A 115,343-nucleotide genomic window follows, 5' to 3' on the forward strand; every position below is an offset into this window, starting at 1 on the left:
GCAACCGTTGGTACAGATACAAGCAAGATCATTGCGAAAGATACCAGCGAGAGTACATCAACGAGTACTGCGATAACGACTTCGATGAGTATGACCTTAGGTTATTCGACGGAGCTTACCGTAGGGGCTGGTATTGGTGGCGATCATGATTATGAAAAATATGCTATTAAGCATCAGTTTTATGGCAGCCCTTTAGAATCGGCCGTCGAGAAAAACTTCTCTATGGCTGTCAGCCTTGGCTATATTCGCAGTGAAGATGCGGGGTATGGTCCACTATTAGCGGGTAATTATGATGACGATACCTATGATTGGGATTTATCGCACGATACTTATGATATTGCACTCATTTCAGGATACCGCTTAAGCTCAAAAGCCTTATTATACGGCAGTGTCTTTTATCAAAAAGGCACTATCGATGTTGATTATACCCAAATGTATTACCGTACAGAGGAAGGTGATGTATTTTTATCGGGTGCATGCAGTGATACGCCAGAGCAGTGCCTTGATTTTAGTGCTGATTACGATGGTCATAATGCAGGTGTCAGCATTGCACTTGAATATGCATTTACGCATTGGTTCGCTATTACAGGTGAAGCTGTTTATAAATCGATGAACTGGTTTGATCGCAGTGAAAGCGAGACAGCGGCAAATGTAAACTTTGAATTTAGGTTTTAGGTTTTAGGTTTTAGGTTCTAGGTTCGGTTTTTCGAGAAAAAGGCATTAGCAAGCGCTAGTGCCTTTTTTGTTTAACGGGCAGTTAGCGCAATAATCAGCGGCTACAAGTTGGTAGTGTAAGCAGCAGGTTTTACGCATAAATGTCAGCGTATTGTTTTGATCACGAAAGCGATGTTTACCACATAGCTTTTGCCATGGTTGAAAACGCTTTGCTATAAATTCTATCGATTTCTCTGGCCAGCAAGCGATTAACGCTGCGTGGAAAGTATCACTTTGTAAACGTTTTAATAATCCTTCATTTAGCCTGTATTGCAATGGCAGGTTATCATTCCAAGCTTGCTGGTGGTCAAATAAATGATTGGCTGCCAGTTCTATCAAATCTGCATTATTAAAAGAGTCATGTTGAACCATGATATTTAAATTAGCCAAACCATAAATATGTGAGCCCGTTACCCGCTGCTTAATATTGACCAGATCAGGAATGCAACCAAGGTGCTCTACACTGGCTACTAATAAGTAAATAACTTGCCAGCTCAGTTGTAAGTAGAGATTGATTGCGACATATCCCTCAGTAACATTTGTCCCTCTTAATTTTATAGCGTTAGCCAAATTGGTTAGTTGCTTGCTAGTTAAACTTTGACTGCTAAACCATTGTTCATCGTTTGTTGGAGTTAAGAACGTCAGCAGTGAACACTGCTGACGTAAGGCTAACTCAGTCTTATTATGCTGTTGTGTTTGCAAGTGCATATTGCGCCAATGGGTTTTGCAAATCACCTGCATACTGCAAGCTTGAAGCTGGGTCGGTAATATCAACCATTTGTTGATTATTACGCAGCTGTAAGCGGTTTAAGCATGACAATGGGAATGACTCAGCAAATAAATCATGCACAGCAAACTTGTCTTTTAGCGCTGGGTGGCTCGCCTGATACTGAACAATTGTATCGGCGACGGCTTGCCAAAATTGTTGTTCGGTCAGTAGGCCATCAGTTACTAAAATTGCCGAAAGGTAACGGAAGAAGCAATCGAAAATGTCAGTAAAAATAGACAACACGGCAACGCCTTCTGGAATGGTTACCTTAATCCGCTTTATTTCATCATTCAGCTCGATGTTACTATTTAATAAGGCAATTTCTTCACCAATGTCTTTAATGAATACGCCTACCGGAACATGATTGTTAAATCGAATGATGAGGTTTTCACCATGTGGCATAAAGACTAAATCATACTGGTAAAAACAATGTAGCAATGGTGTCATATAAGCCTGTAAGTAGTGGGCTAGCCACTTATCAGCACTTAGCCCCGATTTGGCAATTTTAGCACTTACAAATGAACGGCCTTCGCTATCGATATGAAGCAGACTTGCCATAGTGGCAAGGCTTTCATTCTCGTCCATATATTGAGCAGGATTTTCACGCCAAAGAGCCGCCATCATTTTCTTATAAGGGTTATCGCCAAGCGCAGGATGAGTGTAATACTGCTCATCAAAGCCAAGGGTTGCGACTTCTCTTAAAGGTTGAAACTTCAGTGATTTTAAATAGCTATCTTGGTTTACTAAGTCGAACAACCATTGATTTATTGCCGGAGTTACTTTCATATAGGCGCTCGATAAGCCCCGCATAAAGCCCATATTTAAAATCGATAAGGCGGTTTTAACATAGCATTTGTGTGGTTTGCTGATGTTATACAGGGTACGAATTGATTGCTGCGGTAAATAACTATCTTGCGAGTAGCCTAAGCACACAATGTGTTTTTGCGAGATATGATAGCTATAAACATGGACTAATTTGTTGAACCACTGCCATGGGTGCATAGGAAATAACAGATAGTCACTTGGCTTTAAACCTTGCTCAGTTAGTGCTTTTTCAAAGCGCAAACGCTCAGCTACATCAAGCTCATCGGCAATCAAGCTCTCGTATTTATAATCATCGGTACTTTTAAAGGTGGTATGCTGTTTGTGGCACGCAAGCCATATTATTTGAAATGGGATTGCGGCTTCTGGGGTATATTGGTGAAAATCTTGCGAGTTAAAACCAATGCGGCCATTGTTGGCAATAAAGCTTGGGTGACCCATGGTCATTTGGGTTTCGATCACTTGAAAATCTGCGTCTGCTAATTGCTGAGCGCTATAGCGATTATTTTTAAATTTAAATGCAAAGCCACTGAGTGTGCTCGCGAGTTCTTCGAGATAGGTGCCAAGCATTGATTTGTCTATGTTTAACTTGTCATTACACTCAAGTACAAACGAGATAGCGTCTAATGGCTGGCTGTGGTTAAGCGCCATTTTAGTAATGCTATTTGGATCTACTTGTAGGTGATTAAGCAGCATTGATTCACCTTTAAACTGATAGCTTTGCCCACCCATGGTATGCAACACGTAATGGTTTGGTTTTTCACTGTCGTAGCTAAATAGTCGTTCGTGATAAAACTCACTGAGCATTTTGGCAATCAGTAAACGGTTTGCGTATTGCCACGCTTGTTGGTCTAGATGTGAGGTACTGCAAGATGGCGTTGCTTGTTGCACTGCGGGACCTTGCTGTGAAGTGTCGAATCGAGACGAAAGATGCTGTAAGTAATTAAAATGATCTTTTTCTAAACTACCTAGTAATGCAGTTTTCTCACCTAATTTAATAACTTTATGATGGCTGAAACCTGCCTTTAAGTTAAGGCGATGAATTTTATGATTGGCTACATCTGGCTCCACAATCACTCGCTCACATGAGAGGGTATTAAACATAAACTCTAATACCGACTGCATAACAGCAAGGCTAAACCCTGCAACAGAGAACTGCTTTGGAGCGAGTAAAATATGTATGCCCAAATCGCCGTTTTTAAGCGCTAGGTGGTTCTCAAGTTTCAGTATTTGAGGTTTGTAAATTTCAATTAAAGCAATGGGTGTTTGGTTTATTTCAAGCAAATAGGCTTGTTGAGCCTCATCTTTATTGAGTGTTGTATAAAATTCTAAAATTTCTTCGGGTGAATGTTCCATTGCTCCCCAAAATTGAGCTTGGGGATGTTTAAGCCAAGGGGTAATAGTTGTTAGATCGTGTTCAGGGTTTAATGTTCTGATTTTTACATCACCAAGCAAAGCGTGCTTGATAGGAGTTTCAGTGATATTTTTCATAATTGTGTTCTCTTAAAAATTAATAACTGTGAATAGGGTCTGTTGAGGTATGTTTGTTGCGTAAAAAAAGCAAATAAAACAAACATAAAGTGATGGCAAAGCCGACAGACCCCGTCAGTAATGGGGTGTTAAGTTCAAAGCGAGATACTAAATCTCCCGCTAAAAATGAGGCGCAGATGACACCGATATTTTGCATAAAATGAAGCTTGGCAAAGTCGCTTGAGTAAAAACGTGGTTCGCTCATTGCAAACAACATGACTTGTAGACGCACGGTTAGTAAAAATAGCCCAATAGCAAATACAACACGGCCGAACACAAGCCATTGCCAGTGTGAACTAAGTTGTATAAATAGGCCGATACTGCTCAACACAAGTGCATAAGCGATTGTTTTACTGTGCTTATTGGTTGCGGCTTTGTTTTTGGTTGTAATCAAAATGACAAGCGCAACCCAAGCAGGGATAGCAAACACAGCGCCAGCTAAAAGTGCATTGCTGAAATTGCTTACTTGTTGCCAAAGTAGCGTAAAGTATGGCGTTGCTAAGAACATGCTGAAGTACACGCCCATAGATATAACTCCTAAGCGAATTATGTAGCCAGGGAAACGCTGTCGTTTTACTGATGATGCGCTTAATTCCCTTGGCTTGTAGCTTACTTTTAATAAGTAAATTAAATACAAGCAGAGCATAACTTGTAAGCAGTCACCCGCAGCCATCACTAAATATAAAAAGCGCGGCTCAATACTTTGAATGATCAAGCCACCTAATAAAGCACCGCCAATACCACCAAAGTGTAAAAGCACGCTAAATAAAGCAACGACACCGAGGTGCTGTTGTTTTTCTTCGATACTTAGAACAAAGGGATAAATAAGCAGGTAACTTGCTTTAAATACCAGCATGAGCTGTGATAACAGCCAAAAGCTCCACACGTTTTCGCTGTAAAAGCACGCAACACCTAATAGCCCTGCAATTATTTGGGTGATCACCCATAAATACAGTTCATGCACGTGCTGTGCTATTTTCGCCCATACAGGGAAAGCACACATCACGGTGATGCAGCAAACAGCAATATAGGCACCAATGTGATTACTTGATTGCAAACCAAATTGGGCACTAAAAAACTGCGGGTAAAAGGGCAAAATCATGGTGTCGCAAACAACAGAAATAATCGTCAGCAACACCAAGCTTGACTTTAATGCGGGTTGTTTCATGCTATTTGCTTCTGTTTTTCGTTGACAACATCGGGTAAACCAAACTCTTGAAAGGCAATTTGCGTTTCAACAGGATAGGGGGCATAACCTAAGATTGAGCGCAGAATATGGCTGTTTCGATAGCAGGCCATGCCCAGATCTGGCGTTACAAAACCATGACTGTGTAGCTCAGCATTTTGTACAAACAGCCTTTGAAGCTTGTCGATACTATAATTTCGCTCAACAGCAAAGCACCCGTTATCTAGCCAATTTATTTCGCTCATTAAGCCACTTAGAAAATCGGGTAACTGATAACTAAAGCCTGTTGCCATAATGACCTGATTACTATGTAAGCTAAATTCAGCCTGCTGTTCACTGTGTCTAAAAACTAACTTACTGCCTTGTTTTTTAATGAGCTCGCTGTTGGTCAATAACCTTGCGCGGTTTACCCCTTGAATATCAAGTTGATAGAGCTGATCATATATCTGATTAATTAACTCTGAGTTGATGCCTTTGTATAAATTACGTTGCTTGGCTAGTAACTCCTGTTTGGTTGTCTGTTCTAGGTTATAAAAGTAATCAACATACTCTGGAGAGGTCATTTCTAGCGTGAGTTTCGTGTACTCAAGAGGAAAGAAACGCGGCGCTCGCGTTACCCAATTGAGTTGGTAGTTATGCTGTTTAATGTCACACAACAAATCATAAAATACTTCAGCAGCACTTTGCCCTGAGCCAATCACAGTAATGCTCTTACTATTTACTAACTCATCCCGTTTATACAGATATTCAGTGGCATGGCAGAGCTGTGTATCTTCTGCCTGAACAGCAGGTGGATAATAAGGTGAGGGACCTGTGCCCAGTACCAGGTGACGACAATAAAGCGTTTTAGTTTGCTTTGCTGATTCGACAGTGAGTACATAGAGCTGCTTAGTGTGATCAAACTGGCTATGAATGACTTTATGACCAAATTGTATGTTACTTAATTGGCTTGCTGCCCATTGGCAATACTGGTTGTATTGCTCACGCAGTAAAAAGAAGCTTTCTCGAATATAAAACTGATACAGCTTACCTTGTTGTTTCGCGTAGTTTAAAAAGCTGTATGGATTGGTTGGATCTGCCAATGTGACTAAATCCGACATAAACGGTGTTTGTAACGTAACACCATCGAGCATCAGCCCTGGATGCCAATTAAATTCATCACGTTGTTCTAAAAATAACGAATCAAGTGTTTCAATTGGTTCAGCTAAACATGCCAAACTGAGGTTGAACGGACCAAGACCCACGGCAATTAAATCGTATACTTTATTCATGGCTAGTTTCCTCAACTTTTAGGCGTGCCTTGATGCTGTAGGCGCAGGCTTTAATATCAGCTGCAATGCTTTTAATGTCTTCAATTTGTGTGTTTGGATTAAGTAACGTGAACTTTAAGTAGTTGATACCTCTAAATTTGGTGCGAGCAATGGCACACTCACCTTGTTTGAATAGCTCATCTTTAATTTGATAATTAAGCAGGTTTAATTGCTCATCACTGAGGTTTTTATCATTAAAGCGAAACACTAGAGTGCTGAGTTCAGGTTGGTGAATTAGCTCAAATTCAGAGTCTTGTTTGAGTGCCACATAACTACTACGGGCTAATGCCATAACAGAAGAAAACACTTTGCCAATCTGTTCGTGGCCCATAATGCGTAAAGTTAGCCAAAGTTTTAAGGCATCAAAACGGCGAGTCGTTTGAATGCTTTTATCAACAAGGTTTGGTGCTGCTTGTGGGTTGTCGTTAAACGGATTTAAATAATCAGCATGATGAGTTAAATGTTTAAATTGTTTTTTATTAGCAACAATAAATGCACTGCTACTGACAGGTTGTAAGAATGATTTGTGGTAATCTAACGTCACCGAGTCAGCCTGTTCAATGCCATTGAGTAAGTGACGGTGATCGTCTGCGGCAAGTAGTCCACAGCCATAAGCGGCATCGACATGAAGCCATAAATTATCAGCTTTGCACCGCGCTTTTAGCTTATCTATAGGGTCTATTGAACCAAAGTCAGTTGTGCCTGCAGTAGCGACAAGCGCTATAGGAATATTGCCTTGTGCTTTACATTCATCAATCGCTGCATCAAGTGCGGCTAGGTCCATTTTAAAATCTTTATCAACTGTAACCGGAACAACCGCGTTGTAGCCAAGGCCCAGTAAAGCGGCTGACTTTTGAATACTAAAATGGCTGACTTCAGAGCAAAAAATACGGTAGCGATGGGCATCAGGACCTAAACCAAAATCGCGATTTAGGTGCCCAGATAAACGCTCTGCTGCATGATCTCTAGCAAGTAACAATGCCATTAAATTAGATTGACTGCCGCCACTTGTGAATATGCCATCGGCAGCAGCACTTAAGCCAATACGTTCGATACTCCAGTCAATTAGCTTTTGTTCAATGAGCGTCCCGCCAGCACTTTGGTCCCAGGTGTCTAATGAAGAATTTATAGCAGTTAGTAACTGTTCGGCTATCACCGCAGGGTAAGCAACGGGGCAGTTTAGGTGGGCAACATATTTTGGATGATGAAAGTAGACTGCATGATCTAAATATAGAGATTTTATTTCGCCTAGCGCTTGCTCAACGTTATTGAGAGGTTGATTTAGTTCAACACTGGCAATTTGTTTACTGAGCTCCTTATGACAGACACCAGAATGAACTTGTTTTGCTGAACGCAATGCTTGGTGGATGAGCGACAGTGTTTGCATTGAAGCCATCTCATATTTGAGTAAATTATTTTCGTTAAAAATAAACGCATGGGGTTGTTCATCAACATTTATTGATGAATGGGTATTAAGCACGGGGGCTAATTGATTCACGACTCAATTCCTTCTTAGTTAATTTGAATCGGGATCGTAATGATAGTGATTCTCAATATCAATAATAATAAATCATTAATTTACTTTACAATTTAATTACCTTTTTTAGGTTGAAGGTGTTTTGTTTTTTGTTTTATCTAGTAATAAATAATTGTAATCAAATCAAAGATTCTAACTAAATTAATCCCTTTTTTGGGTTCTATTTGGCAGCGTTCTTTTGCTTTTTCGATGAAAATGCTCACAAATAAAAGCAATAAAGCCATCATTTAAGAAAACTATAATAGGTAGGTGAGAGGTTTTAAGAGCTAAGTAAACACACTTTGAGCTGCTATAAAATGCTTAAGCAAAGTGAGGATTCTGCGAATAGTTATTTTAAAAAAAGCTGTGTCAAAAAGTGGGTGAGGATTAAATTAATTGAAAATAATGTTGCCATCGCTGTTTGCTAGAATGGCAACAGGAACTTTAGTTTATAAAAATACATAAGCAGCGGGGAGTAGCATACCGCTAATCACTAATACAGAGCGGCTGCCCCATGGGCTATTTTTACCCTTGATCATAAACAAGCCGCTGATTGCTAAAAACAGTAGCAGCCCAGCAAAAATATCAGAAAAAATCACCCACGAAGCTTTTGTCTCGTTCAAGTGTAAGCGGTTAAATGCTTGAAATACATGACGAGGCTCAATGGCTTCATAGTTTATGATATCTTGATTGAGTTTAAGGCTGAGGTTGTTACCGTTTTTTAAAAACACCTTAAACTCTTGCGGCGATACCCAATAAGAGGCCTTTACCGGCTCGCTTACATCAGCATGAGAGATAATTTGCTCAATCAGCAACTCGTCATTATCTAATTGCCAAGTTTCATCGCTCACACTGATTTGCTGGTGGCTTACTTTGTAGTTTGGGTTCCAATCATCTTTGTGGTTCACTGCAATGCCAGAAACCGCAAAGATAATCACTAAACCAACACAAAAGTAACCAATATCGCGGTGTAAGTTTCTGTTTAACTTAAACCAGTTGATACTTGATTTATTACTCAATGATTTCAACTCCGCTCGGTACGAGCTGATAAATAGCCATTGCTTCAGTCACTGAGTTTACATCAAAACTTTCGCCGGCTTGCTGCGCTTTGTGAGCAAGTAGCGCTTTAGTGCGGCCAAGGCTAAGCTGAATTTTATCGAGTTTACCAGTTACGATAGCTTTACTACCTTTAGCCGTCATCGGGAACACCATGTCGCCATCTTCAACTTTGATACGTAAGTTTTCAAAGCGCTTGTCAGATGCAAGTGTCATCCAGCAACCACGTTTTTCGCATACCCCAGTGATAGTCCCTTCCACGGTAATTGGACTTGCAAGGTAATCGTCTGGTGAGGCCATAACCGTCGAAATTTTAATGAGTTTGTCACTGTCGACTTGATTGCCAAACTGTAAGCTAAAGGCGTGTTGGCTAAAGCTTAAAAGCGCCAATGAGAATGCAATAAATGTTTTTGATTTTAGGAACATAGTGGTTGCTTCTTTAAATAAAATTAAGCCTTAGTTTAAGCGATTTACTTGTATGATAAAAGCTTAATGAGATTAAAAATGATTTGCAATTATATCAAACCTAGATCAATTGCTTTTAATGCTGCACGGGTTCTATCACGTACATCTAGCTTTCTGAGAATAAAAGACACTTGATTACGGATAGTCCCTTCAGACTTATAAAGTGCCTCGGCGATTTCACTATTTGAATAGCCTGCAGCGATTAAATTGAGCACTCTAAGCTCGCTTTTACTTAATTTATCAGGAGTTGCTAAAGAAGTATCGGTTGTTTTAGTGGGCTTATTCAAAATTCGCTCGGTGATCGCAGGAGCTAGCGCTGAGCCACCTTTAGCAAGTGTTTCGATGGCGCTGACCAAGCGCTCTAAATTAATATCTTTTAACGCATAACCCTTAGCGCCATAGCGAATACATTCTAGCACTTGTTCACTATCATCAAAGGTCGTGAGTACCAGTACTGGTTGCCTCAGCTGTTGTGCTTGCATACTTTTCAGTACGCCAATACCGTCTAGAATAGGCATGCGAATATCAAGGAGTACAACATCAATAGAATGTTGCTTGAGCATCTCAAGAGCCGTTTGGCCATTGTCAGCCTCAGCCACGACTTGAATATTTGCTTTAAGGGCGAGTAAGCTTTTTAAGCCTTCTCTTAATAATGTTTGGTCATCAACGAGTAATACCCTAATCATTTTTTACGCCAAAGTATGTGGATTAAGTTTATGAGGTAACGTTGCAGCAATCGCAAACCCATTATTATTTTGTTCAAACTCGATTGCCCCTCGCACTAAAGCTAAGCGCTCTTGCATGCCTGTTAAGCCATTGCCTAAGTTCAGCTTGGGCATTTCGCCGCCGTTATCATAAATAGTGAGATGCACTGAATCAGCTTGGAGGTCTAAGCTTACCGACAGCTCGGTCGCATCACTGTGTTTAATACAATTCGTAATCGCTTCTTGCACAGTATGAAATAACGTTTGTGCCAATAACGTATCACTTATTTTTATATTTTCATCGTAATTGAGTGTGACATTTAAGCCTGTAACATGGCTGCACAGTGAATTAAGCGATGCATGTAAATCAATGGTTTGGTTTGCTCGCATTGACGAGACAGAGTCACGCACATCATTTAATAACATGCGGGTAATTTGCTGTGCTTTAGTTATGTGTTTTGGTGCTTCATGATTAGCACAATGATTGGCGACTTCTAAGTGAATACTGAGTCCTGTAAGGTGGTGGCCAAGGGTATCATGTAAATCTCTGGCAATACGAATACGTTCATCGCGAGTTGCGGTGTCGTTTAAAAGCGCTTGAGTTGCTTTTAATTCACGTAATAAATGGGCTGCTTGTTCTTTGGCTTTACGCTCAGAAATAAGCCGAGTAGCAAAGCGATAGGCAAAGCTATTGTATAAAGTGAAAGCCAACCCGTTGAGCAATACAAATTGCTTATCAAAGCCATAGTGAAGCGTCAGCGCCATCAAAAAGGGCTGGCAAATGAGTAAATAGAGGCTGGCTTTGTTTGGCTCGTAATCGCTGAATTTAACTAAGAAGATGATCAATAGAATTGCAACAAAGCCAATATTAAATAGCCACATCAATAGCACAACATTAGCGATAGTGAAGTTCAAAATACGGGTTTGATAGTGCTTAAATCGTGATCTGAAAAACTCAAAATAAATTAAAAAAGCAAAAAAGCTTATAAATAACACACTGATCAAAAACGTATTTATTGTACTAAAACTTAGCTGCGCCGACTCTGCTCTTTGCGACCAAGCGTGCAGAGTATAAATAAACACAAACCCCCAGGTGATTGCTGAGAGTATGAAATCGCTTCGATGTATCAACGTTTGCAAGAGTTTGTTCATACGCTTAGTTTAATCCGCAATTATTCGTTTATGTATATGACAAATGTCACGATTAAATATGTGACATTTGCAGCAAGTCAGCCCTAATGGTGAGGCGTTAAACTGCATTAAAACACCAATATAGGGACATTATCATGACCAAACATGAATTTCTGCGAAATAGTCTTTTTTCTTATCTGTTGATTGCAGCTTATTGTTTAGCAGCATTATTTGTTGATGATGCCAAGGCCGATGAGCAATCACAGCAATGGAAAATGGAGGTCGGTGCTGCACAATTGGCCATTGATACAGCATGGCGAGATCACGATATTCAAACCATGGTCTTGCCATACTTCAACGCCCGAAAAGGCAACTGGCGCATAGGGCCTAAATATGGCTTAGTGCAATATGCCTTTTTACAAGGCGAAGAATTTGAAGCGTCAATGGGGCTTAGTTTCCGAGATGAAACCTACGATAGCAGTTTAATCTTTAGTGATGAGTTGTCGGATGATGAGGTTTTCACTGACTATAAAGACGGCAAAGGTGAGCTAACCTTCAGAACGCAGCTGCAATATAAACAGCTTTTTGTTCGTTTAGCGCAAGATATTTCGAATCACTCCGATGGACTTACGTTTCTTGCCCGCTATAACCTACCGATTTATGGCCAAGGATTAGGGTTACAGCTAAGTGCTGATCTCGGTTTTTATTGGCAAGATAAAAAATACACTCAATACCTGTATGGCATAGCTAATGGCAATATCGCCCCTGAGTTTGGCAGATATGAATATCAGCCAAGTGCAGCCCTAAACCCATTTACCTCGCTAAACCTGACTTATGTTTTTAATGAGCAGTGGTCTGTTTTTACGAGCTTGCGGTATGAGCAACTTGACTCAGCTATCAAAAAAAGCCCGCTCGTGGGTGAAACTGCCAAGCAGCAATTCGCTGCAACTATAAATTATCGTTTTTAGAAAAAGGGATGAGCAATGAATTATCTACTGAGATTATGCATTTTACTCTTACTTACTGGTTGCAATAGCGCTGAAGAGGAAGTGTTTGACGAAGACGATTTATACCAAGGTGTCTATGAAAATGACTATTATGTTTATAACTTTAGCGAGTACCCGGTTGATTTTTATATGATGAACCTACGAAACAACACACCAACAAGCGCAATTTATAAGGAGCAGAACTTCCAACAATCAATCGATGGCTACGGTGGTTTTGAAAAGCTTAACTTTAAGCGTTCAGTGGTCTCAAAGGTTGGCTTTGCAGCTTTTTATGATGCTGAAATAAAAGCTCATCTACAAAAGTGGGTTGTTAGTGATATAGCTAATTATGTGATCAGTTATATGGATGGCGAAACGCTGAAACTGGCTTTTTTAACACGCACTGAGGCTGTAGATAGTGGTGATTACCCTGTGGTTAGGCTGGTTAGTTTTATCGGCAATACGAACTACAGCTATAAACTTGCTAATAGTGAATTAACTGAAGCAACAGCAACAGCTTATATACCGCTAACTCATTGCGCTAGTGACTTACAAATTGCAGGTTTTGAATTTGATTTTTGTAACTTAGAGCAGCGTGGTTACTTAATTGTGCTGCTACCTAATGAGCAACTAGCAATCATCAAAGAGTAGTGCTTTATGACAATTTCGTGAATATTGTGATAATGTAACTTTTTATCGTTTCATTGCTTTATAATGCCTTTTTTATTTGTATGATAAAGCTGGTTTTAGCTTGGAGTTAGCATGGTTTCACGTCGAGAGTTTTTAGTAGGGGCGGGCACATTAGCCTTTTTAGGATTATCAAAAAGTGCCATAGGTAAGGTGTCGTTAGGTGATTTAAAAACAACAGCTGTCGGCTTTGGTCCGTTAATTCCTGATCCAGATAAATTGCTCGACTTACCCGAGGGCTTTAGTTATCAAATAGTTTCAAGCCTAGGTGAGAAAATGTCTGATGGGTTTACGGTACCCGATAAAGCCGATGGCATGGGCTGTCTAGCGCTTGGTAATGACCGTGTTGCATTAGTGAGAAACCATGAGCTCAAACCAAAAGATTTAGCGAAAGCTGAAGCAAGTATTGCCAACCATAAAACGCCCCTGGCTTTTGATACTAACAGTGACGGTGTGGCGTTACCGGGTGGCACAAGTCATATCGTTTATAACTTAAAAACCCATCAAAAAGAGCAAGAATACCTGTCATTGGTTGGCACTATTCGTAACTGTTCTGGCGGTATTACGCCATGGGGCACTTGGCTTACGTGCGAAGAAACCACCGATACTAAAGCCGATGGATTTAATCAAGACCACGGCTATATTTTTGAAGTACCCGCAAATAGCAAAGGCTTAATTAAACCTGAGCCATTAAAAGCCATGGGTCGATTTAACCACGAAGCGGCTGCTGTTGATCCGCGTACGGGCATTGTTTATTTAACAGAAGACAAAGGTGATAGCGTCTTTTATCGTTTTATTCCAAAGGAATATGGCAAGCTGCATAAAGGCGGGCAATTACAAGCTATGGTGGTAAAAGGTAAGCCACAATTCGATAGCCGTAACTGGAATAATAAAGCTATGGGGCTACATCAAGAGCTTGAGGTTGAGTGGGTCAATCTAGATAACCCTGAAAGCCCGAAAGACGACTTACGCCTGCGGGGCTATAAACAAGGTGCGGCACTATTTGCTCGCGGTGAAGGTATTCACTGGGGTGATAAAGAGCTTTATTTCTGCTGTACCAATGGCGGTAAAAAACAACTTGGTCAGGTTATGAAATATCAGCCATCAGAATTTGAGGGCACAGATAAAGAAGCACAGCAACCAGGTAAAATCTCGTTGTTTGTCGAAAGTACTAGCAAAACCCTTTACAACTTTGGCGATAACCTAACCGTGTCACCTAATGGTCATTTAATTGTTTGTGAAGACCAGTACACCGATGTGGTTGATAATCATCTTCGCGGTGTGACACCCCAAGGCCAAGTTTATAATTTTGCCCGCTTAGTGGCGCAAACCGAGTTGGCAGGTGCCTGTTTTTCACCAGATGGTAGCACTTTGTTTGTGAACGTTTACTCACCGTCAAAAACACTTGCTATAACAGGCCCATGGCATCAGTTTAGTGTTTAGTTAAAGCCTATTTAAAATAGCCACTGCGAAGTGGCTTTTTTTGTACCACGAAAATTTATGTTCCTCTTTTTATAATCAGCTGTTCTAGTTAGAATCACTTTGTTTTACAGGAAAAAATAATAAAACCAAAACGGAGTTGATATGTCTGTTACTGAGCAGAGTCGAGAGCAAGTTAAAGAAAAGCTAGTTAAGCAAAGTCCACTTGCAGCCGCAATCGGCGTAGCGTGCTGGAGTATCCCAATCATTATTTTATGGATCACAGTATTTTCAATTAAAAGTGCTATTGGGCCAGTAATGTTAGTGATTAGCGGCGTACTCGTTGGCCTAGCCGTTCGTATTCATGGGCGTGGCTATGATCGTATCTTTTCAGTTATTTCACTTATTGCATACCTATCTGTAATCGCTGTTGCGCTCAGTTCAGAGGTTTTGATCAGCGGTACATTGTCTTTATCAATTTATGCTTTGTTATTTGCACTTGGCTCTTGGTCAGCAGCATTTATTGCACGTAAAAGCATTCCATTTATTGACCATAAGTTATTTGCTGAGGTGTATGAATCCGGTGAGCTGGCAGGGTATAAAAAAATTAAAAATCATTGGTTGGTAGTATTACCGAGTACCCTAATTGCTACATCATGTTTGAGTTTTGCAGGCGCCGTTGGTGCATTTGCTCACCAGCAGTATTTGTCTATTGAAAAACAGGTAGAACAAGAGCAACATCAAGCTGCTAAGTTTAGAGCAAAACATATTCCGACGGATGATGAGTTTCTTGCAACCTTGTCTGACAAAAAAGCATTTAGCTATGCTTTTGCCTATTATTCCGGTCGTCACTTTGATGAACGAGGCGTTTATCAAGGGAATTTTCCGCAAGATACATTTAAATCAGAAACTATTTTACGTTATCTCGTTGAACATAAAAATGAACCTAGAGCGCAATTTATTCTGGGAAGAATGCTTGCTTTTGAGCGTGGTGAAGCACTCATGGCAAGCTCAAGACAGAGCGGTGATCAGTTCGCTCGGTTATATGACATTTATCAATTCGGTTGCCATATAGATGCAAAGCAAGGACGTACGCTATTGCAAAGCTTTAAAAAGCTCGTAACAGAGCAGTCGGTGATCATCGATATTCAGCAAATGCAGAGTAATGATTTTCGTGATTATTGCGACATTCTAGATGACACCGAATTTGATTACCGTTATATCCGTGATTACAAAAGCTAATCCCCAAGCTCACTAATTATTAGTAACGGAAAGTTCTTTGCCGAGCGGGGCTGCCAGTCTGCAAACTCAATATTATTCACATTCAGTGTATTGAGTGCTTTTTTTGAGTAGCTCCAGCCTCTGGCTTTTTGTGCCACAGCTGCACGTTTTAGCTCTTTAGATAAACCAATCGTTAGCAAGTCATGATTAACCCCGCGTTTTGCATAAAAGGCTTTTTCACGAGCCACGGCTTTTGCAATTATTTCATCGTAATGAGTGCGTAAAGCCTGCCACTTGGTTGTTTTTTCTGGCTCTTTTAAATGGCTTACCATGGCATCAATATCGCTATCTCGCCAGCGAGCTGAAGCAGCATCGCCGTGCCAACCGACAATGGCGTTCTTAGCTATGGTGGTAGGGTTTCCTGCAAGCAATACGTAATTCGCACACGACGAAAAGCAAAATTGTTTTATATGAACTTTTAAATTATGCGCCAAAATTAATTCGGCGAGGTCCATACCTAAATCAACGTTTCCGCCACCACTGGTAATTTGTATGCTGTTTATGTTTGGCTGCTCAGTCAAAAGCTGTGCAACATGTTGATTGTTTTTGGCACTAATTTCGCCCTGATAAATAATGCGCTGCTCGCTTAGTGACACACCGGCAAAGCTTAACCAAGGGATAATTAAAAACAGACTAAAAAATACACGCAACATAAAACGCTAACCTTATAAATTGTATGATAATTCTATCATGCTTTTAGGGCTTTTTAGCGGCTTTTTTGGCGCTGACTTTAGCTGCGTGTTTAGCAATCCACTTAGTCATTTTTTTCATTAAAGCGGGCGGAAAATCATGGCCCATTCCAGGCACAACTTTTAACTTACTGCGCTTTATTAACAGTGCGGTGTTGATACCCGCAGACAGTGGCATAACAGGATCAGCGCTGCCATGAATTACTAATGTGGGGGCTTTAATCTTTTTTAGTAATTGCTCGCGATAAGGCGTTGCGGCAATGGCTGCAAGCTGACGTTTAAAGCCTGTTTGATTCGTGTGGGCCCGCTCAATATAGCGCTGTGCGTTGGCGTATAAAGCGTGTTCATCTTGTGGGTAGGCTGGGCTGCCAATGAGTTGGTTGAGCCTAACATTGTAATCAATCGCGGCTTCTTTATTACTGCTTCGGGGGCGTATTTTAGCGAGCTTTACTAGCAGGTTAATGTTTGAACCCGAAAACGATAACGGCGAGCTACTCGACATAATTGAAGTTAAGCTCAGTACACGTTTTTTATACTTTGCCGCGGCAATTTGCGCAATCATGCCACCCATCGAAGCCCCCACTAAGTGCGCTTTTTTGATAGCCAGTGCATCCATTAATTCTTTTACATCGCGAGCCATGTCATCGAGCGAATAGGGCAGCTTTGAGCGAATAGGTAATCGGCGGCTAAGCCAATGCTTCACCAGGCTCGGCTTGCCTAACTCATCTAACGATGAGGATAGCCCTGCATCACGATTATCAAAACGAATAACCCGAAAGCCTTTTTCTACCAAGCCAAAATAAAGCGACTCTGGCCAAACGGTAAATTGAGCACCTAAGCCAATAATTAAGATGATCACCGGCGCATTTTTATCGCCTTCATCTTGATAACTAATACAGATACCACTGGCTGTAAGGATATGTTCCATAGACTAACAAATAAGCTTACGCAGGTATCATCAGCTTAGTGTGTGAAGTTGGCAGTTTAGTGACAGTAAAAAGAATACTGACAGTAGGAGTAATTGTGTAGCTAGAAAAATAGACAGCACATGACTGCATGCTGTCTATTTTCAGGGAGTTTTCTTAGAAGTAAGCGGTAACGCCAATCCAGAAATTACGGCCTTTATCTTTAACGTTGTAGTCGTCTGTGAATGTGACTTCACTAATTACACCGCGACCTGTTAGGTATTCATACTCACCATCGCCATTTAGGTCGGTATAGCTAGTGCTATATGAGGTGAAATCTTCGTCTAATAGGTTGTTTACGCGGGCATTGATTTGCACGTACTCATTTACATAAAACTGCGCACCTAAATTAAGTAGATTGTAGTTTTTGTAGTAAAGCGCTTTGTCGTGCACGTTATCCCAACCGCGGTAACGGTCTGAACGATATACACCTTGTAGGTATAAGTTCATAAAGTCAGTCGCTTCCCAGTTTAGGGTAAGGTTTGCCATGTGCTCAGCTGAGTTAGTTAATGGCTGACCTTGTTCAGGACCGCTCTTTTGTTCGCTATCAGTCCACGTGTAGTTACCGTTAACAGACACTGTTTTAGTAATAGTGTATTGACCCGCAATTTCAACACCTTGAAGGTCTACTTCGTCGATATTGATCTTTTGGCTGTAGCTATCGTAGCCAAGTTGATCGTACTGACCTAAGTTCACACAAGGGCGTACATCATTAGTTTGTTCACAGCTTAAAATAGTGTCGCCGCGGGCAATTTTGTCTTCAAACTTGGTGTTGTAGTAAGTCACATTAATGTTGTGATCGCCATCAAGCGAAGTCCAGTAAAGTGCAACTTCTGAGTTCACACTGGTTTCTGGTTCTAAATCTGGGTTACCCGCAAATGGGCTTGTGCCCTGACCACCAAATCCGGTGATACCGTCGTAAAGATCAGTGGTTTGCGGCGTTTTATAACCTGTACTCACACCACCTTTTAAGGTCCAAGTGTCAGAGAGGTTATATACACCGTAAACGCGCGGTGATACTTGTCTGCCAAATACATCATGGTCATCGTAACGAGCACCTAATGTAAAGGTGAAGTTGTCAGTTGCCATCCAGTTATCTTCGGCAAAGATTGAGTACATGTTTTGCTCTTGCACTTGACCTGCTTGGTCACTTTCAAGGCCAAATACGCCGTCTTTTAATTCACCGTCGATAAGCTGACCACCAATTGCTAGGTTATGGCTACCAAAGCTACCTGTGATAGGAATATCAAAGCGTAAGTCATAGGTATATTGGCTGCTTTCAAGTGGGCGAGCAGGGCGCGGTAAGAATGTTTCTTCGGCTAAGTCTTTACGTGCTTGCTCGTCCATTCCTTCGTATTCGCCAGTACCATCGTACATAGCTTGCAGCTCTAATCGCTCGCTTACACTCAGTGGTAAAGTACGGCCATTGTTTTGCGTATCAACATAAGATACAGAGGCTTTAATCGTTGCCCAATTAAGTTCACCATCATAACTGAGTGACCACCATTCACGGTCAAACTCTTGGTCTGCCGCATAACCTGCGCGCGGGTTTACTTGGCCGCGGCGGTCTTGCCAAATTGATTCAATGTTATCTTTAGTACCAAGCGGGTAAGTAATGGTGCCTGACTCAATGTCGTAGCTTGGCGTGTTGTCGTACACTTGGCTTGAGTTATCGTAATCAAAACGTAAATGATGCGACTCAAACGGTGTATAAGTTAAAGTAAAACCATACTGCTCGTTTGTATTATCAACGGTACGACCGCCACTACCAAAACCTAATGAACGAGCATGTACAACACCATTAGGATCGGTTGCTGGTTCAAATGTTGGCGATGATGCTTGTTGCTCGTAAACGCTGCCGCGTACACCTAAGCTTAATACGTCTTTGATAAGCGGACCCATCACACTAAAGTCAGTGGTAATGTCATCACCAAAATCATCGTTTTGTTGTAATGAACGGCTAAAAGATACTGCACCGCTCCAGCTGTCAGTGTGCTTTTTAGTGATGATATTAATTACACCACCCAGTGCATCTGCACCATAAAGCGTTGATGCAGGGCCGCGAATTACTTCAACGCGCTCAATGGCATCGACCGGTGGTACGTGGTTAAACGCGTTACCACCAAAGTTGTTTGGATAAATATCGCCATGGTTGTTTTGGCGTTTACCATCAATAAGTAACAGGGTGTATTCACCTGTTAAACCACGCATGCTTACACTGCCTTGGCCTGTTTTATCACGAGTTGTGCCAATGTCGATACCTTCTAAATACTGCACAGCATCAAGTACTGAGGTGAAGGCATGAGACTTAATATCTTCATTAGTGATAATTGAAATACTTGCAGGTGCTTCGGTAACTTTTTGCTCAAAACCCGTTGCAGTAATAACTAAGCGTTCCATATCTTGTTTCGGCTTAGCGTCATCAGCAAAGGCTGAAAAATGTGTTGTTATGGCAAGTGCCAGTAAGCTTGGTTTTATTGATTTCATTGTAGGTTTCCAGTTCTTTTTGTAGGTTATCCCTTTGAGGAACGCTGCGTATACTACAGAAATGAAAAATACAATCAATAACTATTCTTATTTAGATTAATCTTTTTCAAGTTGGCTTAACACTATTCACAATTAAGTTGCGTTTGTTTCTTAGCTAATTAATACGCTGTTACAAACAAGTTTTAGATTAAATACCCAAGGCAGATTCAGTTCCTGTATAGTGTTTTAATCATCATCATAAAAATTAAAATAATGAATTCAGATATCTCTTTAGCGCGCTTTAAGCAGTTTCCTGTGCTTATGTGGATCTTCTTATTTGGCTCGTTTATTACCCGTGGCAGCTATTACATGGTATGGCCATTTCTTGCGGTGATCTTGTACGAAAAGTTTGCTTTATCGGCGACAGAAGTCGGTTTGGTACTTACCAGTGCTGCCGTGATTTCGGTGTTTACCAGTTTTATTGGCAGTAGCCTCTCAGATAAAGTGGGCCGGCATACGCTGATGTACATTACTGGTGTGCTGTATATCATTTCTTTCTCGCTGTTGGCTGAGGTAGAAACCGTGGCCGGTTATGTGATTGTAATGACCTTATGCTCGATTGCGACTGCACTTTGGCGACCATTAACCAGTGCGGCAATTGGCGATATTATTGATGATGCACAAACTCGTGAGCTGGCCATGCAGTCGCTGTACTTTATTGTTAATGTGGGCTGTGCGGTGGGTCCATTAGTTGGGGTATGGCTAGGTTTAACCGGTGAGCAGTCGAGCTTTTATATTACCGCAGGGGCATTTGCTATTTTATTAGTGCTGCTTGTTTGGGGCTTTAATTTTAGTGATAAAGCCGCCAAAAATACTGCCGCAATCGACGAGCCTGAAGAGAAAAAACCAGCTGTACAAGGCAAGCAAATCTTACGTATTCTATTTGCAGATAAGCTGCTGCAGTGTTTAATTTTAGCCAATATTTTGTGCATGTTTATTTATGCGCAAATGGATAGTTCACTCATACAATACCTAACTCGTGCAGAGGCACCCGACCTACTTGCATTGATTTCTGCGCTTATATTTACCAATGCGATAGTGATCATTTCAAGTCAATTTCTGCTGTTAAAAATGATGGCGCGATTTAGCCTAACGGTACGAATACAAATTGGTTTGGTGCTATTGATGGTGTCGCAGTTTTGGCTCGCACTTAATCCAATCGATTTATTCTGGGGCTGGATAGGTGCGATAGTGGTGATGAGCTTGGCCGAAACCATTTTGTTTCCGACGATGAACGTTCACCTTGATAGACTCGCACCATCACACTTACGTGGAGCCTACTTTGGCGCTGCTTCGTTTTATGATTTAGGATTTGCTTTAGCACCACTCGGTGGTGGTTTAATTTTAGATTATTACGATGGCCCAACCTTATTCTTTGTAGCGGGAGGGCTTTGCCTTGTGGTGATTTACTTATACGCCATACTCGAAAAGTTACCCAGACCCGATTTCGCAAACCCAAGCTCGTAACCCTTAAATAGCCCCTTTGTGGGGCTTTTTACGCTTTAACAATTAATGACAGCGATATCAATTTACGTATTTTTTCCGAGATATTAGTTTGTAGTATCGGCTTATAATGTTAAAAAATTGTTTACCATACCGATAAGAACTCAATGAACGCACCTTACTCTTTGTGCATACGCTCGCTATTATGCTCGGCTGTATTGCTAACACTTGCTGCTTGTGGCGGCTCAGGCTCAGATGAAAAACAAACAACAACCCCTCCTGTAACCGAAACACCACAAAATCAAGCGCCGCAAATCAGCGGTCAATCACAGACTTTACGTGTTGGTGAAACCTTGAGTTTTAGCCCTGAAGTCTCTGATCCAGATAATGACCCACTTACTTTGTCTGTAACAAACTTACCAAGTTGGCTAAGTTTTAATGAAGCCTCAGCAAGTATCAGTGGCACGCCTGAGCAAGTAGGTAAGTATGCAAACATTGAGTTTACGGTCACTGATGGGCAGCTCTCTGCACAGCTTTTGATTGATATTAATGTAGAGGCCAAACTTATTGAAAATACACCGCCAACGCTCACGTCCACCCCATCGGATAGCAATGAAGGCCAAGCTTATACTTACCAGCTAACATTTACTGATGCACAAAATGACACTGTGGTAGTAAGTGAAGTTAGTAAACCTGATTGGCTTAGCTTTGATGCGACTAACCTCAGTTTTAGCGGCACGCCCTTGTTTGCGAATACGGGCGAACAGCAAATTCGTTTTCGTTATTCAGATGGCGAAGTGACGCAGCAGGCAGAGCAAACATTTAACATCGCTGCCAGAGCAAACTCAGCGCCTGTGGTGTCTCCACTGAGTAGTGAAGTTCGTGCTGAGCAGGCTTTGAGTGTGCAGTTAATCAGCACCGATGCAGACAACGATGATGTGAGCTTAACCTTAACAGGTTTACCAACGTGGCTAAGTTTTGATGAGCAAACTAGCATCTTATCAGGCACCGCGAGTAATGAAGAACTTGGTGAACATAAATTCACAATCACAGCCTCTGACTCACGTGTACAGGCAAGTTTTGAGTTTGCGTTAAACATCACCCAAAGTTATGTAGCCGAGGCACTCGAAACGGGTAATGCGCTGGTTGTGCCAAACAGTGAGTTGCTACTTGATGCGACCATTAATGAAATTGATACCCACAAAGCGCGCTTTCAAAGCATTAAAAATAGCTTATTTGCTTTTGGCTCAAGCTCCGCCCTTGAAGAATTAAGTTGGTATCCAACCTGGGATGCAACGCTATTAACTGCCACTTATCCATTCAATGAGCCAGTTCTACTTACCAACAATAGCTGGCAAGATGGTTACGAGACAAAAGTCAGAAACCTTGCTGTAGTTGGAACTAGTGATGGGGAGCTGGGCCGTTACTTGGTATTTGGTAGTAATCCTTATCGAAATACCATTAACGAGCAAATGACTCAGTTTTTGAAAAACAGCACCACCTGGTTAGCTGGTAGAGAAATAACCGCAGAGCAGCCACTTAAACTTGTATTAGCGCAACTTGATCAAAGCTATTACTTTCAAGATAGGAGCAAAACGCGAGAGTGGTTTGATAGTCAATATGAAGGCATGGTGAGCTATAACGACAATACAAGTTGTGACAATGACGCTTTAGCGGCGTGTTTAACAACTGACACGGATGTACTGATTATCTCTCAGCATGAGCGTGAAGGATTAAATATTGAGAATGTTGTGGCTGCAGTAAAGCAAGCTCAAGCAAATGATATAGCGGTGATCTATATTCAGCGTGATGGTAGTCAAACAGCACTAGGTAAAGCGCTATTTGAATTACTCCATGTGAGTGTTGCAGGTGATAACTATTGGCACCGATTAGAATTGGCACAGTGGAACCCAATTGCTATTAACGACAGTTTGCCAACTGATGCGCAAACTATTAAAGACTTACTTAGCCGCTTTAAAAGCAGCGAATTTAGTGTTGATTTAAGTGCCTGTGATAATCGTAGCTGCCCAGCTGAAAGCCAATATCAGCAACAGTTTAGTGATGCGGCAACGATCATAAATTCGGTTTTTAGAGGTTTTGACCAAGCGAAAACAGATATCTTTACTGAGCAGGGCTATCGCTTTTACCAGTTACTGGCGCTGCTTGCAGATCATTATCGCCAAGTTGTGAGCTTCCCGATGGATAAGCTAAGCACCGATAATACAAGCTTCTTTCGCGCACTGTTTACTGATCATGCGGTATTAAATATACGTAAAGTTAATCCACTTCAAGTTGATATGGGGAATTTCAGCCGTAGTGATTTTAGTCATGTAACACCTAAAACCGTCACCGTGAATATGCAGAGTAAGGCGTATTTTCGCTCAACGGGTGTGTATGCCTTGCCGGGGCAAACGTTTGCTATTAAACGCACCGATAGTCAAGCAGTGAATACCAAGGTGTTTGTTAATACGCTGCGTGATGGCGCAACACATTACATGAGCAGCAATGGCTATAATCGACCCGCTAAATTGCAGTCGGTTCATGTGCCTATAGAGACAAATGAAACGGTCTATTTTACGTCACCTTATGGTGGGCCAATTCAAATTGAGTTTGATCAAAATGATTTAGATGTCAGCTTTGAATTTAGTAATGTAGGTGAGCACCCGTATTGGCGCAGCAGCAGTGATGATGAGCGCTTTGCTGCACTACTTGAAAAAGGCGACTATGATTGGGCTGAGGTAGCAACCGGTGGCTTTGAAGTGCATTCAAAGCTCGAGAAAATGCGTATTTCAATTAACGATGGTTATTGGCCCATAGCGTCTGACTTCGCCCATGCAGTAGAGCGTTATACTCATAACTATCCGCATGTACTTGCTGGTTTCAAAGGGCCGGGCATCGATGTGGTTAGCGAAATTCATGACTTTGCGAGTGCACGCAATATTGAGGTGCAAACAATTGATATTGTAAAACATATGAATGCAGACCAACCGACCTGTGGTTGGGGTTGTTCTGGTAATCCGTATGACGCAGGTTGGAATTTTAATCCAACTGGGCATGGCGATATCCATGAATTAGGGCATGGACTTGAAAGAGGGCGCTTCCGTATCGAAGGGTTTGGTGGCCATTCAAATACCAACTTTTACTCCTACTACAGTAAGTCGAAGTTTGAAGATGAAACGGGCTTTTCGGCATCGTGCCAAAACTTGCCATTCGAGAACTTGTTTGATCATTTACAAGCCAGTAAACAAAGCGCAGATGCATTTGCTTATATGCAAGGTTTAGCGATGTCAGAGTGGTCGCAAAGTCACGCTATTTATTTACAAATTATGATGGCCGCACAGGCACATAATAAGCTTGAAAACGGCTGGCATTTATACCCTCGCTTACACATCTTGGAGCGTGCGTTTAATCTAGCTGATAACAGCGAGACTAATTGGCAGGCACAAAAAGATGCACTTGGCTTTTCAAGCTACAGCTTGTCGGAGGCACAAAGCATAGGCAACAATGATTGGCTATTAATAGCGCTTTCAGAAGCAACCGAGCTCGATTTGAGCAACTACTTCAGCATGTGGGGCATGGCAACGTCAGACAAAGCAAAACAGCAGGTTAAAGCAAAAAACTACACGGTATTAGGTGATGTTTACTATGCCTCATCTGCCACAGGTTATTGCACGACGTTAAATCAAACAGAGGTTGCAATTGATGGAGCTCAAAGCTGGCCTGAATAATACACCGCTTTGTTAAGTTGATTGGTATTTGTATTTAAAACGCCAGCAAAAGATTTCGCAGGCGTTTTTATTATTAGATTAGTGAAATTAGCTACAACTGCTACCTTTATAACTCACACATTTAACGTTGAGGTGTAACATGGCTGTTTCTGCAATCCCTAAAGGTTTCCATGCGGTAACCCCGTATTTGGTTATTGAAGGTGCCACTAAGGCGATAGAGTTCTACAAACACGCTTTTAATGCAGAACTTGTAATGCAAATGCCCTTGCCTGATGGTGGAGTGGCGCATGCTGAAATAAAAATAGCCGACTCTCATATTATGCTTTCTGATAATTGCCCTGATGTGCAATTTAAGTCGCCGCAACAACTTGGCGGTACACCGGTGAGCATTATGCTGTATGTTGAAGATGTCGATGCTGTTTTTGCTAAAGCTTTGTCGCTTGGGGCAAAAGAGCTACGCCCAGTACATGACCAATTTTATGGCGATAGGTCAGGGACTCTAGAAGACCCTTTTGGTCATATCTGGACTATAGGCACACACAAAGAAGACCTCAGTGAGCAAGAGCTTATGCAGCGCATGAGCGAGCTTATGAGTAAAGAGCAAGATGCTTAAAAAGTTGTTTCAACCGACATTCCTATTTGCCATGAATCCACGTCTTGGTAACTGCCCTGAGGTGTACTAAAGTCGATATGTATCACATTGTCGTTACTTGAGCGCGATGAATATAGGCGAATACCAACGCCTGCACTGGTTAGCATTGAATCTGAAATATTTGCAGTTTCAGTGCTGCCAAATGCTTGGCCTACATCAACAAAGCCAACAAAGCCTACATCTACAAACTGATACAGATTGATATTAGGGTACATTCTTAGTTCAGCCGTTGCTTGTACGCTTGATGTACCATGTTGGTAACTTTCTGGGAAGCCACGCATGCCTTCTTCACCGCCAACGGCCAGTGGTTTATCAGCAAATTCATGGTTTTGCCAATGACCATTTAGATGCGCATAAAAAGCAAATGAGTTTGACCAGCGATAGTTAAATTGTGCTTTTGAATAAAGCGCTAAACGGTCATCAAGCTCAGTTCCCATATTGCCTTTCATTCCAGCGGCAAATCGATACAAGGCGTTATTGTTAAACCACGCTTTGGTAAGATTTGTATCAAATAAAAAGCCTTGGCCAAAATTTACGGTATCGATGGCAAACTTTGAATTTAGCTCCCAACCTAGGTTAACGTCTTCGTTGTGGTTTATTAGGTCAATATCGTGCAAAACGGCGTAATTGTCTTCTAGCCAATGTAATCCGACCCAAGGCGCTGCAATGGTGTAATCGTTAAGGCCTGCAAGCAAAGGCTCTGTTTCAAAAGGGCGGTAACTGACATCTTCGTAATCAATCCCAGCAAGCCAGTGAAAGGTTTGCTGACTGTCTTGCGATAAAATTCCGCCGTAAGCAAACTGGGCGATTAATTCATCAGTAAAAAACTCTGAACGAGTCATGCCATTTTGATAGATATAACTTTTTTGCTTTTGTGATTTAGCAAAGTAGCGCATTAGTGCGTCACTGCTGCGTTGATAAAAAGGCTGATGATAATCCACTAAAAACACTTGCCCGTCATCGTAATCATCAGCTTGTAAAGTGAGGGTTGAATGAGGCTGCCAAGGCACTGGCATTTGCAGCACTGAGTGGTAGCCTGAGCGTTCATGATCTGATTTATACTTTAAAGATGCGCGAATACCGTAGCCTAAAAAGTTTTCTTCTTTAAAACCTAAGCTGTATTTATTATTGCCACTACTACGGCCAAAATTAATGGTTGGCAATAAACTCCAGGTATCCCAGGTATCGATTTGCACCACGCGGGGTTCATCTTCAAGGCAATCTTTTGTATAGCTAACCTTGGCATCTCTTAAGTATTTTTTGCTGCGCAAAATGCGCTCCGCTTCTTGTAGCTGACGCTCACTGACTTGATCACCCTCTTTGAAGGTAATTTGCTCACTAACCACTTTGTTTTTGGTATCAATGTGCAGCCAGTTGATAAAGCGATGTAGGGCGGTTGTTTCAGGGTCATTAGGATCGAAAATCGTATGCGTATCAATGTTGAGTTTATCAACAGTGATGTCTTTGTCCTCGCTTAACTCTGCAGTAGGTTTGCTTTTTACTTCACAAACCACATCTAAGCTTAAAGGCTCGTTTGCATAAACAGTCCCTGTAGCAGTGCATGTTATTAATAAAACCGATGTTATTTTATTCATCATTATTATGCCTACTAAATACCAAGGAGATGCAGCGTGTTTGGCTTTATCAACCTTTAAATTCTTTACAGTTATCAGCATAAAATCGCTAACTTAAGAAAAACTTAACTAAAACTTAAACTTCATTGAAGGTTGTAAGTTTATGATTAATAAACGTTATGCTAACTAACTGTGGCGAAGTTAATCGATAAATAGCTGGCTTACGTATGATTTCTTAAGGTTTCTAATAGAGCAAATAATGAAAAAGCGTGTTTTATATTGGCTGCAAAATGACTTACGCCTAGTCGACAATGAAATTCTATCTGAGTTAGCTGATTTTGATGGCGAGCTTGATTTAGTGTTTGTGATTGAGCTGCGCTGGTTTAGGCAAACTAACTATCAATCAAAACCGTATGGCACGCATAGACACCGTTTTTTACGTGAAAGCCTAGCAGCATTTGCACAAGCTGTTGAGAAGCTTGGGCAAACACTTCATGTGCTAAGTGGTGAGCCTGAGCAAGTAATCAGTCAGCGATTACAAAAGTACAATATTGAAACTTTGGTTTGTACAGAGCAAGTTGGCGTTTATGAGCAAAAACAGCTCGATAAAATCAAAGTGTTATGCCCAGAAGTGACAGTGAAAACTTATCAACAAGATACCTTGTTTAAAGCAACGGACTTGCCTTTTCAGTTTGATGACCTACCTAAAAACTTTACTGCCTTTCGCAAAAAGGTAGAAGCTGAGCCAACCTTTATAGCGGCGCCACTGCAAGCGGTTAGCCACTTACCTCATCCTGTACAACTATGCCCTGATAACCCTATTGATGATGTTGCAACTCAACCTAACATTTTTAAAGGTGGTTTACTTGCAGCTCAGCAGCATTGTGATGCGTACTTTTCATCTAAAGCGCCAAGCAGTTATAAAGAAACACGCAATGAGTTAGACGGCTTTAGAAACAGTACTAAGTTCAGTGTTTGGCTCGCTGGGGGCACAATTAGCGCAAAACAGCTTTACCGAGAAGTTGAAGTGTATGAGCAGCAAAACGGTGCGAATGAGTCGAGCTATTGGATAAAGTTCGAATTACTGTGGCGTGAATATTTTAAGTGGCATGCGATGCATGCTGGCGCAACACTCTTCCAGTTTAAAGGGCAAAAGCATAGTGCGCCACTGACGACTTTTAACAGCCAGCGCTTTAATGCGTGGTGCCAAGGCCGCACGCCCTTTGCTTTGGTTAATGCAATAATGCATGAGCTTAATGCGACAGGCTATATTTCTAACCGCTCTAGGCAAATTGCGGCAAGTTGTTTAGTTAATGAGCTTGAACTGGATTGGCGCTATGGCGCAGCGTATTTCGAACAGCAACTCATCGATTACGACGTGGCTGCGAACTGGGGTAATTGGCAATATATTGCGGGTGTCGGCGTTGACCCTAGAGGCGGTCGACATTTTCATATTAATAAGCAAACAGCGCTTTATGATCCCCTAGCGCGTTACATTCGAAAATGGCAAGGAGATCAAAGCATCGTAAGCACAATCGATAGTGTTGATGAGGTGGATTGGCCAAGGATTTAATAGCCTGCGTTAGATCAATATTCTTCACAGATTTTTAGTGTTTTTTTATTTTGTTAACTAAAATAATGATTAAGGCTTGCTTTTATTGTTGGTGGGCTAGTTAACAAGGCTAATTATGGCATTTAGTGAAGGGTATGATGCGATTAAGTCGCATCTTGGTTTAGACATTGCTCAGCTAATTCTCGACAGTGGAGATGCGGGTATTTGGCTTTGGAATGTACAAACAGGCGAAACCATTTTCAATGATAAGTGGGCCGATATTATCGGTTACACACTGCAAGAATTATTGCCAGTTTCAATTGAAACTTGGCTCAGCTTTGCTCACCCTGACGACCTGTCAAAATCGGAACAGCTATTAAACGCTCACTTTAAAGGTGACTCTAAGCGTTATATTTGCGAAGCGCGAATGAAGCACAAACAAGGGCATTGGGTTAAAGTGCTCGATAAAGGCCAAGTGCAAAGCTGGGATGAAAATGGCAATCCTGAATGGATGCTAGGCGTTCATATCGATATTACTGAACAGTGGTTAAAAGAGCGAGAAATTGAGTTTTTACATGCTAAATTGCAAAAGTTTACTGATAACTTACCGGGGTTTGTTTATCAGTATGTGGTGGAAAAAGATGGCACCGCATATTTTCCTTTTGCCAGCTCCAAAGTCTTCAACATTTATGGCTGCACGGCAGATGATATAAAAAATTCTGCAGATTTAATCATGCAAACGATTCACCCAGATGATTTAGAGCGAGTCGTTAAAAGCATTGAGAAATCGCGAGTCGAATTATGCGAGTGGCATGAGGTATATAGAGTTAATCATCCAACTAAAGGGGTGATTTGGGTTGAAGGAAAATCCTCACCTATTGCCCGTGCTAATGGCAGTGTTGAGTGGAATGGTTATTCAGAAGATGTCACTGAAGAAGTTAAAAGCAACGAAAAAATACAGCTGCTTACAGCCGTTTTCTCAACAACAAGCCGCGGTATATTAATAACCACCCCTGAGCCTAAAATTGTGGATGTTAACCCTGCTTTTGAGCAAATTACAGGCTTTTGTAAGGCAGAAGTGCTTGATAAAAACCCATCTGTACTTTCAGCTAAGCAGCAACCCACAGAGTTCTTTGAGTTGATGTGGGAGTGTTTAATACACAATGGGCGCTGGCAAGGTGAAATATGGAACAAGCGCAAAACCGGTGAAGTTTTTCCTGAGTTGTTAACCATAGATGCCATGTATGACGAACATGGGCAAGTGAGTCATTACATTGGTGCATTTGATGATATTTCGCAGGCAGTAGAAAAGCGCCAACTGCTTGACGAATTAGTCAATCAAGACCCTCTTACTAAGCTGTTAAATCGGCGAGGTTTAGATATTCAGTTACATTCATTTTCTCATCATGCGGCGAATGAAGGTAACCAGTTTTCGTTGATTTATGTCGACCTTGATAACTTTAAACTGGTGAACGATACCTTTGGTCACGAGCAGGGCGATAATCTACTGCTTGAAATCAGTGAGCAGCTTTCACTTCAGCTGCGCGATAAAGACATATTAGCTCGTATTGGCGGCGATGAGTTTGTGATTGTGTTACCAACGTTAGCAAAACTTTCTGTTTGCCAAGACATTGCAGGGCGCTGCCAAAAAGCGGTTGAAGGCGTAGCAAAGCGCTACGCAACAAAAGTGCCTGTGAGTGCTAGTTTTGGAATCGCGCTTTACCCAGAAGATGGTAAAAATGCCAAAGAGTTACTCGCCACTGCTGACGAGCAAATGTATAAGATGAAGCTTAAACATAAAGCATCACCACTCGGTTGAAATTTCGACACTCGGCAGCTTATTCAAAAGCGGTAGTAAAGCACGCTCTTTACGTAAATCTTTGCGCTCGTTTTCTAAATCTCTTCGTTCTCGATAAAGCTCTTTTTGTTGGCCATTATCAAGTTGATTGCTGTTAAGCTCAGCGCGAATATCTTTTAGGCGGCGGTCAATATCGTCAATTCGGTCATCAATGTATATCAGCCTTTGCTGTACTTGATACCTGTCGTTGCCTTCTTGCCATGCTTTACGAAATGCTGTGCTATTACAGACGCCATTGTAAGATGCTCCCTGCATGCCAAGGGTAAAGCCATTTTCGGGCTCACAATACACCGCCAGACCTTGATCGTATCCCACTTTATATTCAGCAATATCGGCACTTACGCCATACTCGCTACATTGTGATAAGGCATCTATGCCATCACGATACTCAGTGCCATCTGCACCATGTTTATAACCAATACCATGCCAATTGGCTTGTAAACATTCATCTTTACTGACTGAGGTACAGCCTGCTAATACGATTAATGGCAGTAGAGGAAGTGTCCATTTTCTCATTAAAGTCTCAGCTTAAATTATTAATAACTAACTTGATTCTAGCCTGTAATATCATGTTTTAGAAAGTAGTTTTTGTGTTTCATAACAATGCCCTCAAATGATTAAGTTTTATTGCGCCTAGGTATCCATTACCACTGACAGAACCGCTGAGCAATGCGAATGTTTGGCTGCGCATTTTTTAGGTGAGCTAACTGTAATAAGCATAACGCGGTAAAGTGACTGCGTTTGATCAATTGATGGCGGTCAAAGCGCATGATCTCGTACCACAGCTTAAACAGCTCGCCAAAACGCATTAGATTGTTATTGTTAAACTGCCACTGTGATTGGTAATTTACCTTGATAGGGCAAGGCATATGACCCGGATAGGCTTGCCATGGTGCAAGCATAGCTCGTGGGTAACTGGTTTTCAGCCAGCGCTGATAAAAGCGGTGCTTACGAACATATTCAACAGGGACAGCTAAAGGATATTGCAGCACTTTCCACGAATAAAACGGATGGAAGAACTCCATTTTAAACTCGCATACTTGCTCGTTCGGAATGCTCAAATGATGATGTTGATCATTGAGTAGTAAAAACAATTGGAATGCTTTTTCGAGTGGTAATTCAGCCAAGGGTTTAAAACTAAGTTTTAGGTTATCAATTAGTTTTTGTTGCAGCATAGACGCATTATGTACCACTGACTTTGGCAAATAAGCGTATTGCTGATCTAAATAAGCTTGAATGAGCTTATCAAGATTGTTTTCTTTTGCCGCCTCATAAATAGCGTCGCCATAAAATACGGCACCTAAACCAACACTGCCACCATTACCAGACCAACTAATTTGTGGTCTTGAAACTGTTTTATATTCATTGTGATGCGCTTTGCGCCAGTATTTACCAAGGCGCTGCTCAACAGAGAGCTTTTGCGTGTCGCGTACTTGCACAACCTCAAGTTTAAGGGCATTTTGCGAAGCATATTGTTTTGCGCAGTAGAGATCTTGACTATCTGATTGCGAAAAATTAAACGACTTAAGCTCAACACCTTGGCGTAATAGCTCGCAGTTAATTAGCCGTGAATCAAGGCCGCCAGACAAGGTGCTCAGCACTTTTTTATCGGTGTGCATCGCTTTTGTTACAACACTGCGAAAGGCCTGAGTAACCCCTTCAATTGCGTCGGTCACCTCAAAGTTCTGTTTGGCAAGGGCGACCCAATCAAAGTAACGCTGTTTTACCACGCCATGACTGGCATCAAAACGTAATATTTCGCCTGGGTATGAGCATTTTATGTTTTTATAAGGCGTGTGATCTAATAGCGGGTAACCAAGCACAGCAAGCTCTGTGAGTGCTTCGGCATCACTTTCAAGCTCAATACTGAGCTGTTTAAATAACCCCAAGTTGGTTGAAAACAGTAAGCCTTGCGCTGTTTTTAAGGTATAAAACGGCTTTAAACCAAGGGGATCGGTGGCGAGTACTAAGCTGCCTAATTGGCTATTAAACTGGCAAAAGCTAAATACCCCTTCACATTGCTGTAAGCAAGTGTTGAGGGAAGCTGTATTGGCCATGGTTTTTAAATCATCACTGCGCGAGCTGCTTAGTAAAGGGTGACCAATCAGCGTTGCAATTTGCGACTCAGTTTGCAACCAACTCGCTTGTTGGTAAGCATCAAAGTCATAGTGAAAAATAGCTCCATTATCACAATCAAAGCGCTGAACATCTGCTTTTTTGTAGCGATTAAATACATCAGCTAGTTGATTAATATAATGAAATTCTGTTTTGCCTAATTCATTGAATTGGATATAACCTGCGATAACAGCCATGTTAACCACCTTTTCGTTTGCTAACTTACATGTAAAGTTGCAAGCCATAGGCCAAAACGAATAAAGGCCTTAAACAAGGCCTTTGGTAACATTACAAAATTACAAACGCAGATCAGCGATTGTTAAGTTGTTGGTTGATTTCATCGAATATACTCGCATCATCAATGGTTGATGGAATTTGCAGCTCTTCACCATCGACCAATTGGCGTAAATTCTTTCTGAGTATTTTCCCTGAGCGGGTTTTTGGAAGGCGCTCAACATGCAAAATGTTTTTCAGGCAGGCAATGGCGCCAATTTGATTTCTTACCGAGTGAACTAACTGTTGCTCAACTTCTTTGCTATCGCCAAGATAATCGTCTTTGAGCACTATCATCGCCATGGGTAATTGCCCTTTGAGTGCATCGTTAACACCAAATACTGCGCATTCAGCAACAGCAGGGTGGGCTGCTACAATCTCTTCCATTTCACCGGTTGATAAGCGATGACCTGCAACGTTAATTACATCATCGGTACGACCCATAATAAATAGATACCCATCCTCATCAATATAGCCGCCATCACCAGAGAGATAATAATCAGGGTACTCACTTAAGTAGCCCGCCTGAAAGCGTTCATTGTTTTGCCAAATTGTTGGTAAGCAGCCAGGAGGTAAAGGCAGTTTAATAACCACTGCGCCGCTTTCGTTTGCGGCGCACTGCTCACCATTCATATCAAGAATTTGTACATCAAAGCCCGGTGTTGGCACAGTTGAACTTCCCGGTTTAGTGGCAAGTTGTTCAATACCAATTGGATTACACGCAATTGCCCAACCTGTTTCTGTTTGCCACCAGTGGTCGAGTACAGGCAAGCCAGTGTTGTCTTTCAACCACTCATACGTTGGCGGATCTAGGCGTTCGCCGGCCAAGAATAAACGTTTTAAACTTGAGGTATCGTATTGTTTAAAGCCCTCGGCGGTCGGGTCTTCTTTTTTAATTGCGCGAAATGCAGTTGGAGCACTGAATAAGGCGGTGACTTTATAATCTTCTACAACACGCCAAAATGCACTGGCATCAGGAGTTCTTATTGGTTTTCCTTCATAAAGTACGGTGGCACAGCGATAAATGAGCGGTGCATATACAATGTATGAGTGACCAACCACCCAGCCAATATCGGAAGCTGCCCAAAATACCTCGCCGGGCTTCATGCCATACACGGTTTCCATGCTGTAATGCATTGCAACTGCGTGACCACCGTTTTCTCGAACCACCCCCTTGGGTGTGCCTGTGGTACCTGATGTGTAAAGAATATAAAGCGGGTCGTCGCCAGCAACAGGCACTGCATCGACTGCACTTGCTGTATCAGAGGCTGATTGCCAATCGATGTCTCTGCCATCTTGCATCTCGGCAATCGCTTGTTCACGCTGAAATACAATACAGTGTTCAACAGCATGCTTGGCGTTTTCGAGTGCTTCATCAAGCAGTGGTTTATATTCAATCACATGATTAATTTCGACCCCGCAAGACGCAGTAAGCACAAGCTTAGGTTTTGCATCATCAATACGCACCGCGAGTTCGTGCGGTGCAAAACCACCAAATACAACGGAGTGAATGGCACCAAGGCGCGCACACGCCAGCATACCAATAACTGCTTGTGGGATCATTGGCATATAAATGACTACACGGTCACCTTTGCTTACGCCAAGGGATTGCATGAGCCCTGCAAATTTAGCAACTTGAGTTTGTAACTCGCCATAAGTGTATTGTTGTTTGGTATTGGTAACAGGGGAGTCGTAAATCAGTGCAGTTTGGTCGCCATAGCCTGCTTCCACGTGTTGGTCGAGGGCTAGGTAACAAGTGTTTAACTGACCATCGGCAAACCAATGGTAAAAATCATTATCGTCATATTGATAAGGGGCACTTGGCTCTTTAAACCAAGGAATTCGTTTACTTTGCTCAAGCCAAAACTGACCCGGATCGCGCTGGAACTGTTTGTATTGTTGTTGATATTCGCCCGCCATTGTGAGGCTCCTATACTTTTTAGTGAGAGACCCTAAAAAATGTAGGTGTTTTTTTGATTAAATAATATGCGACCTTGGTCGGCATTAATTGGGCTAAATGTCGTGAAATCGCCCTGTTTAGGGGCGATTTTAGGGAATCGTGGTGCTAATTAAACCTGTTGTTCACTAATAAGCGGTAAGCAAATGAAGATCTTAACGCCACCTAGCTCACTGTGCTCAGCTTTTATAGTGCCTTTGTGTGTTTCTATCAGGCTTTTACAAATCGCAAGTCCAAGGCCTGAGCCGCCTGTTTGACGGCTGCGCGACTTATCAACGCGGTATAAACGTTCGAATATTTCAACTAACTGATTATTGGTAACGCCGGGTGGGGTATCTTCAATACTAAAAGTAATACTCTGCTCTGAGGCCATTGCTATAAATTTAATTTTGCCGGGTTTATCAGTATAAAAAGTACTGTTTGATAAAAGGTTCGTCAGTACTTGCTTAATTTTATCGATATCCCATGTGACTTTGATATCACCAGCAAGGTGAATGTTACAAGTAAATTCAAAGCCTTTGTTTTCTACAAAAGCAGTAAAGTCTTGCTGCCAAACGGATAATACATCAGCAAGTAAATAGGGTTTTAGGTTCAGATATAGGCTATCGGAGTCAGCTTGTGCTAGTTGATGGATATCACGGATCAGTACATTGATATCGGTAAGTTTTCGATTAATGGCATCGTAAGAGGCATCTACGTCTTTGGCGATATTGTATTGCAATGCTTCAACTTGCAATTGTAGTGCTGTGAGTGGCGTGCGAATTTCATGAGACACATCGGCTAGTAAGCGGTTCTTTTTATCAACGACTTCTTGGAGTAGCTGTGCTCGTTCACTGGCAAGCTTACGCTTTTTAAATGAGCGGTAACCAAAGCCAGATATCAGCAAAATCACGCAGCTTAAGCCCAGTAACCACGCTTTGAATTGCCATTCACTTTCGCTTAGTTGAGCCGCTTGAATTTGCTTTTCAGCACTCAATTGGTTGATTTCTTGCTGATTTCGCATAAAAGCTACTTGGCTTTGCATCGCGGCCACGGTTAAGTCGTGCTGATTTTTACCGGTACTATCTTCAAGGGTTTGATAGCGGTTTTGCGATTCAAATGCTTGTTTATACAGTTGTAAAGCAAGGTAAGAGTCGGTGAGTAACTTATTTAAGCTAATTTGATCTTCAACATCTTGCAGCTCATCAGCCTGTTTTAAAGCCTGCTCTGCGGTTTTAATTGCTTCAGCGTGATCATCAAGGGCTTGATAAATACGTGTTTGGGTGATCCCTAAAGATACCAAGTGTGAGCGAAAATTATAGTCAGTAGCGATTGCCAAAGCGCGGTCGATATAGGCTTGCGCTTCACTTATGTTATTTTGTTTTAAAGCAATTAACGCCATTAAATCGTACGAGCGACATAGCCCTGTGTTTGAAGATGATTGCTGATAATAGCTAATCGACTTTTCTGCGTAATCTGTGGCTGTAGCAAGTTCGCCTTGTTTGAGCGCAGCGTAGCCGACCTTCATGGCACTGTTACCGATGTCGACTTTTGAGCCAATTTCTAAATCCAACACGTGAGACATTTTAAAGTGCTTTAACGATTGAGCACTGTCGCCCATACGGCGGTAAACTTCGCCAATTTCGTAAAGCGAATCGGCTATGCCTTTTTTATCATCGAGCTTTTGATGCAAAGAAAATGATTGAGTTAAACTTGCAAGCGCCGCATTGTGATCGCCAATAATGGCTTCGATTATTCCTAAGTTTAGTAATGCCGATGCATACGATTTTTCATCATCAAATTCATGTAAGATATTAACAGATTTTTGTGCCTCATTAAGGGCGGCTATGTATTTATCTTGCCAGCGTAAAATGGCTGCTAATCGCTCATAAGACTGGGCAATCAGCACAGAATCTTTTATCTGTTTTGCAATAGTTAATGCATCTCGGTAGTGCTGCTCTGCTGTTAGAAAGTTACTTTTTCTACCTTGTGCGTAGCCCTGAATAAGCATCGCTCGTACTGTGATTGCCTGATTACTTTGCTTTTGTCCGTACTCCAGTAGCTGCTCTGCATAGCTCAGTGCTTGATCATAATCACCACTGCTGACATTCATAAATGCCAGCGATTCAAGCGCTTCTTGCATGATGTTAGGCTCATTGACGAGGGTCGTATCGGTGGTTAACTGCTCAAAAATTTCAGTGGCTTGGTTTGGGTTACTATTGCGTAGTGACTGGGCTTCGTTTAGCTTTTCTAACGCTTGTTCAGGGGTAATAGCATAGGCGCTTAGCGATAGACAGCTAAAGGCACAAGCTAAGGCTAAGCTTTTGTAAAATAATGGAGTATTTTTCATTTTTTATTTAGGTAAAGGCAACTGCCATTTTTGTAAAATTGCTTGGTATTGACCACTTTGCTTCAAAGCTTCAATGGCGTTACTTAATTGCGCTGCGAGTTGTTTATCTAAATTAAGATTCGCAGCTAAATAAAGACCTGAAGGAAAGTCATCTAAGTGTAGGCTTTTATGAATGTCACTTGGATCAACCCCAGATAATGCCAGTTCGTTTTGCAAAGTCAGGGTGTTGGTCAGCACAAAGTCTATGCGCTCTTTTTCAAGCAATTGCCAAAGTTGATGGTAATGACTGACTAGCACCAAATTTTTATCTTCATTAAATCCGGCATGCTTCAAGTAATGCTCACTTGAATAGCCTCGAATAGTCGCGACACGGTACTGCTGAGCTTGCTTTAAACTAAATATTTTGTGGCTTTTGCTCGCAAGGTCAACGAGGTAAGCGTCCGAAAAATAGGTTTGTGCTAACCACTGAAAGCGGTTTTCGCGAGCTGGGTTTTTTAGTAGCGAAATCATTAACATGTTTGGATTGTTTTCGAGCTCATGAAAAGCCCGCGCCATAGGCATAATTGCGAATTCGCTAGGGATGTTTGCGTGTGCTAAGGCGGCTTTTACTACTTCAACAAGTGCACCATCGGCTTCGCCTTGCTGATTTTTAAAATGGTAAGGAGGTAGATCTTCAGCGATAAAGGTCAGTGTTTTCGCAGCCGTTGCACAACTGATGAAACAAAGCAGAGTAGCAATCAGTAATGAGCGAAACAGCATAAAGATCCTTTATCCTTAAACAAGTAATTAACATACTAAAGAATCTTAATGAAAAGGTATAGGTTTTTAATTGCCAAGTCAGATTTAGTTGCTTTTTTTACTGCGGGGTGCCCCTAGCAAGATACCGATATGGCAAACACACACAGATAGAAAAGCACTCAAGCCCAATGCACCGCCATAGCCATGCAAGCGCGGCACAAGGTATTCAAACAACAAAGCAAACAATATTGAAGCAATGGCTAATGTAAAAATGCCAAAGCGTTTTGGTGCGCTCATGCCAATGAAAGTGCCCCCAAAAAACGCCACGCTGTAAAGTTCTACATCAACAGAGAATAGGCTTAAAATTGCAAATGCAATAATGCTGGTGGCGGCTGAGGCGCGAATGCCATCAAAGCGGTTATGATGCGCTAAAAAGTAAGTAGAGTAGGCACCAAGTAAAGCGGTAATTGTAATAAACAAATCCATTAAAAGACCCCTTTTGCAAGCATGTAAAGCGCGACACTGGCAAAAGCAACGCTACCAAGACGACCACCAAAACCTGCAAATAGGTTCATAGTTAATACGTAAAGGCTGGCACCAATTAAAGAGATAAAACTCAGCTCCCAGTAGCTGTTGATTAAACTTGATGAGCACATGCCAGCAAAGCTGCCAGCGTAAATGGCTGCATAAGGATGGTTACCAAAACGAGCAGGAAAAGGAATAAATGTGCCAACTAAACCGGTAAATGCAGCAGATAACACAAGGGCAACATTGGCTTGGTCATGAAGTAAAAAGCAGGAAAAACAGCCAACAGAAAAGGCCAAAAACTTGACCATAAAAAATGTAATATGTGCCATTAATTGACGATACACCTCGCTTAAGTAGGTAAACGAGGTGCATTATCTCATTGATGCGTTTAGTCCTGCAACTGCGCTTTGGCGGGTATTGCTGCTACTTTGGTATGGTGGCCATACAAAGCAACAATTAAAAAGCAAACAAGTGGTACAACAAACGAAACCGCAGTGTTAAAAGCATCTATAGTTGCAGCTTGGATCAGAGGTAAAAATGCGCCCCCTAAAATTGCCATTACTAAACCTGCCGCACCAACTTTTGCATCTTCGCCGAGGCCTTCAAGTGCTGTGCCGTAAATGGTTGGAAACATCAAAGATAGACAGCTTGAAATAGCTACAAGTGCGACTACGCCCACTAAATTAACTTGGGTGGTAACAATAAAACAAAGCACGGCTGCAACTAAAGCCATAAAGCGCAGTAATTTAGCGCCGCTAATAAAGCGCATTAGCCAAGTCATGATGAAGCGAGACACTAAAAACACCAGCATAGAATATTGTAATACCTGACCGCCGGTAACTTCTGTAGTGTTAAGAGCTTCCATGGTGTAGCCAATGGTGTAGGTCCATACACAAGTTTGTGCGCCAACATTAAAAAACTGTGCAAGCACACCAAATCGGTAGTGCTTATTTTGATACAAATGTTGAAAGGTCTTTTTAAGTTTACGCGGTTGCGCTGCGGCTTTTGTTACTGTGGCAGGAGAGCGGCTAAAAAAGATACATAGCCATAGTAAGATTAAACAACAGGCCATACCCACATACGGCACCATCACAGCGTCAAGCTCTGCACTCACAACGGTTTTTAATTGCGCTTCACTCATCAGAGCACGGCTTGCGCTATCAGCTTGATTTAAGTTCGGTAAGATCAACGTCGCCGCTAAAAACACACCAATATTAGTACCAACGGGGTTGAAAGCTTGCGCGAGGTTAAGTCTACGGGTTGCTGTGTGCTCGCATCCTAACTGCATGACATAGGGGTTTGCCGAGGTCTCTAAAATAGACAAGCCACCAGCAAGAATAAACAAGGCCAATAAAAAGTGGCTATAGAGCATGGTTTGGCTAGCAGGGTAAAACAATAAGGCACCACAGGCGGCCATGGCTAAACCCACTAACAGCCCCGTTTTATAATTAAACCGTCTATTGATCATGGCTGCCGGTAAAGCTAAGCAAAAATAAGCACCGTAATAACTAAACTGCACCAGTGCTGATTGCAACGCACTCATCGAAAATGTTTTGCTAAAAACTTTCACTAATGGGTCTGTCATATTGGCCGCAGTACCCCAAGCAGCAAAGCAAATTGTAAGCAAAATAAAAGGCCAAAGCATTTGGCGCGATACAATAGCAGGCTGTGTTTGCATAGTTCACCAGATTAATGTGTTCATATTGTTGTGGCCGACAGTATTCACGACTATAAATAATAAATCAACCTAGTTGATTTATTATTTTGACTGGTAGATAGTACGCCAAAAAGGTCTAATAGGCCGCGTATTAAGCTGGTATCAAGAAGGATGTTATGAAGAGTAGTTTATCGCGAGCACCAAGAAGCAAGAACGAGCGCGCAATTCTAAGCTTAATTAGGCAACAGCAAAGCATGCCTAAAGCACAAATAGCGAAAGCGTTAGCCTTGTCTGCTCAGGCGGCAACAGTGAACATCAACAAGCTCGAAGAAGATAAGCTATTGCTTCGTGATGCACCTGTAAAAGGACGGGTAGGGCAACCAAGCGTGCCATTTAGGCTCAATCCAGATGGTGCATTTAGTTTTGGTTTGAAAATCGGGCGACGACGCTTCGACCTGATACTCGTTGACTTACACAGCACGCAAAGAGCATCGGTATCTGTTGAGGTGAATGAAGCATCTGTCGATGAGCTTAAATCATTCTTAGAAACACATATCCCACAATTAATCAGTCAATTAGAACCTGAACTGCGCTCACATGTGTGTGGGCTAGGGGTCGCTATGCCGTTTGATATTTGGCAATGGCAAGCCGCTTCAGACACTGCAACAAATACCCTTAGTCAATGGCAAAATTTCGACTTAAAAGGTTACTTAGAAAGTCAGTTTAATTTACCGGTTTATATTAGTAACGATAATAACGCTGCCTGCTGTGCAGAACTAAGCCTTGGTAACCCTAATAACTACAGCGATTTTTTGTATGTTTATTTGGGGGCTTTTTTAGGTGGAGCCGTGGTGATTAACCACCAACTTCTCGAAGGTAAAAGTGGTAATGCCGGTGCTATAGGCTCAATGCTAAACGCTGAACGCGAACAGTTACTTAGTCAATGTTCACTACTCTCATTACAAAGCGAGTTTGATAAGCAGCAACTTGGTATATCTGTGTATGAGCTTACCGACAGTCAGTTTTCAGATCATAAACGGCTAGTTCAGCCTTGGCTTGAAAAATCTGCTGAGGCTATCGGTATTGCCATGCATAACTGTTTGAGTTTATTAGATATGCAAGCTGTGATTATTGATTCGCCGTTACCGGGTAAAGCGCTTGAACAGCTCAAGCAGTTATCAATTGCAGCATTTGCACGGTTAGATAGTCGTGGACTACGTAGCTGTGAAGTTGGTTTAGGCGTGTGTGGGGAAAAAGCGCAGTCGATAGGTTCTGCTCAACTTGCGCTTAGTCATCATTATTTTTAAGCAGGAGTGAGCACCTCACTCCTGCTTAATTCATTAGTTCTGATATTGTTTGAACCACGCAAGGGTGTATTCAATTTTCGAAATCATACGTGAAGGACGACCCGCAATACCATGTGGTGAGCCCGGTACACGAATAAGCACGGTATCTACCTTTTGCAGTTTTAATGCTTGATAGAACTGCTCTGATTCTGAAATAGGCGTGCGGCGGTCTTCTTCACCTGTCATGATCAATGATGGTGTGGTTACGTTACCCACTAATGAAAGCGGTGAACGTTTCCAGTAGTGCTCCACATTATCCCATGGCATACCAGGGAATTGGTTACGAATTTGACCAATATAGCTGTCGGCTGAAAGCGTTTTACTTAACCAGTTGATCACTGGCTTGGTAATTGCCGCAGCGTTAAAGCGGTTTGTTAAACCAACCGCATAAGCCGTTGCAATACCACCTGCTGAACCACCAGCAATAAATAAGTTATCTTTGTCGATAAAGCCTTTAGCAATCATGGCATCAACTGCCGAGTTGTGATCGGCAAAGTCTTCTTCTGAGCTGTATTTACCATCTAGCAGTAGTGCAAAGTCTTTACCGTAACTTGTTGAACCACGGTAATTCACATACACAACAACGTAACCTTCAGCGGCATAACGTTGTAATTCAGCAGTAAAGCTTGGGCCATAGGCAAGATGTGGGCCGCCGTGAATTTCAACCATTAATGGGTACTGTTTGTTTTCATCAAAATCAGGTGGCGTGATATACCAACCTTGAATGGCTTGGCCGTCGAACTGCGATTTAACATTCAGCTCGTGCACTTTACCAAGTTTCTTATGGCCTAATACATCTTCGTTTAATGAAGTTAGTGTTTTATTTTTACCTCTGTAGATGTAGCCTAAATCAGCTGGGCGGTATTCGCTGCCTGTGGTGTAAGCAATAGCGCCATTATTGGCCATACTGAAACTACCACTGATATACGGACGACCAATTGAAGTACCTGATACGGTATCAGTTAAATCAGTTACCTTACCGCGGCTGTTTACTTTAGCGAGCTTACGCTTACCAAAGTCGTCGTACTGAATAACAAAGTCACCATCGCCTGACCACTTATAATCAGCCACTGAGCGGTCTAATTTTTCAGTAATATGCTTGATTGATTTATCGTCTAAATCGAGCATAGATAGTGTTGAGTTAATGTAAGGCACAGGGGCATTGTCACGCGCAACAAAGGCAAGTTCATCACCGTCTTGTGCGTAACGTGGGTTACTTTCACGGCCAGGTAAATCGGTTAGTTGCGTAAGCTCACCTGATTTTACATTAACTTCATATAGGTCTGACTCAGTTGTGCGGTATTCCCACTCATCATTGCGATCAGCAGAAAAAGCTAGTTTTGTGTTACTTGGATCCCAAGCAAGTGGACCATAGTGCTGATAATCACCCGATGTTAATTGGCGTGGTGTGCCACCTGAAACAGGAATAACAAAAACGTGACGGTATGAAGGCTCTAAAAAGCCTGCGCCATCAGCTTGATAGCGTGCTTTTTCAAACACTCTCACTGGTTTTGACCACTCAGCGCCTTTTGGCTTTTTAGGCAATTTTACTGATTTAGCGAACGCAGATTTACCTTCAGGAATGCTCATGGTGAAAGCAATTTGTTCAGAGTCATTCGACCAACTTAGGTTACGTACTGATTTTGGTAGTTGCGTTAATAATGCTTGTTTGTCTTGCGCTAACCAATAAACGTGAAGCTGATTTGAGCCACTTGAGTTGCTGGTAAAAGCAATTTTCTTGCTATCTGGAGACCAAGTAGGTTGGCTATAGTTATGTTCATCAGAAAACAGTGGCGTGTGTTGACCAGACTTTATATCGTACAGCCAAAAGCTACGCTTATTACCATCTTTCATGATGTCGTAGCCGCTGCGAACATAAACGATTTTTTTACCGTCTGGGCTTATTTGTGGGTCGCCTGCGTATTCAAGTTGAAAAATATCTTCAGAGACAAATTTGTCGTTAGCATATACTTGAGCTGTTGTTGCTGCGCACAGCAAACTTGCTCCAATAAGGATTGTTTTTTTTAATTGCATGGAATGGTCTTTTTTTAGCCGTAAAATTTTATCCTAAAAGCAGACCATTCGCTGCGCAAGCACATTGAGACCAAAATGCCGTAACGAGAGTTAAACAGACTCAGACTCGATTTGTACTTGCTAGTACCTGATTTTAAAGGCTTAGGCAAACTTAAAATAGTCATCCCAACGCGCATCTAAGCGCTGTTTGGCCTTATCTAAATCAACCGCCGAATAAAGTTCATTTTGCTGATTAACTAGATCAAGCTTTACGAGTTTGTCTAAAGCGTCATCAATTTCAAAGTCGAGCAGGCAATTATGTTGCTCCTTAAACCATTGCTCAATTTGATTATCTAATTGCTCTGCAGTCATCGCTGATTCGCTTTTTAGTAAAAAGGTGTAGGCAAGCAGCGCCTCTTTAACATCCTCTTCTTCAGCTGCATCAACGAGAGTATGAAAAACACCTGCATTGTTATCGAGGTTTTTAAAATACAAGTTGTCCGCTAGTGCTTTCATAAAGCGAATTTTACGGTTTTTAAACTTGCTCCATTCTTTAAAAATAAAGCTGCCAAATACCCCCATGCCGATTGCGAAGGTAATAAAGTGTTGCTGACTCATATGCACTTCTTCACTGCGCCAACCACCCCAAAAGGCAATCAGAGCAATCAGTAGTAAAATTGACGCGCCTAATTTTGTTACCAACACCACAGCACCGCCAATCAATGCTGATGAACCAATAATCAGTTTATCTATTGGGCGCATTTTTACTTCGCTATTCGGAAACAGCATTTCTAAATCGGCTTTTGGCACATTCTGGAATAATTTGACAATGGTTGAATTTGGTTCAAAGCCCACTGGCATTTTGCCTTTTTCTAAAAAGTACTGCTCGTCTTTAAAGCGGATGAATATGGCAACGCGATCATAGTTAGTAAATTGAATCTGTTTTTTCTTAAGCCCCCAAAAACTGCGCAGCGTCTCAGTTTTTTGCGATTCGCCGCGGCGGTAAAAGACCACTTCTGCGAAGTCATCAAACTCAACGGCTAAACGCACTTTAAATAAAGACTCTTCATTGAGCGCATCTTGTAAGTCTTGATTGGTAATGGTTTCAAAATTGGCAGCATTGAGTACGGTGGCAAAGTCTTTTGCAAAGGCAGATTGGTAGCTGGCACGTTGCTCGTCGGTAATCGGTATTAGAGTGCGGGTGTCGCTATTTGGGTCAAATGGCGCATAGTTGTTTTTTAATGACTCAAGCAGCTCGTGATATTGGTAATGAGTCACGCTTTGCAAAAGTGTAGCCAACTCCATAAACGAACCTGATTGCGATTCACCTAAATAGGCTTGGCAAAGGTTGATGATGTCGTGTTTTCGAAAAGGAATAAATCGTGCGTCGCTCATTGATTCTTGCTGTGTCATTTAAATTGTCAGCGATGATAAAAAAATAACAGCAGAATTGCGACCGTTAGTGGCAAATAGCATGAACTTAGACTTTTTCACTGACTAAAACGGCTTATTTTTAGACTTTTTACTCCAGTAAAAACGCTGGTTTTTGCCCATTTAAGCGGCTTTATCATGCACTTTTAAATTTGCTTTGCTAATGTTTAGTTCATTGCAGTACGTTGTCGTGATTAGTTATGAATAAGCAAGCATCCCCTCCTGAAGTAAAGGCTGAGTTAAACTCAGTACCACTCATAATAAAGCGGTTATTTATTAGTTCTTTTATTGTCTTTTTGTTGCTGATAGTGATCACTTATCTGTATTACTTTAATCGGCTTGAAAATGATATCTACTTAAATGGCGTGCTAAGTGACGCCATCAATTTGCTTATTTTGATTTGTATTTTCGCGTTTGTGCAAACCTCGGTGGTTGCTAAGCGCAGCTACTTATTTTTAAGTGTGGGTATCTTCCTTTGGAGTGTTGGGCTTACTTTTGATTTTTTAGACGAGCTGGTATTTCAACCAATCTGGGTTGGCATTTATATCGAAGATATTACCCGCACTTTAGGGATGCTAGTAACTGGGTTTGGTCTTTACCTTGCCCTTACAGACTTAGCTAAAACCCGCGAACAGCTTGAAGAAGAACTAAAAACCGATGTATTAACAAAGGCGTATAACCGTCGTTATTTTTATCATTATGTGCAGCAAAACCAAGATAAGCCACATAGCCTAGTGATAGCTGATATTGATCATTTTAAAGCGATTAATGATGAATATGGCCATGATGTTGGTGATCAGGTATTGATAGATTTTGTTTATCAGTGTCATCAAGCATTAGATGAAGACATTCTATTTGCACGAATCGGTGGTGAGGAGTTCGCACTTTATGTAGCCACCGACGACGCTGATGAGTTACGTGCTACCTGTGAGCAACTGCTCAGCCTTGCTAATAATGTGATGGTGACGCCTAGTAAAACGCTCAGCGTGAGTATTGGTTCGGCGATTAAGCGTGCCACAGAGACATTTAGCAACACCATGAAACGTGCCGACCAAGCGCTTTATTTGGCAAAAAATCAAGGCCGTAGCCGTTATATTCATAAACCGTAAGGGACGGTTAAGGGTTTTTGTTGTAACCTATATCGCAACAAAACTCCAAGGGATGAATAATGGCTATTGCTAAAAAGTTAAAGCAAAAAACACGGCAGTTTATCGACTCTAAACATATGCTCAAATCAATCACGGTGGCATCATTTTTAGAGTCAACTATAGTGCCTATTCCTCTTGAAGCTGTGCTTGTTCCGTTAATGCAAGCCCGCCGCGAAAAGCTTTGGTTAATCGCATTAATGGCGACCATTGGTTGTATTATTGGTGCTATTTTTGGTTATGCCCTCGGTTACTATCTATTTGATGTAGTGGGGGACTGGGTGATTAATACCTTCTCAAACCCTGAGCAGTTCGAGCAAGTTAAGCAAAAAATGCAGGCACAAGGCTTTTGGTTTGTATTGACGCTCGGTATTGTGCCCATCCCATTTCAAATTGCCATGCTTGCCGCTGGAGCAACTAAGTATTCAATTTTTCTATTTTTACTGGCAACGGTTATTGCTCGTTCAATCCGTTACTTTGCCCTTGCTGCCGTTGTTTATTACGCGGGTAATCAGGCAGAGCGAGTTATTCAAAAGCACAAAACCAAAGCTTTAGTCGCTATTTCTGTATTAGTACTGTTACTTTGGTGGCTCAGTACACTTATTTAACAAATAAAAAATACTGATTATGGTTATCCTGTCTATACTTTGAATTAAGGAAAGTGCTTAATAAAAACAACAGGATGACCCATGAATACCCTAGTGGCTGCACTGCCTATTTTGATGCTGATCTGGATGATGGTAAAACGCAGCCCCATCGCTTCTTATATTGCCTTACCCATAACAGCGCTACTTGCTGCTTTACTGCAACTGTTTTACTTCCAAGCTGATTTAAGGCTGTTGCTTGCTAATTCGTTTGCTGGTGTGTTGTCTGTTATGACGCCCATTTCGATTATTGCTGGAGCTATTTTACTTAACCGCATGTTGGCAATATCTGGGGCCGAAGCCACGATAAAACATTGGCTAGAATCAATTAGCAGTAATCAAGTTGCACAGTTGATGATCATTGGTTGGGCATTTGCATTTATGCTCGAAGGTGCATCGGGATTTGGCACGCCTGCGGCCATCGCTGCGCCTATTTTGGTCGGGCTTGGTTTCTCGCCTTTTAAAGTGATTATTTTTACTCTTATTTTAAACTCGATCCCCGTATCTTTTGGTGCAGTAGGCACACCAACATGGTTTGGCTTTTCGGCGCTAAACTTAGATGATGGGCAAGTGCTGGCTATCTCAAGATGGACGGCGCTTTGTCATGTTATTGCTGCTTTGGTGATTCCTATGATTGCGCTGTGTCTTGTTTTACCACTAAAAAAGGTGCGTCAAAATAGCGTATTCATTTATTTGAGTGTGTTTTCATGTGTCTTACCTTATTGGTTGTTTGCCCAGTGGAACTATGAATTTCCATCGTTGATAGGTGGTGCAGTGGGTCTATTAGTCACTATCTATTTAGCAAGTAGGGGAGTGGGGTTAGATAAGTCAGCTGTAAATGCACAAAGCTCGAAAGGCAAAGCTGAGCTTACACCCAAAGCGCTATTTTTAGCATTATTCCCGTTATTACTTTTGATTGTTGTGCTGGTGATAACCCGTATTCATCAGTTGGGCATTAAAGCATTGCTTAACGACGAAACGCTCTGGCTGAGTATTCATTTGGGCTTTGCACAATTTGAATTAAGCAAAGCGCTGATCTTATCTTTACATGAGATATTCGGCACTTCAGTGGGGTGGTCGTATAAAACCTTGTTTGTACCAGCGTTGATCCCGTTTGTATTGGTGGTACTGATCTGCGTGCCGTTACTTAAAATGAGCAAGTCACAAGTAAAGCAAATGTGCTCCGACACCTTAGGCCGTATCGCTATGCCATGTATTGCTTTGATCGGGGCGCTGGTGATGGTGAATGTTTTAATGCAAGGCGGCCATAATGCGCCCATATTTTATATGGCGAGTACCTTTGCTGATTTAAGCGGGGAGCACTGGGTGTTATTTGCCTCCTACTTGGGAGCTCTCGGCACTTTCTTTTCAGGCTCTGCAACGGTGTCTAATCTTACCTTTGGCGGTATTCAATATGGTATTGCACAGCAAGTGGGCTTGTCAGAAACCTTAGTGCTTGCGTTGCAATCAACGGGGGCGGCGATGGGGAATATGATCTGCATTAGCAATATTATTGCTGTAGCCAGTATTGTTGGAGTGAATAATCAAGAAGGGCCAGTGCTTAAGAAAACCTTTTTGCCTATGCTAATTTACGGTGCAATAGTTGGGTGTTTTAGTTATCTATTTTACTGATTAAACATGTTCAGATAAAAAAGGTGCCCAGATAAACCGAGCACCTTTACGGAGTAATTTATTGAATAGCTTTTTTTACTTCGCGCCAGTCAATAATCTTAAAGTTTTGCGGTGCCTGTGGCATACGGTTGTAACCATCTTGCACAATTAGCACCCCTTCAGGGTAGCCCGGTAACGCAGCCGGTGTTACCGTTAGGCCATCAGTTTCTGATACGCCATCTATTGCTAACTCTAGGTTATTGCTGATTGCAAATTTACCCGCAAACTCTAGGCTAGGGGTATTGCCATCAATAATTTTATAAAGCACATAGCTGTAATCACCTTGGCTAGAAACCACTAAATAGCGGGCATCTTTTGCGTGGTAGATTTCCATGCCTTCTACATCATCAACCAACATATCGTTCACGGTTTGCAGCATTACAGGTTTATTTCCTGCTGTTGGCTCAGCACCAATAAACCAAATACCTTCGTCTTCTTCACCTAAAAATAGCTGTGCGGTTTTATCATCTGCACTGCAACCTTCTGGTTGGCTTGGAACACTAAACTCGCGCACTAGTTGTGCTGATACGCTCTCATTATTGCCAGTCAGTTTGTATTGCTGAAATAGGCCTGATTTGTCATTCATAAACACATAGTTGCCTGTGTTTGATGAGTACATACACATACCGTAAATTTCGTTTAGAGTCGTTGGCAGCTCAGCAAGATGTTGCACTTGATTGTGAGTATCGACGCTGTAAACACTGATGCTGTTGTGAGTACGATTACTTGCGGTGATCCACGTATTGCTTGCGTTGTTGATACTTGCATGTTGGCGCACATCAACATTATTTAAACGGCCTGTTTCTAGCGCTTGTAGCTCTTTGCCTGCAAGGTCATACACCATTAAACCACGGCGTTTATCGGTGCCTAAGATCAGGCTTTTTGCTGCATTGTGAGGGTTTACCCAAATAGCAGGGTCATCGGCAGCATCACCAAAAGCACGTACCGCATCGGTTTGCGCTTGTGCATTGATATAAGTAACAACCGCTGTTTTAGCGCTAATTTGTTGCTTGGCTTGTGCTTTAACTTGCCCCTCGATTTGACCTTTGAGGTAATGACCTGATTCATCATCGTATAGCACAATATCAGCTTGATTATTGTTAAAGCGCACTGCGGCAGATTCAATCGCCAGTTCACCAGCAAATTGCCAGCTGCTAAAACGTTTAGTACTCTTTTCGTAGCGATGTAATTGGTTATCTTCAGAGGTGGTGAACCATAAGCTACCATCATCTGTTGTGCTTAAACCGCCAACTTCAGGCGCTAAGCTGCCAAATGGCGACATCAAAGCCACGGGCTTTTTATCGGCGCGCGATTCAGCATCTGCGTTAATTTGCCAAATGCCTAGCTCGCCTTCACTTAAATAAAGAGTTTTACTGTTATCATCAACCGCACAGCCTGATGTTTCACTTACACCGGCAAACTCACGTAATTCAAGGTTTAACGCGCGCTTATTTGCTATATCAAACACCAGTGTTTCGCGGATAAGACCACGAGCGTCTGCCACAAATGCCGAAACTGCCTGAGTTGTCGGGTTAGCAAATAAACACACCGCCTCAGGTTTTGCTTTTGGTGGGCTGATACGGCTAATTTCAGTTAGCTGCCATTTAGCTGCTTTTTGTAAGCTAAAAATCACCGCTTGGTCGGCTTCGTTGTCGATACTGGCAACAAGGTAATTGTTTTTGTTGATCGCCTTAACAGATAACGCTTCGAAATTACCTTTTTGTAATCCGTGCTGTTTACCTGTGGCATCAATAAGTTGTAGGCCTTGGCTTTGTGAGCTTAATAGCCAAGCGTCATCAGCAAGGGCCGCCGCTTGTGAGCCTTGCATATTTTCTGTTGTGCCAAAGGCTTTTAATTGGTTCTTACTTGGTGCCTCGGTTGCCGTTGTTTGGCTACACGCTGCTAGGGTGCTTAGTATCACTGCACTGGCAACAAGATTAAGTGGTTTTTTAAAATTCATGGGATCCCCAAATATACTACAAGGCAGCAATGCGCTGCCTTAATAACTCTTATGTGTATTAAAACGCGTAGCGCAGCATTAACTGAATAACAGGGCCTGCTTCTTCAGACTCCAGTTCATACTCGTCAAAGTCGCGGTTGATTTGGTCATCAACCGTGTCGAACTTGTTAAAGGTTTCGTCTTTGCTTGCATCTAATAGGTTTGAGCCCACTAAACGAAGCGTGACGTCTTGCCAGCGTTTTTCTACGAATACTTCAAGGTCTGCGCCGTAGTGTGTGGTTACTTCTTCACCCACGATACGACCATAAGCATCACCTTGTTTACGGTAAGTTGCACCGAACGAAGCCCCTAAATCAGGTAGATCTTGAATAAAGCCAACGTTAAACACGTAGTCAGATTGGTCGTTGAATTTACGGCTACCGAAAGTGTCATCTACTTCTGAATCAAGCCATGAGTAGTTAAAGAATACCCCGGTGTTTGGCATGCTAATAGCGCTTAGCGGCGTTGATAAATCAAGCTCGATACCTTTTACGTTGCCATCACCGGTGTTACGCTGTTGCAAAATGTAAGTACCATCACCTTCTGAGCCTTGTTGGCCTGTATTGGCTATTTCGATGAGGTCTGTGACATCGCGATAGAACACATTAATACCCACGACACCGCTTTTACCTAAACGATACTCATAACCTAAGTCCATACCCCACGATGATTCTGGTTGTAGGTCTGGGTTACCTAAAAAGTCGTTATCGCCTAACTCTTTTTCAAGTAGAGCAGGGGTGATGTAATCAAAGTCAGGGCGTCGTAAGCTACGTGCAACCGATACACTAACACGGCCGTTTTCAGAGACGTTATAGCGTAAATGTGCCGATGGTAAGAAGAAGTCATAATCGTTTTTAGCGCTTACACCTTCTGCTTTGTCAGTAATGGTTGAGTCGGTTGTTTCGTAGCGCACACCTAACTCCCACGAGAAGTCTTGGTCTTCGTGCTTAACTAATGCAAATACATCTAGGCGGTCTTCTTCGAGTTTATTGACGCCACCGGCGGCTGCTTCAAACTCGTTGTCAAAGCCTGCCAGTGACAGAGGTGTTTTGCTGAACTGATCCCAGCTAGTAAAGCTTTGTTCACTTTCACCTTCGGCTTGATAAACCGCAGTATCGCGCTCTTTACCTTGTACAAAGGCACCGAATTGTATGGTTTTGTTCTCGCCTGCAAACAAGCTATGTTGCCATTGTAATGACCATTCTTTGTCATCAAGGTCTACGGTTTCTTCTTCTTCCTCAAATACCATAGGTAGTTCAGAGGTATCGATTTCTACTTCTTGTTCGTAAACAGACTCTTCAAAGCTTGCAAAACCAAGTTTGAATTTACTGGTGCCACCAAAAAGGGGTAACTCATAACCCGAGTTGATGTTGTAGTTGGTTTGGTCGATGAAAGACACATTGGCGTTGTCGGTCTCAAGGTTACCGCCTTCAACAATTGAGTTATTAATTGCTGTTGGGTCGTCATATTCAAATGAACGCTCATCTTCAGTACGGTCGGTATCAACCCAGATCGCGCTGATATCAAACTTACTGCCATCATCAAAAGCAATTTCGTAGCTGGCATTTAGCGAGGTGTCGTCACCGTCGCGAATATCTGATTGATCTTCGCGGTTATCGAATTCTTCGGTTTTGTAATTAGCGTTATTCTCTGGGCTGTCGCCATAGCGTAGGCTTGATTTTTGTTTTGGGTTATAACGACCTTGTAAGTTCGCACCTAGTAGTAAACGGCCGCCAGCAAACTCAGTGCCGTAAACACCTGCAAAGCTTTCTTTTAATTCGCCATCGTCATAACGCAGGCCACCCGCACGAAGGTAACCACCATCTAGGCTGTAACCGTCACGCAATACAATGTTTAGCGTGCCGGCAATGGCATCGGCAGAGCGGTTTGCACTTGAAGCACGAATAATTTCTACACGCTCAATTAGCTCAGCAGGAATACGGTCAACAAAGAATGAGCGGTCAGCACCTGCACCAGGTACTTCTTCACCGTTGATAAGCACCTTTGTGTAAGCTGGGCTTAAGCCACGCATACGCGCGCCATCAGACTCTAAAACATCTGATAAAAACGTCACACTTGGTACACGTTTTAATACATCACCGGCAGTCAGCGGTTCAAAACGTTGAAAGTATTCTTGTGAGTATTCAAGCGTCGGTGCTAGCTCTTGTGAGCGGTTGCGATAACCAATCTCGCCATATACAACAAGCTCTTCAGAGACTTTTACTTTTTTCTCATCGCTGCTTTGTTCGTCTTGTGCGTAAGCGGCAAATTGGCATAAGGCGAGGGCGCTTACTAACGCCTTCGTTTTAAATTGTTTCATGGGTTTGCTCCTGGTTGTCCTTGGTTTGATGAGCAAAGTACGCAGCTTAAATGACGCAAATGTGACAGAAAATCGCTAACAACCAGTAAAAACAAGTGATTAGAGGGTTTTAAAAGTACTTTTGAGCTGCAATAACCCCATCTTTTTAAGGCAATTATAGTACTTAAAGGGTTTAACAAGGTTTGACTGTCGTTTTGCTGTCACATCATTGAGCTAATATGACCCTGCTGCTTTAAACGCTAACGAGTTAGCATGGCAGCGTGAATTATTGTTAGGTACTGAGAATGCGATATAACCCTTTTACTCATCATCGATTTTTAACCAATGCCGTTATTGCTTTGTTTGTGATTGCGTTTTTGCTAAGCGCGCAAGCAGGAGAGTTAAAGCCTCTAGCCGATATCGCATGGTTAGATATTTTAGGCGAGGGTGGCATTGTGCTTATGACCCTTACTTGGATAGCTGCGCTGCTTATTTCGAGGCCGCCGGGCAAAGTCACCAGCTTTTTAGTGCTTGGGCTTGGGCTTTTTATGTTTTCAGCTTCCCTTGATTTATTTGATGAGTGGTTACATCAACCAACCAATACTTGGCTTACTTGGATTGAATCATTGCCTGCGCCGATAGGTATGATCTTCACAAGTCTTGGACTTTATCAGTGGCATCAAGAGCAATACGTCCTTAACAGGCAGTTAAAGCGCCGTGAAGCACAGCATCGTGAGCATGAATTAGTGTGCTCAATAACAGGGCTGTATAAGGCTGATTACTTACAAGATGTACTAAAAGAGCAGTTAAGTGAGCCACAGCCATTGCAACTAGCCGCCATTGATATTCGCGGTTTTGCTGATTTTAACGCTGAATTTGGTTTTATCGAAGGCGACCGCTTACTCCGTGAAGTGAGCGAACTTTTATTGATGAATTGCCGCCTTAGCGATGTCGTATGCCGCTATGCAGGAGACTGCTTTATGGTGCTAATGCCAAACACCAGCGCAGTACAAGCAAAAGAACTGGTGGCGCAAATTACCTCGGCGCTGAGCCATTGTGCATTTAAGGTCGAAGGCGAAAAACACGCAAAGTTTCAATATGTAACAGCTGCCTTAGTGGGCAGTATACAAGGCGATACACCACAAAGTTTAAGCTCACGTTTACACGCTAAGTTACAACAACAAAAACAACAAAGAGTCAGCCATTGTGAAGCCGTATCTTAATCAAGATGACAAATACCTCACCGCACAGGGACTGATCACCACGCTGGTGGAGCTGGCCTTAAGTCGCGGCATTGCACTACATAAGTTACTCAGAGGCACAGGGGTGTTTGAGCAAGACTTAATGAGTGTGCAGCATCAGTTTAGTATTTCACAGCAAGTGCGCTTATTGACGCAGTTTAAGCAGTTGATGAAGTCCGCCGACAGCGGTTTTTTATTAGGCAGTCAACTAGCAAACGATACCTCTGTTGCCGCCCAAGGCGTGTTAAATTCTGAGCACATCGGCCAAGCTTTAAAACAGTTACACAATTTACGCATACAATTAGCACCTTTGTTATTTAGTTACAGTTATGTGCATAACGAGCAGTATTACATTGTGCTGCAAAATGCTGTGGGCTTGGATGATGAAATAAGCCAGTATGTTATGGAAATTTACAGCGCCGCGTTTTACCAAGTTCTAAAAAAAGTGGCAGGTGAGCGAGTCCCTTGTCAGTTTGAGTTTGCCTATAAACGCGCCAGACATAGCCAAGAATACGAGCAGCATTTAGGTCTTAAAGTCGCTTTTGAAAAGCCTATAACCCGTTGGGTATTGAATAAAGACGCCCTAAGGCTCACTAACCCCGCGTTTAGTAGTTTTAGGTTCTCACAAATTAACTCGCAACTAGCAGCATTAAATTCTGCAAATAGCACTTTTGTGGAAGCCGTAAGCCGATTAATTTATCAAACTCCGGCGTTAAATTTAGACCAAGTAGCTAGCCAATTTGCCATGAGCCCTGCAACCTTCAAGCGTAAATTAAAAGCTCATGGCGTACGTTTTTCTACCTTGTATGATGAGCAAAGTAAGCGCAAAGCGATTTACCTACTTGCCATGCGCGAGCAATGCAATGAGCAAGTTGCCATGCGCTTATCATTTTATGATATTGCTAATTTTAGACGAGCGTTTAAACGCTGGACCGGGCTTACGCCAAGTCAATTGAAGGGGTAAGAAAGCCCATGCTATTGCATGGGCTATGGGTGTTATTCACCAATAGGTGTGATGTCATTTTCATCTAAAATGCCATCATTATCAGCATCATCATCAGCCGTTAGACCAGACTCTAAAATTGCTTGTTCAGTTACATTAGGCAAAAAGAAGTTGGGTTTGCCGTCATGATCTGTATCAATACTGGCAATTTCTTGACCAGAAAAGTCATCCCTTTGAGCTTTTAGAGTCGCATGTAACGTGAGTAAAGGTAATTTATCCGCTTCAGCATTAACAGGAAGGTTGATTAGTTCGTTTACAGATTCATCGTCACCTAATTGTGCGTACACAGCCACAAGGGTTTCTAGGTTATCTTGTATTACTTTATCTGATTGAGTTAATACATAAGCTTTTGCTTTGTCGATAGATGTTGTAAGTGCTGACATCGTATTTGCATATACTTCAGCATATTGCTGGTTGTTTGCTTGAAAGCGAGACAGTGCTGTTATAAGTGTATATTGCTCAAAAGTCCCAGTGTTAAGCAACTCATTACTTAAAGCAGACTCAAAAACTGACTCTAATAAAGCAGTGTAGTCTTCAATATCTATATTTTCTTTTTCGCTATCAATAATGGCTAAGCTGGTTTCTAACCACGAAACAGCTGTGTCTAATAAGCCGGCTCTCACCAAATAACCAAGTACTTTCAAGCGTTTTTCTGCTTGTTCATGTTTATTACTTAATAAGCTAATTTGTGTATCCAGTTTTGAGGCGAGACTACTTATACCTTCGTTGTTTTCAATAAAACCATACGTCGCAATAAGAGACTTTAAAGCACTGATACTGCTATTTGTTGAAAAGTTGTTTTCATTTTCTAAAAAGTACTCATCAAGCATTGCGGCGCAACTTGTTGCGTAAAGTTTTGCTTTTTCAGGGCTGTTTAAGTTAAGGGCTAATTGTACTAAGCCACCACATCCAAATTTACCCATAATGTAATATTCAGATACAGATAAAACATATTCAGGCGATGCTAGGATGCTTTGGGCATAATCAGTGACTTCTAGTGCTAGTTCATTTTCGCCACGAGTTTGTAAAATGGCTGCAGCACCAGGCTGTGCCGATGCATTTATTAAGGTTTGATAATAGCTTTTAGCATTGGTAGTTTCACCTTCCATAAAGTAGTTTTTAGCGTTACTGACCGCGTCAGATAAAGTTTGTCCTGCTTGCAATTTATTTGCGATTTCATACGCATAAGAGTATTCAATTGCGTCGTCTTTATCGGCCTGCTTAGTCAGTAATTGATAGGCAGGGTTATTTACCAGCTCCACATCATAGAGGGCTTTAATCGTTGCTGTAAGTGCTTCAAGTGGATAAGTATAGGTTGCGAGGGTTGCTTCAGCGTAAGGGCTTGCTGAAAAACTATAGCTATTATCAAAGCCAACTACACCATAGTATGACAATGACAAATTTGTATAATATTTAGCAGATTCAGTATCATTGAGTCTTAAATAATAGTCGGCAGCCCAACTCATGTACAATGCCCGCATACGCTCTGTGCTTTGGCCTTTGTAATCTCCTGACGGTTGGGTGTAAGCCCCAATATTTTCGGCAAGATCTGCCATGGTTTTTATTACAGCAAGGCCTGCATTTCTAACTGCTTCGGTATGGCTCGCACTATATTGTTCTACAGAAGCGAGTGCTGTTTTTTTTACAGCTGAAACAAATCTAGCGTAAGTTTTATTGTACTCTTCAGTCCATACCTTACTGGCGTAAAGAGAAATAGTATCTAATATGGCTTGTGCGTGTTCAGTTTGACCAGCGCTATTGTATTGATTTGAAATAGATAGATAAAAGCTCGGATCGCTACTGCTAATGTTTTCTAACCCTTTTTCAGCAATATATTGATTGTATGTCGTAAAAGCTAATTCTCTGTACTCAATAGCTGCATCACTTTGTTGTAATTCATCTAATTTAGCTGCTGCATCAAGATATGCCGATGCTTTTTCATGAGATGTTGTGATTTTTTCAAAATGTGAATTAGCCTTGTCAGTAAAACCAGCAATTAAATAACCCACAGCTAATTGTGCATTTACTTCATTTAAGTAATTGTCGTCATTAATTTCACTACCGATTGCCTCTGCTTGCTTTAGGTGTGATTTATGTGAGCTGTAGTAAAAATTGCGTTTATCTTCATTTGTCACATATGAAGGTGTTAGTTCAATAGTAGCTGTAATCGCTTCGCTTATTTTGTTATCGGTGAAAGCGATTTCAAAACTGTCGTTTATTTCTGAGAGTGTTTCTGCCTCATAAGTAAACTGACCTGTGTCGCTATCTAGCTGCAATGTGCCATTAGCGGGTGCTGTTACTAACTCAACAGTAATTACGTCTCCATCAGCATCATTAAATACTAATGAACCTTGTGTTGTCGTTGACGTTGTCACCGTCACTGTTTGACTAACTAATACAGGAGCGTCATTTACATTATTGATTGTGAAGGTTAAAACAGCATCCGTATTTAAGTTACCATCACTGGCTGTGACCGTCACTGTGTCTTGACCAGCAAAGTCAGCGTTTGGGGTATAAGTGAAACTGCCATTGGCATTAAGAGCAAATAAACCATGGCTTGCAGCAGATGCGAGTGTGAAGCTCAATGAGTCATCGTCCGTCGCCTCAAGTTGACCTGAGAAAGATGTATCTTCCTCTAATGTAAATGCTGTGCTGCTTGTAAACTCTGGCGCTTTGTTACTCTGCGAACCGCCACAGCCTGCTAAAGCGAGCGCAATAACTAGCGGTGCGTATTTGATCTTATTATTCATCTTATATCCCGTGTTAATCATATAATATTAAAAACGGAACGGATTTTACCACTCAAACAAAAATAATAATAGATCTCATTTGTATTTGGTTGTTGTGTTTTTTGGAATTACAGCTAACTAAGAAGTGATAGTTATATGGATGAGAGCGTTGTCATTCTCATCCATTTTTTAAAGTATTTCTAAGAAGGCGACAAGCGCTTCGCGCTCATGCTTTTCTAGCTCTAACTTATGGAGTAAGTCAGTGGTTGTAGGGAAGTTTGGGTCGTCTTTATACTTTCCCTTAGGCTTTGGTCTTGCACCGCCTGCATTATAAAAGTTAACAACACCAGCTAGTCCTTGAAATAAGCCTGTATGCATCCAAGGGGTACTTTGCTTTAAAGCAAGTAGAGAAGGTGTTCTAAACTTGCCAATATCAGCTGGGTCTTGCGTGGCATCAAAACGTCCTAAATCTTGAAGTTTTCGACCATAAAAATGCAGCCCCGTAACATGAAATTCATTGTCGCTGAGTAAAGCTCCTTCATGACAAGTCATACATTTTGCTTTGGTTCTAAATAGATGTAAGCCTTCAAGTTGTTGATCGTTTAAAAGTGCAACCGCTTCATTAGGATTGGTTTGCGCTTTATCGATAAACCGCGTGAATAATGACTCTGGGATATCAAACGTGCGTTCAAAGGCAACAATGGCTATTGCCATTTGCTCTTTGCTCATTGTTTGATTACCAAACGCTGCGAAAATAGGGGCTCGGTAATCTGCAGCAGCGTTTACTTTGTCAAGCGACTGCTGAATAGATGAGTCCATTTCTTTGGGATTTTCGATAGGCATTAAAGCTTGCTCTGTCGCTGTTTTAGCTCTGCCATCCCAAAAAAATGTTTGCCAATGATCAATGCCAATAATTGCCTGGGTATTACGAGTACCGACTTGGCCATCAATGCCGACAGCTAGTTTACGCCTATCCGTAAACGCTAAACGAGATTCATGACAGCTTGCGCAGCTTACCGTGTTATCTCGTGACAAACGTGTATCGTTAAATAGCTTTTCACCTAATGCAATGATCTCATCACTTTGGTTAAAAGGTTTGGCTTTTAACGGTTTTAGTGGCGCAGCAGGGGTCTCTTTAGCTGTCATTATGGCTGGCCATTGACTTTGCTCCACAGAATAAAGTTCTCGCAGAGTTGTGTCTGCATGAACTACAGAAGCAAAGAAAACACAAGCGACTGAAATTAACCCTTTATTCATAGTTATAGGTCACTCCTAGCCAAAACATTCTGCCAGGTTCAACACCTGATTTTCCTTCAATAATAGAGTAGGTACGAGCATTAAATAAGTTGCTTATATCAACACGTAATTGTAATGACTGTTTTTGCGTAATTTGATACTCCCAACTGGTATTTAACGAGACCATCACGCGAGCTTTATATTCATAGTCTTTGTAAATTGGAATAGCAGTATTTATGCTTTCACAGCCACTACATTCACTTTCGACACCGATAACTTCAGAACCAGAGCCGAGCACAGCTGTGGTGTAGCTACCAGAATACGTTGCTGTTAAGCCAGTCGATAAGTTGTCTGTCCAAAAAGTATTCCAACCAAAGTTTGCAGCAACAGGACGGCCAAAGTTAGCTTTAATAGTATTGAGTTCAGATAAGCTAATGATTTGATCTTTATAATAAACCAATGATTCAATAGGGGTGTTGTCAGGTGTAGCTGTGTAATCAGTATTACTTTCTGAGTTTTCACTGTAGCTGATATTAGCCCACAAAGAGTGATCGCCAAATTTTGCATCCCAAGACAGTGAGTAACGTTCGCTTTCACCTGTGCCAGTATTTTCCATAGTAATGTATTTATAACCATCATTATGTAAGTTGGTTTCTTCATTACGTGCAAGCTGATCACGTTTAAATCTTTTCACATATTTCAGTGATAGGTTGCCAAAGTTTTCTGTGGCATGGCGAAGACCTAGCGCAATTTCATCATCGTAAGGGCTTTTCACATCGTCAAAAATATAGCGAAAGTTACCTGTGTAAGAAGAAGGAAGCCAAGCCTGTAAATAACCGTTTTGAATAGGGCGGTACTCACGGTAGGAAAATTTTTGTTGCTCTTTGATTTTGTATGCTAATAATCCTGCATCATAGTAGCGATTTAAACCCGCGGTAAGCAGTGTATTGCCATCGTTAAATACGTCATAACCCATTGATAAGCGAGGAGCGATATTGTGATTTCTGAAAAAATCATCGTAGTCGTATCTGAGCCCTAATTGAAACTCAAACTGCTTCCAGGTGATCACATCGGTTGCATACAGTGCTGCTTTATTTAAGCTTACGTCTATTTGTTCACTGGGTGTGACCAAACGTGAATTAAAATACTGAGCCGTACTTGCTACATTATTAGAGTAGGCAAGTAAGTGCTCTGGGTTATTAAAATCGATACTGCCGCCTAGTTGCTCGGCAAGGGTATCTAAATCCACATAAAAGCTTTCTTCAATACAATCAATAGCATAACCGCTACAGTTTAATGAGTTTTGGCTTGAAGAGTACTGCACAGGTGAATCATATTTGTAATAGTTTTGTGCGCGATTACGTTCTACGTTTTGATGATTCAATTCAGCACCAATACGGATGGCGTGCTCTGTTTTACCCCAGTTTTTGCGGTTTAGGGTTAATGAATTACGCCAGTTGAAGGTTGTTTGGGTGTTTTCTAAATTACCATAACCTCCTATTTTGGAGAATAAGATAGGTGTGTAATTTTCATTGCTAGATTCTTGGTCAGCATACTGACCCCATTCTTTACCTTTAGCTTGTAGCCATTGATAAAAATGCGCAGGGGCGCTGCGATTATTATCGCTTTGGCTAGCATTAAACTCACTACGCCAAAAGCCTAAACTGGTTTCTTCACTTAGATTGGCAATAAAGCCCGTATTACCGCCATCAATTTCATAGTCACTGTCTAGTACGTCATCGAGGAAGCTTTGTGATTTGTATGGGGCGTATAAAAACGTTAGATCAAGCGCATCAACCCAACCATCACGATAACTATATTTTAGTAAGCCATTGATATTTTCTCTGTGCTCGGTTTTCATTTCTTGTAATGAAATAGAAGAGATATCACTTTTTAAGAAACTTAAATTGAACAATAGGGCGTGTTTATCATTGATACGCTTTTGCAGCATCAAATCGATATCTGTTTTTTCAAATACTGGCGGCTCAAGTGCTTCTTGCTCTGCGAGCGGATTATCGTTATCTTCACCTCTGATAATGTGATATTCCCCCCAATCACTTTGGTTAGTACGTACACCTAAGCTTATCTTTGTATCTTTAGAAAAGGGTGAAATGGTTTCGGCATCAATAACACCACCAGAAAAGTCACCATAATCAGCTGGAATGTTGTGATCATACACTGTAATTGATTCAACCAATTGGCTGTTAACATTCATGCTTTGCACACCACCATAGACATCATTTTCTGATGCACTGATCCTTGAAGAACTAGCAGGATCTAACCGATTGTTGTAGTTCATGCCATCAATCATAAAACCTGTTTGCCAAGGCTTAGCACCCGATATGCTTATTTCTGGGGCACTGACTTCTGCCAAACTATCAATTGAGAAATGACTTTCACTTAATAACACGCCAGGCAGTAAGCCAATTAGCTCGTTAATATCGCCATTTCCTTTTGGAGTTGCTTCAATAAAGTTGCGATCAAGATAGGCTCGACCAATTACTTCAGGAACCTCAATCCCTATGTACTGACCTTTTACAGTAATGCGTTCAATATCGTCGGTATTACAGTGCTGATCTTTACTTGGTTCACATTGAGGCTTAATTGTTTGCTCTTTTACTTCGTTAGCATGTAATGGGGCATTAAGTAAAAGCATCAAACACGCTGATAAATAGCGTATTTGCATTGTGACAACTCCTGATTGTTGATCTGGTAAAAAGCTTAGGTAATAACTGCAGCTGCATGATATTTAATCACTACTAGCAGAAAGTTAGCGTGTTATGTGGGCTGATTTTACCATTAAAATACGAATGAAAATAGATCTCAATTGTATTTGTGGTTATTATTTATGCAGAAAACTTAAATAATTAATGGGGCGTTTATCAGCTAGAGGGTCGCTGTTTCTATGTTTGGGATTTTATTAGATGAAATTCATTGTCTTTTTGCAAAGAGTAGGCAAGTACATGTAAACATGTACTTGCCAATAATTTACTCACCTAATGGCGTAGTATCTAAACTATCTTCAATACCATCATTGTCAGCATCGGTATCAGCAGTGAGCCCTGAGTCGCTTATAGCGTCAGGTGTTGCCGATGATAAGAAGAAGTTTGGTTTACCATCGTTATCAGTATCAACACTTGCAACTGTGCTACCCGGAAAATCATCTTTAGTTGCTACAAGAGATGCTTGTAAAGCATACAGTGCTAATTTGTCTGCCTCTGCATTTATATCTAAGTTAATCAATTGCTCGGCTTTGTTGTATTGCCCTAAACGAGTATACATAGATACATAGGTTTCTACGTTATCCTGAATAACTTTATCTTCTTGAGTTAATAAATACTCGGTTGACTCATCTAGCATGCTAATAAGCTGGCTGTGAACCGATTGATAAATGTCAGCATACTGTTCGTTATTTGATTGGTACTTAGCTAGAGATACAAAGAATGAATCGCGTACAAAATATTTATCACCAACTTCTTTTGTACTAACTAGGGTCAAATAAAGTGTTTCAAATAGGTCAGTAAAGTCTTCAAATTCAAGTAATTGTGCATTGCTTGAAACAAGGGTAATGGCTTCTTGCACCCATTCTACTGCAAGCTCAGTTAGGTTATTTTCGTTTAGGTAACCTAAGTAAGAAACTAAATGGGGGATTTTGCTTTCAGGATTTTCCAGCTTGTCAATTTCAGCCTTCATTTTAGCTACTAATTCAGGTATTTTGTCATTAATCCCTGCCATGTTGTAGGTGCGAATTAATTCGCTATAACCTTTAATATCGAGCTCTGTAGATAGCTTTCCTGAATTTGCTTCCATCCACTGAGTACATTGCAGGGCATGGCTTTTTGCTTGCTCTTCGCTGCCCATTAATAAATCAAGCGAAATATGGCGAGCACAGCCCTGCCAACCTGTTCTACGATGAGAGCTCCTGAAGGACTGTTGATCAAAATAGGCTTCGGTAAACATAACTTTACTTGCTTCGTCTAAGAGCGCTAAACCAAGCTCAGGGTAGCCATAACTATAAACAATAGAGGCAGCACCCGATGAGGTTGTACCATCAGCCATAGCCCAATATAAGCTAGTTACGTTATTATCATCTTGTTCTATAAAGTAATCTTTAGCATCTGCAATTGCATCTGCAACGCTAAATCCAGCAATAACTTTGTTTGCAATTTGATAAGCATAAGACTTCTCTCGTGCATCAGTTTGGTCTTTTTCGGTCGAAATTAAATTAAATGCAGGATTCTGTGCAAAATCGATATCGTACAAACTGCCAATATAGGCTGTTAATTTTTCTAAAGGTGATTGATAAGTAGCAAGTGTTACCGCAGAGTTTGTTGCTGCACTAAATGAATAGCTGCTATCAAAACCAGTATGACCAAATAGTGATAATGCATAGTTAGCGTAATATTTAGCAGTCTCAATATCATTAACTTGCATCGACAGTTCAATAACACCTTGAACATAATAAGACTTCAATCTGTCGGTTTTTTCACCTTTATATTCACCACTGCTAACGTACTGGTAGCCTGTATTGGTAATAGCTTCACCGTACGTTTTAATTATCTCAGAAGCGAGCGCTTTATTTGTTTCGTTTGGCTCTGCTAAATACCTTTCTACAGCAGAACTAGAAGCGTTGCTAAATGCTGTTAATAAACGACCATAAACTGTTGTGTAGTTCTCTTGCCTAACGCTATCTGCGTACAACTCTAATGTTTTATAAAGCTCTGCGGCGCGAGTAAATTCACCAGAATCTTTATATTCATTAGCAATATACGAATAAAATGCAGCGTCGCTAGATGTTAGGTTCTCAACACCTATGCTTGCAATATATTGATTATAAGTGGTTACTGCGAGGTCTCGGTAAGAGGCTGCTTGTTCTGCAACACCTAGAGCATCAAATTTTTGTGCGGTTAATCGGTATGCGTTTGCTTTGTCACTTAATGTTGTGATTTTATCAAAGTGTTCGATCGCTTTTTGGTCGAAACCAGCTAATAGATAACCAATTGCCAGAGCAGCATTAACGTCACTCATATAAACATCATCATTAATGTTTTCGCCGATTGCCTCAGCTTGTTTTAGATACGATTTATCTGAGCTGTAGTAGTAATTGAGTTTATCCTCGTTCGTAACATACGAAGGTTTTAATTCAATAGTTGCGCTGATAGGCGAGCTGATATTGCCATCGGTAAATTCAATAACAAAACTGTCGTTAATTTCTGATAGCGTTTCTGCGGTAAATGTAAATGCCCCCGTTTGCTCATCTAGAGTTAGGGTACCGTTGACTGGAGGTGATACTAAAGACACAGTTACAGTATCGCCGTCGACATCATTAAAAGTTAATGTACCTTCTGTTGTAGTCGAGGTAGTTACAGAAATTGATTGACTCGCAAGTGTTGGCGCATCGTTAACGTTATTAACCGTAAAAGTAAGCACTGCATCTGTGCTTAAGTTACCGTCAGTAGCAGTAACAGTTACCGTGTCTTGGCCTGCAAAATTTTCTTTTGGGGTATAACTAAAGCTGCCATCAGCATTTAATGAAAATAGTCCGTTACTTGCTGCAGAGCCAAGTGAATAGCTTACTGAATCGTCATCGCTGGTAGTTAGTTGACCGGTAAGACTGCTATCTTCGCTTAAGGTAAAGGCGCTACTGCTTGTAAACTGAGGAGCCTTTTCGCCATCTGAACCACCGCACCCAGTGAGTGCTAGCGCCACTGCTAATGATAAATACTTTATTTTGTTACCCATATGGAAACCCGCATTAATTATTTTTGGAAATTGGCGAGATAGTAACATCAAAATACGAATGAGAATAGATCTTAATTGTATTTTGTTTGTTCAAGCATAGTATATACAGAAATTTCAAATGTTAATTCACTTTAAAAGTTGGCTTCATATCATGTTAGGAAAAATATACCTTTTCAGAGCAGTTATTTTCCCCGAGCTGCGTTAGACTATTGTTATTGATGTAATTAACCGAGGTCTCAAATGATTGAGTATCCTGTTGACCAACTTCCCCAGTTAATTGATGACTTGCTTCAGTGTGATACCACAACACGTAAAAATAAGTTACTTGCTGATGCTAAAGAAAAGCTTTCTACTGAGCATTTATCGTTATTGTTTGAAGCCTTACCTAAAGAACAGCGTTTAGAGATTTGGCAATTACTCGATGAAGATACACAACATGAAATCTTCATTAACCTAGGTGGCGACAGCTGTCGTTGGCTATTGCAAAGCCTAGTAGAAGCCGAAGGCTTTAAGCTACTTGACGAAGTAAGCGTAGAAGAGTTACTTGAACTTGAAGAAATTATTCCTGAGCGCTTTGTTGATTATGCACGCAGACAACTTGATGAAGTTCAAACAAAACAGTACGACCTTGCACAGCAATATAATCCAGAGCAGTTAGGTCACTGGCTCGATTTTGATGCTTTAAAAGTGTCAGAAAAACTCACCGTGGCAGGCGCGCGTAAAATTTTTCAAAAAGGCTTACCGCAATATACCGAGGTGATTTATCTAGTCAGCCGTAAGGGCACTCTCATTGGTGAAGTGGCTATCAATGCTTTATTTAAAGCCAATGATAATGACAGCCTACTGGATTACGCGAACCTTGATGTATCGGCTTTACATGCTGATGATGACCTTTATGAGGCTGCTGAAGTGGTTATTCACAGTGAGCAAATGGCGATGCCTGTTGTGAATGCCGACAACAAACTATTAGGCCGATTGTCAGTGTCATCAGCTTATGAATTGCGCCAAGAAGTCACCGACGAAGCGGCTGCAAAAGCCGGTGGTCTTCGTGAAGACGAGGATCTGTTCTCAAGCGTCACTAAATCGGCAAAAAACCGCGGCATTTGGCTTGGTATTAATCTAGCAACGGCGTTTTTGGCCTCTTGGTTTATCGGTTTGTTTGGTGCAACTATCGAGCAAGTGGTTGCGCTGGCGGTATTAATGCCGGTTGTCGCTTCAATGGGTGGTATTGCAGGTAGTCAAACGTTAACGGTTATTGTGCGCGGTTTAGCACTCGGTCAGGTTACCGACTCCAACCGTAGAGCACTGCTGAAAAAAGAGCTAAGAGTGGGGGCGTTAAATGGCTGTGTTTGGGCCTTTGTGATTGGTGTACTCACTTTTTTTTGGTTCAATGATGGCATGTTAAGTCTAACAATTACTATCGCTATTTTACTTAACTTGGTTGCTGCTTCGTTATCAGGGGTGGTGATCCCATCGATTTTAGATAAGCTTAAAATCGATCCAGCCCTTTCAGGTTCTGTGATCCTGACCACAGTCACCGACATCGTCGGTTTTGTTACCTTCCTAGGTTTAGGTAGTTTACTCCTTCTTTAAGGGATCGGATGCTGGCTAAAGTAGTGTTTAGCCAGCTTTTACAAATCAATCCCCTCTAGTGAAAACTTTCAAAAGAACATAAAATAAACACTTTTCTTTACCTAATACACAGTTATTATGAATTGTGACTCAGTCAAGCTAAAAGGACGTTAATATGGTATTAGGTAAAAAAGGTGCGCTCGCTGCTTTATCGGTAATTTCAGTGTTTAATGTATCAGCGGCGCAAACTACAACTGGTGAGCAAACTAAGCTGAGCGAAGATCCCACCAAGGTCGTCACTCAGTTTGGTGCAAGTTATTCAGATGAATTAAGGATCACTGGTTCGCTAAGTTTGGGAGCAGTTAAAAAGCTTAATGCCAGTGTGAGTGCCAATGGCGATGAATGGCGTGTTGGTGGCTCGTGGCTATTTGATATTGGCATTGTTAATTTTAACTTTGGTAAGCAAAGTTATGATCAGGGAGCTGAGCGTACAACCTATAGTGTTGGCACCTTTATGCCACTGAGTTACTTTGATATTGCGCCCTATGGTTGGCAAATTTTCGCTATGGGTGGTTATAGCCATGTTGATGGTGAAATTGCTTGTTTAGCAGGGCAAGGTGCGTGTTTAACATCAGAAATACCTGGCCCTGAGGGTTGGGTGCTTATTCCAAACAGTAGTGATGGTGGTTATTTGGGGGCGTTTGCTTTAAAGCCATTATCCGAAAAATGGACATTAATGACTGCAGCAGCGTATTCGGTAGGTTCTAACGATTATTCAGGTTATTTCGCCGCTATTGGTGCAAGTTATCAATTTGATAAACAACAAAGTTTTAAGCTATTTGCTGCAACAGAAGACAGTGATTACGGCTCAGATCAAAATTTAGTGCTGGGTTACACTTATCAATTTAATTAAAAAATACTGTTACAAAGCATTAAATTTTGTTAGTTTTCTGAGTGAGTTATCGCTGAGAAAATAGAGCATGAAGAAAAAGTTAGCCTTGTTATTGTTAGGATTATCGAGCCTTAATGCCAATGCCTCTGAAAACTTTAGTGATCATGAGATGTTTTGTGAGCAACAATCACAAATTAGTTGCTTAGATTACATTAATCAACAGCTAGCAAGCAGTGAGCTTGGCTCTGCGCGTTGGTATGAGATTAAATCTTATCAGTTTGATTATTTCTACGACAAAATGGAATTTCAAATCTTGAAAGATAGCACTGAGCCTTTCATTACCGGTGAAGAATTGCCTGTTGTCTTCCAAGTGCAAGTTTACTTTTATTACGCTAAATCAATGCATTATTTAGGCGACTTTGAAACTGGTCGTAAATATGCCACAAAAGCATTTGAAAAACTGCAAGCAATCTTCGACTCTTTTGGTAACCCTATGCGTATGGTCGAATTGGCTAATTTGCAATACGTGTTTGGCAACAAAGAAACGGCATTGCAAATTCTTGATAGGGCAGAGCGACGCTTTGGTAAAAGCAAAGATCCCATTTTTCACTTTGAACTGGCTTCGAATAAAGCAAATGTTTATCACTCATTAGGTGATGTAGACGGCGCACTTGCAAGCCGAAAATCCGCTGCTGATTGGATTTTAAAAACCAACCATAACCGCAAAATATCTGTCGCTTTAGGTAATTTAGCGCGTACCCACCAACTTCTGGCAAGTTATGAGCAAGCTGACGCTGTATATATTCAGTCTCTTAAGTACATGGACTCAGACTCAGATCGAAATATGATTGCTATATATAAGTTACGTCTTGCTGAAATCAATTGGCAAGCAGGAAAGCAAGATCAAGCATTAAAATGGTTTAAGCAAGTGCATAAAGAAGACATTCGCCAATCACATGCGAAACTTTATGCACACCTAGGTAACGTGCTTTAGATAGTGTAAAAACACCCTGGTTTTTCGGCTTCACCCGGCGCTAAAATTTGTAGATGGGTTGACTCACCTTGTTCCATCAAAGGCTTCATAGTTTTATCAAACTGCTTAGCAGCATGTTCAATTAATTTTGCTTGCTGTTCCAGAGCTTTAAAATCGGCATCATGAGCAGCCATAAGTTTATTGAGTTCTTTAGCCAACTTATCTTGCTCTTTTAATAAACTTTTATTAATTCGCAAGTGGTTCTCGTCTTCAACAACTGCTTCTTCGGTGATTGCTTCTATTTGCTCAGAGTACTCAGTAACTTGTAGCTCTATGTCATTAATTGGTTGCTCAAGTGCTTCAAGTTTTACTTGTTCACGCTCAAGCTCTAGGTATGCTGCAATTTGCTCGTTATTGAGGGGACTTTCGCTTACCTTTTTACAGTCTTTAAAAGTGATAACGCGATAATCACCCTGGTTGTTTGTTGTGCTGGCATTAGAGAGGCCAATACAAGCAGTAGTGGCCGTGATTAAGAGTGCACTTACGCTAATACGTACTAAATTCATAATGATGTCCTAATGGGTTATGTTATTTAGTTAGTCGTCGCAAGTGTGAAAAAGGTTGTTTAAATTTTAAATTTATATCCCACGCCATAAATTGACTCAATGTAATGACTATCAGGATCGGCTTGAGTCAGCTTTTTACGCAAGTTTTTAATGTGCGAATCAATACTGCGCTCGTAGCTCTCAAAGTACTTACCTTGAGTCATGGTTAGTAAATCTTGGCGTGAAAAAACCTTATTAGGTGAGGCAATTAATATTTTTAACAAGCTAAATTCATTAATTGTTAGTTTCAGTTCTTCATTTTTTACCAATACTTTGTATTCGCTCGGATCAACAATAATGTTACCCGCTTTGAATGTACTCGGTTTGCTACTTGGCATTCGGCGTCGTTTTAAAATAGCTTTCACACGCGCCATTAACTCTTTTGGTTTGAATGGTTTAGTAACATAGTCATCGGCACCAACATCAAAACCAATTAAGTGATCAATTTCTTCAACCCGTGCTGTAAGCATAATAATAGGCACATCACTGTATTGTCTTATCTTGCTGCACAACTCAATACCATTTGTGCCTGGCAACATGATATCGAGAATAATCAAATCAGGGTTTAGCTCATTAACAGCATCCAGTGCGCAGTTGCCATCGTGAATTAGGCTTGTTTTAAACCCTTCAAGATATAAATACTTTTCTATTAATTCGGCAATTTTAACTTCGTCTTCAATAACGAGAATATGCTGTTTAGCTAAGGTTTCTGACATATTATTGCGCCTCTGCAAGCGGGAGTTTTAACGTTAAACACAGACCGCCTAAACGGCTTTTAGTTGCATTTATTTTTCCTTGATGGGCTTCAACAATTGTTTGGCAAATCGCCAAGCCTAAGCCAAAACCGCCGGTTTTTCTGTTACGAGAGCTATCGGTGCGATATAAACGATCAAATAGTTTTTCAAGAGCCTCATCAGGAACACCGGGGCCTGAATCTTCTATCGACAAAAATACATGATGATTAGACACGGTTAAATCTAACCAGACTTTTTGCTGTTCATCGGTATAGCGTAAATTATTTTCTAAAATGTTTTGTAGAACTTGTGTAATACGATTTTGGTCGGCTAAGATCATCACTGTTTGCTCTGGTAAGGTGGCATTAAGCGTGATGTTTTTGGATTGAAATTTAAACGCATACTTATGCGCTTGTAGGGCCACCAAGGCATTAAAATCAATAGTTTCCATATGATAGTTAAAACTGTGTCTGTCGAGTGAGCTAACTTTATGTAAGTCGTTCACAAGTCGGCTTAACAGCGCCACTTCTTCTTGCAGTGAGCTTATTGCCTTTTGGTTTGGTTCGATAATGCCATCGTTAATAGCCTCTAGTTCACCCTCTAAAATAGTTAAAGGCGTGCGTAGCTCATGAGAAATATCCATGAGCCATTGGCTTTGCTGCGACTCAAAGCGTCTGAGCTCTGTGGCAATACGATTAAAATCATCTGCTAAGGTCGCAAATTCATCACTACTGTTGACGGTTATTTGGGTCTCAAATTCGCGTTCTGCAAGGGCTTTTGCGCCTTTTTTCAGCTGCGAAATAGGGTTAGTAAAATGACGTGCGAGTAAGTAACTAAACAATAACGCAATTAATAAACCAATCCCTGCTGTCCACAAACTGATATTAATTTGTGTATTTAGGTAATGCTGAGTTAGCGCGCTAACATGATTGCGGTTAGCATGCAGCTGAAGCACCGCAACAACCTCGCCATTGTGGGTGATTTCTTGCTCGTTCACGACCTCAGTTTCGGTATTACCTGCAATCAATATTTCGCCTTTTTCATCAAGCAAACTTAGGCGTTTTTCAAAGGGCATGAAGTCATCAGGCATGGGTTTATTGCGAGGTGGCGACTCATGCATGTCAGCAAAGTTAGCAGGCTCGTTAAACTCATTTGATGGGTCAAATTCAGGTGGCTGGTCGAACGATGGTGGCACCCCAAAGTCATCGGGGGGTGGCATCGCTTCATTTTGCATACGTTTTTCAGGAGGCCCATTTAATGGAAAAGGGCCGGGCTCTCCTGGTTTTGGGCTATTGGGCGAAAACAATAAACGGCTTGAATGGAAATTACGGTTAATTAACTCATACCACAGGGCTTTAGAATCGATAAACATCCCAATCGAACCCGTTTGCTGATACTGCAGGCTAATTTCAGTGGCTATTCGGTTAAATGCTTCGTTATCTATATCTTCAAACACATTATTGAGCATACGCTTATTGGAAATTGCATTTAGACCAAACATGGTCAGCACCAGTAGTAGCGTAATGATAAGATTGGTAATTAAGAGTTTGTGAATTAACTTCATAGATGTAATAGTAAAATGTAATAGCCAGAAATGAATATACTATAAATGTCTATTTTTTGGCATGTGCATCCTAGTCACTCTATAAAAGCACCATTTTTTCTACACAAAGTCTCTACATTTGTTCTTTATACTCGACGTTAATTACTCATGTTAGCGAAGGGGCACAAGATGACTTTAAAACCTGAACTTTATACTCGTAGAAAAATGCTTAAAACATTAGGTGTTTCAGTTGCTGCTGTGCCTATGTTGGCATTTTTAGGCTGTAACTCAGATACAGTATCATCAACGGATACAACATCAGACACCGATACATCAACAGATACAGACACCAGCACTGATACAGACGATACAACAACTACGAACGATAGTGATTATGTATCAGGCACAACAGCTCTTATTACCGATGACTTCCCTGATGACAGCATTTTTGAAACATCAACCGCATGTGTGTTAGCTCTGACTCAAGCAACAACCGAAGGCCCGTGTTACTTCCAAGCTGATTCAGACGAAGACATCTCTGATGGCCTAACGGGTTTACCTATGATGCTTTGCTTACAGTTAATCGATAGCGACTGTAACCCATTAGCAAATTACGAAATCTCGGTTTGGCACTGTGATACCAGCGGTATTTATTCGGGCGATACTAGCAGTAGCTCTGATAGCTCACGTTTTGCGGGTGATTTCTGTACTGATGGCGATGCCGAAGCTGAGGCAAGTACCTGGTATCGTGGTTCATTGATCACAGATAGTAGTGGTCGTGTGAACTTTAAAACGCATTTCCCAGGTTGGTACTCTGGCCGTACTATTCATATTCACTTTAAAGTAGCAAACAACAATAACGACTATGTAATCAGTCAGTTCTGTTTTACTGATGCGTTTGCAAAAGAAATTTGTACCACTCATAGCGATTACAAATCACGTGGTGAACAAGATACAACCCTTGCTAGCAACGACAACGTGTTTGGTAGTGATTATGAGCAGTTTATTTTAAACACAGCACAAAATAGTGATGGCACTTTATTGGCGTATCACACTATTCAAATTAGTTAATTTATTCACTTATCATTGTAGGTTAGGGCGTGTTAGCAATTACTGCTTTCACGCCCTATTTTTTTAGAAGCTATAAGTGATGTTACCGTAAATAAAACGGCCATCTAAGCTGTATGGCGCAAAGCCACTATAAGGGAAGATTTGGTTGAAATCGCTGTAACCAATATTACTTACAGTATCTTGAGGGTACTGATCAAAAAGGTTGTTGGCGCCTAATGCGAACTTCCACTGCTCATCAGGGCGGTAAGCCACTTCTAAGTCAGCAATCCATTTAGCATCAAGTACTTCATCACCATCTTCACTGCTTGCAGTGTCAACTACTTCACCATAACGAGTTGCCCGTAATGTCGTTTGGAAGTTTTCATAATCCCATGTTGCAGAAAGGTTCCATTTATCGGCTGGCGTGCCTTTTTCAAAGCGTGTGATTTCACGACGAGAGAAATACTCGTAGCTATCGCCAAGGGCTTCTAGCTCTGCTGGGTTTTCTTTAACATGTGTCACTTCGGTGTCGTTAAAGTTAACCGCTGCACTTAAGCGTAAATCACCATAGTTTTCTAAACCTAATGAGTAGGTCGCAACAATATCAACGCCTTGCGTACGTGAATCAATGGCATTAGTAAAGTAACGAACGCGCTGCGTATTTACTTCGCCCGCTTCGGCTAAAATCGCTTCAACTTCAGGGCCGCTTAAGTTTTCAGACAATACGATACGGTCGTCAATTTCAATGCGATACGCATCAAGGGTTAAGCTAAAGCCGCCTTGCGTAAAGATGAAACCCGCCGTCATATTAACTGACTCTTCAGCGTCTAAATCACGAGCTCCCAGTGCTTGCGCTGCTGGCTCATCAACAGGGAATAAACCCACTTCATTTGGCACACCATTTTCAAAAACAGTGCTTACTGATTTATAAGATGTTTGGGCAAGTGAAGGCGCTCTAAAACCTGTGCTAATTGCACCACGTAGCGACAGCGACTCGTTAATGCTGTAACGCGAAGCAAGTTTAGAGGTAAAGGTACTACCAAAATCACTGTAATCTTCAAAACGACCTGCTAAAACAAGGTTCCAATCTGTAGTTAGGTAAGTATCAAACTCTGCAAATACCGCAATGTTATGACGGCTTTTATCTGTTGCACTTTCTGGTGAGAAACCAGGTAACACTTGCGCGCCACCGGCAGCAACTGGGTTGCCATCGTCATCTAATACAGTGAGGTAAGAGGCTGTTTCACCTGCTTTGATTTGGTAGTTTTCGTGACGATACTCAGCACCAATCGTAACAAACACATCATCAGGTAAACCTAAATCTAGTGTGTTGCTAGCATCCATGTTCACTAGGTATTGTTCATACACAAGCGAGCCATCGTCAAATTCTGTTGGGCTGCTAACACCCATCGAGGTATTTAAGCTGTTGCTTACGCCAATACCAAAATCGTTGCGACCATAATTGGTGCTTACATCCCAAGCCCAATCATTGGTTTCGCCATTTAGACCAATTGCAAATGAGTAATCATCTACATCGGTATCAATTTGCGGTAAGAAACCGTCAGGGTACACTTCAGTTAAGTTACGAGAATCTTTGGCACGACGATAAAAACCACCTGAGTTACCTTTACGGTTTGAGTAACTTGCAAATGAGTAAAGCGATAGCGAGTTATCAAACTCATAACCTAGGTTATAAAAAAGCGCGAAGTCTTCGATATCGGCTTTACCAAAGCGGTGGTTATAGCGGTCAAAGTCAAATTCACGTGAATCTAAATCTCCATTCTCATCACGGCTATATTGCTCACGTGCATCAAAGCCAGAGCGATTTGTTGGCTCGTTATTACGTGACTCAATCGACACGTTAATAAAACCATTATCGCCAAGTGCAAAGCCCGCATTAGCACTTGCTGTACGCGTAATGCCGTCGTTTACTTCACGGTCGCTGCCAGTTTCAAAGCTTAAGTTGCCTTCGCTATCGGTTGTGGTGTTTAGTAGCTGAGGAGAGCCTGCCATTTGTGTGTCGTATTCACCATATGTGTAGCTCACGCTACCGCCTTCATCGGCATCTTTTAATACAATATTGATCACACCGGCAATCGCGTCAGAACCATATTGAGCTGCAGCGCCATCACGCAGAATTTCAACACGTTTAATTGCAGAAGTAGGAATATTATTTAGATCCACTGCCGTTGAACCACGGCCAACCGTACCATTTAAGTTTAATAATGCACCGGCATGGCGGCGTTTACCATTAATAAGAACTAATGTGTGATCAGGGGCAAGGCCACGTAAAACAGCCGGTTTCGCGTGGTCAGTGCCATCAGCAATGGTGGCACTCGGGTAGTTAAAGCTTGGTAATTGTGATGCCAATACTTGGCTCATATCAAGCTGGCCTGTGCTTGATAAATCGCGGCTTGTTAATAAATCGACAGGCACGGTACTTTCAGAAATGCTACGAAGGCTTCGGCGAGTACCTGTAACAGAAATAACTTCAACATCTTGAACGGTGTTGTCAGTTGTTTGCTCAGCAGCGATTGCAGTCACTGATGTAGCGAGTGTACTTGCAATTGCGAGTTGCAAAGGTACTTTTTTAAAAAATGTCATTGTTGGATCCCTTCTGACGTTGATTTCGCTTCGCAGTTTATCAATAAAAAAGGAACAAACAAATAACATAAAAGTATACTATATGATTATCTTAACAAGCTATTTAGCTCACTATATTTACATTATATTAACTTGATTAAGCGCTAATGCTTATTTTATTTCTACCCTCTGTTTTTGCTCGGTATAAAGCAGTATCTGCTGCACAAATTAATGCCTCTGAAGTACGGTATTGATTATTAAACTCACAGGCAATTCCTTGGCTTACACTTATTCTAAAATCACTTGGTAAACCTATATCAGTAAATGGCATGTTATTTACTTTTATTTGAATATGCTTAGCAATAGCGGCGGCCGTGTCTTTTTGGCAGCGGGGTAGTATAATGGCGAATTCTTCACCACCATAACGCGCTGCTAAACAATCACGAGAAGGGAGTGATTCTGCGATTATACTTGCTACTTTTTGTAAGCATTTATCGCCTTTTACATGACCAAATCGGTCGTTGAATAATTTAAAGTAATCAATGTCGATTAATATAGTGCTAATGGCTTGGTTTGTTTGTACGCTTTCTTGCCAATGCTCTTTTAATGATTCCTCAAGAGTTAATCTATTTGCAAGGCCGGTTAAATGGTCAGTGGTAGCCTGTTTAATTAAGCGGTTATATTGTTCTTTGTGTGATGATAAATCGTGTAATACACAAATAAATAAATTTTCTGCAACGGCAATGTTTTTTGGCAGGCTCGATATACATAAATCCGCCTCAAGGGTTTTACTGTCGGCGCGGTTTATTTTAACTTCGTTTGGACCAAGGCTTATCGGCGAGTCTTTATGGTCTAACCAACTGAGTAGAGTATACATATATTTATCACGGTCGGTGTCGTGTAGGTAATGTAAAATGTTTTGCCCGATTAACGCTTCTTGGTTGTCTCCTAAAAGCTGAGCCGCCATCGGGTTTGCAAATTCAAACGTGCCTTGGCCATTAATGATAAACACTCCCTCAGGAATGTTCTGAAACATTTGGGCAATCAGTGCAAGTTGCTCTGAATTGATAGACTGCGGTAGTGCGTTTTTCGCTTCTGGTTTTGCAGTGCTTGGTTGTTCATTTTTATTAGTAGACACGTTCGTTTCCTTTTTGCCGATGCAAACGATTTTGGTGTCTATAAAGTTACTTAAAAAAGTGCAAATTAACCTTCCGGTAATCTTCTGGTTTTAAATTGTTGTTTTATAATGCAAAAAGCTCCTAAGAAGGAGCTTTTCACGAGAGGTTTTTAGTTTTCTTTTTCGTTCTCAACTTGTGGATCTGCACTTTCATAGCTTGTGCCATTGCACTCTACGATGAAAATCATACACGCAGTACCGCTATTTTCATCTGAATCGGCAATCTCAATTGTTTGGCCATTGTTAGTGACTTTAAAGCTAAAGTCTTGCTCGCAATTACCTTCAAGGTTTGCAAATTTAGCACCTGTAAATTGAAAGCCTGCATCCACTGTTGCATCATCAAGTGTATAAATACCTAGGCTGTTTCTTTCATTGACAGTGCCGCCTCCAGAAACTTGCTGACCGTCTTGGAAGTATGTGAATAAAGCTTCATTTTCAGTGTTAAGTTTAACATTCACTGTAAAGTTGAAAGTTTGACTTTCGCTCATTGTTATTACCTTCTAGTTGTTTTTTATAGATCAAAGTTAGTAATACCTAACTCTATTAGTTTACTTTTAATTGTACCTACCTCACTTTCCTTGTTTAAACATGTGTAGGCTTGAATAAGTGGGTAAGTTCTTTTTATACTTTTATCGCCGTTATTATTTTCTTCAATTGCATTAATAGCTTCTTGGCATGCTTGTTGTCTTGCTATCTTGTCTTCAGCAAGCTTTGCTTTAACTAAATTAACCTTTATCAGAGCAGCGAGGTTTTCTATTTTGCTAGTGTCAGAAATTCTCTCTATAAAATCTGAGTTGCTTTCTAACTTTAACAAAAGGTCTTCGGCTTCGCTTAAAAGGTTTCGATTGATATAATAATGAATCACCCCAATTTGAATATTTATTGAGGTTGTATCTGAAAACCCTTGGTTATTAATGTAACTCAAAACATCTTTTACTCTTTCACTTTTTTTGCTTTTATCTAACAGCATTAATTGGTATGCAAGTGATCTATAAAAGGTGCGTTGAAACTTTTGATTTTTTTGATCTTGTATTCTAGCTTGGTTAATCGCATTAGTTGCTTCTTCGGCTTTTAAAAATGCCGCTTTCTTATTTGGGAAGTAGCTCAATAAAAAGCTTTGCTGCATATAAGTGTTTGCTAAATAATTATATATGCTTGCATCATTCGGTGACGTTTCAAGCATGTTGATTAGCTCTTGAGAGGCTTGCTCAAGTAGTTCGAGTGCAGCGTTTAGATTCCCTTGGCTTTCTTCTGTGGTTGCAATCCAGCTAATGGTGTCTGTTTTATCGCGTAATAAGTTTTTGTTATTAGGTTTAAGCTCAAGAGCTTGGTTTTTAAGTTTTAAAGATTCAGTAAAACTTTGTTTTGCAAGTGCGTAATTAAACTGTTTTAAATACAGCGAACCAAGAGAATTGTGTGAGTAAGATAGCTCCATAATTGAATTAAAGTCATTAGGGGCAAGTTGATACATCTTTTCACTGTAAGCCAAGTAACGTTTGAACATTGGCTCAGTCGCTAAGTAATTACTTTGCTCATAAGTTAAATTACCAAGCCAAAAAGCATTAGCCCCTGCGAGCATTAGTAAATCAAGGTTGTTGGGTTGAATTTTTAGTAAAGATTCTAGGCGCGTTCGCGCATTTTCAAAGGCGGTGAAGGCCTCGTCGGTTTTGCCACGAGAGTAGGCGACTTCGCCCATAGCCTCTAAGGTTTGAGCGTATTGAAAACGGTTATTAAACTGGGCTTGTTTATCGCTAAAGTCAAACAACGACGCTGTTTCTTCGTCTTGATTGGTAAAATACTCAAGGGCTTTGTTGCTAATACCATCCAGTAAATCCATACGCCTTACGCTTCTGAGTTTATCGGCAAATTCACCAACCATAAAGCCCAATAAACTCTCTGCTTCTTGGCGTTTTTGTTTTGCTATTTGTTCGGCTTGGTAGCTACGCACGCTCATAAATGTGGCAATAAAGGTTAAGCACACAAGTGCAGCCGCCGTTATTTGTAACACGCGTTTTTTACGTTTGACTTTATTGTTAGAAGCTTTAATTAACGCTTGTTCGTCGCTCGATAAGCTAAACATAGGGTTTTTAACTAGGGTTTGTGCTTCTTGCAGCGGTTTGCCTTGGGCTAATAAAAAGTCGCTGTGTTTTTGTTCAATCAGCCAGCGCTCGGTAGCTAGTTGCACACGGCTTTGAATTGCTAAGCTTTGTTGGTGCTCTTGCACCCAATCTATGGCGCGTTGCCAATGGCGCAGCAGCGCTTCGTGGGCAAGGCTAAAGCAGGCTTGCTCATTTTTAAGGTGTGATACAAACAAGCGGCTATCGACCATAGCCTGAACAAGCTTGGTCGCAGCAGGGCCGGTTAATTCGCTCCAACGCGCTGCACGGCTAGTGAGCGTTTCGCCATCAGGGTTTAAAGTGATCAGCTTAGAAAGAACTGCGGCAAGTTCAGTTTGTTGGTCTTCGGGTAATTGGCAAAATACCTGTTCGGCTTTTTGGCCGATGGCTCCTTCGATGGTGCCAAGCGCTTGGTATTCAGAAAACAATAATTCGTTGTCTGGGCTGCGCTGCAAGTAAAGCTGCTGCAAGGTGTATTGCAGCATTGGCAATGCATCAGGGTTATTGGCAGTATCGTTACAAAGTTGTTCATCAAGCGGTGTGTGATGCTCTGGGTGATGTTGCCAACTTAAGCCAGCTGCAAGTGCTGGCAAACGGATCATTTGCTTTAGCTCAGAGCGAGTTGGCGCTAATAAATCAAAGTGTGCGCCATTGGCTTTACCTGCCATTAAACTTGGTTGACTCACTACTTGCGGGTAAAAGTCATTACGACAGGCACTAAAAATGATCATGCAGCCACTTGTTGCTAAGCGCTCAATAAGTGCTAACAGCTGGTTGCGCTCGTCATCGCTAAATAGCGGCGATGACAATAGCACTTCGAGCCTGTCGATAAATAAAAATAGATAGGGCGTAGTGCGCTCTGCATTTAGCGCTGCAAGTGCTGCTTTACAGCGAGAAATAACCAGTTCTGGATCTGTTAATAACAATTCAGCCAACGCATCGGCGCTTATATCGCTAAGTACAGGTGCGTCGTTTATTTCTAAATCGAGCAAGGTTGAGGCTAAATCAAGCAGTAAGCGCTCTTTGCTGACATCGGCAAAGTCGAGTTGGCAGTAACTATGTACTCTAATGCCATCGTAGCCATTACTCGACATTAAAGCGGGCAATACACCTGCGTTAACTAACGACGATTTACCTGAACCACTGGCTCCCAAAATTAAGCAAAATGCGCGCCCAAACTCTATTTGAGCCGATACCCGCTGTAACAAAGTGGCAATTTGTTTGTTACGACCAAAAAACACATCGGCTTGCTCAGGTGCAAACGCACTTAAGCCAACAAAGGGCGAATCACCTTGCCAACTGGTTTGGCTGGCTTTTTGTTCTTCGTTGAGTGGAAAGTTGATTTCGGCAATAACCCGATAACCGCGTTTACGAATGGTTTCTATGTAATGCGGATCGCTTGCTTTATCTTCAAAGGCTTTACGTAATTGGGTGATCACTTTATGTAGGGGGTTGTCACCCAGCGCTACATTTGGCCAGCAATGGCTGATAATTTCTTCACTTGTTAGTAGCTCACCTTGTTTTTCGCAAAGCAGCAGTAATACATCCATCGCCTTGGGTTCAAGATGCTTTGTTTCTTCACCGCGTCTGATTGAATTAGTAGCCGGAGTAACTTGCCATTCGCCAACGAAAAACAGTGCCGTATTCATAGTGTTATCTTCATTGTTATTGTTAGAAACGCAGTCCGATTGGACCGATTTTATATTAGATTACGGAATTCTTTGATTAATACAATATTATGAGATCAACAGCAAGCGCCTTGCCTTTTCTGACATTAAAAAATCATATTGATGTCGTGTATACAAAACTTTTTGTAAAGTTTGTTTGACTTTTTGTGTTGCTAGGTTAATCTTTAGTCAAGTTTACTTTACTTTTAAGGTGAGAATAATGAATCAAACAGGATTAACCTTTAAACAACGTAATAAGCAGAACACGCTAAACCTCGCTAAATGGACATCTGCATGGGTGATTACATTAGCAATTGCCTCATTTGGGCCACATTTTTTATGGCAAGAGCAGGCTTTTTTTAGTGTTGTGGCAATCTTAATTAATGTAGTAGTTGGCATCATGATGATTTTATCTAACAAAAGGCAACTACAAGGAATGGATGAGCTGCAGCAGCGTATGCACCTTAATGCAATGGCCATTACCTTGGGTGCAAGCTTGGTATTTGGTTTAGCTTATTCGGTGGTGCAATCAAGCGGTTTAATAAGCTTTAAAGAAGATATATCGCACCTCGTAATCTTTATGAGCTTAACCTATTTAGTGAGTCTTTTAATGATGAATAAGCAGTTAAACGACGAGGGCGAAGAATGAAAAACCGCTTGAAAGTGCTTCGTGCTGAGCACAACTACACCCAAGCGAAACTCGCAGAGCTTTTGGATGTGTCTAGGCAAACTATTAATGCGATTGAAAAAGGTAAATTTGACCCAAGTTTGCCATTAGCATTTAAAGCCGCGCGTTTATTCAACCTGAGTATCGAAGAGATATTTCAGGATGAGTAAGTCTGATAGCCTTCAGCCTTCAGCCTTCAGCGATCAGACTGAGAGCTGAGAGCTTAAGGCTTACAGCTTTGTCTTTTCATTTGCATCGCACTTAACGACCACATTAAAAAACCACCTAAGAATAGTGCCGCCGAAACATAGCCTGTTTGACTAGGGAGTGCGCCTTCGGCAATAGCCATGCCCCCAAGCCAAGGGCCAATCGCATTAGCTGTATTAAACGCACACTGCACCAGCGCACCAATCATGGCATGCCCTTGTGGTGATACATCCATTAATAATGATTGGATCACGGTACCTAAACCAACACTAAAACCAATAAAGAAAATCACCGCGTATAACAGCCAAATATTATGGCTTGCGCTTACATAACTGGCTGCAAATACCACAGCACCAATCAGCGCAGCCCCTGTGGTTTTCAGCGGTGAGTGGTCGGCGGCTTTACCTAATACATAGTTACCTAAAGTACAGCCAATACCAAACATGATCATAGCAATAGAGATAGTGTAAGCAGGGGTATGGGTGACTTCTAAAATAGTGTCGGCAATGTACGTGTAAACACAAAATACACCACCAAAACCTATAATGATGATACCCAGAATGGTCCATACGAGCTTATTCTTTAATACACTTAACTCATCGAGAATCGATGTTGGCGCGGTATTTTTTACGTTAGGTACGTATTTCACAATCAATACCAAGGCAACTAACGCAAGTACAGCTGTGCCCGCTAAACAATAACGCCAGCTAAAGTTTTGCCCCACTAAGGTGACCATGGGCACACCAACAATAGTAGCAATGGTTAAACCCATAAATACTTTTGACATAAAGCTTGCGCGTTTATCGGCAGGGGCAATGTCGGCAGCCAATAAAATAGCGGCGGCGAAGTAGGCACCGTGTGGTAAACCACTTAAAAATCGAAATAAAATAAGTTGCTCAAGTGAGTTTGCAAAAGCACTTAAGCCATTGAATAAAAACATCATGCTGACAAACATCAACAGGGCATTGCGCTTACGCATGTTGGCGGTTGTGATCATAAATAGCGGCGCACCAACGACTACGCCTATCGCGTAAGCACTGATGGCATAACCACTTTGCGCTGGGGTAGACGAAAATGTTTCGCTGATCAGGGGCAACATTGGCATCATAGAAAACTCTGATAGGCCTAAAATGAATGTGCCTAAAGCCAATACTATCAGAATGGTTAACGTGCTTGCGTTGCCTTGGGAGTTGGCTACGTTAGTCATGTAATTCCTTTAAAATAAATTTAAAAACAAAATAGATTTTTGATAATTGAAAGTGCCAGCAACAAATACTTTGTTCTGGAGTAGAGATGTGTGCCCAGCACTATTGTAATACAAATTAATGGGGTTGATACAGTACTTTTTGGAACGTTCTATATTTGTTTGCTATAAGAAAATAACCTGAACTTCTTAAGTCTTTGCTGTTCAAAATAAATACAGAGAAAAAGCCAACTATACTTGGTTAATTAAATTGGTTTGAAGGAGAGCGCAATGAAAAAGATATTTGCTTGTATCGACGGTTCATGCATGACCGATGCGGTGACAGAAGCGGCTATTTGGATTTCTAAGCGCTCCAGCCATCCAATTAATTTTCTGCATGCATTAGAGCCACCTTTGCCGCAGGGCAGTGATGATTTAACCGCAATTATTGGTTTAGGCTCGCAAACCTCATTGTTAGAGCAATTGGCAAAACTTGAACAAGAGCGCAACAAAGTAGCGTCGCAGCATGGTCAATTATTGCTTGATGAAGCAATGAAAAAAGCCGAGCATGCAGGCCTAACCGAGATTGAGCAACAGCAGCTTTCAATGAGCCTTGTTGATGCTTTACTTGAACATGAAGACAATGCCCGTGTGATGATTATTGGCCGCTCTGGTAAAGGCCATTACGATGATTTTAAAGTACTGGGCTCGCATATTGAAACGCTGATCCGTCAGGTGCATACCCCGGTTGCGATTGTGCCGCCGCAATTTCATGAGCCAACTAATTTTATGCTTGCCTATGATGGTAGCGAACATACCGACAAAGCAATAACACAGATTATTAACGGGGGGATTTTAACAGGGTTAGATTGCCATTTAGTGATGGTTGATAAACAAGACGGTCACTGCCAAGACAAACTTGATAGTGCCTCAGCAAGGCTGGCTGAAAACGGCTTTAATGTGAGAGCGCGCATGCTCGATGGCGATGTTTACCAAGCGCTGTGGCGATATAAAAGTGACCACGCCGTTGACTTAATGGTGATGGGCGCATTTGGTCACTCTAAATGGCGGCAGTTCTTTTTAGGCAGCACGACCTTAAAAATGCTTGAAGATAGCCGTATTCCTTTAGTGGTGCTGCGCTAAGTTATTGACCTGTGACAGGGTGCGACAATATGTCACGTGTTCAGACTAATTAATGGGTTTTATAATCAGCGTCATTAATTATTTGCTTTGATTTTAAAAGAGTTATGAACACGCAATCTTCTCGCCCTGGTTTTTTATTTTCTAAAATTGCTGCAGCACTTAGCTGTGTTTTAAGTATTTCGGCCTTTGCTGATGATTCTATTGAAGTGATAGAAGTACAAGGTCATGCCCAAAATAACCATCAATTAGTTGGCTCTGCAGACGCATTACTGAAAGATTTAGGTGTTGATTTTTCAGCGGCCGGAGGGGTGTCTAACTTGCCGGTGATGAACGGCATGATGGGCGATAGAGTTAAAGTTTTAGTCGATGGTGCTGATGTTACAGCAGCGTGTGCTAACCAAATGAACCCGCCACTCTCTTATGTGTCGGCAAACCAAATAGCCTCTTACAGTGTTGTTGCTGGTGTATCACCGGTAAGCAGTGGCGGTGATAATATTGCCGGTGTTATTAGAGTAAATACGATTGCCCCTGAATTTAGTGATACAGACTCAGTGAACTGGCGCGCAGGCTATGTTACTGCCCAGTATAAGAGCGTTAACGACAGCCAAGCATACGCCCTAGGTGCAAGCCTTGCTAGCAAACAGTTTAGCTTGTCTTACCAAGGTAGCTATGAAGATGCTAACAGTTATGATGATGGGCATGGTGAGCGTGTACTTGATACCTTATATCGAGTGCAAAATCATGCTTTAACGGGCGCTATTCGTGATGAGAAACAACAGCTTGTAGTTAAGCTCACACATCAAAAAATTCCTTACCAAGGCTTTCCTAATCAATACATGGATATGACCGATAACACCAGCTATGGTTTCGTTGCTCAGTATCAACGTGAGCTTGAAAATGGTGATTTGCAGGTGCAAGTGAATGCGCATGATGTAAAACACGAAATGGGTTTTTTCAGTAATGAGAAAACCGGCATGATGCCAATGAATACCGATGCACAAGATTACAGTTATCAAGTTCATTGGCGCACTGATTTATCAAAACAGTCATCATTAATGCTAGGGCAAGAATATTACGGTTATCGAATTGATGATTGGTGGCCGGCGGTTGCAGGGTCAATGATGATGGGCCCAAATGAGTACGTAAACATTAACGATGGCAAACGTGACCGCCTTGCTGCATTTGCTGAGTACCAAAACCAAGTAAACCAAGCATGGTGGGTGTCGGCAGGTGTTCGTGTCGAGCAAGTCACCACAGATACTGGCGAAGTGCAGGCTTATAACGAAGGTGGCATGAGCGGTATGGCTAATATGGGCTCAATGATGGATATGTCAAAAACCGACGCCCAAGCTGCGATGGAATTTAACCAATTAGACCGTAAACGTGACGACACCTTAGTTGATATTAGTTTACTTGCTCGCTATCAATTATCGAACAACGATGAGCTGCAATTTGGTTTAGCTCGTAAAAACCGCGCACCTAATTTATATGAGCGTTACAGCTGGGGTGTAGGTACGATGGCAACCACCATGATTGGTTGGTTTGGCGATGGTAATGGTTATATTGGTAACCCAGATTTAGAAGCCGAAACAGCTCACACATTGAGCTCTAGCTACACCAAACTTGCCAAAGACGATAGCTGGCAAGTAACGGCAAATGTTTGGTACACGCAAGTAAATGATTATATTGATGCTGAAGTGACTAAAAGCTTTAATCGCACTGACATGGCGCATACCAAGCGTAATATTCTTACCTTTACGAATTTAGATGCCACTCATTACGGTGCAAAACTGGCGGGCTTGGTAGAGCTTTACAACACAAAGCAAGCAGGAAAGTGGCAGTTAAAAGGCTCACTAACCAGTACTCATGGCGAGCGTGATGATAGCAATGAAGACTTATATCAAATTATGCCACTACACACTGAGCTGAGCCTAGAGCACGAATACAAAGGCTGGCAAAACGCACTGAGCTGGCAATGGGTTGATAGTAAAACCCATGTTGATGAGCGCCGTTTAGAAAACCAAACCGACAGTTATCAGCTATTGGCTATCTCAAGTCAGAAAACGTGGCAAAATTTAACCTTTAAGTTGGCAATTACTAACTTACTAGATGAATACTACCAACAGCCACTTGGCGGTGTAAGCATTGCTAATTACAAGCAAGATATGAGTAATGGTTTTGAGCAACTTGCAGGGCAAGGCCGCTCGTATAATGCCAGTGTGAGTTATAGGTTTTAGAGAAAGCTATCAGCTTTCAGCTGTCAGTTTGAAGCTGAACGGTGTTGCTTACAGGCCTTTACCAAAGGCCTAGCTCGTAGGAGGTACTTTAGTGCCGAAAATATCTTCACAAAGAAAATGACGAGCTGTCAGATTTCAGATTAAAAACCAGAGTTTCTATTTACGAGAGTAAAGTTAGCGAGTCAGGTCACGTGTCCGATACAAATGTGAAATAAGCTGTCGTAGGCGTGAAATTTATTTCGCGCGAGGGTGCTTGTATTGAGTGGTGGTTGAGACGCGCCAAGCAAGCGTGACGCCTACGGCTGATAACGGCGTGAAATTTCTTTTGCGTATTGCGCGATATAAAAATCGCGCCTACAATCTTTGCCTCGAAACTCGAAACTCGAAACTCGAAACTCGAAACTCGAAACTCGCAATCATTTTATCGGCAAATATATATCCGTTTGCAGGTCACATTCATCAACTTCATGGATGAGGTTGAGGTAATGAAAGAAGCAAGGGAAGTCTCTGACTTCTTCGCCGCTTTGCACCAGCCATTCACGGTATAAGTAGTAAACTGTATCGCTAATGGTGTCATGAGAGCCATTATGACGAACTACGGCGCAGCGTCCTGCTGGAATTTCACCATTTCGCACACCTTGCGGGTTTTCAGTAATCGGTGAGGTGATACTGCCTGCAAAGTCAAAACGAAATGCATGGTCTTCAGTGGTGGCCGGATCGCTATACGGGATCCCATACGTTTTACTGGTTTTAACAGGTGAAAAGCCTGATTCTTTGCGCCACTCAATAAATTGTGCAGCGGTATTCATCAGGGTATTAGCAGCGCCTAGGTGGGTTAATAAAGCCACCGGCTGTGCTTTAAAATCAACAATGTTTACATTCATAGGGCAAACCTTTTTGTCAGGTAATGAAAATTCAAACTGTGAGTGCCAATTAGGCCAGTTTGGTTTGCTTCTGAATTCGCTTGGCGACTGCGTAAAGGTGCGCTTAAAAGCACGACTAAATGCTTCTGGGCTATCAAATTGCGCTTCTAATGCAACATCAATAATTTTAAGTTGATGTTCAAATGCAAGTCGAAATGAGGCACGCTTTAAGCGCGCAAGCTGCGCATATTTGGTAACGCTTAGGCCAACTCCAGCGACAAATAAACGATGAAAATGATATTTCGAACAACATGCCACCTCACTGAGTGTCTCCAGTGATAAAGGTTCATCAAGATGCTGGCTAATGTAGTCACAGACTAACTCAATGCGTTGTTGTTGCTTCGTTTTCATGGTTACTCGTTAATGCTTTTCAGAAGTGGGGCCAGTTTGCCATGGCCCCTAAGTCGTTACCTGATTGAAATTGCGCATTTTGAGTTCAGTTGATAGCTGTCACTTTAAAGGTGTTTTGATAGAGCAACTGTTGGTTTGCGCCCATCACATCTAGTGTCCACGTACCTGGAGTCGATGTTTCATCTAAAGTGCGGTAGGTAAACCATTCATCAAGAGGGCTGCCCCATAAAGTTTGGTAATAAACATTTTCATTTTCTTCAGGAGAGCTTGGTTTGAAGTGCCATTTGGTAAATATAACCAAGCGATCCTTACGATTATCAATACCCTCACGGTTCATTGAAAACTCGATTCCAAAGCGCTGTTTTTCGTTCAGTGTATATGAAAATTCCGTATTTTCATTGAGTTGCTCGACACTAGAACGGCCATTAAATTTTTCAGATAAAACTAGTTTAAATAATCCAGCCCGCTCTAACTCTAAAATCGCATTTGGATAATCAAGCCCATACAGTTTTTTAATTATTTTCTGAAGCCTTTCTCGTTCTTGAGTCGAGTATTGACCTTCCAGCATTAGCAGGGCTATCTGCTCTCTAACTTCTCCGTTTGAGTTATTGCCAACTTTTTCAGCATACTCTTCTATTAAGCTTAAACACTTTTCTGTATTTCTAAATTTAATATCAGCAATGCAATTGACTACTGCTAAGTTAAATGCGTTTTTAACAGTTTGCTCTTTATCATAAAGTTCTTGAGAGTACTTTTGAGCTTTTTTGAAGTCAGGCTCCACAAGTAAGCTGTAGGAATAGATAAAACTTAGTCTTTCTTTTGCATTCTCATAGCCTAATTCCGCCGAGCGGCTGTAATACTCAATAGCTTTTTTAATATCAATAGGCCTATTATCGCCACGATGATAATAACTACCGACATTAAACATGGCTCGATCATGATCTAAGTTGGCAGCTAATTGGTAGTATTCAAAGCTTTCTTTTGTGCGATCAGTTTCTATTGTTTTACTGTCAAATGTATCTGCTAACAATATGGCATCACGTTGAACCGCTTTCTTTTCAGATTCAGTATAATTAGTTAATGTACTGTTTAGGTTAAGTTTTCTTTCAAGAAAGTCGTTAGCTAAAGCTGCTTCTACTTGATCGTAATACCAAATCTGATGACCATGCCCAGAGCGTTCGAAAAACGCTTTTTCAACATCATGACCTAAACGCTTTAAAACATAGTAAAAGCGATTACTTTGCTCAAAGCCCGATATTTCATCTTGTTTGCCAGCAATAATAAGAACAGGGGCTTTTAAAGATGTAGCCTGATAGACTGGGGAAATACCTTTTAAATCTTGGTTATATTCACCAACAGTACGCTCAATAAGCTCTTGATAATCTTTAGTTAAAGCGATATTACTTGCGTTATAAAGTAGAGGTAAGTCATAAATACCAAAACTTGCAATCACGCATTCATAAATATCAGGGTGTTTAATTGCCAGCATCACCGCAGAATAACCACCATAGCTTGCGCCAATAGAGCAGGTATGTTTAAAGCTATATTGTGAACGAATATGTGCCACTGCGGCAGAAATGTCTTGTTCGATAAGGTTACCAAATTGACCAACACCGCTTTCTAAAAACTCTTTACCAAACCCTGCTGAGCCTCTGAAATTAACACGTAAGATAGAAAAACCACGGGAAGCAAGGTATTGCACCTCAGGGCTAAATTCATCACTTTCACGAATACCAATCGGGCCACCGTGTGGCATCACTAATAATACCTGCTTATCGTTGTTAATAGGCTTGGTTAAGTAACCTTCAAGGTTAGTTCCATCGTAGGCTTTAAAGTTAAAAAACGTTGTTTTAGCGTACTTAACGTCTTCATTTTTATCGGTAGAGAATAATAATTCAATGTGGTTAGCTTCGGCGTTATATAAGAAGTATTTACCAGGAATCGTTGAGGAATGGTTGTAAAGAATATGGTTTTTTCCATCTAATGAGCTATTTACCCAGAAGAATTGCTCATCCCCTAATGCTTCAGCAACTTTGCTATGCAACTGTTTATACGTATCCACAAAATAGTCAGTCGTATATTTACCATGCTTGATATACGAGGCAGCAATAAGTTTACCATTATCATCAAGTTCTGCCGACTGAATGTCATATTTGGGGTGCTGATAGAGTGTGTCGGTGATTTCTTGTGTGTTGATATTAAAAAGGCTCACCTGACTCTTATCGGTATTTTTGTTGGTAATGACGGCAAGGTGATCTTGGTCAGTAAATCCAATTGGTAAAAACTGATAATCTGCGTCTGTGAGTGTAAAAAGTGGTATCCACTTATCACTCCCGATAACCTTGTAGAAAAACTGTAAGCTTTTTTCATCAATATCAAATTTAACAGTAAATAATTGCTGTTTATGCTCATCAAAAAAATAGCTGCTAGCACCTTTTAAGCCCTTCTCAATGGGGGAGAAGGAGCTTATGTTATCTTTATACAAGATAGTGAGCGGAACCTTATAAAGATGCGTATTCTTTTTACCTGGTTTAGCGAATAAAATGTGTTCAGCATCGTTTAATAACCTATCAACTATGTATCCCTTGGTTGTTACTTTATGCTGTTCGAACTTTGGCTTTTCTTCACTTTCTGTGACATTAATTACTGCGTTATAGTCTGAGTCATACTTGCTATTTACACGAACGAAAATATTGTCGTTACTCAGCCATTCATAATTATAAAAATTATCTTTTTCATTGAGTTTAACTGCATAGTACATTTTCATCGTTTTCATATCGATGATGTTGAGGGTTTTGGTTTTGTCTTCTTGCGCTTCTAAAAAGCTGATCCAACGGCCACTGGGAGAGACCATAACTTGGCTTTGATCGGGTGAATACATTAAATCTTCACTCGATAATATTTCAGCATGCAAGGGAAAGATAAAAAATAATAAGATAAGTAGCTTTTTCATTATTTTGCTTCCTGCTGCGAAAATGTTTGTTCCAAATAATCAAAGAATGAGTCTTCCCCTGGGCCGCCATAATTTAGCGAGCGACCAGACAAAATCGTTGGGAAGTTTTGTTCCATGTATTGCAGTGCTTCAGAACTACGGTTTTCTAAAACAATGTGAGAGCGGGTATACCAAAAACCTACCGTGGAAATATCTAAATGACCTACATAGTTGATTTTTTTAGCAGAAAGAGTGAATTGCCAACTTTCTTCATCGTTATCAAATTCAAGATAGGAATATCGATTTAAGTTTAAGCGTGTGATGGTGTAATCACCCAATGGTAGATTCGCTAAAATATAATTGCTACCACTTCGAATGTCCTTAGCCGTAAGAACAAGCGACTTTGGGCCATCAATATAAATGGCTTTTAAACTGCGGTTAGTTTCAATGCCAATCAATAGGTAGCCTTCATTGGCTTTAGATAGTGTGTCTCGGTCTTCTTTTATGTTTGTAACTTTAGATGAGCATGCACTTAATAAAAGCGCACAGCTAAGCAGCAATAAACTTCTCATTCCCTTGTATCTTATTGTTGTTATTTTATTAATTTTAAAATACTTAAAAATCGGAACTATGTGAAGCACAATTTGTGAATGAGTGTGAAAAGAGTTGAGTTGCTAGGCGTGAAATTTCTACGCGCGAAACCAGAGTGTACAAAGAGAATGATGAGCCGTCAGATTTCAGCTTTCAGTTTGAAAACCAGAGTATCTAGCTACGCGAGTAAAGTTAGCGAGTCAGATCACGTGTCCGATACAAATGTGAATTGAGGTGTTGTAGGCGTGAAATTTATTTTGCATGTTGCGCGATGTAAAATCGCGCCTACAACCTTACCGCTGACCGCTAGGTATTTTAACTTTCCTGCTCAGCTTCTTGCTGTGCTAATTTTTCGCGTTCTGCTTTTGAGATGTATGCCGGTTTATTGCTTTTATGCAATTTTGCATTGGCACGCTTATCTTTTTGCTTAAGTTTAGTGAAGATCTTTTTTCTGCGGTTCATGAGTCTAACAAACGAATTAATAGGGTGAGTGGCTATTGTACCTTGTTGGTATTTTTAAGCGATCTATTTTGCTTGAATTAGAGATGTTATGTCGGCGTTATAAGCGTTACAATCAAGGCGACTTTCTAAAAACCTTCTTAAACTCTGGAGCTTATCTTGAAACATTCATTACTTGCTGCATTTTTATTAAGTGCTTTCTCTAGTCAGGCTGCTGTGTCTGAGCAAAGTGAAAAGCTGGCTAACTACGCGGTAGAGCAATATCAACAAGCGCAAATTCATACCTTAGAGAATTTAGTTTCGTATCCAACGGTAAATAAAGAAGGTCTAGCGACTCCTGATAACCCAGATTTCATTGGCTTTAAGTCGTTCTTAAAAATGAAAGCGGCGCAGTTTGGTTTTGATTATCAAGATTTAGGCTACACAGTGTTAATTGGCATGGGTAACCAAGCTGAAAAAGTAACCATAGTAACCCATGGTGATGTGCAACCAGCAGATGCCAGTAAATGGCAGCAAAGTCCATTTAAAATGGATAAAACCTCTGAGCCAGGAAAGCTAATTGCACGTGGTACAGAAGATGATAAAGGGGCAATTGCGACTGCACTGCATGCAATGAAGGCGATCAAAGACAAGGGTATTACATTAAATAACCGTATTGAATTAATGGTTTACCTTGCAGAAGAGTCTGATTGGGCACCACTCGAAGAGTTCATGAAAACCTATCAGCAACCTAAATACGCAGTCACTATTGATGCTTCATACCCTGTGGTTGTTGCAGAAAAAGGCTGGAGCTTAATTGCCCCGACTTTCTCAGCGACCTCAGCACAAACAGGCTTATATGTTAGTGACTTAAAAGGCGGCGCCTTTGTTAGCCAAATCCCTGAAGATGCCAGTGTGTTAGTACATAACACTGATGCGGCAACTGTGGCTAAATTGCACGATAATGTCGCTAAGCTCAAAAACGTCAAAGTGGCGATGACTGAGCAAGACAATGGCTTGTTAGTCCAAGTGAAGGGGATTTCAGCGCATTCATCTGAGCCAGAAGCTGGTGAAAATGCCATTGCGCACCTTGCAGAAATCTTTAAAGGTATTGATCTTGAAAACAATAGCGATGGTCAAGCAGTTGAGTTTATCAATCAGCTAATTGGCCTTGATTTATACGGCGCGCAATTCGGTGAAATTGGTTATAAGCATGACTTTATGGGCCCGATGACTGTTTCGCCAACCTTATTAAGCCGCGACGGTAACGAGATTAAACTGTCGATTAATATGCGTCGTCCGGTAGGTAAACAAGAAGCGGTGCTTAAGCAGCAAATTAATGAAGCGCTTAGCGCTTGGCAAACCACTAATGGTGTTACGTTAAAAGACACTAAAGTGGTAATTGGTACGCCAATGCTGTTAGATGGTGCGCCTCATGCAGAAGCATTACTCGATATCTTTAAGCACTTTACCGGCGATAAAGACGCGGGCTTTGTGTCAATTGGTGGTGGCACAAATGCTAAGCTGTTTGATAATGCGGTGTCATTTGGTCCATCAATGCCAGGTAAAAAGTACACAGGTCACTCAGAGCATGAGTTTATTACTGAAGAGCAGTTAGCACTGAACTTAAAAATGTACACTGCAATGATGATTAAGCTAGGTAATATGTAATTCTATAAACTGAAAACGCCGCTTTATAGCGGCGTTTTTGTTTAAAGCTGTTGGCTCATATCAGTTTAAAACTGGGCAACAAACTTAAGGTTATAAAGTTCAGCAGAGCCGCTTTCAGTGTAATTAGCGGTTAAATAGTATTTATCATTAATAAAGTACTTGCCTTGTAAAACGAGTTCAGAATCATCCAAACCTGCGCCTATGGCATAGTGATCGCCGAAGTAGTAGCTGATCATGGCATTGCTTGCTGAATCATTAAGGCTGTCTTGGTGGCCAACATCGACTGTAATGTAATGGCTACCACTTAAATGATTAAAGTATCTGGCAGAGACATTCCAAACGTCGAGTTCATCATCTGTTTCTGCACTAAAACCAAGGTAATCTTTATCGTTTATTTGGAGGTTATACTGCGCTTTTAAGCGGAAATAATCATCACCATATTCACGCACATCCTTATTTACAGAGACCTTTAAGGCATCGGCAAATAAATAGCCTATTCCTAAAGTATAGTCATCAGCATCATCAACATCGTAAATTTCACCTGTAACAAACCAGTTTTTATAAAATCCTTCACCAAACAAGCCAAGATAATCAGTGTAATCGCTATTAAAGTAATTCACTCGGATGTTGGAATCTGTATCTAGGTAGCCATAATCATCAAGTACCCCAGAGCTCTGCTGCTCCTCAAAGTAGTAATGGCTCACTAATTGGTAAGCATTAAAACTATATCTGTTACTCTCTATGTGCGTATAGTCGATACTATTGAACCATTGTTTACTCATCTGTTGTTCTGTTGCGATCGAGCAGCTTGAATAAGCAAGTGCTGCCAGAGCAATAGGGGCAAGTTGTTTAAACATACATATCCTTGTTGTATTTGGTTTTGCTTCATCAAGATAATACAACAAGTAGGTATTTACATTGTAATAAAGTGTTGTGGGTCTGTTAGTTTGTGAAAAGGCCAAGCAGTGCTTGGCCTACAGAGATTAATTAAGCGTTGTGGTGAGTGATATTTCGGCATTCATCAGTTTAGAAATAGGGCAGCCTTGCTTGGTTTGTTCACAAAGTTGCTCAAACTTTTCGCTCGAAATTTCTTTTATCTTTGCACTAACATCAAGTGCAATGTGACTCACTTCGAAGCCCTCATCAACTTCATCAAGACTCACTGTTGCTTTGGTCGTTATGTCGTCAGCGACAAAGCCTGCTTCAGTTAGTGCAAGCGATAGCGCCATGCTAAAACAGCTACTGTGTGCCGCTGCAACCAGCTCTTCAGGGTTAGTGCCCGGCTTATCTTCAAAGCGAGTGTTAAAGCCAAATGGCTGTTTCTCAAGCGCGCCACTTTGACTAGAAATATAGCCTTTGCCAGATTTAATATCACCAGACCAACTCGTATGTGCAGATTTTTTAATCGTCATCGTCATCTCCTTTGTAAATTTTTTCGACAACCGTGAAAGGCTTTCAGGGTTTTGTGCCGAAAACTGTGAGTTAACGATATAAGTGCAACTTAAACGCCAATATTTCTTTTTGCTTCACGCTTGCAACGTTCTGAGCAGTACTTTACATGCTCCCAGTCACGTTGCCATTTTTTACGCCACATAAATGGCCTGTCGCAAACGGGGCAGGTTTTGCTGGGTAAATTAAGCTTTTTATGAGCCATGGCGTTGTCTTTTAAGGCTTATCACATGCTTATTCAATACGGCTTTTGTGCCACGCTTTACATCATCACGTTCTCGAAATGACCATAATCGCTCACGTGCTTGTTTGGCTGCATGTTCAATATCTACCATAGGCTCAGGGTAGTCTTCGCCGAGTTTAAAGTTATTAAATAAGGCCTCCATTGGCGGCTGTTGCCATGGCTGGTGGAGATCTTCTATGGGTAAGTTTTTAAGCTCAGGGCACCATGTTTTAATAAATATGCCATCTGGGTCTTTATCTTCAGATTGCTTTATTGGGTTATACAAACGAATCGTGTTGGTTCCTGTGACCGATGCTTGCATTTGGATTTGTGGGTAGTGAATACCAGGCTCAAAATCTAAAAAATAACGCGATAAAATAAAGCTGACTGATTGCCAATGAATGTTCATATGATGAGTCATAAAGCTGACCAACATAGCGCGCATTCGAAAATTAATGTAACCCGTTGCTGCGAGGCAGCGCATGCACGCATCAATAATGGGAATACCTGTTTGACCTTGCTCAAAGCGTTTTAAGTGCTCTGCAACGAGTTCATCATCGCGATAAGGGTAGTGCTTGTAGCCCGCATTTTGCGGTGCAAACTCCATGCTGCATTGAGTTTCGAATTTTTGCATAAAATGGCAATGCCAGTGAAGCCTTGACTCGAAAGCATGTAATGAGCGACGCCAGCTTAAAGGCTGCTTTGCTAAATAGTATTTTAGAGTTTGATAAACTTGTCTGAGGCTCAGGTTACCAAAGGCTAAGTAAGGCGAAAGCCGTGAACAGGAATCTCTACTTTTTGATGGGCTTGATATGCCACTTTGGTAGTTCATTGCACGCTCTTCTACAAAGCTCTGTAGGCAAGCTCTGGCTGTATGAGGGCCACCATATTGAAACTGCGGGTCGTGCTTTAGAAAATCATCAACACAAGTCGCTGCTTGGTAATTATGAGGCAGCACTGCATTAAAAGCTTGCCAATTTGGCGTTACAAGGCGTTGGTTCATCACGCCATGCCAATGTGTTTGCCAATCAAACTGTTTTGGCCGCGCTCGTTTTACACCTCCAAGTGGCGTTTCGTGCCAAGGAATTACTTTACTGTTTAGCCAGCGTTTGACCTGTTTATCTCGCTCAAAGGTATTGTAAAGACCTATTTCTTCATGGCTATAAACCCCTGCAATATCAAAATCTTCACTAAGGGTTTCTAACAAGGTAATCATTTCTTGATTATAAATGGCGATTTCAGCGTTATATTTTTCGAGCTGTTGGTTGATGTCTTTAAGTGACTGAGCAACAAAACGCCAGTGCCTAAAGCTGTAATGGGGGTCTTCGAGTAATAGGGGCTCAAAGTTGTAAATAAGTAAGCAAGGCAGCTCTGATGCAATTGCACTGGCAAGTGGCTGATGATCAGATAGTCTTAGGTCACGTTTAAACCAAATAAGATTTATTTTTTGTTTTTTTGAGCCTGCCATAAACGTGGAGTTGAAAATTGCTTTGGTGATTATACGTAGCAAGTCACAACTTAGATTAATTACTAAAGCAATCCACAAAGTTTCCACATTTGTAGCATATTGCCCACACACTTTTGGATGGTATTCAGATTATGCTTACGGTCAATTGAATGACATAAGAGGTTCGCTATGAAGCAATTATCTGCACTTTCTGTTTTAGCTATTTCGTTGTTAGCCACAGCGCCCGCTTGCTTTGCTCGCGACCATCAAGGCGGTCCACCCCAGCGACCTGACTTTGCATCGATTGATATAGATGGCAATGGGGCGATTGATTTTACTGAGTTTAGTGAACAGCCTATGCCTGAAGATATGCTGCAAACCATTTTTAATGACATGGATGCTGATCAAAATGGTGAAGTAACTGAAGACGAGTTCAACAACCATAAACCACCAAAACGTAAGGAAAATCAACGATGATCAACAGTGTTTCATCGGGTGCGAATTTTCAGCCCATGCAACGACCTCAAGCAGAGCCGTTGACCAGTGAACAAACAGAGTTAATGAATGAAACCTTAGCTCAGTTTGATCCTGAAAACTTAACTGCAGAAGATGCACAATCTATTATGCAGACATTTATGGATGCGGGTATTCAACCGGGTCAAGAAATGGAAGCAATTATGGCTGAAGCTGGCTTTGATGCCGCTGAAGTCGGTGAATTAGGTCGTCCTGAAGGTGAGCGTCCGCCTGGTCCGCCACCACCGCCGCCAAGTGGTAATTCACTTGAGCAGGTTGATAGCGAAGAAGTTGTCAGTTATTTAGATGAGTTGTTAGCGCAATATTCTGATCAACTGGGAGAAGAAGATAAAGAAGCGATTCTAGCCTCTGTGCAAGAAAAGTTTGGTTTATCTGAAGGTGATTCGCTGTTATCGGTCACAGCGTAAATCACAAAGCGGTCATGATGACCGCTTTTTTATATCTAGCTTTTTTAATCATATATTAAAGTGACGCGGCGAAAGCCTTTATTTCGTTCTGTGCTGCTTCTAAGCTTTGCTCAGCACCTGGCATCGCAAGGCCTTCAGCGTAAATAAAGTTAACATCAGTCATACCCACAAAACCAAGTACATCTTTTAAGTATTTAGTTTGTGTATCCATCTCTGTGCCTTGATATACACCACCACGGGCAGCAAGTACCACTACTTTTTTGTCTTTAATTAAACCTACAGCGCCTTGCTCTGTATATTTAAATGTAATACCAGCACGAGCAATACGATCAATCCAAGCTTTGAATGTTGATGGAATACCAAAGTTATACATTGGCATACCAATGACCATCAGTTCGTTATCGTTAAGTTCAGCAATTAAATCGTCAGAAATTGCAGCAAGTAGCTTTTGCTCATCGCTACGTTCGTTTGCATCAGTCATCCAAGCAGCCATTTCTGTCTGCGTTAAGTGAGCAATCGCATTGTCGCTTAAATCGCGAGTTGTTACTGAAATTTGTTGGTTGTTAGCAAGCTGCTCAACAAATAGTTGGCTAAGCTTGGTTGAATTACCTTGTTCACCATTTAAAGATGAATTTAACACAAGTACTTTTTTCATCATGTCACCTAAGAAAACTGAAGTTGTGCAGCTATTATAATTAGCAAAAAATAAATTAATAATGCTATTAATCGAGTGTTACGTTCGTTTTAAACGAATGGAAGAGGTGTCTAATTTTTTTGAATTAGTCTTTTTTTGTAATTTAATGTTACTATTGCCGCGACAATAAAAAAGAAATGGACTTTATTATGAAGTACTTACTGCTTACTCTTTTTGCAGTGCTGAGCTTAATGCCTCGTGCTGCTGAAAACACACAACTCCCTGTAGAATCATTCGCCTCTTTACGCGCTTTTAGCCAAGTAAAATTTTCGCCAAATGGTAAAAATTTATCGTTTATTCGAAATGTAAATGGTGAGCTGGTTTTAATGGTTTATAACCGTAAAACTAAAGAAGCTGATTCTATTATTCGTTCAGATAATCATACTATTTTCTTCGATTGGTATGAATGGGCAAATGATGAGGTACTTCTTTTAGGTGCCCGCTATATTCAACGCCAATTTGGCGGCCCTAAATATACCTCTACACGTTTATATGCATATAAAATTGGTGGTGATGGCAAGGCGAAACTGGCTATAAAGCCTAACTTTAATCGTGATGAACGCCAACCGCAATTTGGTGATCAGGTAATCAGCTTTTTACCCGATAAAAAAGATAAAATTTTAGTTCAAGGTGATTTTGATGTTGCCAATGCCCCTGGCGTGTATGAACTTGATTTAAGTACACTTCGTAAGAAAAAAATTCAGCGCTCACGTAGTAAAGTGATTGATTGGACAGCAGACCGCCAAGGTAATGTGCGTATTGCCCTAAAAATGGATGAAGACGAATTTGAATATATTCTTTATGACGAAGATCGAGATAACCGTAAAACGTTATTCAAATATAAAGCATTTAGCCCTGATGTAGTGACTGTTTTGGGCTTCGATAAAGACCCTAATATTCTTTACTTCAAAGCTCTTAAAGATGGCTATGATGCGCTTTATAAAATGGACCTAACGACCATGAAAAAAGAGTTAGTGTTCAGCGATGATAACTATGACTTCGACGGTCATATATTCTATTCATCTCTTACAGGTGAAGTAGCAGGGTTTACGCACTCTCAATTAGATGAGGGGATCCGTTACTGGGATGAAGATTTAAACAACCTTTATAATGGCTTACGCGCTGTATTGCCGGCAGATAAGTTTGATATTGATATTATTGATACTAGTAAAGAACAGCGTCAATATGTGGTTTACGTTTCAGGTGAGCAAATCCCTGGTACCTATATGTTGGGTGACCGGGATTCTAACGAATTAACTGCATTTGCCTCGGCATTTCCAGATGTTGATGAAACTGTTTACAGCGGTAAAAAGAAAATTAGTTATAAAGCCCGTGATGGCTTAACTATTGAAGGGTATTTAACTCTACCTGTGGGCTACAAAGAAGGTGATAAGTTACCAACAATTGTGTTCCCTCATGGCGGGCCAATGGCTCGTGATTACGCTGGTTTTGACTATTGGACTGCGTTACTTGCTTATAATGGTTATGCTGTACTGCAACCAAACTTCCGTGGTTCAAGTGGCTATGGGCATGAATTTGAGATGGCTGCAGTTCAAGGTTTTGGTAAAGAAATGCAAGATGACTTGCAAGATGCGGCGAATTGGCTTGTTGAAGAAGGTATCGCTAATAAAGATAAAATTTGTATTGGCGGGGCAAGTTATGGTGGCTATGCTGCATTAATGGCAGTAGTTAAACACCCTGAAACATTCAAATGTGCAGCAAGCTTTGCTGGCGTTACTGATCTTGAGCGTATTGTTAGTAAAGCGCGTTATTTTACTAACAAAGAAATTGTGCGTAAGCAGTTTGGGACTGATGGCGATAAACTAGAAAAAGTGTCGCCTGTTAATTTTGCAAAGCAAATTAATCGTCCGGTGCTATTGGTTCATGGCTCTGATGATAATGTAGTGCCTGTTTATCATAGTCGTGAAATGGATGATGAACTTAAAGACGAAGGTAAAGATGTTACTTACATTGAGCTAGAAGATGGCGATCATTACTTATCGCACCAGCCGTATAGAATTAAAACGTTGAAAGCGTTTTTAGAGTTCTTCGATAAGAACTTAAAAAATTAGCAAAGAAAAAGGCGACCTAGGTCGCCTTTTTTAATACCTGATTTTGCGTCAATTTTATTTATAAGCTAATTCAGCATCAATATTGCGCATTAAGTTGGTAACCCAATTGATATATTGGCGGTGGATTTTTTTGCCATTGTAATCAAGGTTTATCGAATCTTTGTAATCAATAGAATATTCTTGCTCGTTAAACGTAATATCAACGCGTAATTGGTGTTTACGAATATCAAGTTTACCTAAGATTTGACCTTCGGCATTTGAACGACACGTCCAGCCTAGTTTCATACATGCTTTTAAAATATTGGTTTTGATACTTTCAAGGTCATGTTGACCAGACGCCATTTGCGGTACAGGGTTTGCGTCAAAGTTACGAATAGGCACACTGGTGCTACAAGCAGAAAGTGTAAGTAGCGTAAGAAGTGCAAGAGCTGCCTTTTTCATAGTAAGTCCTTTTTGGAAATAAAATCAGCGCGATTATGCGCTTTTTTTACTGCAGGGTCTAGGCATCGGGTAAAAACCACGCACTAATTGCACCAAGTAAGCCTAAGATACTGTAGAAAAAAATTAACTCAGCAGTCGTTAAGTAGGTATTTAGTAAGCCGACGCTACCTAGCAGTAATAATATAACTCCGATCACCGTATTACTAACAGAGACATAGTCAGTGCGCTTGTTTCCTTCAGCCATATCAACAAGGTAGGTTTTACGACCAAGGCGAACCCCTTGATGAGCTACGGTAAGTAAAAAATAACAGAGCGGTAATAGCCAAAATTCATTGAGCGTTTGTGGGCTCAGATAAGCAACTAAATAAACGGCGAAACCGTTGAGGGTGACGAGCATTGCAGCAAACACTAATACCTTGCGGCTCGATAAGTCACTTAGTCGACCCCAGATAGGCGCAGAGACTAAGCTGGCAAGCCCAGAAAGTGCCATAAACGTAGCAAGTAGTGAAAAGTCGAAAGCCTGTTCACTAGCAAGAACGATATAAAACGGGGCGCTCAAAGCAGAGCATAGCAACAACGCACGAGTGATAATAAAGTGAGCAAATTGTTTATCTTGGTAAAGCAGTTTTAATTTTGATAAAGCATGCAGAAAGCCGTTTTCAGCGCCCTCGGTTGCGCCCTTGTATTCTTGAATGCGGCTATAACTGAGCGCTGCAAACAGCCACATTAAAGCGGCCAGCATTAAAGCAACATACACCCCATTTTCATAGCCAAGGCTTTGTAGATACCATAAACCAAGACCAAATGTGAGCGTTGCAAATCCTGCAAAACTCGCAGCAAGACCGCTAATGCTGCCTCGTTGTTGTTTAGGTATGACCTTTCCTAATACATCTTTTGCAGCAATGGAATTAAAGCCACGAGCAAGGCTAAAGATAATCAAAATAGCGATGATAGCAAAACCTGCCGTTGCACCTTGAAGTGTTAAAGCACAAATAAGCATGCCTACAATACATAAGGCTTGCACTATGGCGCCAATCACCCATACCCACTTTCTGACTGGGAGCCTACGAATAGCACTTGCGATGGCCAGTTGTGGCAACATTGAGCCTGACTCACGAATAGGCACAAGCCAAGCAATAAAACTACTTGGTACATTAATGCTTTGTAAAAGCCAAGGCAGGGTCACTTTAGGGTTTAACAGGGCATCTGCAAACTTACTAAATAGTTGGCTTACTAATAAGGTAAGAAAATTGCCGGGCACTACTTTACAAGCAGCTTCATCAATTGCTTTGCAGGCACGGGCATCCTCGGTGTTACTGAGGCGTTGGTAGATATCTTCTTTACTGAGCTTTTGCATACTTTTTATTTTTATGAAAAAGGGCATTTAAGCCCTTAAAAATCTTCCTTAGAGTGGCGCTCTGCTAACTGCTCAGCTTCATCACCCCATGTTTTGTTCACTCTGCGACCTCGTTTTACAGCAGGGCGGCGCTCAATTTGTTTTGCCCAGCGCATCACATGACTATATGACTCAACATCTAAGAACTCAGCTGCATCATATAAATTGCCAAGTACCAAGCTGCCATACCAAGGCCAAATAGCGATATCGGCAATTGAATATTCGCTACCAGCCATGTAGTCATGGTCGCTTAAATGGCGGTTTAATACGTCTAACTGGCGTTTTACTTCCATGGTGAAGCGATCAATTGGGTACTGCATCTTGAAAGGGGCATAACTATAAAAATGACCGAAGCCTCCACCTAAGTATGGGGCAGAGCCCATTTGCCAAAATAGCCAATTTCGACATTCTGTTTTACTAGCGTGATCGCTTGGGATCAGCGCATCAAACTTTTCTGCCAGGTATTGTAAAATTGCACCTGACTCAAACACGCGAGTAACGGGCGTTGTACTGTGATCCATTAAGGCTGGGATTTTTGAATTAGGGTTAACACTGACAAACCCTGAAGAGAATTGATCACCATCGCCAATTTTAATTAAAAATGCATCGTAGTCAGCTTCATCAATACCAAGCTCTAATAGTTCTTCGAGCATGATAGTCACTTTTTGGCCGTTTGGTGTCGCAAGTGAGTAGAGTTGAAGATCGTGTTTACCAACGGGCAAGTCTTGCTCGTGGGTTGCACCTGAGACCGGACGATTAGTCTTCGCCCATTCACCACCGTTTTCTGCATCCCATTGCCACACTTTAGGTGGCGTATAACTTTCGGTATTACTCATTGAAACTCCTAAATTGTGCTTTAATGAATGTCATTACGAGACTACCATCCTAGTTGATCAGATAGAGCAAGGGAAGTACAGTTATTAATTATGAATAACAAGGAGGATGACATGAAAAAGCATGGTTTAGCCATTGGCCTTGAGCGAACTGGCACGACTTTTTATCTCACAATTAAAGTAGTCGGAAAGCTTACCCACGAGGATTATAAAACTCTCACTCCTCTTGTAGATAATGCTGTAGCGGCAGTTCCGAGTGCAAAAATAAGAGCCTATGTTGATATTACTGAGTTAGAAGGCTGGGAGTTACAAGCGGCGTGGGATGATTTTAAGTTAGGCCTTAAACATAACAAAGAGTTTTGCCGTATAGCTGTGCTTGGTAACAAAAACTGGCAACAAGTGGCAAGCAAAGTGGGTAACTGGTTTATCAGTGGCGAAGTGAAATACTTTGAAGACCCGATTATTGCCACTGAGTGGTTACACGAATAAGGAGTTAAGTGATAGAAAACAGTCAATTAAAGGTGGCGACGTTTAATTTATATAATTATTTAGCGCCACCTGACGCATTTTATGATTTTCAGCGCATTTATAGCGCTGAGCAGTGGGCCAAAAAGCAGCGCTGGTTGGCCGATTACCTTAAAAATCAGCAGCCAGATATCATTGGCTTTCAAGAAGTGTTCAGTATCAATGAGCTAAAACAACAAGTTAACGCAGAGGGTTACCCCTATTTTGCAGTCGTTGATGAGCCAACGGTGATTGATGACTTTATTTATCGCGATCCGGTTGTGGCTATTGCCTCACGCTATAAAATTGTTGCTGTCAGTCAGGTTGAGGCAGAGCAAGATGATATTTTAGCGATGGGCTTGAGCGATAATTTTAACTTTAGCCGCAGTATTATTCGCGCGACACTTGAAGTACCTCACTTAGGACACGTCGATTGCTATGTAGTGCACTTTAAATCTAAGCGCAGCATGCTCCATCACCAAGAGGATGAAAGCCAAAGCGAACAGCAAAACTTAGTTATGCAGTTAAAATCGCAAGTTCTTGGACGCTGGGCATCAAGCATGCAGCGTGGCAGTGAAGCAGCGCTGTTACTCGTAGAAATCATTAAGCGCAGAGCGCACACCAATAACCCTGTGATTGTGATGGGGGACTTTAATAATGAGTTACACGATGGCGTGCTTAACCATTTAATCGCTGACCACCTTCGTTTTAGCGGTCATAGGCAAAATAGCCCATCTCGTTCAGAGTTTAAACTACAAGATAGTTGGCAACTCTATCAGCGCCATGTTGTCACCGAGAACTACAGAGAAGCCACCCACTATTTTGGCAGTAGCAGCTCAGTATTTGATTATATTTTGTTATCCCGTGATTTTGATGCCGGGTTTCAGGGTAGCTTTTTTGAGGTGGTTGATTATCACACCTATGATCAGCACTTGATCAACCCCCAGTTTGCCTATGATGATCAAAGCACCGACCATGGCGTTGTGATGGTGACAATGAAGTTGAGAGACTAGAAGCTAATAGCTTTCAGCTTTCAGCTTTCAGTTTAAAGCTTAGGGCTCTTTTGCTTATCACGCTTTGCCATAATATAGCCGATGAATGCGCCGCTAATTGCGCCGAATAAATGGCTTTCGAATGAAATATGAATGCGCTGCGGAAAGACACCCCAAATCAAGCCGCTGTATAACACGACAACCGCAATACTGATTAAAATGGCTTTGAATGAGCGATGCATAATGCCGTAGCAAATTAAGTAGCCCCATAAACCATAGATAACACCGCTTAGTCCAACATGAATATTACTGCGGCCAAACAGCCATACTAATAACCCACCAATGAGCGCTGTGCCTGCAAACACCAGCCAAAAGCGTTTTACGCTAAATTGGCAAACTAGCCAGCCGAGAATCGCAAATGGCACTAGGTTACTAAAAAGGTGTGCCCAGCCACCATGTAAAAATGGCGCAAAAAACACCCCCGATAAACCAGACATTTGTCTTGGCAAAATACCTAAGCCGTTTAAGTTTATGCCGGGTAGGGTATTAATTATTTGCAGTACCAAGCACACCAGCATAATGCCTAAAATTGCGAATCGCTTACTACTAATAGGAGGAATTTTGACAGCTTTTTTTTCAGTCATGATGAGAAGCTCTTAAACCAATGTGACCGAATGAGTATAACTTATTAAAAGTGAAGGTAAACACCTTGATATGCAAGGTGTTTACTAAAGGTCTAGGGCATGTTGACTTATTTTAACCTAATTTGGTTAATAGTTTTTTCGCAGCAAGCTCTGAACTTGCAGGGTTTTGCCCTGTGATTAGTAGGCCATCTTCAATCGCAAGCTCGCCCCAATCATCGGTTTTTTGATACTGACCACCTTGTTTGATTAGCTCATCTTCAACAAGTAATGGCACAACATTGGTAAGTTGTACGGCATCTTCTTCTGAATTACTAAAGCCGGTTACTTTTTTATCAAATACCACAGATTTACCAGCTGCATTTTTCGCATTCAGTAATACTGCACTGGCGTGACATACTGCACCCACTGGCTTCTCTGAATTAATAAATTGCTCAATTAAGCTAATTGAATCTTGGTTATCAACTAAGTCCCATAGCGGACCATGGCCACCAGGGTAAAATACCGCATCAAAATCATCGGCTTTAACTTCAGCCAGAGGTTTAGTGTTAGCCATTAAAGTTTTTGCCGCACTGTCTTGCTCAAAACGTTTTGTGGCATCGGTTGCTGCATCAGGGGCTGCACTGTTTGGATCAACCGGAGGTTGGCCACCTTTAACAGAGGCTAAAGTTACCTCTACACCAGCATCAATAAAGGCGTAGTAGGGCGCCGCAAATTCTTCAACCCAAAAGCCTGTTTTATGGCCTGTATCGCCAAGCTCATCGTGTGAAGTGAGTACCATTAAAATTTTCTTAGCTGACATAGTGAATCCCTTTTTGTGTATTAAACATCGTTGATAACACTATAGGGGTGAAAATAGAGTTAAACAACGCAGATAAATTTGACTTCATTGGTTTAATAATTGATACAATTATTCAGGTTAGATTAGGAGTTTGTATGAAAGTATCGTTTGAGCAATTAAAAAGCATGGTGGTGTTTGCCCACATTGTGCAGCAAGGCAGCTTAACTAAAGCAGCTCAGCAACTTGGTTTATCAAGGGCTGTTGTTAGTTATCACTTAAAGAAATTAGAACAGCAACTAAAGCTTACCTTGCTTAACCGCTCAACGCGTACCATGACCCTCACCGAAGCAGGTATGGCTTATTATGAACGTTGTCAGGCTATCACCGAGCACGCTGAGGCTGCTAACTTACACCTTGAAAACTTAAAGAGTGAACCTGTTGGGGTTATTAAATTGAGTTGCCCGGTGAATGTAGGCTTGCAACTTGTGGTACCGGCACTGGCTCAGTTTAAGCGTTTGTATCCGAAAATTGATATTGATTTACAGCTTAGTGATGATGTGGTTGATATCATCAAAGAAGGCTACGACTTAGCGATTAGAGGCGTGGCCCTTGAAAGCTCAAGCTTACAAGCCTCTAAACTTGCAAGTATGGCTACTTGCTTATGTGGCTCAGTCGATTACTTTACAAAATACCCTATACCAAAGAGCATCGCCGATTTAGCGAAGCATACATGGGTGGTGTATCAACCAAGTAGTGCTGTTGTCACGCTCGAAAAAGATAAACGCCGCTTTGAGGTGGCAGTTAGTGGTGGCATAAGTACCAACAACGCTGCTGCACGAACTGCCTTTGTAGAAGCTGGGCACGGCTTAGCGAAAATCCCAGTTTATGATGCATTGCCAAGGATCAAAGCAGGATTGTTACGCACAATCTTAGATGATTACAAAACTGCTGATATTGAACTTTATGGCGTTTTCCCGCCAGGGGCGGCGGGAAGTAAAAAGCTGCGGGTTTTACTTGATTACTTGAAGGATTATTTTACTAATCAAGTAGCCACTATGACGATTTAAACAAGTGTGCGATTAAATAAAGCGACTGCTTGTTGATACATGCTGATGGCAAGAACTGGGTCGTATCGGTCGCCTTCGTCGCGCATAAACGCATGTTGGGCGTTCACTTCTTGCCACTGGTAATTAATGCCTGTTGCCACCGCTTGTTGGTAAATTTTAAGGCGGCCTTCTTTTGGTACATGTGGGTCTTGTTTACCCCAAACAAAGTGGATCTCACCTTTAATATCTGCCATGCGCTCAAATGAGTTATTACCTGCTTGTGCTGGTAAAGTATCGCTGTGTATATCTGTCGCGTATAAACAAAAAGCGGCTTTGATACTTGGGTTTAATGCAGCACGGTATGCAAGGTGACCACCAATACATACGCCCATCGCACCTACATTTCCTGTGCAGTAATCTTGCTGACGTGCAAATGCAATTAAGGCGTCAGTATCTGAGTCATGGCTCTCAAGCGGTTTTGCCCATTTGTCGGCATTGCCTTTGTCTTTACCAGCATCATCATAGGCAAGTACTGTCCCAATAGGATTTAACTCATGAAAAACTTCTGGCACTAACACGACAAAACCATGACCAGCAAGTATTGCCGCAGAGCGTGCAATTGGTGCTGTTTCTTGGAAAATCTCAGAATAGAAGATAATACACGGGTATTTACCTTCTTCTACAGGACGATAAATACTGGTGCGCATTACACCTGTGTTGGTCGCTATGTCGTGGCTATGGTGCTGAATAATCATGTTTATCCTTGTAAAAAACGGTTTAGCTAATAATACCTCAGCCCCACCTTTTGGACGAGTAAAAGCCCTTGAAATTTATTGATGCTCAGTTAACTCTATGATGCAGGATACTGCATACAGCTTGCGTAATAGGTAAGAGTAGCAGGCCAGTCAGAGAAAATAGCCATCACACCCACTTGCTTAGCAAGGACGTCTACCACTTTCATCATTTGCCCATCTTGTTTAATTACACGGGCAATCGACTGGTAATAATAACCACCGCCATTATTTAATGGACCAGAGCGCTCTAAACTCCAAGTAATGATGTTCAGTCCAGCTTGTTTAGCTTTAATAGCATAAAGGGAAGGCACGATTGCACCTGACTCATCAAGGTTCAAAAGCATCCACATTGGCGGTGCGATAATGCGTACTCCATCGTTATATAGAGCCTGCATTGATGGCTGCCAAGTTGTTTCATCCATGGCATCAAAGTCTGCTTGCTCATCTCGGCCATCAAGATAAATACTGTTGTTTGCAAATTCAGGGTGATTGTTTAGCCAATACTTCACATCTTCAAGATTAAATGATTGAGGATAAACATCTTGGCTATTCACACCTAAAGCTCGGTACTCATCAAGCATTTTTTGCGCATAATCTTGCTGGCTAAAACCGTTAAATGGCATGCTAACTTCTGGGCTTTTTAGTTCGGGTGTCATTTTTACACCCAGTGATTTGAATAACTCAATGCTTTGCTGGTGGGTCATTACGGTGCCACTGTTTGCGTATAAATCAGTGCGCCAGCTTGGTGTGCCTTGCATATATTCTGCGACCGTTTTGGCATTTGCATTGGCACCATCCATTTTAGCTTTTAAGGTTAAAAACTCAGCTTGGGTGATATCGCTGGTGCAGCATTTAGCATGAGCTGGTTGGCCGTCTTTGGCCGGGGTTAAAGGTTGGCTGCATTTTGCAGCGAGCTCAGGAATCGCTAAAATGTTGGTAGTAGTGTGTAAATCACACTGTGAATGGCGGCACACGAGTTGTTTGTCTTTAGTAAAGGCGACGTCACATTCAAGTACGCCTGCGCCCATTCTTGCAGCGGCTAAATATGACTCTTTGCTGTGCTCAGGAAACTGCATGGGGGCACCGCGATGACCAATTACAAAATCAGTTTTGTAAAAAGGGCCATTGCCGCAGGCAGCAAGTTGCTGCTTTAAAGGCCCATCTGTCATCTTGTCGATTAAATAGTAAGGCCTTGCACCCACTTGCACTGCCTGATCCACAGGCAGATTCTTACAGCCTTGAATAACGAAAACTAAACAACATAAAACCAGTGCGCGCATAACAGCATCCCTCTAATCGAATAGAGTTTAGCCTATCATGACTCCGTGGCAGTTTTATTAAGTTTCTGATTTATAATAAGTGCTAATAAGATAATCGCTGCGCCGATAGCAAGCTTGATGATATCGGCATCACGATTCCAAATCACAATGTTAACGATGATCCCAGCTGGGATCAGTAGGTTATTCATTACGGCCAAGGCACCTACATTGACAATAGTCGCGCCCTTATTCCACGCGAAATAACCAAGCCCTGAAGCAATCGTGCCTAAGTAAATTAACACGCCCCATTGTGTCGTTGTGGTGGGTAGCTTACTGGTATCACCAAATAAGCCGTAACAAATCAGTGCGACAATTAAAGCGCCAATAAAGAACCAAGCAAACACCCGAGAGTGAGGGAGTTGCTCATCTTGCATTAAACGTTTGTAAGTTACTTGACCGGTAGCAAAGCAAATATTGGCAGCCTGAACCATTAACATACCAATAAGATAGTTTTCATCGACGCCTTCATAGCGAATAGCAACGGCACCTAAAATAGCTAGCATTGCAGCGAATAAAAACTTGGCATTAAAACGCTTTTCAAGCAAATCGTTTAACAAAGTGATGTAAAGTGGCGTCATTACCGTGAATAGCAGTACCTCGGGCACACTGAGGTACAAAAACGAATGGTAGTAAAAGCTGTACATCACGCCAAGTTGTACTGCGCCTATAGCCATGAGCTTTAGTGCTAAGGCTCTAGGGGTTTTACGCCAGTGCAAAAAGGGCAAAAACACGCAAGTTGCCAAGCCGATGCGCATTAACACACTAAACCATGCATCCACTTGGCCTGCTAAATAGACACCAATAAGACTAAACGAAAAGGCCCAAAGCAGAGTTACAGCAAATAAGTAGGTCATGTTTGATTAATTTGTAATTTTAAAAATTGCACTATAACAAAAAGCCCGCATTAATTGCGGGCTTTCATCATTTTGCGAATAATTTTAGATTATTCAACTAAACCACGACGCTTTAATAGTGCGTCTGTTGTTGGTTTTTGACCACGAAACTCAATGTAGCTTTGCATTAAGTCGCGGCTATTACCTTTAGATAAAATCTCTTTACGGAAATTATCACCGTTTTCACGTGTTAAACCACCTTCTTCGGTCATGTGTGCAAACGCATCTGCTGCGAATACTTCAGTCCAAAGGTAAGCGTAATAACCCGCTGAGTAACCACCGGCAAAGGTGTGGCTGAAGTAGCAAGACTTATAGCGTGGTGGTACTGGGTAGTAAGCAATACCGTGCTTGTCTAATGCATCATGTTCAAACTTTTGAACGTCTGTAATGTCAGCATCAACACCAAATGAGTGCCATTCCATATCAAGCAGTGCCGCAGCTAAATACTCAGTTGTATCAAAGCCTTGGTTGAATTTTTGTGACTCAAGTACTTTATTTAAAAGCGCTTGTGGAATTGGTTCACCTGTTTTGTAGTGCTTGGCATAGTTTGCAAGTACTGTTGGTTCAATATTCCAGTCTTCATGTGCTTGTGAAGGGAATTCAACGAAGTCACGAGCAGTTGCTGTACCCGCTAAGCTTGGGTATTTAACATCAGAGAATAAACCGTGTGCAGCGTGACCAAACTCATGGAACATAGTCGTTACTTCAGAGAAAGTCATAAGTGTAGGTTGACCTTCAGCTGGCTTAGGAATGTTCTGTGCGTTGTAGATCACAGGCATAGTGTCTTTAAGGCCGCTTTGGCTAACATAAGCACTCATCCATGCACCACCACGTTTACCTTCACGTGCGTAAGGGTCCATGTAGAATAGACCGATAGCGCTACCGTCTTCGTTAAATACTTCAAACACCATGACGTCTTCGTGATAAACCGGTAAGTCTTTACGCTCTTTAAAGGTAATGCCGTAAAGTTTATTCATCGCAAAGAATAAACCGTCGTGGATCACTGACTGCATTTCAAAGTAAGGCTTAACTAAAGCAGGGTCTAAGTCGTACTTCTCTTGGCGAACTTTCTCAGCGTAAAACGCCCAGTCCCAAGGTTGAAGCGCAAACGTTTCACCTGACTTTTTAATTACTTGTTGGATTTGCTCTGCTTCAGCTTCTGCTTTAGCAACTGCTTTCGGTGCTAAGTCATCAAGGATGCCGTAAACATTTTCAGTTGTTTGCGCCATACGATTAGTCATTACATACGAAGCCCAATCTTTATAACCAAGTAATGCCGCTTTTTCTGCACGTAGCTTAGTTTCTTTGATGATGATAGGGCTGTTTGTTGCTTGTGCACGCGTTGAAGAAGTTGTCCAAATCTTTTCACGAAGCTTACGGTTTTCAAGGCTTTGTAAGATAGGTTGGCGAGTCGTGTTCACCAATGTGATCATGTAACCTTCTTTACCTGCTTTTTTAGCAGCAGCTGCAAGGCTTGCAATTTCACCTTCAGATAAGCCAGCTAGCTCGCTTTTATCTTTAACTAAAATCACATCTTCTTTAAATGATTTTAAGATATTTTGTGAAAACTCAGTTGAAAGCTTGGCAAGCTCTGCGTTGATTTCACGCATTTTTGCTTTTTCAACTTCAGTTAGTTTTGCACCCGCGTTAACGAACTTTTTGTAGTAGTAATCAACAAGGCGTTGATCTTCAGCATTTAAAGATGCTTTGTTGTCGTAAATGCTTTGTACGCGAGCAAATAAAGCTTTGTTTAGGTAAATGTCATCAGTGTGAGCTGACATAATCGGCGCCATTTTCGCGGCGATACGTTGGTACTCACTGTCAGAGATTAAACCTGATAAGTTAAAAAATGCCGCAGATGTGCGGTCTAATAGCTCACCAGAGAACTCCATTGCAACAAGGGTATTTTCAAATGTTGCTGGTTCTGGGTTGTTTGCAATCTTTGCAATTTCAGCTTTTTGCTGTGCGATGCCTGCTTCAAACGCTGGCTCGTAGTCTTTGGTCGAAATTTTATCAAACTCAGGGGCCATGTATTGTAAAGGGCTTGGCTTGAAAAGAACGTTTTCAACATTAGCTGTTTGTGTTTCAGCGGCAGTTTCAACTTGAGTTTGAGTGTCGGCTTGTTGTGAACTACAAGCAGATAATAAAAGCACACTAGCAATCGTAGTTGCTACTAAGGTCTTACGCATGAGAGCTCCAAAAATGTGGATAAATCTTTTCTAACTTACCAAATTTTTGGCTAGAAACAATCAAGTTTGTCGTTTGATTGGGGAATTTGAACGCAAATAATGTGATTGAGAGGATAAATGTGTGTAAAAAGCCATCAATTGTGTATTAATGGCTCACTTAAGTAAAAAGTGGCACTAGCTGCCAGTTTAAATCTTGATGGTAATAAGTCACCATAGATTAGTTGTAACCCAACACAAACTTTTTCTCTGAGCCAAAGCTTTCTGGCATAGCGTTGCCAAACTCTTTGTTAATTAAATTCAGTGAGTGTTCTTGCTCAGCAAGTAAGTTTAAGATGCGGTTACGGTACTCCAAACTTGATTCAAATAAGTTTAGATCAACCAAGGGTTGTAAAGTGGCAAGTTTTTGTGTGAGTGTCATTTGTGACATTGTGTTCTCCTCGTGCTATTCAAAGCCTGTGAAACCTCAAGCTCTCTATGTATATAGCAGCTGTAGTCTAAAATAGTTAATAATTAGCGCATATTGCGCATAAAGAACTTAGTATTTACCAAGTTTTCACCTATTATGCCGTGCTAAACTTAGTCACAACTGAACCAAACTGATTTTTACTAGGAATGTTAATTTATGACCCTTGTTGATCTGCAATCTGCATTATCGTTTGTATTGTTCACCTACAATGATGTGCAAATTACTGTACTAAAAGTAATTCAAGTGCCTTTGGCGCTGTTTTTAATGTGGTTTGTGGTTACCTGGATTGGTCGATTAATTAAAAAAGCATTACTGGCAAAAAACCTAGGCCCTGACGCGGTTCACTTATTTACCCGTATTTACCTTGTTGTGACCATCGCAGTGCTTGTGTTTACCTCGCTAGAGGTACTCAATATTCCTCTAACGGCGTTTGCATTTGTTTCTGGTGCCATTGCGATTGGTGTTGGTTTTGGTGCACAAAACATTATCAATAACTTCATTAGTGGTTGGATTTTAATGTGGGAGCGACCAATTCGTATTGGTGATTTTTTAGAAGTGGGCACAGCTAAAGGAGTCGTTGAGACAATTAATACTCGCTCAACCCGTATCCGCCGTAACGATGGTGTGCATATGCTGGTACCAAATAGCCAGTTATTAGAAAACACAGTAACTAACTGGACCTTAATTGACCGTAATGCCCGTTCATTTGTGAATGTTGGCGTTGCTTATGGTTCAGACGTCGTGCTTGTAGAGAAGCTGATGAAGCAAATTCTTGATGATCACCCAGCCATTTTAAAAACACCTGCATCATCTGTGTTATTTGATGACTTTGCTGATAGCTCTTTAACTTTTAGCGCTATTTTCTGGGTGTGTGCTGAATCAGAAGCCCCGCTTCGCCAAGTGCGCAGTGAGCTGCGTTTTAGCATTTATAAAGTATTTGCTGAAAATAACATTACCATCGCATTCCCGCAGCGCGATATTCATATCGATGGTGAGATAGCTTTAACAAGGCGTAATTACCAAAAATAAAAAAAGCGGCTTAGCCGCTTTTTTTATGCTCGTTCATTGAGTTTTTTTAGCTTCATAGCAAGCAACACCATCATTATGCCAAATACGATGGCATAGGTTGCAACTAGCCAAAGTAGGGTGATTATGCCCGCGCCAGGGTTAAATATCAGATAACCACCAAAGATAATCGAAATAATACCGCTACCAATTAACAGCCATTCATTACTGATCTCTTTGCGTAGCTTACTCGCAATCAATATTTCAATCACTCCGATAGCAATGGCCCATGCGGCAATAAAGTACAGCATTAAGATAGCTGTTACGTTGGGAGCAAACAGGGTTACAAGTGCAGCAGCAATTGAAATTAAACCACCCACTAATAACATCCACCAAAGTGGGTTTTCATTTTTTGAAGCAATAGCTAACCAAGTTCTAATGGCACCATCGACAAAAAAGTAAGCGGCGAAAATAAACATCAGAATCGCTAATGAGGCTTCTGGGGCAAACCAACCACATAAGCCAAAAACGATGGCAATGGCACCGTGGATCATTAATGATGACCAATGGGGGATAAGTGAACTTGAGATTTGCATAATAGTATCCTTTGCTTAAGTCTCTATATAACTAACATTTCAGTGCTTGCTTGCAAAGATTTTTAATTATTTTTTGTACAGTTACACAAACCATGCTCTAATTTAATTAGCTGATTATTTCAGCGATTTAATGTTTATCGAACAAGGAATAGAGTGTGAGCCGTTGTAATACCAAGTTTTCATTACAATTTAGTAAGTTATTAGTGTGTTTTTTACTGTTGTTTAATGCGCCATTATGGGCAACAACCACACCAGAAGTGACCGTTAAATCCTTAATTGATAAAGACAACAAGGAAGAGCAAGCCGAACAAAAACCGGCCAAACAAGAATCTGAAACAAATACACCTGCTACAACGGAAAAAGTGCAGGAGCCTCTTGAAGATGACTTACCCTATGATGCTTTTGACCGAATTACGCCACGCAGCTCCATGCAGGGGTACTTAAAAGCGGCCCGGGACCGCGATTTTGAACGTGCAAGCCATTATCTTGATTATCGTAACTTACCCAAAGACGTTGAGGCATTAGGAAAAATCCAGCTTGCTGAAAGTTTATCTGTGGTACTTGATCGTACCTTATGGGTCGATGTTGATAACTTGAGCAATAAGCCTAAAGGAAAACAAAAAGAAAGCGTGCCTAGTTATCGTGATTTGGTTGGAGAAATCAGCACTTCACAAGGTAAGGTGCAAATTTTATTGCAAAGTGTACCGGATGATAAAACAGGTAATCGGATCTGGAAAATATCGAATGCCACCGTAAGTCAAATTCCTTTACTCACCAAAGAGTATGGCTATAACCGAGTCGGTGAGTGGCTTTACAATAACCTGCCAGACATAGAGTTTTTAGGGGTGATGCTTTGGCAGTGGATTTATTTTGCCTTCACATTTGTTCTGTTTTTAGCGGTCGCGATTATCATAACCCGCCTAATTACGTTTGTTCTCGCACACTTAAAAGTCGCTGTAGAAAAAGATGTTATTGGTTTTATTAATGGGCCAGTTAGCCTGTTACTTGCAGTATTTATGGCGCGTTCATTGAACGACCAATCTAATGTAACTATTGCTGTGATGGCGCTATTCCATGGCGCGACCGTGTTATTGATCGCTTGGGGCTGGATTTGCCTACGGGCAGTTGATCTTGCCAAACACAGATTAAGCCAGCGCTTTATTAGGCAAGATAAACCACAAGCGATTTTCTTATTGCGCCCTATAAGTAATGTAGCTAAAACCCTGATTGTCATTTCGTTGCTATTCATGTGGTTTGAAAACTTAGGCTTTAATGCCACTACCTTACTGGCAGGTTTAGGTATTGGTGGCCTTGCAATTGCCCTTGCAGCACAAAAAACCGTTGAGAATATCATTGCAGCAATCACCTTATATATTTCTGCACCAGTAAAAATAGGTAGCTTATGTAAGTTTGGCAGCCAGTTAGGCACGGTAGAAGAGATAGGGCTAAGAGCAACGCGAATTCGAACGCTTGATCGTTCAGTTATCTATGTAGCGAATGCAAAGTTTGTTGATATGCAGCTTGAGAATGTCTCGGAACGGGAGCGTATTTCTTATCGACCTAAATTGATGCTCAGTGCCAATACTAAGCAACAAAACCTAATGTCGTTTATGCAAGCCCTAAGAGAGCTTTTAGAGCAACATAAGCACATTGCCTTTGAGCCTTGCCGTGTTCGCTTTAAAGGCTTCACGCCTTGGGCTTTACAAGTGGATGTACTAAGCTACGTAGAGACCGTCGACTTTGCTTTTTATATGGAAGTAATCGAAGAGTTAAACTTAGCAATCTTAGGCTTATTAAATGAGCATGAATGTGAATTAGCTAACCCAGAATTCGCACGTGTGACTGATTAGTTGCTAAAAAAGGGGTAAATGAAAGCGGCTCTCATTTGTACATAATGTCTACACATTGTTGTAATTAGATGCACAGGACATATGTCCTCTTTGGTGAAAAATAATTGCATAAAATCTTCTAAATGTGGCGATGTTGCCGCTAATTGTTGTAAAAAAATTGTATATTTCTAATTTTTAATGCAGTAAAAGTGTCATAAAGTGTTATAATCGTCAGCGTTCGTTCAGCCTCTTTACTTCGTTTTGCACTCTCGAACTAGAGGTCCGCGCAGCTTATTACAAGGCGCGAAAAATTGGCCGAGCCCGTCAAATGAATTGACGCAACATCATCACCGTTGAATAAGAGTGCATAAAAAAGGTTAAAACCCGACATGAAAGCAATGAAAAGATCTACGTTAGCAACACTTATCAATGCAACGTTGTTCTCTGCCGTAGCAGGTACTTCATTTTCAACTCTTGCTGCCGACGAAGCGACAGCAGAAAAAAACAACCAACTAGAAGTTATTCAAATCACCGCTCGTAAACGTGTAGAAAACGCTCAGGAAGTACCTGTAGCTGTATCTGCATTACAAGGTGACAGCTTAGATGCTTACAGCTCAGCTGGTATGGATATTCGTTTTATGAATGCGAAGATCCCAAGCTTATCAATCGAATCTTCGTTTGGTCGTTCTTTCCCACGCTTTTATGTTCGTGGTCTAGGTAACACTGACTTTGACCTAAATGCTTCTCAACCAGTTTCTTTAGTTGTAGACGAAGTTGTTCAAGAGAACGCAATCTTAAAAGGTTTCCCTGTATTTGACGTAGCACGTGTAGAAGTTCTACGTGGCCCACAAGGTACTTTATTCGGTCGTAACACACC

91 protein-coding genes (2 of these 91 running past the window's edge) are annotated in these 115,343 nt (G+C 41.3%); 34 read left to right on the top strand and 57 right to left on the bottom strand.

Translation table 11 applies throughout. The features are described from left to right. A protein-coding gene (locus AADY36_RS04625; RefSeq protein ID WP_342408570.1) for a hypothetical protein crosses the window boundary here: on the top strand, positions 1-675 show its 3' portion. 135 nt of this gene lie to the left of the window's left edge; only the last 675 of its 810 coding nucleotides appear in the window; its start codon lies off the left edge, out of view; the stop codon is at positions 673-675. A 45-nt stretch (positions 676-720) separates the two neighbouring features. Here AADY36_RS04625 and AADY36_RS04630 read toward each other — a convergent pair whose 3' ends face one another. From AADY36_RS04630 to AADY36_RS04670, 9 genes are all read right to left on the bottom strand, one after another. Continuing rightward, positions 721-1,422 carry a (2Fe-2S)-binding protein gene (locus tag AADY36_RS04630; protein WP_342408571.1) on the bottom strand — a complete coding sequence of 234 codons (702 nt, stop codon included), beginning with the start codon at positions 1,420-1,422 and terminating at the stop codon, positions 721-723. Then, positions 1,397-3,796, bottom strand: a complete 2,400-nt coding sequence (locus AADY36_RS04635; protein WP_342408572.1) for a GNAT family N-acetyltransferase — start codon at positions 3,794-3,796, stop codon at positions 1,397-1,399. Before AADY36_RS04635 ends, AADY36_RS04630 begins: the two co-directional genes overlap by 26 nt. Positions 3,797-3,815: 19 nt before the next feature. Next, positions 3,816-5,003 (bottom strand): MFS transporter, encoded by a 1,188-nt coding sequence (locus tag AADY36_RS04640; protein WP_342408573.1) that lies wholly within the window; start codon positions 5,001-5,003, stop codon positions 3,816-3,818. Then, positions 5,000-6,292 (bottom strand): lysine N(6)-hydroxylase/L-ornithine N(5)-oxygenase family protein, encoded by a 1,293-nt coding sequence (locus AADY36_RS04645; protein ID WP_055021284.1) that lies wholly within the window; start codon positions 6,290-6,292, stop codon positions 5,000-5,002. Before AADY36_RS04645 ends, AADY36_RS04640 begins: the two co-directional genes overlap by 4 nt. After that, positions 6,285-7,829 (bottom strand): pyridoxal phosphate-dependent decarboxylase family protein, encoded by a 1,545-nt coding sequence (locus tag AADY36_RS04650; protein WP_342408574.1) that lies wholly within the window; start codon positions 7,827-7,829, stop codon positions 6,285-6,287. The genes AADY36_RS04645 and AADY36_RS04650 overlap by 8 nt, the downstream gene beginning before the upstream one ends. A gap of 467 nt (positions 7,830-8,296) precedes the next feature. Then, on the bottom strand, positions 8,297-8,866 hold the full coding sequence (locus AADY36_RS04655; RefSeq protein WP_055198476.1) for a PepSY-associated TM helix domain-containing protein: 570 nt from the start codon (positions 8,864-8,866) through the stop codon (positions 8,297-8,299). After that, the gene (locus tag AADY36_RS04660) at positions 8,859-9,329 is read right to left on the bottom strand and encodes a DUF4920 domain-containing protein (RefSeq protein ID WP_187489954.1); all 471 of its coding nucleotides are present in this window, start codon (positions 9,327-9,329) and stop codon (positions 8,859-8,861) included. Before AADY36_RS04660 ends, AADY36_RS04655 begins: the two co-directional genes overlap by 8 nt. A gap of 89 nt (positions 9,330-9,418) precedes the next feature. After that, positions 9,419-10,054 carry a response regulator gene (locus AADY36_RS04665; protein ID WP_054560701.1) on the bottom strand — a complete coding sequence of 212 codons (636 nt, stop codon included), beginning with the start codon at positions 10,052-10,054 and terminating at the stop codon, positions 9,419-9,421. 3 nt (positions 10,055-10,057) lie between these two features. Continuing rightward, positions 10,058-10,987, bottom strand: a complete 930-nt coding sequence (locus tag AADY36_RS04670) for a sensor histidine kinase (protein ID WP_342408575.1) — start codon at positions 10,985-10,987, stop codon at positions 10,058-10,060. Between the two features lie 371 nt (positions 10,988-11,358). On the opposite strand from AADY36_RS04670, the gene AADY36_RS04675 reads away from it, so the two are divergent. From AADY36_RS04675 to AADY36_RS04690, 4 genes are all read left to right on the top strand, one after another. Then, positions 11,359-12,171 carry a MipA/OmpV family protein gene (locus tag AADY36_RS04675; protein WP_342408576.1) on the top strand — a complete coding sequence of 271 codons (813 nt, stop codon included), beginning with the start codon at positions 11,359-11,361 and terminating at the stop codon, positions 12,169-12,171. Positions 12,172-12,186: 15 nt separating this feature from the next. Beyond that, the gene (locus tag AADY36_RS04680; RefSeq protein WP_285220798.1) at positions 12,187-12,840 is read left to right on the top strand and encodes a hypothetical protein; all 654 of its coding nucleotides are present in this window, start codon (positions 12,187-12,189) and stop codon (positions 12,838-12,840) included. A 111-nt stretch (positions 12,841-12,951) separates the two neighbouring features. Beyond that, positions 12,952-14,319: an alkaline phosphatase PhoX gene (locus tag AADY36_RS04685; RefSeq protein ID WP_342408577.1), complete on the top strand. Its 1,368-nt coding sequence runs from the start codon at positions 12,952-12,954 to the stop codon at positions 14,317-14,319. Between the two features lie 141 nt (positions 14,320-14,460). Then, entirely contained in the window at positions 14,461-15,537 is a 1,077-nt protein-coding gene (locus tag AADY36_RS04690; protein WP_055021279.1) for a hypothetical protein, read from the top strand. Here AADY36_RS04690 and AADY36_RS04695 read toward each other — a convergent pair. From AADY36_RS04695 to AADY36_RS04705, 3 genes are all read right to left on the bottom strand, one after another. Beyond that, the gene (locus AADY36_RS04695; protein ID WP_342408578.1) at positions 15,534-16,229 is read right to left on the bottom strand and encodes an ATP-dependent Clp protease proteolytic subunit; all 696 of its coding nucleotides are present in this window, start codon (positions 16,227-16,229) and stop codon (positions 15,534-15,536) included. The two genes, AADY36_RS04690 and AADY36_RS04695, sit on opposite strands and share 4 nt — an antisense overlap. A 43-nt stretch (positions 16,230-16,272) precedes the next feature. Beyond that, the gene (locus tag AADY36_RS04700) at positions 16,273-17,193 is read right to left on the bottom strand and encodes an alpha/beta fold hydrolase (protein ID WP_055021277.1); all 921 of its coding nucleotides are present in this window, start codon (positions 17,191-17,193) and stop codon (positions 16,273-16,275) included. A 154-nt stretch (positions 17,194-17,347) separates the two neighbouring features. Beyond that, a complete protein-coding gene (locus AADY36_RS04705) occupies positions 17,348-19,717 on the bottom strand; it encodes a TonB-dependent receptor domain-containing protein (protein ID WP_342408579.1) in 2,370 nt (789 codons plus the stop codon). Between the two features lie 252 nt (positions 19,718-19,969). Here AADY36_RS04705 and AADY36_RS04710 point away from each other — a divergent pair, with 252 nt between their 5' ends. From AADY36_RS04710 to AADY36_RS04720, 3 genes are all read left to right on the top strand, one after another. Then, the gene (locus AADY36_RS04710; protein ID WP_342408580.1) at positions 19,970-21,223 is read left to right on the top strand and encodes an MFS transporter; all 1,254 of its coding nucleotides are present in this window, start codon (positions 19,970-19,972) and stop codon (positions 21,221-21,223) included. Between the two features lie 143 nt (positions 21,224-21,366). After that, on the top strand, positions 21,367-24,927 hold the full coding sequence (locus AADY36_RS04715) for an ImpA family metalloprotease (RefSeq protein WP_342408581.1): 3,561 nt from the start codon (positions 21,367-21,369) through the stop codon (positions 24,925-24,927). A 139-nt stretch (positions 24,928-25,066) separates the two neighbouring features. Beyond that, positions 25,067-25,540 carry a VOC family protein gene (locus AADY36_RS04720; RefSeq protein WP_055021273.1) on the top strand — a complete coding sequence of 158 codons (474 nt, stop codon included), beginning with the start codon at positions 25,067-25,069 and terminating at the stop codon, positions 25,538-25,540. Here the strand turns inward: AADY36_RS04720 and AADY36_RS04725 are convergent. Next, positions 25,537-27,177, bottom strand: a complete 1,641-nt coding sequence (locus tag AADY36_RS04725; RefSeq protein WP_342408582.1) for a hypothetical protein — start codon at positions 27,175-27,177, stop codon at positions 25,537-25,539. The genes AADY36_RS04720 and AADY36_RS04725 overlap by 4 nt on opposite strands. Before the next feature lie 235 nt (positions 27,178-27,412). Here AADY36_RS04725 and AADY36_RS04730 point away from each other — a divergent pair, with 235 nt between their 5' ends. Together AADY36_RS04730 and AADY36_RS04735 are read left to right on the top strand one after the other, a co-directional pair. Continuing rightward, positions 27,413-28,726: a DASH family cryptochrome gene (locus tag AADY36_RS04730; protein ID WP_342408583.1), complete on the top strand. Its 1,314-nt coding sequence runs from the start codon at positions 27,413-27,415 to the stop codon at positions 28,724-28,726. Between the two features lie 115 nt (positions 28,727-28,841). Beyond that, entirely contained in the window at positions 28,842-30,524 is a 1,683-nt protein-coding gene (locus AADY36_RS04735) for a sensor domain-containing diguanylate cyclase (protein ID WP_055021271.1), read from the top strand. On the opposite strand, the gene AADY36_RS04740 is transcribed toward AADY36_RS04735, so the two are convergent. From AADY36_RS04740 to fucP, 8 genes are all read right to left on the bottom strand, one after another. Next, positions 30,510-31,079, bottom strand: a complete 570-nt coding sequence (locus AADY36_RS04740) for a DUF2799 domain-containing protein (RefSeq protein ID WP_054560687.1) — start codon at positions 31,077-31,079, stop codon at positions 30,510-30,512. The two genes, AADY36_RS04735 and AADY36_RS04740, sit on opposite strands and share 15 nt — an antisense overlap. A 128-nt stretch (positions 31,080-31,207) precedes the next feature. Next, on the bottom strand, positions 31,208-32,875 hold the full coding sequence (locus tag AADY36_RS04745) for an asparagine synthase-related protein (RefSeq protein WP_054560686.1): 1,668 nt from the start codon (positions 32,873-32,875) through the stop codon (positions 31,208-31,210). 112 nt (positions 32,876-32,987) lie between these two features. Further along, on the bottom strand, positions 32,988-34,871 hold the full coding sequence (locus AADY36_RS04750; protein ID WP_054560685.1) for a propionyl-CoA synthetase: 1,884 nt from the start codon (positions 34,869-34,871) through the stop codon (positions 32,988-32,990). Positions 34,872-35,020: 149 nt separating this feature from the next. Continuing rightward, on the bottom strand, positions 35,021-37,237 hold the full coding sequence (locus AADY36_RS04755; protein WP_342408584.1) for a tetratricopeptide repeat protein: 2,217 nt from the start codon (positions 37,235-37,237) through the stop codon (positions 35,021-35,023). A gap of 3 nt (positions 37,238-37,240) precedes the next feature. Next, on the bottom strand, positions 37,241-37,996 hold the full coding sequence (locus AADY36_RS04760) for a substrate-binding periplasmic protein (protein WP_054560683.1): 756 nt from the start codon (positions 37,994-37,996) through the stop codon (positions 37,241-37,243). A gap of 84 nt (positions 37,997-38,080) precedes the next feature. Next, positions 38,081-38,461, bottom strand: coding sequence for a hypothetical protein (locus tag AADY36_RS04765; protein ID WP_342408585.1), 381 nt, complete (start codon positions 38,459-38,461; stop codon positions 38,081-38,083). Further along, positions 38,461-38,811: a hypothetical protein gene (locus tag AADY36_RS04770; protein ID WP_054561182.1), complete on the bottom strand. Its 351-nt coding sequence runs from the start codon at positions 38,809-38,811 to the stop codon at positions 38,461-38,463. The genes AADY36_RS04765 and AADY36_RS04770 overlap by 1 nt, the downstream gene beginning before the upstream one ends. An 80-nt stretch (positions 38,812-38,891) precedes the next feature. Continuing rightward, the gene (gene fucP, locus AADY36_RS04775; protein WP_054560681.1) at positions 38,892-40,181 is read right to left on the bottom strand and encodes an L-fucose:H+ symporter permease; all 1,290 of its coding nucleotides are present in this window, start codon (positions 40,179-40,181) and stop codon (positions 38,892-38,894) included. Between the two features lie 155 nt (positions 40,182-40,336). Between fucP and AADY36_RS04780 the strand changes: the two genes are divergently transcribed. After that, entirely contained in the window at positions 40,337-41,467 is a 1,131-nt protein-coding gene (locus AADY36_RS04780) for an ROK family transcriptional regulator (protein ID WP_239962900.1), read from the top strand. Between the two features lie 33 nt (positions 41,468-41,500). On the opposite strand, the gene AADY36_RS04785 is transcribed toward AADY36_RS04780, so the two are convergent. Together AADY36_RS04785 and AADY36_RS04790 are read right to left on the bottom strand one after the other, a co-directional pair. Then, positions 41,501-43,540, bottom strand: coding sequence for a S9 family peptidase (locus AADY36_RS04785; RefSeq protein ID WP_239962898.1), 2,040 nt, complete (start codon positions 43,538-43,540; stop codon positions 41,501-41,503). 141 nt (positions 43,541-43,681) lie between these two features. After that, on the bottom strand, positions 43,682-44,914 hold the full coding sequence (locus AADY36_RS04790; RefSeq protein WP_342409263.1) for a TMEM143 family protein: 1,233 nt from the start codon (positions 44,912-44,914) through the stop codon (positions 43,682-43,684). A gap of 236 nt (positions 44,915-45,150) precedes the next feature. On the opposite strand from AADY36_RS04790, the gene AADY36_RS04795 reads away from it, so the two are divergent. The 3 genes from AADY36_RS04795 (at position 45,151) to AADY36_RS04805 (ending at position 48,371) form a co-directional block, all read left to right on the top strand. Continuing rightward, on the top strand, positions 45,151-46,059 hold the full coding sequence (locus AADY36_RS04795) for a GGDEF domain-containing protein (protein WP_342408586.1): 909 nt from the start codon (positions 45,151-45,153) through the stop codon (positions 46,057-46,059). A 59-nt stretch (positions 46,060-46,118) separates the two neighbouring features. After that, complete coding sequence (locus tag AADY36_RS04800) at positions 46,119-46,703, top strand: YqaA family protein (RefSeq protein ID WP_055021262.1); 585 nt, start codon at positions 46,119-46,121, stop codon at positions 46,701-46,703. 81 nt (positions 46,704-46,784) lie between these two features. Continuing rightward, a complete protein-coding gene (locus tag AADY36_RS04805; protein ID WP_342408587.1) occupies positions 46,785-48,371 on the top strand; it encodes an L-lactate permease in 1,587 nt (528 codons plus the stop codon). Between the two features lie 58 nt (positions 48,372-48,429). Here the strand turns inward: AADY36_RS04805 and AADY36_RS04810 are convergent, their stop codons facing one another. Together AADY36_RS04810 and AADY36_RS04815 are read right to left on the bottom strand one after the other, a co-directional pair. Further along, a complete protein-coding gene (locus tag AADY36_RS04810; protein ID WP_342408588.1) occupies positions 48,430-50,370 on the bottom strand; it encodes a phytase in 1,941 nt (646 codons plus the stop codon). 58 nt (positions 50,371-50,428) lie between these two features. Next, positions 50,429-52,729 carry a TonB-dependent receptor plug domain-containing protein gene (locus AADY36_RS04815; protein ID WP_342408589.1) on the bottom strand — a complete coding sequence of 767 codons (2,301 nt, stop codon included), beginning with the start codon at positions 52,727-52,729 and terminating at the stop codon, positions 50,429-50,431. A 284-nt stretch (positions 52,730-53,013) separates the two neighbouring features. On the opposite strand from AADY36_RS04815, the gene AADY36_RS04820 reads away from it, so the two are divergent. Both AADY36_RS04820 and AADY36_RS04825 read left to right on the top strand, forming a co-directional pair. Beyond that, complete coding sequence (locus AADY36_RS04820; RefSeq protein WP_342408590.1) at positions 53,014-53,931, top strand: GGDEF domain-containing protein; 918 nt, start codon at positions 53,014-53,016, stop codon at positions 53,929-53,931. Beyond that, positions 53,915-54,913, top strand: a complete 999-nt coding sequence (locus tag AADY36_RS04825; RefSeq protein ID WP_342408591.1) for a helix-turn-helix domain-containing protein — start codon at positions 53,915-53,917, stop codon at positions 54,911-54,913. Before AADY36_RS04820 ends, AADY36_RS04825 begins: the two co-directional genes overlap by 17 nt. A gap of 32 nt (positions 54,914-54,945) precedes the next feature. On the opposite strand, the gene AADY36_RS04830 is transcribed toward AADY36_RS04825, so the two are convergent. From AADY36_RS04830 to AADY36_RS04845, 4 genes are all read right to left on the bottom strand, one after another. Then, positions 54,946-57,702 carry a cadherin-like domain-containing protein gene (locus tag AADY36_RS04830; RefSeq protein ID WP_342408592.1) on the bottom strand — a complete coding sequence of 919 codons (2,757 nt, stop codon included), beginning with the start codon at positions 57,700-57,702 and terminating at the stop codon, positions 54,946-54,948. Positions 57,703-57,870: 168 nt separating this feature from the next. Then, a complete protein-coding gene (locus AADY36_RS04835) occupies positions 57,871-58,938 on the bottom strand; it encodes a cytochrome-c peroxidase (RefSeq protein WP_342408593.1) in 1,068 nt (355 codons plus the stop codon). Further along, positions 58,931-61,603: a porin gene (locus AADY36_RS04840; protein WP_342408594.1), complete on the bottom strand. Its 2,673-nt coding sequence runs from the start codon at positions 61,601-61,603 to the stop codon at positions 58,931-58,933. The genes AADY36_RS04835 and AADY36_RS04840 overlap by 8 nt, the downstream gene beginning before the upstream one ends. A 302-nt stretch (positions 61,604-61,905) precedes the next feature. After that, a complete protein-coding gene (locus tag AADY36_RS04845; RefSeq protein ID WP_342408595.1) occupies positions 61,906-64,659 on the bottom strand; it encodes a cadherin-like domain-containing protein in 2,754 nt (917 codons plus the stop codon). A gap of 240 nt (positions 64,660-64,899) precedes the next feature. Here AADY36_RS04845 and AADY36_RS04850 point away from each other — a divergent pair, with 240 nt between their 5' ends. The 3 genes from AADY36_RS04850 (at position 64,900) to AADY36_RS04860 (ending at position 68,117) form a co-directional block, all read left to right on the top strand. Beyond that, complete coding sequence (locus AADY36_RS04850; RefSeq protein WP_342408596.1) at positions 64,900-66,252, top strand: magnesium transporter; 1,353 nt, start codon at positions 64,900-64,902, stop codon at positions 66,250-66,252. Positions 66,253-66,406: 154 nt separating this feature from the next. After that, positions 66,407-67,144, top strand: a complete 738-nt coding sequence (locus AADY36_RS04855) for a hypothetical protein (protein ID WP_342408597.1) — start codon at positions 66,407-66,409, stop codon at positions 67,142-67,144. 67 nt (positions 67,145-67,211) lie between these two features. After that, complete coding sequence (locus AADY36_RS04860; protein ID WP_054560665.1) at positions 67,212-68,117, top strand: tetratricopeptide repeat protein; 906 nt, start codon at positions 67,212-67,214, stop codon at positions 68,115-68,117. Here AADY36_RS04860 and AADY36_RS04865 read toward each other — a convergent pair. From AADY36_RS04865 to AADY36_RS04875, 3 genes are read right to left on the bottom strand one after another with little or no spacing between them, the layout of a single operon-like run. After that, positions 68,114-68,662, bottom strand: coding sequence for a hypothetical protein (locus AADY36_RS04865; RefSeq protein WP_055022100.1), 549 nt, complete (start codon positions 68,660-68,662; stop codon positions 68,114-68,116). The genes AADY36_RS04860 and AADY36_RS04865 overlap by 4 nt on opposite strands. A gap of 59 nt (positions 68,663-68,721) precedes the next feature. Then, positions 68,722-69,417 (bottom strand): response regulator, encoded by a 696-nt coding sequence (locus AADY36_RS04870; protein WP_055022099.1) that lies wholly within the window; start codon positions 69,415-69,417, stop codon positions 68,722-68,724. A 1-nt stretch (position 69,418) separates the two neighbouring features. Beyond that, positions 69,419-70,936 carry an ATP-binding protein gene (locus AADY36_RS04875; RefSeq protein ID WP_342408598.1) on the bottom strand — a complete coding sequence of 506 codons (1,518 nt, stop codon included), beginning with the start codon at positions 70,934-70,936 and terminating at the stop codon, positions 69,419-69,421. A gap of 231 nt (positions 70,937-71,167) precedes the next feature. On the opposite strand from AADY36_RS04875, the gene AADY36_RS04880 reads away from it, so the two are divergent. Further along, positions 71,168-72,049, top strand: coding sequence for a dioxygenase family protein (locus AADY36_RS04880; RefSeq protein ID WP_082423015.1), 882 nt, complete (start codon positions 71,168-71,170; stop codon positions 72,047-72,049). 63 nt (positions 72,050-72,112) lie between these two features. Here the strand turns inward: AADY36_RS04880 and AADY36_RS04885 are convergent, their stop codons facing one another. From AADY36_RS04885 to AADY36_RS04900, 4 genes are all read right to left on the bottom strand, one after another. Further along, a complete protein-coding gene (locus AADY36_RS04885; RefSeq protein ID WP_055022096.1) occupies positions 72,113-74,632 on the bottom strand; it encodes a TonB-dependent receptor plug domain-containing protein in 2,520 nt (839 codons plus the stop codon). Between the two features lie 136 nt (positions 74,633-74,768). Then, a complete protein-coding gene (locus AADY36_RS04890; protein WP_082423014.1) occupies positions 74,769-75,749 on the bottom strand; it encodes a GGDEF domain-containing protein in 981 nt (326 codons plus the stop codon). 149 nt (positions 75,750-75,898) lie between these two features. Then, positions 75,899-76,276: a DP-EP family protein gene (locus tag AADY36_RS04895; protein WP_055022095.1), complete on the bottom strand. Its 378-nt coding sequence runs from the start codon at positions 76,274-76,276 to the stop codon at positions 75,899-75,901. Positions 76,277-76,299: 23 nt separating this feature from the next. After that, positions 76,300-79,554 carry an nSTAND1 domain-containing NTPase gene (locus AADY36_RS04900; RefSeq protein WP_342408599.1) on the bottom strand — a complete coding sequence of 1,085 codons (3,255 nt, stop codon included), beginning with the start codon at positions 79,552-79,554 and terminating at the stop codon, positions 76,300-76,302. A 238-nt stretch (positions 79,555-79,792) separates the two neighbouring features. Between AADY36_RS04900 and AADY36_RS04905 the strand changes: the two genes are divergently transcribed. Then, the gene (locus AADY36_RS04905; RefSeq protein WP_055022093.1) at positions 79,793-80,221 is read left to right on the top strand and encodes a hypothetical protein; all 429 of its coding nucleotides are present in this window, start codon (positions 79,793-79,795) and stop codon (positions 80,219-80,221) included. Further along, positions 80,218-80,409, top strand: coding sequence for a helix-turn-helix transcriptional regulator (locus AADY36_RS04910; protein WP_054551820.1), 192 nt, complete (start codon positions 80,218-80,220; stop codon positions 80,407-80,409). The genes AADY36_RS04905 and AADY36_RS04910 overlap by 4 nt, the downstream gene beginning before the upstream one ends. Positions 80,410-80,462: 53 nt before the next feature. Here the strand turns inward: AADY36_RS04910 and AADY36_RS04915 are convergent, their stop codons facing one another. Beyond that, positions 80,463-81,653 (bottom strand): MFS transporter, encoded by a 1,191-nt coding sequence (locus tag AADY36_RS04915; protein ID WP_055022092.1) that lies wholly within the window; start codon positions 81,651-81,653, stop codon positions 80,463-80,465. Positions 81,654-81,920: 267 nt separating this feature from the next. Here AADY36_RS04915 and AADY36_RS04920 point away from each other — a divergent pair, with 267 nt between their 5' ends. Then, the gene (locus tag AADY36_RS04920) at positions 81,921-82,772 is read left to right on the top strand and encodes a universal stress protein (protein WP_055022091.1); all 852 of its coding nucleotides are present in this window, start codon (positions 81,921-81,923) and stop codon (positions 82,770-82,772) included. Between the two features lie 104 nt (positions 82,773-82,876). Next, positions 82,877-85,009 (top strand): TonB-dependent receptor, encoded by a 2,133-nt coding sequence (locus tag AADY36_RS04925; RefSeq protein WP_342408600.1) that lies wholly within the window; start codon positions 82,877-82,879, stop codon positions 85,007-85,009. Positions 85,010-85,425: 416 nt separating this feature from the next. Here AADY36_RS04925 and AADY36_RS04930 read toward each other — a convergent pair whose 3' ends face one another. From AADY36_RS04930 to AADY36_RS04945, 4 genes are all read right to left on the bottom strand, one after another. After that, positions 85,426-86,283, bottom strand: a complete 858-nt coding sequence (locus AADY36_RS04930) for an AraC family transcriptional regulator (protein ID WP_342408601.1) — start codon at positions 86,281-86,283, stop codon at positions 85,426-85,428. Positions 86,284-86,368: 85 nt separating this feature from the next. Beyond that, positions 86,369-89,236 (bottom strand): prolyl oligopeptidase family serine peptidase, encoded by a 2,868-nt coding sequence (locus AADY36_RS04935; protein ID WP_342408602.1) that lies wholly within the window; start codon positions 89,234-89,236, stop codon positions 86,369-86,371. Next, positions 89,236-89,787, bottom strand: coding sequence for a hypothetical protein (locus AADY36_RS04940; RefSeq protein WP_342408603.1), 552 nt, complete (start codon positions 89,785-89,787; stop codon positions 89,236-89,238). Before AADY36_RS04940 ends, AADY36_RS04935 begins: the two co-directional genes overlap by 1 nt. Positions 89,788-90,121: 334 nt before the next feature. Then, positions 90,122-90,268, bottom strand: a complete 147-nt coding sequence (locus AADY36_RS04945) for a DUF2986 domain-containing protein (RefSeq protein ID WP_064971746.1) — start codon at positions 90,266-90,268, stop codon at positions 90,122-90,124. Between the two features lie 156 nt (positions 90,269-90,424). Here AADY36_RS04945 and AADY36_RS04950 point away from each other — a divergent pair, with 156 nt between their 5' ends. Next, positions 90,425-91,915: a dipeptidase gene (locus AADY36_RS04950; RefSeq protein ID WP_342408604.1), complete on the top strand. Its 1,491-nt coding sequence runs from the start codon at positions 90,425-90,427 to the stop codon at positions 91,913-91,915. Between the two features lie 65 nt (positions 91,916-91,980). On the opposite strand, the gene AADY36_RS04955 is transcribed toward AADY36_RS04950, so the two are convergent. The 4 genes from AADY36_RS04955 to AADY36_RS04970 all read right to left on the bottom strand — a co-directional run bounded on the left by AADY36_RS04955 (position 91,981) and on the right by AADY36_RS04970 (position 95,055). Then, positions 91,981-92,772: a putative porin gene (locus AADY36_RS04955; protein ID WP_055021448.1), complete on the bottom strand. Its 792-nt coding sequence runs from the start codon at positions 92,770-92,772 to the stop codon at positions 91,981-91,983. Between the two features lie 126 nt (positions 92,773-92,898). Continuing rightward, the gene (locus AADY36_RS04960) at positions 92,899-93,327 is read right to left on the bottom strand and encodes an OsmC family protein (protein ID WP_055021449.1); all 429 of its coding nucleotides are present in this window, start codon (positions 93,325-93,327) and stop codon (positions 92,899-92,901) included. Positions 93,328-93,416: 89 nt separating this feature from the next. Next, positions 93,417-93,569 carry a DUF2256 domain-containing protein gene (locus tag AADY36_RS04965; RefSeq protein WP_082401584.1) on the bottom strand — a complete coding sequence of 51 codons (153 nt, stop codon included), beginning with the start codon at positions 93,567-93,569 and terminating at the stop codon, positions 93,417-93,419. After that, positions 93,559-95,055, bottom strand: coding sequence for a cryptochrome/deoxyribodipyrimidine photo-lyase family protein (locus AADY36_RS04970; protein WP_342408605.1), 1,497 nt, complete (start codon positions 95,053-95,055; stop codon positions 93,559-93,561). Before AADY36_RS04970 ends, AADY36_RS04965 begins: the two co-directional genes overlap by 11 nt. Before the next feature lie 168 nt (positions 95,056-95,223). Between AADY36_RS04970 and AADY36_RS04975 the strand changes: the two genes are divergently transcribed. Further along, on the top strand, positions 95,224-95,511 hold the full coding sequence (locus AADY36_RS04975; protein ID WP_055021451.1) for an EF-hand domain-containing protein: 288 nt from the start codon (positions 95,224-95,226) through the stop codon (positions 95,509-95,511). Then, on the top strand, positions 95,508-95,975 hold the full coding sequence (locus AADY36_RS04980) for a hypothetical protein (protein ID WP_054561972.1): 468 nt from the start codon (positions 95,508-95,510) through the stop codon (positions 95,973-95,975). Before AADY36_RS04975 ends, AADY36_RS04980 begins: the two co-directional genes overlap by 4 nt. 55 nt (positions 95,976-96,030) lie before the next feature. Here the strand turns inward: AADY36_RS04980 and AADY36_RS04985 are convergent, their stop codons facing one another. After that, complete coding sequence (locus AADY36_RS04985; protein ID WP_342408606.1) at positions 96,031-96,630, bottom strand: FMN-dependent NADH-azoreductase; 600 nt, start codon at positions 96,628-96,630, stop codon at positions 96,031-96,033. Positions 96,631-96,818: 188 nt separating this feature from the next. On the opposite strand from AADY36_RS04985, the gene AADY36_RS04990 reads away from it, so the two are divergent. Further along, positions 96,819-98,741 (top strand): S9 family peptidase, encoded by a 1,923-nt coding sequence (locus AADY36_RS04990; RefSeq protein WP_054561970.1) that lies wholly within the window; start codon positions 96,819-96,821, stop codon positions 98,739-98,741. Positions 98,742-98,795: 54 nt separating this feature from the next. On the opposite strand, the gene AADY36_RS04995 is transcribed toward AADY36_RS04990, so the two are convergent. Genes AADY36_RS04995 through yghU form a run of 3 tightly spaced genes read right to left on the bottom strand, consistent with a single transcriptional unit; the run spans position 98,796 to position 101,414 of the window. Further along, positions 98,796-99,182: a hypothetical protein gene (locus AADY36_RS04995; RefSeq protein WP_054561969.1), complete on the bottom strand. Its 387-nt coding sequence runs from the start codon at positions 99,180-99,182 to the stop codon at positions 98,796-98,798. Between the two features lie 58 nt (positions 99,183-99,240). Next, complete coding sequence (locus AADY36_RS05000; protein ID WP_055021473.1) at positions 99,241-100,539, bottom strand: MFS transporter; 1,299 nt, start codon at positions 100,537-100,539, stop codon at positions 99,241-99,243. Positions 100,540-100,574: 35 nt separating this feature from the next. Continuing rightward, complete coding sequence (gene yghU / locus AADY36_RS05005; protein ID WP_250659521.1) at positions 100,575-101,414, bottom strand: glutathione-dependent disulfide-bond oxidoreductase; 840 nt, start codon at positions 101,412-101,414, stop codon at positions 100,575-100,577. A 111-nt stretch (positions 101,415-101,525) separates the two neighbouring features. On the opposite strand from yghU, the gene AADY36_RS05010 reads away from it, so the two are divergent. Next, positions 101,526-101,900: an STAS/SEC14 domain-containing protein gene (locus AADY36_RS05010; protein ID WP_239962667.1), complete on the top strand. Its 375-nt coding sequence runs from the start codon at positions 101,526-101,528 to the stop codon at positions 101,898-101,900. A gap of 8 nt (positions 101,901-101,908) precedes the next feature. Next, entirely contained in the window at positions 101,909-102,928 is a 1,020-nt protein-coding gene (locus tag AADY36_RS05015; protein WP_342408607.1) for an endonuclease/exonuclease/phosphatase family protein, read from the top strand. A gap of 32 nt (positions 102,929-102,960) precedes the next feature. Here the strand turns inward: AADY36_RS05015 and AADY36_RS05020 are convergent, their stop codons facing one another. Together AADY36_RS05020 and AADY36_RS05025 are read right to left on the bottom strand one after the other, a co-directional pair. Beyond that, entirely contained in the window at positions 102,961-103,551 is a 591-nt protein-coding gene (locus tag AADY36_RS05020) for a rhomboid family intramembrane serine protease (RefSeq protein ID WP_304636693.1), read from the bottom strand. A gap of 112 nt (positions 103,552-103,663) precedes the next feature. Further along, positions 103,664-104,350 (bottom strand): type 1 glutamine amidotransferase domain-containing protein, encoded by a 687-nt coding sequence (locus AADY36_RS05025; protein WP_054561963.1) that lies wholly within the window; start codon positions 104,348-104,350, stop codon positions 103,664-103,666. A 134-nt stretch (positions 104,351-104,484) separates the two neighbouring features. Between AADY36_RS05025 and AADY36_RS05030 the strand changes: the two genes are divergently transcribed. Continuing rightward, positions 104,485-105,396, top strand: coding sequence for a LysR family transcriptional regulator (locus AADY36_RS05030; protein ID WP_250659518.1), 912 nt, complete (start codon positions 104,485-104,487; stop codon positions 105,394-105,396). On the opposite strand, the gene AADY36_RS05035 is transcribed toward AADY36_RS05030, so the two are convergent. From AADY36_RS05035 to AADY36_RS05055, 5 genes are all read right to left on the bottom strand, one after another. Further along, entirely contained in the window at positions 105,393-106,130 is a 738-nt protein-coding gene (locus AADY36_RS05035; protein ID WP_250659517.1) for a dienelactone hydrolase family protein, read from the bottom strand. The two genes, AADY36_RS05030 and AADY36_RS05035, sit on opposite strands and share 4 nt — an antisense overlap. Before the next feature lie 95 nt (positions 106,131-106,225). Next, positions 106,226-107,449: a glycerophosphodiester phosphodiesterase family protein gene (locus tag AADY36_RS05040; RefSeq protein ID WP_342408608.1), complete on the bottom strand. Its 1,224-nt coding sequence runs from the start codon at positions 107,447-107,449 to the stop codon at positions 106,226-106,228. 35 nt (positions 107,450-107,484) lie between these two features. Further along, complete coding sequence (locus AADY36_RS05045; protein WP_342408609.1) at positions 107,485-108,342, bottom strand: carboxylate/amino acid/amine transporter; 858 nt, start codon at positions 108,340-108,342, stop codon at positions 107,485-107,487. An 89-nt stretch (positions 108,343-108,431) separates the two neighbouring features. Further along, on the bottom strand, positions 108,432-110,570 hold the full coding sequence (locus tag AADY36_RS05050) for a M3 family metallopeptidase (RefSeq protein ID WP_342408610.1): 2,139 nt from the start codon (positions 110,568-110,570) through the stop codon (positions 108,432-108,434). A gap of 217 nt (positions 110,571-110,787) precedes the next feature. Further along, entirely contained in the window at positions 110,788-110,997 is a 210-nt protein-coding gene (locus AADY36_RS05055) for a hypothetical protein (protein WP_054561957.1), read from the bottom strand. A gap of 195 nt (positions 110,998-111,192) precedes the next feature. Between AADY36_RS05055 and AADY36_RS05060 the strand changes: the two genes are divergently transcribed. After that, positions 111,193-112,065 carry a mechanosensitive ion channel family protein gene (locus tag AADY36_RS05060; RefSeq protein WP_342408611.1) on the top strand — a complete coding sequence of 291 codons (873 nt, stop codon included), beginning with the start codon at positions 111,193-111,195 and terminating at the stop codon, positions 112,063-112,065. A gap of 23 nt (positions 112,066-112,088) precedes the next feature. Here the strand turns inward: AADY36_RS05060 and AADY36_RS05065 are convergent, their stop codons facing one another. After that, a complete protein-coding gene (locus AADY36_RS05065; RefSeq protein WP_054561955.1) occupies positions 112,089-112,637 on the bottom strand; it encodes an HdeD family acid-resistance protein in 549 nt (182 codons plus the stop codon). Positions 112,638-112,792: 155 nt separating this feature from the next. Here AADY36_RS05065 and AADY36_RS05070 point away from each other — a divergent pair, with 155 nt between their 5' ends. After that, entirely contained in the window at positions 112,793-114,487 is a 1,695-nt protein-coding gene (locus tag AADY36_RS05070) for a mechanosensitive ion channel family protein (RefSeq protein WP_342408612.1), read from the top strand. Positions 114,488-114,855: 368 nt separating this feature from the next. Next, positions 114,856-115,343 carry the 5' portion of a TonB-dependent receptor gene (locus AADY36_RS05075; protein WP_342408613.1) on the top strand. The gene runs 1,774 nt beyond the window's last position, so the window shows 488 of its 2,262 coding nt (coding positions 1-488); it begins with the start codon at positions 114,856-114,858; its stop codon lies beyond the right edge, outside the window.

Origin of the sequence: Pseudoalteromonas sp. D15MCD-2 (assembly GCF_038562745.1) — a bacterium.
Taxonomy (GTDB): Bacteria; Pseudomonadota; Gammaproteobacteria; order Enterobacterales; family Alteromonadaceae; genus Pseudoalteromonas.

Bases quoted from the DNA above. Each gene is read 5' to 3' on its own strand.
- AADY36_RS04830 (WP_342408592.1), bottom strand. From the start codon at position 57,702: ATGAATAATAAGATCAAATACGCACCGCTAGTTATTGCGCTCGCTTTA.
- AADY36_RS04910 (WP_054551820.1), top strand. From the start codon at position 80,218: ATGAAAAACCGCTTGAAAGTGCTTCGTGCTGAGCACAACTACACCCAA.
- AADY36_RS04730 (WP_342408583.1), top strand. From the start codon at position 27,413: ATGAAAAAGCGTGTTTTATATTGGCTGCAAAATGACTTACGCCTAGTC.
- AADY36_RS04905 (WP_055022093.1), top strand. From the start codon at position 79,793: ATGAATCAAACAGGATTAACCTTTAAACAACGTAATAAGCAGAACACG.
- AADY36_RS04880 (WP_082423015.1), top strand. From the start codon at position 71,168: ATGACTTTAAAACCTGAACTTTATACTCGTAGAAAAATGCTTAAAACA.
- AADY36_RS04835 (WP_342408593.1), bottom strand. From the start codon at position 58,938: ATGAATAAAGGGTTAATTTCAGTCGCTTGTGTTTTCTTTGCTTCTGTA.
- AADY36_RS04755 (WP_342408584.1), bottom strand. From the start codon at position 37,237: ATGAAAAATACTCCATTATTTTACAAAAGCTTAGCCTTAGCTTGTGCC.
- AADY36_RS04760 (WP_054560683.1), bottom strand. From the start codon at position 37,996: ATGCTGTTTCGCTCATTACTGATTGCTACTCTGCTTTGTTTCATCAGT.
- AADY36_RS05065 (WP_054561955.1), bottom strand. From the start codon at position 112,637: ATGCAAATCTCAAGTTCACTTATCCCCCATTGGTCATCATTAATGATC.
- AADY36_RS04750 (WP_054560685.1), bottom strand. From the start codon at position 34,871: ATGGCGGGCGAATATCAACAACAATACAAACAGTTCCAGCGCGATCCG.
- AADY36_RS04945 (WP_064971746.1), bottom strand. From the start codon at position 90,268: ATGAACCGCAGAAAAAAGATCTTCACTAAACTTAAGCAAAAAGATAAG.
- AADY36_RS05045 (WP_342408609.1), bottom strand. From the start codon at position 108,342: ATGACCTACTTATTTGCTGTAACTCTGCTTTGGGCCTTTTCGTTTAGT.
- AADY36_RS04925 (WP_342408600.1), top strand. From the start codon at position 82,877: ATGAACACGCAATCTTCTCGCCCTGGTTTTTTATTTTCTAAAATTGCT.
- AADY36_RS04885 (WP_055022096.1), bottom strand. From the start codon at position 74,632: ATGACATTTTTTAAAAAAGTACCTTTGCAACTCGCAATTGCAAGTACA.
- AADY36_RS04700 (WP_055021277.1), bottom strand. From the start codon at position 17,193: ATGGAACATATCCTTACAGCCAGTGGTATCTGTATTAGTTATCAAGAT.
- AADY36_RS04840 (WP_342408594.1), bottom strand. From the start codon at position 61,603: ATGCAAATACGCTATTTATCAGCGTGTTTGATGCTTTTACTTAATGCC.
- AADY36_RS04960 (WP_055021449.1), bottom strand. From the start codon at position 93,327: ATGACGATTAAAAAATCTGCACATACGAGTTGGTCTGGTGATATTAAA.
- AADY36_RS04735 (WP_055021271.1), top strand. From the start codon at position 28,842: ATGGCATTTAGTGAAGGGTATGATGCGATTAAGTCGCATCTTGGTTTA.
- AADY36_RS04805 (WP_342408587.1), top strand. From the start codon at position 46,785: ATGAATACCCTAGTGGCTGCACTGCCTATTTTGATGCTGATCTGGATG.
- AADY36_RS04660 (WP_187489954.1), bottom strand. From the start codon at position 9,329: ATGTTCCTAAAATCAAAAACATTTATTGCATTCTCATTGGCGCTTTTA.
- AADY36_RS04975 (WP_055021451.1), top strand. From the start codon at position 95,224: ATGAAGCAATTATCTGCACTTTCTGTTTTAGCTATTTCGTTGTTAGCC.
- AADY36_RS04980 (WP_054561972.1), top strand. From the start codon at position 95,508: ATGATCAACAGTGTTTCATCGGGTGCGAATTTTCAGCCCATGCAACGA.
- AADY36_RS04845 (WP_342408595.1), bottom strand. From the start codon at position 64,659: ATGGGTAACAAAATAAAGTATTTATCATTAGCAGTGGCGCTAGCACTC.
- AADY36_RS04850 (WP_342408596.1), top strand. From the start codon at position 64,900: ATGATTGAGTATCCTGTTGACCAACTTCCCCAGTTAATTGATGACTTG.
- AADY36_RS04810 (WP_342408588.1), bottom strand. From the start codon at position 50,370: ATGAATTTTAAAAAACCACTTAATCTTGTTGCCAGTGCAGTGATACTA.
- AADY36_RS05030 (WP_250659518.1), top strand. From the start codon at position 104,485: ATGAAAGTATCGTTTGAGCAATTAAAAAGCATGGTGGTGTTTGCCCAC.
- AADY36_RS05000 (WP_055021473.1), bottom strand. From the start codon at position 100,539: ATGCAAAAGCTCAGTAAAGAAGATATCTACCAACGCCTCAGTAACACC.
- AADY36_RS05020 (WP_304636693.1), bottom strand. From the start codon at position 103,551: ATGACTGAAAAAAAAGCTGTCAAAATTCCTCCTATTAGTAGTAAGCGA.
- AADY36_RS05035 (WP_250659517.1), bottom strand. From the start codon at position 106,130: ATGATTATTCAGCACCATAGCCACGACATAGCGACCAACACAGGTGTA.
- AADY36_RS04640 (WP_342408573.1), bottom strand. From the start codon at position 5,003: ATGAAACAACCCGCATTAAAGTCAAGCTTGGTGTTGCTGACGATTATT.
- AADY36_RS04790 (WP_342409263.1), bottom strand. From the start codon at position 44,914: ATGAGCGACGCACGATTTATTCCTTTTCGAAAACACGACATCATCAAC.
- AADY36_RS05040 (WP_342408608.1), bottom strand. From the start codon at position 107,449: ATGCGCGCACTGGTTTTATGTTGTTTAGTTTTCGTTATTCAAGGCTGT.
- AADY36_RS04780 (WP_239962900.1), top strand. From the start codon at position 40,337: ATGAAGAGTAGTTTATCGCGAGCACCAAGAAGCAAGAACGAGCGCGCA.
- AADY36_RS04920 (WP_055022091.1), top strand. From the start codon at position 81,921: ATGAAAAAGATATTTGCTTGTATCGACGGTTCATGCATGACCGATGCG.
- AADY36_RS05060 (WP_342408611.1), top strand. From the start codon at position 111,193: ATGACCCTTGTTGATCTGCAATCTGCATTATCGTTTGTATTGTTCACC.
- AADY36_RS04895 (WP_055022095.1), bottom strand. From the start codon at position 76,276: ATGAGCGAAAGTCAAACTTTCAACTTTACAGTGAATGTTAAACTTAAC.
- AADY36_RS04705 (WP_342408579.1), bottom strand. From the start codon at position 19,717: ATGAAATCAATAAAACCAAGCTTACTGGCACTTGCCATAACAACACAT.
- AADY36_RS04740 (WP_054560687.1), bottom strand. From the start codon at position 31,079: ATGAGAAAATGGACACTTCCTCTACTGCCATTAATCGTATTAGCAGGC.
- AADY36_RS04985 (WP_342408606.1), bottom strand. From the start codon at position 96,630: ATGAAAAAAGTACTTGTGTTAAATTCATCTTTAAATGGTGAACAAGGT.
- AADY36_RS04900 (WP_342408599.1), bottom strand. From the start codon at position 79,554: ATGAATACGGCACTGTTTTTCGTTGGCGAATGGCAAGTTACTCCGGCT.
- AADY36_RS04800 (WP_055021262.1), top strand. From the start codon at position 46,119: ATGGCTATTGCTAAAAAGTTAAAGCAAAAAACACGGCAGTTTATCGAC.
- AADY36_RS04695 (WP_342408578.1), bottom strand. From the start codon at position 16,229: ATGTTGCGTGTATTTTTTAGTCTGTTTTTAATTATCCCTTGGTTAAGC.
- AADY36_RS04965 (WP_082401584.1), bottom strand. From the start codon at position 93,569: ATGGCTCATAAAAAGCTTAATTTACCCAGCAAAACCTGCCCCGTTTGC.
- AADY36_RS04935 (WP_342408602.1), bottom strand. From the start codon at position 89,236: ATGAAAAAGCTACTTATCTTATTATTTTTTATCTTTCCCTTGCATGCT.
- AADY36_RS04995 (WP_054561969.1), bottom strand. From the start codon at position 99,182: ATGAAAAAGGCAGCTCTTGCACTTCTTACGCTACTTACACTTTCTGCT.
- AADY36_RS04815 (WP_342408589.1), bottom strand. From the start codon at position 52,729: ATGAAACAATTTAAAACGAAGGCGTTAGTAAGCGCCCTCGCCTTATGC.
- AADY36_RS04685 (WP_342408577.1), top strand. From the start codon at position 12,952: ATGGTTTCACGTCGAGAGTTTTTAGTAGGGGCGGGCACATTAGCCTTT.
- yghU (WP_250659521.1), bottom strand. From the start codon at position 101,414: ATGAGTAATACCGAAAGTTATACGCCACCTAAAGTGTGGCAATGGGAT.
- AADY36_RS04680 (WP_285220798.1), top strand. From the start codon at position 12,187: ATGAATTATCTACTGAGATTATGCATTTTACTCTTACTTACTGGTTGC.
- AADY36_RS04645 (WP_055021284.1), bottom strand. From the start codon at position 6,292: ATGAATAAAGTATACGATTTAATTGCCGTGGGTCTTGGTCCGTTCAAC.
- AADY36_RS04725 (WP_342408582.1), bottom strand. From the start codon at position 27,177: ATGATGAATAAAATAACATCGGTTTTATTAATAACATGCACTGCTACA.
- AADY36_RS04930 (WP_342408601.1), bottom strand. From the start codon at position 86,283: ATGAAAACGAAGCAACAACAACGCATTGAGTTAGTCTGTGACTACATT.
- AADY36_RS04860 (WP_054560665.1), top strand. From the start codon at position 67,212: ATGAAGAAAAAGTTAGCCTTGTTATTGTTAGGATTATCGAGCCTTAAT.
- AADY36_RS04875 (WP_342408598.1), bottom strand. From the start codon at position 70,936: ATGTTTGGTCTAAATGCAATTTCCAATAAGCGTATGCTCAATAATGTG.
- AADY36_RS05025 (WP_054561963.1), bottom strand. From the start codon at position 104,350: ATGTCAGCTAAGAAAATTTTAATGGTACTCACTTCACACGATGAGCTT.
- AADY36_RS05055 (WP_054561957.1), bottom strand. From the start codon at position 110,997: ATGTCACAAATGACACTCACACAAAAACTTGCCACTTTACAACCCTTG.
- AADY36_RS04630 (WP_342408571.1), bottom strand. From the start codon at position 1,422: ATGCACTTGCAAACACAACAGCATAATAAGACTGAGTTAGCCTTACGT.
- AADY36_RS04770 (WP_054561182.1), bottom strand. From the start codon at position 38,811: ATGGTCAAGTTTTTGGCCTTTTCTGTTGGCTGTTTTTCCTGCTTTTTA.
- AADY36_RS05050 (WP_342408610.1), bottom strand. From the start codon at position 110,570: ATGCGTAAGACCTTAGTAGCAACTACGATTGCTAGTGTGCTTTTATTA.
- AADY36_RS04820 (WP_342408590.1), top strand. From the start codon at position 53,014: ATGCGATATAACCCTTTTACTCATCATCGATTTTTAACCAATGCCGTT.
- AADY36_RS04870 (WP_055022099.1), bottom strand. From the start codon at position 69,417: ATGTCAGAAACCTTAGCTAAACAGCATATTCTCGTTATTGAAGACGAA.
- AADY36_RS04940 (WP_342408603.1), bottom strand. From the start codon at position 89,787: ATGAGAAGTTTATTGCTGCTTAGCTGTGCGCTTTTATTAAGTGCATGC.
- AADY36_RS04765 (WP_342408585.1), bottom strand. From the start codon at position 38,461: ATGGATTTGTTTATTACAATTACCGCTTTACTTGGTGCCTACTCTACT.
- AADY36_RS04710 (WP_342408580.1), top strand. From the start codon at position 19,970: ATGAATTCAGATATCTCTTTAGCGCGCTTTAAGCAGTTTCCTGTGCTT.
- AADY36_RS04990 (WP_054561970.1), top strand. From the start codon at position 96,819: ATGAAGTACTTACTGCTTACTCTTTTTGCAGTGCTGAGCTTAATGCCT.
- AADY36_RS04865 (WP_055022100.1), bottom strand. From the start codon at position 68,662: ATGAATTTAGTACGTATTAGCGTAAGTGCACTCTTAATCACGGCCACT.
- AADY36_RS04955 (WP_055021448.1), bottom strand. From the start codon at position 92,772: ATGTTTAAACAACTTGCCCCTATTGCTCTGGCAGCACTTGCTTATTCA.
- AADY36_RS05010 (WP_239962667.1), top strand. From the start codon at position 101,526: ATGAAAAAGCATGGTTTAGCCATTGGCCTTGAGCGAACTGGCACGACT.
- AADY36_RS04915 (WP_055022092.1), bottom strand. From the start codon at position 81,653: ATGACTAACGTAGCCAACTCCCAAGGCAACGCAAGCACGTTAACCATT.
- AADY36_RS04745 (WP_054560686.1), bottom strand. From the start codon at position 32,875: ATGGCTGTTATCGCAGGTTATATCCAATTCAATGAATTAGGCAAAACA.
- AADY36_RS04690 (WP_055021279.1), top strand. From the start codon at position 14,461: ATGTCTGTTACTGAGCAGAGTCGAGAGCAAGTTAAAGAAAAGCTAGTT.
- AADY36_RS04970 (WP_342408605.1), bottom strand. From the start codon at position 95,055: ATGGCAGGCTCAAAAAAACAAAAAATAAATCTTATTTGGTTTAAACGT.
- AADY36_RS04720 (WP_055021273.1), top strand. From the start codon at position 25,067: ATGGCTGTTTCTGCAATCCCTAAAGGTTTCCATGCGGTAACCCCGTAT.
- AADY36_RS04795 (WP_342408586.1), top strand. From the start codon at position 45,151: ATGAATAAGCAAGCATCCCCTCCTGAAGTAAAGGCTGAGTTAAACTCA.
- AADY36_RS04675 (WP_342408576.1), top strand. From the start codon at position 11,359: ATGACCAAACATGAATTTCTGCGAAATAGTCTTTTTTCTTATCTGTTG.
- AADY36_RS04785 (WP_239962898.1), bottom strand. From the start codon at position 43,540: ATGCAATTAAAAAAAACAATCCTTATTGGAGCAAGTTTGCTGTGCGCA.
- AADY36_RS04665 (WP_054560701.1), bottom strand. From the start codon at position 10,054: ATGATTAGGGTATTACTCGTTGATGACCAAACATTATTAAGAGAAGGC.
- AADY36_RS04715 (WP_342408581.1), top strand. From the start codon at position 21,367: ATGAACGCACCTTACTCTTTGTGCATACGCTCGCTATTATGCTCGGCT.
- fucP (WP_054560681.1), bottom strand. From the start codon at position 40,181: ATGCAAACACAGCCTGCTATTGTATCGCGCCAAATGCTTTGGCCTTTT.
- AADY36_RS04855 (WP_342408597.1), top strand. From the start codon at position 66,407: ATGGTATTAGGTAAAAAAGGTGCGCTCGCTGCTTTATCGGTAATTTCA.
- AADY36_RS04635 (WP_342408572.1), bottom strand. From the start codon at position 3,796: ATGAAAAATATCACTGAAACTCCTATCAAGCACGCTTTGCTTGGTGAT.